98 protein-coding genes and 1 pseudogene (1 of these 99 running past the window's edge) are annotated in these 98,158 nt (G+C 52.4%); 8 read left to right on the forward strand and 91 right to left on the reverse strand.

Annotated elements, in window-relative coordinates; genetic code table 11:
* The 48 genes from pyrH to sucC all read right to left on the reverse strand — a co-directional run.
* Window positions 1–614, reverse strand: partial view of a UMP kinase gene (gene pyrH / locus HFP08_RS19190; protein ID WP_168122223.1) — the 5' portion only. 115 nt of this gene lie to the left of the window's left edge; 614 of the gene's 729 nt are visible here — the first part of the coding sequence; the start codon lies at window positions 612–614; its stop codon lies off the left edge, out of view.
* 100 nt (window positions 615–714) lie between these two features.
* Window positions 715–1,365 carry a translation elongation factor Ts gene (tsf, locus tag HFP08_RS19195; RefSeq protein ID WP_168122224.1) on the reverse strand — a complete coding sequence of 217 codons (651 nt, stop codon included), beginning with the start codon at window positions 1,363–1,365 and terminating at the stop codon, window positions 715–717.
* 114 nt (window positions 1,366–1,479) lie between these two features.
* Window positions 1,480–2,178: a 30S ribosomal protein S2 gene (gene rpsB / locus HFP08_RS19200; RefSeq protein ID WP_168122225.1), complete on the reverse strand. Its 699-nt coding sequence runs from the start codon at window positions 2,176–2,178 to the stop codon at window positions 1,480–1,482.
* Window positions 2,179–2,335: 157 nt separating this feature from the next.
* The gene (locus HFP08_RS19205; protein ID WP_168122226.1) at window positions 2,336–2,890 is read right to left on the reverse strand and encodes an MltG/YceG/YrrL family protein; all 555 of its coding nucleotides are present in this window, start codon (window positions 2,888–2,890) and stop codon (window positions 2,336–2,338) included.
* Entirely contained in the window at window positions 2,883–3,473 is a 591-nt protein-coding gene (locus HFP08_RS19210; RefSeq protein WP_168122174.1) for a DUF6115 domain-containing protein, read from the reverse strand. The genes HFP08_RS19205 and HFP08_RS19210 overlap by 8 nt, the downstream gene beginning before the upstream one ends.
* A gap of 47 nt (window positions 3,474–3,520) precedes the next feature.
* Window positions 3,521–3,844: a hypothetical protein gene (locus tag HFP08_RS19215; RefSeq protein WP_168122227.1), complete on the reverse strand. Its 324-nt coding sequence runs from the start codon at window positions 3,842–3,844 to the stop codon at window positions 3,521–3,523.
* A gap of 33 nt (window positions 3,845–3,877) precedes the next feature.
* A complete protein-coding gene (locus tag HFP08_RS19220; RefSeq protein WP_168122228.1) occupies window positions 3,878–5,290 on the reverse strand; it encodes a DUF342 domain-containing protein in 1,413 nt (470 codons plus the stop codon).
* Between the two features lie 17 nt (window positions 5,291–5,307).
* The gene (locus tag HFP08_RS19225) at window positions 5,308–6,093 is read right to left on the reverse strand and encodes a FliA/WhiG family RNA polymerase sigma factor (RefSeq protein ID WP_168122229.1); all 786 of its coding nucleotides are present in this window, start codon (window positions 6,091–6,093) and stop codon (window positions 5,308–5,310) included.
* Window positions 6,094–6,097: 4 nt separating this feature from the next.
* A complete protein-coding gene (locus HFP08_RS19230; protein ID WP_168122230.1) occupies window positions 6,098–6,535 on the reverse strand; it encodes a hypothetical protein in 438 nt (145 codons plus the stop codon).
* Between the two features lies 1 nt (window position 6,536).
* On the reverse strand, window positions 6,537–7,031 hold the full coding sequence (locus tag HFP08_RS19235) for a chemotaxis protein CheD (RefSeq protein ID WP_168122231.1): 495 nt from the start codon (window positions 7,029–7,031) through the stop codon (window positions 6,537–6,539).
* Entirely contained in the window at window positions 7,028–7,651 is a 624-nt protein-coding gene (locus HFP08_RS19240; protein ID WP_168122232.1) for a chemotaxis protein CheC, read from the reverse strand. The genes HFP08_RS19235 and HFP08_RS19240 overlap by 4 nt, the downstream gene beginning before the upstream one ends.
* A 3-nt stretch (window positions 7,652–7,654) precedes the next feature.
* A complete protein-coding gene (locus HFP08_RS19245; protein WP_168122233.1) occupies window positions 7,655–8,116 on the reverse strand; it encodes a chemotaxis protein CheW in 462 nt (153 codons plus the stop codon).
* A 13-nt stretch (window positions 8,117–8,129) separates the two neighbouring features.
* Window positions 8,130–10,205 (reverse strand): chemotaxis protein CheA, encoded by a 2,076-nt coding sequence (locus HFP08_RS19250; RefSeq protein WP_168122234.1) that lies wholly within the window; start codon window positions 10,203–10,205, stop codon window positions 8,130–8,132.
* A gap of 41 nt (window positions 10,206–10,246) precedes the next feature.
* Window positions 10,247–11,605, reverse strand: a complete 1,359-nt coding sequence (locus tag HFP08_RS19255) for a protein-glutamate methylesterase/protein-glutamine glutaminase (RefSeq protein ID WP_168122235.1) — start codon at window positions 11,603–11,605, stop codon at window positions 10,247–10,249.
* A 26-nt stretch (window positions 11,606–11,631) separates the two neighbouring features.
* Window positions 11,632–12,501 (reverse strand): MinD/ParA family protein, encoded by an 870-nt coding sequence (locus HFP08_RS19260; RefSeq protein ID WP_168122315.1) that lies wholly within the window; start codon window positions 12,499–12,501, stop codon window positions 11,632–11,634.
* Window positions 12,494–13,726: a flagellar biosynthesis GTPase FlhF gene (gene flhF, locus HFP08_RS19265; protein WP_168122236.1), complete on the reverse strand. Its 1,233-nt coding sequence runs from the start codon at window positions 13,724–13,726 to the stop codon at window positions 12,494–12,496. Before flhF ends, HFP08_RS19260 begins: the two co-directional genes overlap by 8 nt.
* Window positions 13,723–15,753, reverse strand: a complete 2,031-nt coding sequence (gene flhA / locus HFP08_RS19270; RefSeq protein WP_168122237.1) for a flagellar biosynthesis protein FlhA — start codon at window positions 15,751–15,753, stop codon at window positions 13,723–13,725. The genes flhF and flhA overlap by 4 nt, the downstream gene beginning before the upstream one ends.
* 32 nt (window positions 15,754–15,785) lie before the next feature.
* Window positions 15,786–16,874: a flagellar biosynthesis protein FlhB gene (gene flhB, locus HFP08_RS19275; RefSeq protein ID WP_168122238.1), complete on the reverse strand. Its 1,089-nt coding sequence runs from the start codon at window positions 16,872–16,874 to the stop codon at window positions 15,786–15,788.
* Window positions 16,875–16,887: 13 nt separating this feature from the next.
* Complete coding sequence (gene fliR, locus HFP08_RS19280) at window positions 16,888–17,682, reverse strand: flagellar biosynthetic protein FliR (RefSeq protein ID WP_168122239.1); 795 nt, start codon at window positions 17,680–17,682, stop codon at window positions 16,888–16,890.
* 11 nt (window positions 17,683–17,693) lie between these two features.
* A complete protein-coding gene (fliQ, locus tag HFP08_RS19285; protein ID WP_168122240.1) occupies window positions 17,694–17,963 on the reverse strand; it encodes a flagellar biosynthesis protein FliQ in 270 nt (89 codons plus the stop codon).
* Between the two features lie 18 nt (window positions 17,964–17,981).
* The gene (gene fliP / locus HFP08_RS19290; protein ID WP_168122241.1) at window positions 17,982–18,746 is read right to left on the reverse strand and encodes a flagellar type III secretion system pore protein FliP; all 765 of its coding nucleotides are present in this window, start codon (window positions 18,744–18,746) and stop codon (window positions 17,982–17,984) included.
* The gene (locus HFP08_RS19295) at window positions 18,736–19,413 is read right to left on the reverse strand and encodes a FliO/MopB family protein (protein ID WP_168122242.1); all 678 of its coding nucleotides are present in this window, start codon (window positions 19,411–19,413) and stop codon (window positions 18,736–18,738) included. Before HFP08_RS19295 ends, fliP begins: the two co-directional genes overlap by 11 nt.
* Before the next feature lie 13 nt (window positions 19,414–19,426).
* Window positions 19,427–19,789: a response regulator gene (locus tag HFP08_RS19300; RefSeq protein WP_087570964.1), complete on the reverse strand. Its 363-nt coding sequence runs from the start codon at window positions 19,787–19,789 to the stop codon at window positions 19,427–19,429.
* 20 nt (window positions 19,790–19,809) lie between these two features.
* Window positions 19,810–21,042 carry a flagellar motor switch phosphatase FliY gene (fliY, locus tag HFP08_RS19305; RefSeq protein ID WP_168122243.1) on the reverse strand — a complete coding sequence of 411 codons (1,233 nt, stop codon included), beginning with the start codon at window positions 21,040–21,042 and terminating at the stop codon, window positions 19,810–19,812.
* Window positions 21,032–22,033, reverse strand: a complete 1,002-nt coding sequence (fliM, locus tag HFP08_RS19310) for a flagellar motor switch protein FliM (RefSeq protein ID WP_168122244.1) — start codon at window positions 22,031–22,033, stop codon at window positions 21,032–21,034. The genes fliY and fliM overlap by 11 nt, the downstream gene beginning before the upstream one ends.
* A gap of 95 nt (window positions 22,034–22,128) precedes the next feature.
* Window positions 22,129–22,596, reverse strand: a complete 468-nt coding sequence (locus tag HFP08_RS19315; protein WP_168122245.1) for a flagellar basal body-associated FliL family protein — start codon at window positions 22,594–22,596, stop codon at window positions 22,129–22,131.
* The gene (locus HFP08_RS19320) at window positions 22,593–22,820 is read right to left on the reverse strand and encodes a flagellar FlbD family protein (protein ID WP_168122246.1); all 228 of its coding nucleotides are present in this window, start codon (window positions 22,818–22,820) and stop codon (window positions 22,593–22,595) included. Before HFP08_RS19320 ends, HFP08_RS19315 begins: the two co-directional genes overlap by 4 nt.
* Window positions 22,821–22,885: 65 nt before the next feature.
* Entirely contained in the window at window positions 22,886–23,698 is an 813-nt protein-coding gene (flgG, locus tag HFP08_RS19325) for a flagellar basal body rod protein FlgG (RefSeq protein WP_168122247.1), read from the reverse strand.
* Window positions 23,699–23,785: 87 nt separating this feature from the next.
* Window positions 23,786–24,172: a TIGR02530 family flagellar biosynthesis protein gene (locus HFP08_RS19330; protein ID WP_168122248.1), complete on the reverse strand. Its 387-nt coding sequence runs from the start codon at window positions 24,170–24,172 to the stop codon at window positions 23,786–23,788.
* Window positions 24,169–24,783, reverse strand: a complete 615-nt coding sequence (locus HFP08_RS19335) for a flagellar hook capping FlgD N-terminal domain-containing protein (protein ID WP_168122249.1) — start codon at window positions 24,781–24,783, stop codon at window positions 24,169–24,171. The genes HFP08_RS19330 and HFP08_RS19335 overlap by 4 nt, the downstream gene beginning before the upstream one ends.
* 44 nt (window positions 24,784–24,827) lie before the next feature.
* Window positions 24,828–26,234 carry a flagellar hook-length control protein FliK gene (locus HFP08_RS19340; RefSeq protein ID WP_168122250.1) on the reverse strand — a complete coding sequence of 469 codons (1,407 nt, stop codon included), beginning with the start codon at window positions 26,232–26,234 and terminating at the stop codon, window positions 24,828–24,830.
* A gap of 40 nt (window positions 26,235–26,274) precedes the next feature.
* Window positions 26,275–27,180: a magnesium transporter MgtE N-terminal domain-containing protein gene (locus HFP08_RS19345; protein ID WP_168122251.1), complete on the reverse strand. Its 906-nt coding sequence runs from the start codon at window positions 27,178–27,180 to the stop codon at window positions 26,275–26,277.
* 34 nt (window positions 27,181–27,214) lie between these two features.
* The gene (fliJ, locus tag HFP08_RS19350; protein WP_240941606.1) at window positions 27,215–27,655 is read right to left on the reverse strand and encodes a flagellar export protein FliJ; all 441 of its coding nucleotides are present in this window, start codon (window positions 27,653–27,655) and stop codon (window positions 27,215–27,217) included.
* A gap of 14 nt (window positions 27,656–27,669) precedes the next feature.
* Window positions 27,670–28,995 (reverse strand): flagellar protein export ATPase FliI, encoded by a 1,326-nt coding sequence (gene fliI, locus HFP08_RS19355; RefSeq protein WP_206109291.1) that lies wholly within the window; start codon window positions 28,993–28,995, stop codon window positions 27,670–27,672.
* Window positions 28,982–29,821, reverse strand: coding sequence for a FliH/SctL family protein (locus HFP08_RS19360; RefSeq protein ID WP_168122253.1), 840 nt, complete (start codon window positions 29,819–29,821; stop codon window positions 28,982–28,984). Before HFP08_RS19360 ends, fliI begins: the two co-directional genes overlap by 14 nt.
* Window positions 29,814–30,815, reverse strand: a complete 1,002-nt coding sequence (gene fliG, locus HFP08_RS19365) for a flagellar motor switch protein FliG (protein ID WP_481856588.1) — start codon at window positions 30,813–30,815, stop codon at window positions 29,814–29,816. Before fliG ends, HFP08_RS19360 begins: the two co-directional genes overlap by 8 nt.
* 24 nt (window positions 30,816–30,839) lie before the next feature.
* Window positions 30,840–32,414, reverse strand: coding sequence for a flagellar basal-body MS-ring/collar protein FliF (gene fliF / locus HFP08_RS19370; protein WP_168122255.1), 1,575 nt, complete (start codon window positions 32,412–32,414; stop codon window positions 30,840–30,842).
* A gap of 41 nt (window positions 32,415–32,455) precedes the next feature.
* Window positions 32,456–32,761, reverse strand: a complete 306-nt coding sequence (gene fliE, locus HFP08_RS19375) for a flagellar hook-basal body complex protein FliE (RefSeq protein WP_168122256.1) — start codon at window positions 32,759–32,761, stop codon at window positions 32,456–32,458.
* 32 nt (window positions 32,762–32,793) lie between these two features.
* Window positions 32,794–33,243, reverse strand: coding sequence for a flagellar basal body rod protein FlgC (flgC, locus tag HFP08_RS19380; RefSeq protein ID WP_168122257.1), 450 nt, complete (start codon window positions 33,241–33,243; stop codon window positions 32,794–32,796).
* A 3-nt stretch (window positions 33,244–33,246) separates the two neighbouring features.
* Window positions 33,247–33,663 (reverse strand): flagellar basal body rod protein FlgB, encoded by a 417-nt coding sequence (gene flgB / locus HFP08_RS19385; protein WP_168122258.1) that lies wholly within the window; start codon window positions 33,661–33,663, stop codon window positions 33,247–33,249.
* Between the two features lie 218 nt (window positions 33,664–33,881).
* Entirely contained in the window at window positions 33,882–34,652 is a 771-nt protein-coding gene (gene codY / locus HFP08_RS19390) for a GTP-sensing pleiotropic transcriptional regulator CodY (protein WP_168122259.1), read from the reverse strand.
* Between the two features lie 30 nt (window positions 34,653–34,682).
* A complete protein-coding gene (gene hslU, locus HFP08_RS19395; RefSeq protein ID WP_168122260.1) occupies window positions 34,683–36,083 on the reverse strand; it encodes an ATP-dependent protease ATPase subunit HslU in 1,401 nt (466 codons plus the stop codon).
* Between the two features lie 29 nt (window positions 36,084–36,112).
* Complete coding sequence (gene hslV, locus HFP08_RS19400) at window positions 36,113–36,658, reverse strand: ATP-dependent protease subunit HslV (protein ID WP_168122261.1); 546 nt, start codon at window positions 36,656–36,658, stop codon at window positions 36,113–36,115.
* A 16-nt stretch (window positions 36,659–36,674) separates the two neighbouring features.
* Entirely contained in the window at window positions 36,675–38,003 is a 1,329-nt protein-coding gene (gene trmFO / locus HFP08_RS19405) for an FADH(2)-oxidizing methylenetetrahydrofolate--tRNA-(uracil(54)-C(5))-methyltransferase TrmFO (RefSeq protein ID WP_168122262.1), read from the reverse strand.
* Between the two features lie 714 nt (window positions 38,004–38,717).
* Window positions 38,718–40,817: a type I DNA topoisomerase gene (gene topA, locus HFP08_RS19410; RefSeq protein WP_168122263.1), complete on the reverse strand. Its 2,100-nt coding sequence runs from the start codon at window positions 40,815–40,817 to the stop codon at window positions 38,718–38,720.
* 28 nt (window positions 40,818–40,845) lie between these two features.
* Window positions 40,846–41,979, reverse strand: a complete 1,134-nt coding sequence (dprA, locus tag HFP08_RS19415) for a DNA-processing protein DprA (protein ID WP_168122317.1) — start codon at window positions 41,977–41,979, stop codon at window positions 40,846–40,848.
* A 197-nt stretch (window positions 41,980–42,176) separates the two neighbouring features.
* Window positions 42,177–43,109 carry a succinate--CoA ligase subunit alpha gene (sucD, locus tag HFP08_RS19420; protein WP_168122264.1) on the reverse strand — a complete coding sequence of 311 codons (933 nt, stop codon included), beginning with the start codon at window positions 43,107–43,109 and terminating at the stop codon, window positions 42,177–42,179.
* Window positions 43,110–43,169: 60 nt separating this feature from the next.
* Window positions 43,170–44,330 (reverse strand): ADP-forming succinate--CoA ligase subunit beta, encoded by a 1,161-nt coding sequence (sucC, locus tag HFP08_RS19425; RefSeq protein WP_168122265.1) that lies wholly within the window; start codon window positions 44,328–44,330, stop codon window positions 43,170–43,172.
* A gap of 316 nt (window positions 44,331–44,646) precedes the next feature.
* On the opposite strand from sucC, the gene HFP08_RS19430 reads away from it, so the two are divergent.
* Window positions 44,647–46,212, forward strand: a complete 1,566-nt coding sequence (locus tag HFP08_RS19430; RefSeq protein ID WP_168122266.1) for a YifB family Mg chelatase-like AAA ATPase — start codon at window positions 44,647–44,649, stop codon at window positions 46,210–46,212.
* A 100-nt stretch (window positions 46,213–46,312) separates the two neighbouring features.
* Here HFP08_RS19430 and HFP08_RS19435 read toward each other — a convergent pair whose 3' ends face one another.
* The 7 genes from HFP08_RS19435 to rplS form a co-directional block, all read right to left on the reverse strand.
* Window positions 46,313–46,684 carry a YraN family protein gene (locus tag HFP08_RS19435; protein WP_168122267.1) on the reverse strand — a complete coding sequence of 124 codons (372 nt, stop codon included), beginning with the start codon at window positions 46,682–46,684 and terminating at the stop codon, window positions 46,313–46,315.
* The gene (locus HFP08_RS19440) at window positions 46,674–46,985 is read right to left on the reverse strand and encodes an EscU/YscU/HrcU family type III secretion system export apparatus switch protein (RefSeq protein WP_168122268.1); all 312 of its coding nucleotides are present in this window, start codon (window positions 46,983–46,985) and stop codon (window positions 46,674–46,676) included. Before HFP08_RS19440 ends, HFP08_RS19435 begins: the two co-directional genes overlap by 11 nt.
* Window positions 46,982–49,027, reverse strand: coding sequence for a hypothetical protein (locus HFP08_RS19445; RefSeq protein ID WP_168122269.1), 2,046 nt, complete (start codon window positions 49,025–49,027; stop codon window positions 46,982–46,984). Before HFP08_RS19445 ends, HFP08_RS19440 begins: the two co-directional genes overlap by 4 nt.
* 172 nt (window positions 49,028–49,199) lie before the next feature.
* Window positions 49,200–49,802, reverse strand: a complete 603-nt coding sequence (locus HFP08_RS19450) for a ribonuclease HII (RefSeq protein ID WP_168122270.1) — start codon at window positions 49,800–49,802, stop codon at window positions 49,200–49,202.
* Between the two features lie 36 nt (window positions 49,803–49,838).
* The gene (gene ylqF, locus HFP08_RS19455; protein WP_168122271.1) at window positions 49,839–50,726 is read right to left on the reverse strand and encodes a ribosome biogenesis GTPase YlqF; all 888 of its coding nucleotides are present in this window, start codon (window positions 50,724–50,726) and stop codon (window positions 49,839–49,841) included.
* Between the two features lie 19 nt (window positions 50,727–50,745).
* Window positions 50,746–51,447, reverse strand: coding sequence for a signal peptidase I (lepB, locus tag HFP08_RS19460; RefSeq protein WP_168122272.1), 702 nt, complete (start codon window positions 51,445–51,447; stop codon window positions 50,746–50,748).
* An 86-nt stretch (window positions 51,448–51,533) separates the two neighbouring features.
* The gene (gene rplS / locus HFP08_RS19465) at window positions 51,534–51,875 is read right to left on the reverse strand and encodes a 50S ribosomal protein L19 (protein WP_168122273.1); all 342 of its coding nucleotides are present in this window, start codon (window positions 51,873–51,875) and stop codon (window positions 51,534–51,536) included.
* A 208-nt stretch (window positions 51,876–52,083) separates the two neighbouring features.
* Between rplS and HFP08_RS19470 the strand changes: the two genes are divergently transcribed.
* The gene (locus HFP08_RS19470; RefSeq protein ID WP_168122274.1) at window positions 52,084–53,529 is read left to right on the forward strand and encodes a CAP-associated domain-containing protein; all 1,446 of its coding nucleotides are present in this window, start codon (window positions 52,084–52,086) and stop codon (window positions 53,527–53,529) included.
* 187 nt (window positions 53,530–53,716) lie between these two features.
* Here the strand turns inward: HFP08_RS19470 and trmD are convergent, their stop codons facing one another.
* The 18 genes from trmD to HFP08_RS19560 form a co-directional block, all read right to left on the reverse strand.
* Complete coding sequence (gene trmD, locus HFP08_RS19475) at window positions 53,717–54,463, reverse strand: tRNA (guanosine(37)-N1)-methyltransferase TrmD (protein WP_168122275.1); 747 nt, start codon at window positions 54,461–54,463, stop codon at window positions 53,717–53,719.
* A 2-nt stretch (window positions 54,464–54,465) separates the two neighbouring features.
* Window positions 54,466–54,990 carry a ribosome maturation factor RimM gene (rimM, locus tag HFP08_RS19480; protein ID WP_168122276.1) on the reverse strand — a complete coding sequence of 175 codons (525 nt, stop codon included), beginning with the start codon at window positions 54,988–54,990 and terminating at the stop codon, window positions 54,466–54,468.
* 87 nt (window positions 54,991–55,077) lie between these two features.
* Complete coding sequence (locus HFP08_RS19485) at window positions 55,078–55,308, reverse strand: KH domain-containing protein (RefSeq protein ID WP_168122277.1); 231 nt, start codon at window positions 55,306–55,308, stop codon at window positions 55,078–55,080.
* A gap of 25 nt (window positions 55,309–55,333) precedes the next feature.
* A complete protein-coding gene (gene rpsP / locus HFP08_RS19490; RefSeq protein ID WP_168122278.1) occupies window positions 55,334–55,606 on the reverse strand; it encodes a 30S ribosomal protein S16 in 273 nt (90 codons plus the stop codon).
* A 200-nt stretch (window positions 55,607–55,806) separates the two neighbouring features.
* On the reverse strand, window positions 55,807–57,195 hold the full coding sequence (gene ffh / locus HFP08_RS19495; RefSeq protein WP_168122279.1) for a signal recognition particle protein: 1,389 nt from the start codon (window positions 57,193–57,195) through the stop codon (window positions 55,807–55,809).
* The gene (gene ylxM / locus HFP08_RS19500) at window positions 57,174–57,581 is read right to left on the reverse strand and encodes a YlxM family DNA-binding protein (RefSeq protein ID WP_168122280.1); all 408 of its coding nucleotides are present in this window, start codon (window positions 57,579–57,581) and stop codon (window positions 57,174–57,176) included. The genes ffh and ylxM overlap by 22 nt, the downstream gene beginning before the upstream one ends.
* A 138-nt stretch (window positions 57,582–57,719) precedes the next feature.
* Complete coding sequence (ftsY, locus tag HFP08_RS19505) at window positions 57,720–58,727, reverse strand: signal recognition particle-docking protein FtsY (RefSeq protein ID WP_168122281.1); 1,008 nt, start codon at window positions 58,725–58,727, stop codon at window positions 57,720–57,722.
* Window positions 58,728–58,780: 53 nt separating this feature from the next.
* Window positions 58,781–62,359, reverse strand: coding sequence for a chromosome segregation protein SMC (gene smc, locus HFP08_RS19510; protein WP_168122282.1), 3,579 nt, complete (start codon window positions 62,357–62,359; stop codon window positions 58,781–58,783).
* A gap of 199 nt (window positions 62,360–62,558) precedes the next feature.
* Window positions 62,559–63,260 carry a ribonuclease III gene (rnc, locus tag HFP08_RS19515; protein WP_168122283.1) on the reverse strand — a complete coding sequence of 234 codons (702 nt, stop codon included), beginning with the start codon at window positions 63,258–63,260 and terminating at the stop codon, window positions 62,559–62,561.
* Window positions 63,250–64,491 carry a beta-ketoacyl-ACP synthase II gene (gene fabF, locus HFP08_RS19520; protein ID WP_168122284.1) on the reverse strand — a complete coding sequence of 414 codons (1,242 nt, stop codon included), beginning with the start codon at window positions 64,489–64,491 and terminating at the stop codon, window positions 63,250–63,252. Before fabF ends, rnc begins: the two co-directional genes overlap by 11 nt.
* 190 nt (window positions 64,492–64,681) lie before the next feature.
* Window positions 64,682–64,915 (reverse strand): acyl carrier protein, encoded by a 234-nt coding sequence (acpP, locus tag HFP08_RS19525; protein WP_087572610.1) that lies wholly within the window; start codon window positions 64,913–64,915, stop codon window positions 64,682–64,684.
* A gap of 112 nt (window positions 64,916–65,027) precedes the next feature.
* Window positions 65,028–65,777 (reverse strand): 3-oxoacyl-[acyl-carrier-protein] reductase, encoded by a 750-nt coding sequence (gene fabG / locus HFP08_RS19530; protein ID WP_168122285.1) that lies wholly within the window; start codon window positions 65,775–65,777, stop codon window positions 65,028–65,030.
* Between the two features lie 22 nt (window positions 65,778–65,799).
* Window positions 65,800–66,735: an ACP S-malonyltransferase gene (gene fabD / locus HFP08_RS19535; RefSeq protein ID WP_168122286.1), complete on the reverse strand. Its 936-nt coding sequence runs from the start codon at window positions 66,733–66,735 to the stop codon at window positions 65,800–65,802.
* Window positions 66,736–66,767: 32 nt separating this feature from the next.
* The gene (locus HFP08_RS19540) at window positions 66,768–67,754 is read right to left on the reverse strand and encodes a beta-ketoacyl-ACP synthase III (protein ID WP_168122318.1); all 987 of its coding nucleotides are present in this window, start codon (window positions 67,752–67,754) and stop codon (window positions 66,768–66,770) included.
* A gap of 13 nt (window positions 67,755–67,767) precedes the next feature.
* Window positions 67,768–68,757 (reverse strand): phosphate acyltransferase PlsX, encoded by a 990-nt coding sequence (gene plsX / locus HFP08_RS19545; protein WP_168122287.1) that lies wholly within the window; start codon window positions 68,755–68,757, stop codon window positions 67,768–67,770.
* Window positions 68,741–69,337, reverse strand: coding sequence for a transcription factor FapR (fapR, locus tag HFP08_RS19550; RefSeq protein WP_168122319.1), 597 nt, complete (start codon window positions 69,335–69,337; stop codon window positions 68,741–68,743). Before fapR ends, plsX begins: the two co-directional genes overlap by 17 nt.
* A gap of 219 nt (window positions 69,338–69,556) precedes the next feature.
* Window positions 69,557–69,730 (reverse strand): 50S ribosomal protein L32, encoded by a 174-nt coding sequence (rpmF, locus tag HFP08_RS19555; RefSeq protein ID WP_015845071.1) that lies wholly within the window; start codon window positions 69,728–69,730, stop codon window positions 69,557–69,559.
* A 32-nt stretch (window positions 69,731–69,762) separates the two neighbouring features.
* Window positions 69,763–70,287, reverse strand: coding sequence for a YceD family protein (locus HFP08_RS19560; protein WP_168122288.1), 525 nt, complete (start codon window positions 70,285–70,287; stop codon window positions 69,763–69,765).
* A gap of 129 nt (window positions 70,288–70,416) precedes the next feature.
* Here HFP08_RS19560 and HFP08_RS19565 point away from each other — a divergent pair, with 129 nt between their 5' ends.
* Window positions 70,417–71,661 (forward strand): nucleotidyltransferase, encoded by a 1,245-nt coding sequence (locus HFP08_RS19565; RefSeq protein WP_168122289.1) that lies wholly within the window; start codon window positions 70,417–70,419, stop codon window positions 71,659–71,661.
* On the opposite strand, the gene HFP08_RS19570 is transcribed toward HFP08_RS19565, so the two are convergent.
* The gene (locus HFP08_RS19570) at window positions 71,658–72,428 is read right to left on the reverse strand and encodes a S16 family serine protease (RefSeq protein ID WP_168122290.1); all 771 of its coding nucleotides are present in this window, start codon (window positions 72,426–72,428) and stop codon (window positions 71,658–71,660) included. The two genes, HFP08_RS19565 and HFP08_RS19570, sit on opposite strands and share 4 nt — an antisense overlap.
* A gap of 110 nt (window positions 72,429–72,538) precedes the next feature.
* On the opposite strand from HFP08_RS19570, the gene HFP08_RS19575 reads away from it, so the two are divergent.
* Window positions 72,539–73,807, forward strand: coding sequence for a nucleoside recognition domain-containing protein (locus HFP08_RS19575; protein WP_168122291.1), 1,269 nt, complete (start codon window positions 72,539–72,541; stop codon window positions 73,805–73,807).
* Here the strand turns inward: HFP08_RS19575 and coaD are convergent.
* From coaD to HFP08_RS19660, 17 genes are all read right to left on the reverse strand, one after another.
* Window positions 73,804–74,379: a pantetheine-phosphate adenylyltransferase gene (gene coaD, locus HFP08_RS19580; protein WP_168122292.1), complete on the reverse strand. Its 576-nt coding sequence runs from the start codon at window positions 74,377–74,379 to the stop codon at window positions 73,804–73,806. The genes HFP08_RS19575 and coaD overlap by 4 nt on opposite strands.
* Window positions 74,372–74,983, reverse strand: a complete 612-nt coding sequence (gene rsmD / locus HFP08_RS19585; protein WP_277345869.1) for a 16S rRNA (guanine(966)-N(2))-methyltransferase RsmD — start codon at window positions 74,981–74,983, stop codon at window positions 74,372–74,374. Before rsmD ends, coaD begins: the two co-directional genes overlap by 8 nt.
* A gap of 520 nt (window positions 74,984–75,503) precedes the next feature.
* Entirely contained in the window at window positions 75,504–76,271 is a 768-nt protein-coding gene (locus HFP08_RS19590) for a glucosamine-6-phosphate deaminase (protein ID WP_168122294.1), read from the reverse strand.
* A 49-nt stretch (window positions 76,272–76,320) separates the two neighbouring features.
* A complete protein-coding gene (locus HFP08_RS19595; RefSeq protein ID WP_168122295.1) occupies window positions 76,321–78,288 on the reverse strand; it encodes an acetylxylan esterase in 1,968 nt (655 codons plus the stop codon).
* Window positions 78,278–79,510, reverse strand: a complete 1,233-nt coding sequence (locus HFP08_RS19600) for a Gfo/Idh/MocA family protein (RefSeq protein ID WP_168122296.1) — start codon at window positions 79,508–79,510, stop codon at window positions 78,278–78,280. Before HFP08_RS19600 ends, HFP08_RS19595 begins: the two co-directional genes overlap by 11 nt.
* A gap of 30 nt (window positions 79,511–79,540) precedes the next feature.
* Complete coding sequence (locus tag HFP08_RS19605) at window positions 79,541–80,395, reverse strand: YitT family protein (RefSeq protein ID WP_240941594.1); 855 nt, start codon at window positions 80,393–80,395, stop codon at window positions 79,541–79,543.
* Window positions 80,396–80,399: 4 nt separating this feature from the next.
* Window positions 80,400–83,354 carry a glycoside hydrolase family 2 protein gene (locus HFP08_RS19610; protein WP_168122298.1) on the reverse strand — a complete coding sequence of 985 codons (2,955 nt, stop codon included), beginning with the start codon at window positions 83,352–83,354 and terminating at the stop codon, window positions 80,400–80,402.
* Window positions 83,355–83,374: 20 nt separating this feature from the next.
* A complete protein-coding gene (locus HFP08_RS19615; RefSeq protein WP_168122299.1) occupies window positions 83,375–84,229 on the reverse strand; it encodes a sugar phosphate isomerase/epimerase family protein in 855 nt (284 codons plus the stop codon).
* Window positions 84,230–84,258: 29 nt separating this feature from the next.
* Complete coding sequence (locus HFP08_RS19620; RefSeq protein WP_168122300.1) at window positions 84,259–85,404, reverse strand: GNAT family N-acetyltransferase; 1,146 nt, start codon at window positions 85,402–85,404, stop codon at window positions 84,259–84,261.
* A gap of 2 nt (window positions 85,405–85,406) precedes the next feature.
* On the reverse strand, window positions 85,407–86,228 hold the full coding sequence (locus HFP08_RS19625; RefSeq protein WP_168122301.1) for a Gfo/Idh/MocA family oxidoreductase: 822 nt from the start codon (window positions 86,226–86,228) through the stop codon (window positions 85,407–85,409).
* Window positions 86,229–87,239, reverse strand: coding sequence for a Gfo/Idh/MocA family protein (locus HFP08_RS19630; protein WP_168122302.1), 1,011 nt, complete (start codon window positions 87,237–87,239; stop codon window positions 86,229–86,231).
* A complete protein-coding gene (locus tag HFP08_RS19635; protein WP_168122303.1) occupies window positions 87,236–88,213 on the reverse strand; it encodes a Gfo/Idh/MocA family protein in 978 nt (325 codons plus the stop codon). Before HFP08_RS19635 ends, HFP08_RS19630 begins: the two co-directional genes overlap by 4 nt.
* Before the next feature lie 4 nt (window positions 88,214–88,217).
* A complete protein-coding gene (locus HFP08_RS19640) occupies window positions 88,218–89,060 on the reverse strand; it encodes a sugar phosphate isomerase/epimerase family protein (RefSeq protein ID WP_168122304.1) in 843 nt (280 codons plus the stop codon).
* A 79-nt stretch (window positions 89,061–89,139) separates the two neighbouring features.
* Window positions 89,140–90,714, reverse strand: a complete 1,575-nt coding sequence (locus HFP08_RS19645; protein WP_168122305.1) for an extracellular solute-binding protein — start codon at window positions 90,712–90,714, stop codon at window positions 89,140–89,142.
* Window positions 90,715–90,772: 58 nt separating this feature from the next.
* Window positions 90,773–91,654, reverse strand: coding sequence for a carbohydrate ABC transporter permease (locus HFP08_RS19650; protein ID WP_168122306.1), 882 nt, complete (start codon window positions 91,652–91,654; stop codon window positions 90,773–90,775).
* Window positions 91,655–91,663: 9 nt separating this feature from the next.
* Window positions 91,664–92,605, reverse strand: coding sequence for an ABC transporter permease (locus HFP08_RS19655; RefSeq protein ID WP_168122307.1), 942 nt, complete (start codon window positions 92,603–92,605; stop codon window positions 91,664–91,666).
* A 144-nt stretch (window positions 92,606–92,749) separates the two neighbouring features.
* A complete protein-coding gene (locus tag HFP08_RS19660; RefSeq protein ID WP_168122308.1) occupies window positions 92,750–94,978 on the reverse strand; it encodes an AraC family transcriptional regulator in 2,229 nt (742 codons plus the stop codon).
* Between the two features lie 243 nt (window positions 94,979–95,221).
* Here HFP08_RS19660 and HFP08_RS19665 point away from each other — a divergent pair, with 243 nt between their 5' ends.
* The 4 genes and pseudogenes from HFP08_RS19665 to HFP08_RS19680 all read left to right on the forward strand — a co-directional run.
* Window positions 95,222–96,877, forward strand: a complete 1,656-nt coding sequence (locus tag HFP08_RS19665) for a copper amine oxidase N-terminal domain-containing protein (protein ID WP_168122309.1) — start codon at window positions 95,222–95,224, stop codon at window positions 96,875–96,877.
* 230 nt (window positions 96,878–97,107) lie between these two features.
* Window positions 97,108–97,350 carry a spore coat associated protein CotJA gene (locus tag HFP08_RS19670; protein ID WP_168122310.1) on the forward strand — a complete coding sequence of 81 codons (243 nt, stop codon included), beginning with the start codon at window positions 97,108–97,110 and terminating at the stop codon, window positions 97,348–97,350.
* Window positions 97,343–97,606, forward strand: coding sequence for a spore coat protein CotJB (locus HFP08_RS19675; RefSeq protein ID WP_168122311.1), 264 nt, complete (start codon window positions 97,343–97,345; stop codon window positions 97,604–97,606). Before HFP08_RS19670 ends, HFP08_RS19675 begins: the two co-directional genes overlap by 8 nt.
* Before the next feature lie 100 nt (window positions 97,607–97,706).
* A pseudogene (locus tag HFP08_RS19680) lies at window positions 97,707–97,907 on the forward strand (manganese catalase family protein); the annotation flags it as partial.
* Window positions 97,908–98,158 lie beyond the last annotated feature (251 nt).

The raw sequence follows: 98,158 nt of genomic DNA on the forward strand, positions 1-98,158 counted from the left end.
AGCGATGAAGCCGTAGAATCCATCACGCCTAAATTCAAGTTAAGCATATCGAGGTAAGTCAATTCTTCGAACTTCTCTGCAGAATTATCTTTGAATGGATCTGCGGAATAGACGCCATCTACCTTGTTCTTAGCCATCAGGATGACCTCGGCTTCGATCTCGGCTGCGCGAAGCGCTGCAGTCGTATCTGTCGAGAAGAATGGATTGCCTGTTCCTGCCGCGAAGATGACGACTCTTCCCTTCTCTAAGTGGCGAATGGCGCGGCGTCTAATGTACGGCTCTGCAATTTGCTGCATCGCAATCGAGGTTTGAACCCGCGTCGGAACATCAATCTGCTCAAGCGCATCCTGCAAGGCAAGAGAATTCATGACCGTGGCGAGCATGCCCATATAATCCGCAGTCGCTCTGTCAATTCCCTTCGCCGTGCCTGCGATGCCCCTCCAGATATTGCCGCCGCCTACGACGATTGCAACCTCCACGCCAAGCTCCACAACATCCTTAACTTGATTCGCAATGGACGTAATAACGGATGATTCGATCCCGTATCCTTCTTGTCCTGACAATGATTCGCCGCTTACCTTCAATACGATACGTTTAAATACAGGATTCTCCAACGCTTATACCTCCATCATGCCCTCGTAAGAGGTCTCTCATAATATGTTCCATTATAGAAGCAAGGCGGGGCGGACGCCCCGCCCCGCCTGTGCGTTCGGATTAAAGTTTCGCTTGAGCCATAACTTCCTCAACGAAATTGTCAACTTTTTTCTCAAGACCTTCGCCAAGCTCGTAACGAACAAAGCGACGGATCGAAATATTTTCGCCGATCTTGCTAATTTTCTCGTTCAGCAGCTCTGAAACCGTTTTGTCCGGATCCTTGATGAAGGATTGCTCCATCAAGCAATATTCTTCATAATATTTCGAAATGCGGCCTTCAACCATTTTGTCGACAATTTTCTCCGGCTTGCCTTCGTTAAGCGCTTGAGTTCTAAGAATTTCGCGTTCCTTCTCAATTTCGTCCCCGGGCACTTCCTCGCGGCGAACGAATTTCGGGTTAGCAGCGGCGATTTGCATGGCGATATCTCTCGCAAACTCGCGGAATTGATCCGTTTTTGCAACAAAGTCTGTTTCGCAGTTTACTTCAACCAGCACGCCGATACGGCCGCCTGCATGAATGTAAGATTCAACAACGCCTTCAGTCGCGATGCGTCCCGCTTTGTTAGCCGCAGCCGCAAGGCCTTTTTCGCGAAGCAGTGAAATTGCTTTTTCAACGTCTCCGCCTGTTTCGTCCAATGCTTTCTTGCAATCGAGCATTCCGGCTCCTGTTCTTTCACGAAGCTCTTTTACCGCGCTAGCACTAACTGCCATGAAAAACCCTCCTATAAGGTCAAATCAGAATTTTGTTCAAAAAAAGGGCGGTGAGAGGCTTTCACCATCTGACCACCCTTTGTTGTTTGCGAATTCGTTTGTTCGATTGTCGGATTAAGCCGTTGTTTGCTCGCCTTGGTTGGCTTCAACAATTGCGTCAGCCATCTTCGCTGTAAGCAGCTTAACCGCACGGATCGCATCGTCGTTACCAGGGATAACGTAGTCGATTTCATCCGGATCGCAGTTTGTATCTACAATACCAACAATTGGGATACCCAGTTTACGAGCTTCTGCAACTGCAATGCGCTCTTTGCGAGGATCAATAATGAACAATGCACTTGGCAAACCGTTCATGTTCTTGATTCCGCCCAGGAATTTCTCAAGACGTTCCATTTCTTTGCGAAGAATGATAACTTCCTTCTTCGGAAGAACCTCGAAAGTGCCGTCCTCTTGCCACTTCTCAAGCGTCTTCAAGCGATCGATACGCTTCTGGATTGTCGAGAAGTTCGTCAGAGTTCCGCCGAGCCAACGCTGGTTAATGTAGAAGTTGCCGCAACGCTCAGCCTCTTCCTTAACTGAATCTTGAGCTTGCTTCTTCGTTCCTACGAACAGCATTGTTCCTCCTTCTGCAGCAATGGATTTAACGAAGTTATAAGCTTCGTCAACCTTCTTTACTGTTTTCTGAAGATCAATGATGTAAATGCCGTTTCTTTCTGTGAAAATATAACGATCCATCTTTGGATTCCAACGACGTGTCTGATGACCGAAGTGTACCCCAGCTTCAAGCAGCTGTTTCATGGAAATAACCGCCATATTTACGCACCTCCTGATTTGGTTTTTGTGTGCTCCTCCGTCCATCGCATCTTTCGCCAAAACTTTCGCCGAGCGAAAGCACCGTTGACGAAATTGATCGACGTGTGTTTTTAACACCGTCATTTAATATATCATAGATAGATGCCCTGTGCAAGATTCATTCTGATTTCGCGACTTCGGGATGCTCCTGCATGTACTGCCGCACTTCTTCTTCCTGCATAGGCGTGCTTGTTACGATGCTCATCACATCGTCAATGCTCATTCCTCGATGAAACAAGAAAAAACCGGCGCGAATCCGATTTCCATGCGCCTGCATTCTCGCCGTGAAAGCTTCCGCATCTGAGATAACCTTATTGTCCTCCAGCACCTGAGCGCCTTCCTCCAGCGTCAATCCAGCTTTAACTCTGATCATAAAGTCCTCTTCCGCCAAGCCCGCTCCTTCGCCTTCGGACCCCTGCTTCTTGTCGCTTATTGCTCCGGCAGGAGCAGGAGTCATTGTCGCAGCAGGTGCGGCGGGATCATCTCCTGCGTTCGGCTTGCTGGTCGCCCCGGCATCCGACGCCTGAGCAGCAGAATCCGATGCATTCAGTTCATTGCTTATTTTTTGCAAATTCGATTCACTGGACTCTCCGATCTCGAAAAGCTTGAACAACAGCGCCCCGATAATGATGCCTATGCCCAGCCCCAACAGGAAGGTTCTTCTGTCAAACACGTCGCTCTCCCTCCTGCTTGGCTAGTTGTATGATGAGCTGTACCTCGCCTTTGTTAAGTCCCATACTCTTCGCAATCGCCTCTATCGATTTTCCGTTATGATGCAGCTCGAACAGCTCTGCGTACCTGGCTTGAATCGACTGCTCCTTATTCGCATCCTGCTCCTTGCCGCTGTTCGGCGAGCGCGCATCGGCAGCGGCATGATTCGCCTCCGCCAGGGAAGCCTGTTCTGACGAAGCCTGCGACTTCAGGCTGACTACTTCATGCGTGTCGACATGATCATCCGGCTGTGACTGCTTCATGGAATGTTCAAGCAGTTGGCCAAGCTGCTCGCATCGAGCCTCCAGCGCAGCAATACGCCGGTCCTTCTCATCCGTCTCCTTCTTATTTGCCTCCTGAGAAGCAGTAATCAGGTTCATGACATCCGCATTATCCTTCTCCATGCTTTCCATAAACTGCTCGAGCGCCGTTTCCATACTCTGCACGGTACGCATCGATTCCGCCGGTTTTCTCTTCTTAGGCATGAGAAAGGCGCCCACGATGACAACCGCTCCGATGAGAATAATATTCTGTAATGGGTCCATGGTTTACCTACCGCCTCTCGAGCTAAACATGCCTGTTCCTAAGTCCATTATAATTTAATATCCAAATGATGCCCCTTGAAAGGATGAGCGGCCTGCTCCGGCTTGTCTTCATCCCCCTCGACCGATTCCTTAGTCCTCTTGCGCTGTTCATGAGCTCCGCTGTGCTTGCCGTCCTGATTGGCGCGGACATGCGCCTGCCCGGTTTGTTCCACCGCTGAATTGTGCATGCGCAGCTCTTCCGTATGCTTCGCAGCTTGACCCTCCAGCATCGTTTGATCCATTGCGGGCTTTTGGGCGGCTTGCTGCTGCATGTTGCTGAATTCCTGTGTTCTCGGAACTGACATTTGAAGATCAAGCGGTTTATAGGTCATGGGAATCACCTCTGACTCGAACAACTTATTTTATCATTTCGGAACATAGGGAGCGATGGCTATATCGCCGTCTTTTAATTGAAAGCTCGCCTTTTGAACGCTGTCTTTAACGAATTTTGTATATCTGCCGATGACTATTTTTGTGCCTCCGTAAATTGTACCGCTTACATCCACTCTCGAACGGTCCGTTCCTTCCAAAATCTTTTCGATTTCCAACACTCTGTTTTTCGCTTCATCCGCAATCTGGAGCGTTTGGCGCTTGGTCGCGTTCAGCTTGATGCGCATCGCCTGTCTTTCTGGAGATAATTGTCCGGCTGCCGCCAGCTGATCGAGTATGACGAGCGCTTTATCCGTTTTGTCAATGCTCTCTCTCGATTCCTTGATTCTCGCCCTCTGTTCAATCATTTCTTCGCGAAGACTCGGATTAACGCCAACTTCAATCGATGTTGCCGTCGACATCGCGTTCCCGATCGTTCTGCCGCTTACCAAATCTCCTGCTTGAATGGAACCACCGACGATAAGTCCCTTAGCTCCCGAGCAATAGATGCTTCTGCCAGCTTTGACCATTGAATGCATAATGCTTTGAGAAACAATGACATCCTCGGCGGCATACACATTTCCTTCTTGCACGAACGAACATTTAACATTGCGTCCCGCTTTCACAAAGCCTTTGCCGCTCGCCATAATGCCACCGGTAATATCGATCGACCCCTCAGATTCCAACTCCGCGCCTTCAACGCCTCCGACCACCCGGATATCTCCTGAAGCTTTCACCCGGAAGCCGTTCAGCACATTTCCTCGAATGACGACCGTACCCACAAAATCGATGTTGCCGACACTGTAATTGACGTCGCCATTCACTTCATAGACGGGGAATACATTAATCTTGCTTTTGTCGGTTATCGTTATCAATCCGTCCAGCGCGGCATACATCGCGGTCTGCTCATTATTAAGCACAACGTTTTTGCCAAGCTTGAATCTGGCGCGTTTGCCAAGCTTCGATGCCAGCTCTTCTCCGGTAACCGTCATTCCCGCCTCGCCTTCAAGCGGTTCCACGAGCTCAGCAATGAGCATTCCGCGCGTGACATTTTTGAGGTTCGATACTTCCTTGAGATTCACCTTGCCGTTTTGTTCTTTCGACGGCTTCTGATCGTTATCGCTCATATCGTAGACAAATCGCACCGTGCCGTCCTTCCCGGGCAAAGCGTTCTTCCCTTGAGCGACGAGGGTTTGCTCTTTGCAAAATGCAAGCGGCAACTTGCAAATCTCGTTCAAGACATCGAGCTTGATACCGAAGACCACGCCATGGCTTTTAAGAAAGGATTCCAGATCGCCCGGCCGGCATTCAAATTCATCCGACATTTTGGAGAATGTTAGAAAAGCGGACAGCTTGTCAGCGGAAGTCTGTACGCGAAGATAAGATTCCAGATCTGATGAGTCCATCATACGCCTCCTCCTAATCGCTATTGCTGCATTAATTGATCTTTATATTTAGCCAATGCTCCTCTAAGCCGCAAGATCGCCTTAGAATGGAGTTGGGAAATTCGCGATGGTGACAAATTCATAACTTCAGCTATCTCGCTGAGGGATAATTCTTCATAGTAGAATAGGGATACCACAATTCGTTCTTTCTCGGTTAGACGGTCAATGCCTTTCACCAGCGATTCTTTCAAATAATATTCATGCGCTTTATGATCAGGATTTTTTGCTTTATCGTCCACCAGCAATGACATGCGGGTCTCGGATTCTTCTTCACGAATCGGATCTTCAAGCGAGCATATCGTCGCCACGGATATATCCTGCAGCATTATGGCAAATTCCTTCTCGGAAATTTGCAAATATTGACTGACTTCCGCGTCGGTGACGGATCGCATCAGTTTCTGCTCAAGATGCTGATACGCCTCTTCGACTCGTTTCGCTTTCTCGCGGACCGATCTGGGAACCCAGTCTCCTTGCCTGAGACCATCGATAATACTGCCTCGTATTCGCCAGGAAGCATAGGTCTCGAACTGCAGTCCGCGCTGATAATCGAATTTCTCTATCGCATCAATGAGACCCATTACGCCGTTGCTCGCAAGATCATCCTTTATGATGTTTTTGGGAAGTCCAATCGCCATGCGGTTCGTAACAAATTCAACAAGCGGCAAGTAATTTTCGATTAGCTGCTTTTTCGCCTCATGATTCCCGCATTCTTTCCATGCCTGCCACAGATCGAAGTAGGTCAATTGAGGGGCTTTCAACTCAGTCATCGACTCACTCTCCTGTCAGGTGACGTAATGCCTTTGCTAGTTCTTCTGGTTGTTTGTTATTTGACGTCGACACGAGCTGGGGAGGAGAGAGCGGCTTGAAGCCTTCTGACTTCCCGTCCTTGCCCGGCTCTCCATTCGCATTCGCGCCTTGCAGTTGTTCCTTCAACATTGCATTCAGATCCTCTGACTCATCGGGCGTTGACAGATCAAGCTGACCGCCTTTATCCTCCTGCTCGTCTTCTATTTCGCCGATTAGCGCAGGCGGCTTCAATATGATGCCAAGCGCGCCTCTCGCCGCGTAGCCAAGCACGAAGAAGGTTGCGCATGCATACAGAGCCCGAATCATAATAACAGACCACGGATTATCGCTATAGGAGAACAGGACTGTAAGTCCGATTCCAAGCAAACCGAAAGCTGCGTTCCATCGCCAAGTTCCCAGCATATTAAAACTCCTTTATTCCATACTGCACGCTTTTGACAAACAGCTTGCCGGTTATGCTGTCGAGTTCGATTGTGCGCCCGTAATTGCTGCCGGTATCCTGCGCTAGCACCGGAATATGATAGTGCTTCATCAAAGCCGTGCATGACTCAACGTTCCGCGGTCCGATTCTTAGCGTGTCCGATTGTCCCGAGAGGGCGAACATTTGCGCGCCGCCCGCCATCTTCGCTTGCAATCGATCCAATCTTGCGCCAACGGCGAGCATACGATCCAGCAGTTCAGGAATTGCCGTATCCGCGTATTTGGCCGTATTGAAAGAGGATTCGCGCGCAATCTCAGAGGAAGGAAGCATAACATGAGCCATGCCGGCAATTTTGGATCTCGGATCGAACAAGGTAAGTCCGACGCAAGAGCCCAACCCGGTCGTTTTTAATAGAGCCCCGTCAACAGCTATATTAAGATCTGCCATGCCAACCTTGATCTGCAATTGTCCTGTCATTCTTGACCGACTCCTAATGCCCTGAAAATTTTGTTGAACGATTCCGGGTCAGGGATTAGGAAGAAATGGCCTTCGAGCGATTCGCAATCTTCCAGGAACGTCGTCTCGATCAGCAAGGCCGAATCTCCCATCTCGCCATATTGCATCAAGCCGTAACTAAGAATCGCTCCAGCCATGTCATGGGCAATGCCGGGCACGGACGGCTGCATGCTAAGCTGAGTGAAATCCGCTAGCGAAGACAAGTAAGAGCCTGCCAGAATATTGCCTATTTCGCAAATCGCGGACAGCTCCATTTCCGAATAGCTCTCTTCCTCATCCTCATGACGCATGGAGAGCAGCTGACGCAGAATTCGCTTGGCGGACTGTTCCTCAATAATGAAAAACATGTTGCCGGGCGCCTCTCCCTCCACGCGGAGGAATACCGCCAGCACGATCTGCTCCGAGCCGCCGACTCGCTCCGCCACCTCCTCGAAGGCAAGCAGACTGACCTTCGGCACCGCCATATCAACGGGCTTGCCCAGCAGCTTGGACAACGCGGTGGCCGCATTGCCCGCTCCAATATTGCCGACTTCCTTCAACACATCGAGTTCAAAGGCTTCAAATGAATTAAATCCCGCCACGGCTTATACCTCTAGCTGCTCAAGTCGAATAATCTCGTTTTTGTTAAGAACTTCAGACAAGTTGAGCATGATGAGCAAGCGTCCTTCCCCGAGTTTTGCTATGCCGCGCAAATACTTCGCTTTAATCCCTCCAACAACCTCCGGCGGCGAATCAATCGTGTCCGTATCGATATCGATAACGTCATTTGCCGAGTCGACCATAAATCCAACCTCAAGCTCATTGGCCGCGACAACAATGATTCGCGAATTTTCCGTAGGCTCCGTCTCGGAAAGATTAAAACGTCCCCTAAGATCGATGACCGGCACAACGACGCCGCGCAAATTAATGACGCCTTTGATGAAGTCGGCCGTTTTGGGAACACGGGTAATCGGGGAAAGTCTTTCAATGGTGCGAACCTTGTCCACTTCGATTCCGTACTCTTCCTTGCCAAGCGCGAACACGATAACCTTCAATTCTTCTCCCATTGCAAAAACCTCCTTATTTGATAAGTGCGTTTGGATCAATGATTAATGCGACATAGCCGTCGCCAAGTATCGTTGCTCCGGATATGGCGGGAATATGCGACAAGAAGCCGCCTAATGATTTCAGTACGATTTCGCTTTGGCCGATAAACTCGTCCACCATGACCGCAGCCCATTTATCGCCTTTGCGAATGACGATGATTTCCGTTTCTTCCTCTGCGCTTTCATCGAAATCGGGAGATTCGAGCACCTTGCTGAGCGAGATTAGCGGGATAATCGATTCCCGGAATTGAATCATGGAATTGCCATGAACATTCAAGATGCTTTCGCGCTTGATCACGCCTGTCTCCACAATGGAAGAAAGCGGCACCGCATACTTCTCGGAGCCTAGCTGAATCAGCATTGCAGCTATAATAGACAGTGTTAGCGGCAGCTGCACGGAAAATTTCGTTCCTTGTCCCTGCACCGAATGAATCGTGACATTGCCGCCAAGCGATGTAATCTTGGTTTTAACGACATCAAGCCCTACTCCGCGGCCGGAAATATCTGAAATTTTGTCTGCCGTGCTAAAGCCAGGCGCGAAAATCAACATGTTTATTTCATCGGAAGTCAAGCGATTCGCTTCTTCTTCGGTAATAACGCCGTTCTTGATTGCAGTCTTAAGCACTCTCTCTTGATTAATCCCGCGACCGTCTTCCTCGACCTCGATAAACACATTGTTGCCGCTGTGGAACGCTCTTAAGTGAATGGTCCCCGTCTCCGGTTTCCCGACAGCGAGCCGCTCCTCGGGCGTTTCTAAACCGTGGTCAACCGAATTCCGCAACAGATGCACAAGAGGATCTCCGATTTCATCGATAACCGTGCGGTCAAGCTCCGTATCCGCGCCGGTGATGACGAGCTCCATCTTCTTGTCCAATGATTTCGCCAGATCTCTTATCATTCTCGGGAATCGATTGAACACGGAGTCCACGGGCACCATGCGAAGCTTTAGCACGATATTCTGCAAATCGGAGGAAACGCGAGTCATATGCTCCACCGTTTCGGTCAGTTCGTTGCGCTTAATCTCGCTGGCAAGCTGCTCCAATCGAACACGGTCGATCAACAGCTCACTGAATAAATTCATCAACAGATCCAGTCGATCGATATCGACACGAATCGTGCGAGTCGCAACGGCGGCCGGCGCTGCGCCGGACTTGCTCTTGGCCGGCTCCGCTTTCTTCTCCTGGGCGGCCTTGACTTCCTTCGTTTCCGCTTTTGCCGGTTCGGCCACAGCAACTGCTTCTGAAGCCGCGGCGGCCGGCGCAGTTGTCATTGCAATCAGCGATTCCTCGTCCAGAGGCGTAACAATCGCTTCTTTGATTTCAGATATGCGGCTGATTTGTTCAGACAGCCCCTCCTGCGGAAGCGATGATATGACGAAAACCGTGAAGGAACGATCGAACTTCTCCTGCTCCAAGTCCTGCACGGAGGGCTCCGACTTTACGATTTCGCTCGTCCGCTCCAGTAAATCGAACACCATATAGGCTCTTGCTGCCTTGAGTACGCATGTATCATCAAGAGTAATCCTGATGTAGTAAGGCTGTTGGCCGCTGCCAATCGCCTGTTGCAGAATTGAAGACTGGAACTGGTCAAGCAGCACGACACCGGATGAAGCCGATTGGACTTGAGCCGGGACATTCCCCTCGGAAGCGTTGTCAGCATTCGATTGATAATCATTATGAAATATTTTTTGCAGAGAAGCGACAATTGCCGTTACATCCGCTTTCCCTGTCCCTCCGCCGATAATATCCTGCACCATGGCCTCGAGTGCGTCCAAGCCTTTGAATAAGGTATCGAAAATAAAGCTGTCCATCTTCAGCTTGTCATTGCGGACAAGGTCCAGCACGTTCTCCATCTCGTGAGTAAGCGAGGCCAAATCCTCGAATCCCATCGTTGCCGACATACCCTTGAGCGTATGCGCGGAACGGAAAATGGTTTGCACGATGCTGATATCCTCCGGGCTATTTTCGAGCTTTAGCAGATTTTCGTTCAAGGATTGCAGATGATCGTTCGATTCGTCGATAAACATGGACAAATACGCATTCATATCCATACACTTGCACCTCCTGTTAGAATAATCGATTTCAATTCCGCTTATTGCTGCAGCACGGCTTCTGTAAGCTCCTTCGCAATTGCATGAAGCGGCAATACAGTTTTCACATAGCCGCTCTCGAATGCCGCGCGGGGCATGCCGTACACGATACAGGTCTCTTCCGACTCGGCAATCAGCGATACCGCGCCGCCTTCCGAGAGAAGCTTCAATCCCTTGGCGCCGTCGCTGCCCATCCCGGTCATGACAACCGCATGACGGGAAAGCTCGGGAAACTCCGCAACGGATTCGAACATGACATCGACCGATGGCCGATGTCCATTGCGTTGAGGCGAATCGGTCAGCTTGACAAAATAACTGCCGGACTTCTTCGCGAGCTCAAGATGGAAGCCTCCAGGCGCGATATAGACAAAGCCCGCCCTTACTTCCATATTCTGCTCGGCTTCAACGACATGGAGAGCAGAGAAGCTGTCGAGTCGCTGCGCCAATGATCTCGTGAACTTGGGAGGCATATGCTGAACGACGAATACGGGTGCCGGAAAATCGGCTGGCAATGAGCAGATGACTTCATTAAGCGCTCTTGGACCTCCCGTAGATGTGCCGATGGCGACGAAATGTTTAAAGCTGCCGCCCACCCGTTTCTTGCCTTCCGGAGCCGAAGACCCGGCACTCGCTTTAGCAGCCGTCTTTTGCTCGGCCTTGCCTGCTGATTCAGACGGGTTAATCGGCTTTTGGACCCGTTCAGACCGCGTTGCGTCAACAAGCCTGGATGATTGCTTGGGAGGCTGTGATAATTTGAATTCGCCAGGTCGCAGCTGCGGGCTTTCGGCTTTTTTTTCTCGCTTTGGTATATGTAAAGAAGCGGGTTTAGGTTGAAGTCTCGTTTCGCTTCTGCCTGTCGCCGGCTTCTGATCCTTCTCAGCTTGCTGCCGCTCATCCGCTGCAGCGGTCTCCTGCTTGCTGGACTGCTGCTCCAGCAATTGAACGGATTTGCTTTTGCTAGCAAGCACCGCCGCCTTCAGCTTCTCCAGCAAGACGATTCCCACTTGGGAAATATCATCTCCGGAACCCGAAACGGAGGGCTTGCGGATAAAATCAAACGCTCCATATTGCAATGCCTTTATCGTATCTCTGGTGTTGTTCTCGCTAATCCCCGACAACATGATGACGGGAGCAGGCGAGGTTTGCATAATGAGTCGCAGCGCCTCGATGCCGTTCATCTCCGGCATCTCCAAATCCATCGTAATAACATCGGGCTTATGCTTTAGCGCCGCATTCACCGCTTCCATGCCGTTAACGGCGGTTCCCGCTATGATGAACTGCCCATCCTTCGTGATTAAATCACTAATGATCTGCCTCATGAACGCAGAGTCGTCAACGACCAATACGCGATAAGAAGTCATCGTTTCCCCTCCTCGAATCCAAAGGATCACCTTGATAGTCTAAAAAATTTAGTTAAAAATCCTTTGACGCCCCCGCTGTCGGAACGTGTTCCCGGAATCTCCAAGAAGTTTTTTGCGATCCTTGTTACGGCAGCAGTTGCATCTGTATGCGGAAAAGCGATCAGAAACGGAATTTGTCTTTTGACCGCTTTCGAGACATTGGAATCATCCGCAACAATGCCAAGCATGGGGAGCTCGAATTGCAGAAAACGGTTCGTGACCAAATTCATCTTCTGGGCCGTTTCTCTTCCTTCCCTGTGATCGATCGCACGATTCACGATCAATTTAAAATCAACACCCATGCCCATTCCGCTAACCATCTTAATAAGTGCGTAGGCATCGGTAATCGATGTGGGCTCCGGAGTCGTCACGACAATTGTTTCCTGAGCCGCCCCGATGAACTTGACGGTTTCCTTCGACAGGCCGGCCCCTGTATCGAAGAGGATGACATCATACTGTCCATGAAGCTTTTCGATCTCCCCGGCAAAACGATTGAGCTGATCTTCGGTCAGATCGATCAAATCGCTGAACCCTGAGCCTCCGGCAATATAATGCAGCCCCTCGGGTCCGAGCTGAATAATTTCCCATATCGTTTTCTCTTGTTTGAGCAAATGGTACAGACTGTATGTGGAGGATCTGCCCATCAACACATCGATATTCGCCATTCCGATATCGGCATCGAACACGAGAACTCTCTTTCCCAATCGCTGCAGCGCCAATGCAAAATTCAAACTGAAATTGGATTTGCCCACTCCGCCTTTGCCGCTTGTGACGGTAACAATTCTCGAAGCAGTCTGAAGCTCTGTCGGATCCTGCCGGCTGACCAAATGGCGCAATGCTTCCGCTTGATCATTCATCATGGGGGTCACCTAACAGCAAATCCAGGTATTTTGACAAATGAAAGGGAGCAATATCATCCGGAACGTTTTGTCCGCTTGCGATGTAGGTCGGATGCAGCTCATGACGCAAGATGAGATTCACGACAGAGCCGTATACCGCGGTTTCATCCAGCTTCGTGAACAACACTTTCCTTATGCCAAAATGACTGAACTTATCGGCAATCATCTCCATGTCCCTCGACTTAGCGGTCAAGCTTAAAACAAGAATCGTCTCGCTCTTATGCTGGACTTGAAGCAACGAATTGACCTCGGATACATGAAGCTCGCTGCGGAAATTCCGTCCTGCCGTATCCATAAGAATCAAATCCCGGCTTTCGAGCTCCTTGTAGGCTTTGGGCAAATCCATCGGCGAGAAGACGACCTCCAGCGGCACATTCAATATGTTGGCATAGGTTCTCAACTGATCGACTGCCGCTATCCGATAGGTGTCCGATGTAATAAATCCGACCTTCTTTCTGTACTTGATCGATTGCTCGGCAGCCAGCTTGGCGATGGTCGTGGTCTTGCCAACGCCGGTAGGACCAACGAAGTGGATTACTCTCGCTTCGCTCGAAATGCCTTCCTCCGTGTAAGGCTGCAGCCACTCTTGCAATATTTCCTTGGTCAGCTTCCAAACCTCGGCCTTGCCAAATGGCTGCTCTTCCGCCTTTTCCCGCTCGAGCAATGCTTCAAGCAGCTTGTCAACATGACTTTGATCAAGCTCTTGCTCTATTAAACGGTCCTTCAATTGTTGCAGGGAATCCGTTAACGCATTCGGCGCTTGCTGCTGTTTCGTCAGCTTCACCATAAACTCGCGAAGCTCGCGAAATTCGTTCTCCAGATATTGCTCTTGTTTGGACCGGGAAGCGGAGCCCCCGGCTCTTGCATCGTAAGCAGCAGCCAGAGGTTCAGGAGGAGCAGGAGGCTCAGCTACCGCCGTGCTAGCTCCCTTGGCCGTCTGAAGAATTTGCTCCACTACCGAGCTTACTTCAGGGGTCAGCTTGCGTTGCTGCTGCGGGCTTTCCTTCGAGGCTCCCGCTTCAATCGCTGCAATAACTTCCATTTTCCTCTGCTTGAACATGCCCATGAAGCCGCCTACGCGAATTTCCTTCGTGTCGAGAATGACCGCATCCTTGCCCAGTTCGGTTCTGATCATGGTCACAGCCTCCGGCAAGGCGTTCACAATATAACGTTTCACCCTCATAGATTCACCACCCCGACGCTCTGTACTTCAATATTAGGCTCCAGTTCGCTGTAGGATAGAATCGGAACCTCGTTCATCGTTCGCTCCAGAATCTGTCTCAGATACATTCGAATCGTCGGCGAAGCCAGCACCACCGGCTGTGTGCCCGATTGAATCTGTCTGTTCACCTGCTCGTTCATCCTCTGATAGATTTGTTGGGTCGAGACGGGATCAAGGGCGATATAGCTGCCTTGCTCGGTTTGCTGCACGGATTCCGAGATTTTTTTCTCAAGCTGAGGGCCTACCGTAATGACCCTGAGCGTATCGCCGCTTGGCGAATATTGCTGTGTAATTTGCCTCGAAAGCGACTGTCTCACATATTCCGTCAAAATATCCGGATCCTTGGAATACGGACCGTGATCCGCCAATGTCTCGAAAATGGTAACGAGGTCGCGAATTGATATTTTCTCTTTCAACAGCTTGGCCAGCACCTTCTGAACATCCCCGACCGTTAGAATTGAAGGAATAAGCTCGTCGACCAACGCCGGATGATTTTCCTTCACATTCTCGATTAATTGCTTCGTTTCTTGCCTTCCAATCAGTTCATGCGCATGACGTTTAATAATCTCTGTCAGATGCGTCGCTACGACGGACGGAGGATCAACGACGGTGTAACCCGACAGCTCGGCACGCTCCTTCATAGATTCGTCAATCCATATAGCGGGAAGACCGAATGCAGGCTCCGTCGTCTCGATGCCTGTTATGGAATCATCGTCAAAGCCTGGACTCATCGCCAGATAATGATTAAGCAGAAGATCGCTTCGGGCTACCGTATTGCCTTTGATCTTGATAACATATTCATTCGGCTTCAATTGAATATTATCCCGTATGCGAATAACCGGTACGACGAGTCCCAGCTCAAGCGCGCATTGGCGTCTGATCATAATGATACGGTCCAGAAGATCGCCCCCTTGCTGAGTATCCGCAAGAGGAATGAGGCCGTATCCGAATTCGAATTCGATCGGATCGATCTGAAGCAAGCTGATGACGCTCTCCGGATTTCTAACCTCTTCAATCTCCTGCTCCTCGACAAGCAGTTCTTCCTGCTCAAGCTTCTGCGCTTGCATCTTCTGCATGTACCAAGCGCCTACAGCCAGAATAATTGCATAAGGCCATGTCCGAATCGGACCAATCGGCGTCAAGCCCAGTACCGCGATTGTTCCCGCGGCAATATAGAGCATTTTGGGGTACTTGAGCAGTTGTCCCGTCACGTCGTCGGATAGATTTCCTTCCGAAGCGGAGCGCGTGACAATCAAGCCTGCCGCGGTCGATATCAGCAGAGCGGGAATTTGAGCAACAAGACCGTCGCCGATTGTCAGCAAGGAGAAGGTTTGCAGCGATTCCTGAAAGGGCAAGCCATGCATCGCCATCCCGACGACAAAACCGCCGACCAGGTTAATCATCAGAATGATGATCGTCGCGATCGCATCGCCCTTGACAAATTTGCTCGCGCCGTCCATCGCTCCATAAAAGTCGGACTCCCGCTCAATCTTCGAGCGTCTCTCTCTTGCTTGCTGTTCATTGATCAAACCGGAGTTGAGATCGGCGTCGATACTCATCTGCTTGCCGGGCATCGCATCGAGCGTGAATCTCGCAGCGACCTCGGCAACCCTCTCGGAGCCTTTCGTAATGACAATAAACTGCACGACGACAAGAATAAGGAAGACGATAAAGCCGATCGCGACCTCTCCGCCCCCGACCCAGCTGCCGAAGGTTGCGATTACCTTCCCCGCATCCGCATGCTGGAGGATGCTGCGCGTCGTCGAGATGCTGAGCGCCAGTCGAAACAGCGTCGAAATTAAAAGAATGGTCGGGAAGATCGAGAATTCCAGTGCTTCCTTTGTATTCATTGCAACCAAAAGAATCATTAGCGCAAGTGAAATGTTAAGGATCAGAAAAATATCAATAAGAAAGACCGGGATCGGAATAATCATCATGAGCACGATGCCAATAATTCCTATTATGATGAATAAATCCTTTCCTTTCATGACGCTGCCTCCTCCCGTTAGAATCAAACTAGCTAGACACGGCCTTTCAATTTATATACATACGCCAGCACTTCCGCAACTGCCTGGAACAGGTCGGCAGGGATAACATCCCCAATTTCGGCTCGCTCGTAGAGCGCTCTGGCCAGCGGCTTGTTTTCCATCGTTATAATGCCGTTTTCTTTGGCGACTTCTCTAATCTTAAGCGCGATATGATCCATGCCCTTAGCGATGATCTTCGGAGCTTCCATCTCCGAAGCGTCATATTTGAGCGCAATCGCGAAGTGGGTCGGATTCGTTATGACCACATCGGCCTTCGGCACTTCCTGCATCATTCGCTGCATAGCCATCCTGCGCTGCCGCTCGCGAATTTTGCCCTTGATTAATGGATCGCCTTCCGATTTTTTATATTCGTCTTTAATGTCCTGCTTCGACATTTTGATGCTTTTCTCATGCTCGTATTTCTGGTACAGAAAATCCAGGAAAGCAAGCACGGACAACACGGCGCCAATCTCTATGCCAAGCTTGATCGTCAGACCCGCAGCGAACGAGAAGATCGCTTCGAGCGGCTTGGAGTAGAGAACAAGCAGTTCATCCCATTCTCTCTGAATGGTCATGTAAACCAGCAAGCCGATAATGCAAACTTTCAGAATGCTTTTCGCGAATTCCACCAAACTCCTGGCCGAGAAGATGCGTTTGAAACCGTCCAGCGGATTCAGCTTCTTAAGCTGCATCTTGAGCGGTTCCCCGGTTAACAGAAAACCGAATTGAACAATATTGCCGAGAATGCCGATCAGCATGACGATTGCGAATATTGGCATGAGCATCAGCAGCATTTTCCAAGCAACATCCATGAATAGACTGATCACATTATCGGGCGTAATGGTCAATGTCAGCCAGTTTTCGAACAAGCTGTGAAACAAGCCGAGCACCGCTGATTTGTAATAACCGCCGAGCATGAAGAACGACATGGAGACAAACAATAAAATAAGCGCGCCGGGGAGATCGCTGGATTTGGCTACCTGGCCTTTCTTGCGCGATTCCTCGCGCTTCTTCGGCGTCGCTTTCTCCGTCTTCTCCTGATTGAACAGCTGCAAATCCAGTTTCAATTGATATTGACGCATGTTGTCCCACCTCCTACTGCCCCTCAGGCGGTCCTTGCACAACTCCGAACAATTGCTCGAGCGAGTCGAACATAATAGAGAAAAGCTTCTCGAAAATAACGGACATTCCCGGGAGAAGCAGAATCAGCAGGAACAAGCCTACAATAATCTTCAATGGAATGCCAATGACAAATACATTGAATTGAGGCGCAGTTTTCGTAAGAAAGCCCAGACCGAGGTCGGTCAAAAACATCGCCACTACAAGTGGTGAAGCAATTTGAACCGCCAGCAGAAACGTGTTGCTGAATATTCGTACCAGCATATCTGTAATGCCGCCCTCCAGCATTCTGGAGAACAGAGCATTATCAAGCGGCATCCATTGATAGCTGTCCATAAGACCAGTCAACAAGAAATGATGGCCGTTCATCATCAGGAACACGACAATCATAAGCATATACTTGAAATTGCCCAGCAGCGGCGCCGAAACGCCGGAAAGCGGGTCGACGACATTCGCCATGGCGAAACCGATCTGCATATCCATGAAAGCTCCCGCGGTTTGAACGATAGCGAAAAACAGGTATACGACAAAACCGATTAAAACGCCAATCAGAATTTCTCTGATAATCATTAGTAGATAGGAGGCGTCAATGACAATCGTCTGTTGAAAGCCGTAAGACAAAAAGATAATAAAGGTAAGAAAGAAGCCTAGACCAATCTTGAACGTGTTCGGCACGCCTCGGGAAGAAAAGACAGGCGCGACGACGAAAAAAGAGGTAATTCGACAAAAAATCAATAAAAAAATAGGCAAACCTTGTTCTATTGCGTCCATTCACTCACAGCCTAACCGATGTAATAATTGAGATTATTCAGCAGATTATAAGTGAAATCGAGAACGGTGTTCAAAATCCAGGGGCCAAAAATAATAATTGACAGAAACACGGCCACGATTTTCGGCACGAACGCAAGCGTCTGCTCTTGAATTTGCGTGGTTGCTTGAAATACACTGACGAGCAGACCGACGACAAGCGCTAGAACCAGCATTGGCGCGCTTGCCTTCAACACGGTGTAAACCGCTTCTCCCGCTAGTCCGATAACCATTTCAGAGCTCATATCCATTCCCTCCGCCTATCATCCAGAATTGAAGCTGACGAGCAGCGATTTCACGATTAAGTACCAGCCGTCCACCATGACGAAGAGCAAAATTTTAAAGGGCAGCGATATCATAATCGGCGGGAGCATCATCATTCCCATCGCCATTAATGTACTAGCCACAATCATATCGATAACGAGAAAAGGGATGAAGATGGCAAAACCCATCGTGAATGCCGTCTTAAGCTCGCTGATTGCGTAAGCCGGAACCAGCACGGTAATCGGAATATCCTCGAAGCTTTCCGGTTTCTCCGTCTTCGTATAATTCATGAAGAGCAGCAAATCCTTCTCTCTTGTATGCGAGAACATAAACCGCTTGAGCGGCACCGAGGCTTCCTTGAGCGCTTCCGTCTGACTAATCTCATGCTTCAGATAGGGCTGCAAGGCTACCTCGTTCACTTGACCGAAGGTAGGCGCCATAATGAAGAAGGTAAGGAACATGGCAAGCCCGATCAGCACTTGATTGGGAGGCATCATCTGCGTGCCCAGCGACGTTCTTACGAAACCAAGCACGATTATGATGCGAGTAAAGCTCGTCATTAGAACCAATATGGCAGGTGCGATGCTGAGCACCGTGAGCAGCAATAGTATCGATAATGCGCTCGTATTCGTATCGCTGTTCGGATCATCGCTTGCATCGCCGAACAGATCGGGCAATTGCAGTTCCAAAGCGTTTGCGTGCTGTTGGACAAGCAATGACAATAGGAGAACCGCTGCGAACGACAGCCATCTCTTATTCCTCATGATCGATCAACCGTTCATTCTTTTTTTGTTCTTGAAGCAAGCTCTCAAGCTGCTGCTTGCGACTTGATTGATTGCTCAGCTTCCTTTGGAGCAGTTGCTGAAAGCTTGACGCCTCGTCTGCATCCCGCGTATCAACCGCAGACTGTTCCTTGTTCCGTTTGAGGAGCTTTCTAAGAACCCCTGCAATATCCTGCGAATTCCATGTTTGCTGAGATTTGCGTTCAAAGGATGCATAGACGGCGGACACAAGCTCCGGATCGTCAATTTTGTCAATTAAAGTAATGCTCTCACCGACTCCGACGATATAGATGCGATCCGCAATCTCCACCACCTGCATCGAGCTGCTCTGGCCTAGAGATACGCCGCCAAGCGTACGCATGGCTCGGTTTGCTCCCCATTGCTTGCTTCGAATCGACAGCCATTTAATGACGAGAATCATCAAAGCGACAACAATGGCAAGCGCGACAATTACCCAAACAATATTGCCTAGCAGTTCACTTGTATCCGGTGTATCCCTTCCAGCCGTTTGAGATGAGACCGCTCCGAGATTTCCCGTTGTATCGTTGCTCGAATCTCCTCCCGCAGCCGCAGCAACGGGCAACGGGTATGCTTGAATGCCTGCAACAGCGAGCAGAAGAGAGCAGATGGCAATTCGGTAATTCTTCATTGCCGACGTCTGCTTATCCAAGCGTCTTCTTAATCGCTTCAATTACGCGATCCGCCTGGAACGGCTTTACGATGAAGTCCTTGGCGCCCGCTTGAATCGCATCGATAACCATAGCCTGCTGTCCCATGGCCGAGCACATAATGACCTTTGCGTTGCCGTCCATTTTTTTGATTTCTTTCAAAGCGGAAATGCCATCCATCTCCGGCATTGTGATATCCATTGTAATCAAATCCGGTTTAAGCTCCTTGTATTTCTCCACGGCTTGAGCGCCGTCTTGCGCTTCTCCAACGACCTCATATCCGTTCTTCGACAAGATATCTCGAATCATCATACGCATAAATGCAGCATCGTCTACAATTAGAATGCGGTTTGCCATCTTCATTTCCTCCTAGGATGTTATTGTAATTTTTGAATGCGGTCCCATTGGCTTACTATATCCGTCACGCGCACGCCGAAATTTTCATCAATGACAACAACTTCGCCTTTGGCGATTAATTTGTTGTTGACAAGGATGTCGACCGGCTCGCCCGCCAACTTGTCCAGCTCAATAATCGAGCCTTGAGACAGTTCGAGAATATCCTTAATTTGCTTCTGGGTCCTTCCTAATTCTACAGTGACCTTTAAGGGTATGTCGAGCAATAAATTCAAATTTGTCGCTTCATTTTGCGCAAATTGTTGATTATTGAAGTTCGCGAATTGAACGGGCTGAACATTTACATTCCGATTAACGTTCGGCGAAGTCGGCGCAGGACCCGGATGACCAAAAGAATCATAGGCAGCAGCAGGATTTCCATAGCTTTGCGGCATTTGTTCAGGAGGTCTCTGAGGCTCTGGCGCTGGCGTCGGGGCAACTGCCGAAGAAGCTGCCGTTTGCTGCTGGGCACTGCTCTGCTCCGCTGCCGCAGCCGCTGAACCCGTTCCAATGTCCTCCTCTCCTCCCATCAAGGTCGAAACCATTTGCTTCGCAAATGAGACAGGCAAAAGCTGCATGATCGTCGAATCAATCAAATCGCCAATGGTAAGATGAAAGGAGATTTTGATAAACACATCAACCGGCGGCAAATGCGACATTCCGTCGCCGTTGCTAACATCCAAAATATCAATGCCGGGGGGCGAAATGTTGACAAACCGATTGAAAATGGTAGACATCGAGGTCGCCGATGAGCCCATCATCTGATTCATCGCTTCCTGAACTGCGCTAATATGAATTTCATTCAGCTCCTGATTCCCATCTACCTCGCCTTCTCCGCCAAGCATCAAATCAGCGATAACCTGCGCATCTTTAGTCCGGATAACAAGAGAGTTAATCCCTTCGAAACCGTCAACATATTGAACGCTGACTGCCACATGCGGCCTTGGAAACACATCGCCGAGTTGATCCTTCCGAACAAGCGTTACCTGAGGCGTCGTAATGTCCACCTTCTTGCCGAGCAGCGTCGATAGCGCGGTTGCGGCGCTGCCGAAAGTAATGTTTCCGATTTCACCAAGTGCATCCTGCTCGATCGAAGACAAATAATCGGACAACTGAACCTCGTTCGCGGGAGGCGGCATTTCGTCAAGCGGCTCATTGGAGGATTGACGCAGCAACGCATCAATCTCTTCTTGCGACAAATAATCCTTACTCGTCATATTCTTCTTCCACTCCTTCGCTTACAATTTCGTCGACTTGAACGGCCAATTTATCCTTAATCGAGCCGGGACTGCCAATAAACTTCAATTTGTCCCCGACCTTTATCTTAAGTCCGTCATTCACAGACTTGTCCAGCGAAAGCACATCCCCTACGCTTAACGACAAAAATTCTTGAATCGTGATGGAGGAATGTCCGAGTTCAGCCACGATCGGAAGCTTTGCTTTATGAACGCGCTGCTCCAGAATTTCAACTTCCTCGGGAGCTCGTTCTTTCTTCTGAGACACGAACCAATGATGAACAGACAGTCTTGGCATGATCGGCTCCAGCACCACATGGGGAATGCACAGGTTAATCATTCCTGTTGTATCGCCGATTTTGGTGCTGAAGGAAATTAATGCAATCGTTTCGTTCGGAGATACAATCTGCATGAATTGCGGATTCGTCTCCAACGCTTCCAGTCTGGGCGAGATGTCGATGACGGTTTTCCAGGCCTCTTGCAGGCTGTCAAATGTTCTTGCGAAAATTTTCTCCATAACTATCGTTTCAATCTCGGTCAAAGCGTTAATTTTGGATGGCGCCGTTCCCTGACCGCCGAGCATTCGATCAAGCATGGCGTAAGCAACATTCGGATGAACTTCAAGCACCATTCGTCCTTCGAGCGGCTCCGCTTCGAATATATTCAGAATCGTCATCTTGGGGATGGAACGAATGAATTCATCGTACGGCAATTGCTCGACATCCACGACGTTAATTTGCACAAACGTCCGGAGCTGCGCTGAGAAATAGGTTGTCAGATATCGCGCGAAGTTCTCATGAATACGAGTCAGGCTTCGGATATGATCCTTCGAGAAACGAACCGCGCGCTTGAAATCATAGACACTTACCTTGCGTGTGACTTCTTCCTTCTTCAATTCCTCCGCATCCATTTCCCCAGAGGACAATGCTGCCAGCAAGGCGTCAATTTCATTCTGCGATAGAACATCAACCAATTCTCTCACCTCCTTCGAGGAATGTCCCTATAAAGGTTGTTCAATAAGCCCGCTTTTGCCAAGCAGCCTGAATTTTTGAATTCGAATTTAAGAATCTACAATCTGGTAATAATGAAATCCGTTATTTCCACCTTCAACAACTTTCCATCATTCGGAATGACGGGATTGATCAGATTAAGAAGCTTCGATTCAAGAGCGTCTTCGCCCTTGGAACCTTCGAGATCCTCCTGGGAAACATCGGCCAATGTCCGGCTAATAATCGGTTTAATCTCGATGTCCAGAAGCTTATCGAAGTTCTCCTTCGTTTTCTTGCTGTCCAGTTGAAAAGCAAAGCTCATAATCACGACATAGTCGGAGTCCTGAATGTTTCTGCGGAAATCTTTAAGGATGGACGTTTCTTCCACTCTTTCATCTGCGGAAAGCTCCTTAACCTCCACTTTGGCGTTTTCTGCCGTCTCATTCGCAGGATCATTGAAGAACGACCGAAACAGTATGATTGAAACTATGGCAATGAGTGTAATAGACAATAGAATCGTAATTAACCAAGGCAACATTTTCTTCATGTCGAAGGCCCCTCCATCTGGTCGAGTTTCTGTGCCGCTGCGACGAGGCCGATTGATTGAAGATACTGCTGATTAAGCAATATCAGCTCATTTGCTCTCTCTTTCACAACAAGTTTGTTGCCGGTTGTCAGAGTAATGACAGTATCAGCAGCTTCTTCAATCCATTCGATAAGCAAGGCATTAATGACAATCTTGGTGCCGTTAATTCGAGTGACGGTGATCATCAGCTTCCCCCCTGAGCTTAGTAGGGGAGGCTGGCAGCCTCCCGCTCATTCATTGCTTTCTATCTTTAACGCTTCAGATTGACGACTTCTTGAAGAATTTCATCCGAGGTCGTAATAATACGCGAATTGGCTTGGAAGCCGCGCTGAGCAACAATCATCTCCGTGAACTCGGCCGTGAGGTCGACATTGGACATTTCAAGCTGACCGGAAATAATAGCTCCAGTTCCAGTCTCGGGATCATTAGCCGTCAACAGCTCGAATTCGCCATCCGGATTCGCGTTGACGGTCATGCGATATAAATTCCCGCCCAGCTTTTCAAGTCCGCTTGGATTGACGACCTTGGCAATGCCGATTTGAGCAACTTCTGTTTGTCCATCCGCAGTGACGCCGATAATCGTGCCATCCTGCGCGATCGAGAACGCTGTTACCTCTTCATCCAGCACAATAGGCGAACCGTCTGAGCTGAGCACGAACATGCCGTCTGAGGTTACGAGTTGTCTGTCCGCATCCAATGTGAAGTTGCCTGCTCTTGTCAGCAGCTGCTCCGTGCCGTCTCCAGCCGATACAACGAAAAATCCGTCGCCGTCGATGCGAAGATCCGTTGGCTGGTTTGTCGTCATCGCGCTCCCTGCAGTATGAATCGTGTCAATTGCGCCGATAGATACGCCCAGACCGATTTGCTTCGCGTTCACGCCGCCGCTCTCCCCTTCTTCGGGAGCGGTTACGCCTGATACCGTTTGGCTCAGTATATCCTGGAACATAACTCGTCCGGCCTTGAAGCCCACTGTGTTGACGTTCGCAATGTTATTCCCGATTACATCCAGCTTGGTTTGAAAGCCCCTCATGCCGGAAACGCCTGAATACATGGATCTTAACATAGATTCGATTCCTCCATTTTCAACTCATTATAATGATTCAAGTTGCATCAATCGATCCGCAACTATAGGCCTCCTGCGCGGTCCAGCCTATGATAATATAATGGCGCTGTCGATCTTCGTGAACACATTGCTTTTCATTTGGTTGCCGTCCATTGCTGTTACAACGGTTCGGCTAGGAACATTCACAATCATCGCAATATCTCGATAAACGATAAGCGAGTCCTTTGCTCCTTTTGAAGCCGCTTGATCCACTGCATCTCTAATTTTGTCAAGCGATTCCGGTTGAAGCTGAATACCGCGCTCAGCCATTCTCGTCTCGGCATGGCGGCTGAAATTAAGCACTTCGGATTGAAGCATTTTCTGGAACGGAGAATCCTTCGCCGCTTTCTTCAGATCGGAATGGACGAATTTCTCAAGCTGCAAGGGAGCGCTTCTTATTGGATACATGTGGCTGATCTTCATGCCATCGCTCATGCTCCTTCACCTTCTTCCGAACTGCCGCCGGACTCCTCGCCAGATTCCGAGCCTTCAGTCGCATCGGTACCGTCTGTCGTATCAGTACCGTCCGTTGTATCGGTACCGTCCGTTGTATCGGTACCGTCTGCGGGATCAGTTCCGTCCGTTTCTCCCCCGGTTTCCGAATCGCTTGGCCCGTTGACAGAAATAGAAGTTACATAATCGAGCCCGACCTCCATGCTGCCGGATCTCGCATATAAGAGTCCATCCTTCGAAACAATCGAATCGACAATGCCTCCTAATGTCTGAATGTCGCCCGACTCATCGTATTCATTCCACTCAATATACTTGCCTATCAAGCTTGACGCCGAGCCTATATTCTGTCTCATTAACGCGAGCTCCGACGACATGTTCATCAACTGCTCAACAGAAGTAAATTGAGCCATCTGGGCGATAAAGTCTTTGTCCTGCATGGGTTGCATCGGATCCTGATTGCGAAGCTGCGTAACCAGAATGGATAAGAATTGATCCTTGCCAAGCGTATCGCTGGGTTGCCTTTCGGCCGCTGCTTGCACATTCGAGGCAGCGTAATTCGGCCATATTGTTTGGGTAGAAATAGCATCAGACATCTTTTCGTTCACCTCCAATTCCGATTCATGATGGGAATCAAATCCTAAGCAGTTTCGTTAATCGCTCTGCCATAGCCCAATCCTTGAATAGCCGCTTGTTCGTCAAGCTCTGCCTCGAAGGATTCAGTAGCGTTCTGAGCTCCGGCAGAGCCTTGCTGTCCTCTCGAGAATGACTGGCCGTTGTTCTGTTGATTGAACGACTGACCGCCAAGTTGCAGCGTCGGCTGTGTCTGGGTCACTTGCAGCTTGTCTACATGCAGTCCTTGCGCCTGAAGCGAGGCTCTAAGCTGAGCCATCTGATTATCCAGCATATCCTTGGCCGCAGCCGTATCCGTGTGGAATACCGCAGTCAATATGCCGTTCTGCATCGAAAGTCTAACATCCACTTGTCCCAAATGCTCGGGCATCAGCATAAGCTTGGCTTCGGAATTGCCGTTCAAAGTCTGAATTTGAAGCTTCTGAACGAGCAGTCCGTTCATCGTATCCGCAAAATCATCCGCGAGTACATAGGCGGTTGGCGCTGACTGATTGTTGATGAGCGGCGTCAAATCCCTTAAGTTGTTCGCATTGCTGGACTGCAGAAGACCGATTGGAAGAATGTCTGACACATCCGAAGCCATCATTGCAGGCGTTTGTTGACCCGCAAGCCCGTCCGCATCCGTCGTCTGAACCTCTTGAGCGCTCGCCCCTTGCAAAGCCGTATTCATCGCCAACTGCGTTAATCGCTGCAGCTGTTTAATTGCATCCTTCTCCTCGTTAGAAGATACGGCAGTCAACCATTCCGGCGCAGAAAATTTTGATTCTTGGGGCTGCTTCTCAGAATCCTTCGTCAATCCGGCAAGAGCAGTCGCGATCAATTTGACTTCCTGCCCTGCAAGCAATAGCAAAGCTTGTCCTGATGATGATTGAAGTCCGGTTTGCGCAAGTGCGGCTTGAAGCTGCAGAAGACCGTCTTGAAGATTGCTTTTCAACTGCGCCGCGCTTATCTGCGACTGCATTGCAGCAGCTCCTTGGGAGCCTTCCTCTCCTGACGCAATTGGCTTGGCAACAGTCGCAATCGGAACTCCCATCATAGCCAGCAAGGCGTTTAGTTGATCGTTCAAGTCAATCAAATCTTCCTTGTCCAGGTCATCCGAATCCCCGGCATTCTGGTCATCGTCGCCTGAGAGCTTGTCAATCAACTCATCAATCATCTTCATCAAACTTCCTAGATCAATTGCCATATCGTCATTTTCAGCGGAAGCTGCAGTATCGTCTCCCCCGATGAGCGCTGCCACATTCGCGAACAACTTCCCCTCCGGCTTTGAATCCGTCTTGCTGCTTCCAATTTGCTGAACGAGAACCTTTTGAAATCCTCCGGCCGCGTTTAAAGCATTCGATTTTGCAAGAGCTGACCCAGAGGATGAAGAGCTCGCTTGAGCCGCTGACAGTTTTGGCATTGTCATATCCATTTTTTCACCTCCCTTCCTAATTGGACTTGCAAATCTTTCGTTAACTGCCTTCCATTAATTTGGCCATTATCGATGCCGTTGCATTCTGGTCGATATTCGACATCTCCGACAGCAGCCCGGAACGTGTCGCGTTATTTACGGAATTCAAAATTCTCAGCACTTTCGTTGAAGAGATGCCTGTCATCTTCAAGAGCAGCTGCGCGGCGCTTTTCGCATCCATGGCGGCAAAGGTCGCGCTTAGCTGACTGTCGTCCAATGTGGAAGCCTGGGAAGCGGCCGCGTCAGCCTGGGCGGCTATGATTTCATCCTGCAAAGCGGCAATTTGCAAATCCTTGGCGCTTTCGTTGTCCTTCAGCTTCATTGTCGCTTCTGCGGCAATTTTCGGATCCATCTTCTCCATGATCTTTCCGCGATCATCCCCGCGCATGGTCGAGAACAGCAGCACCATTTCGTCCAGCGACATGCTTTGAATGATAGGAGCCGCTTTGCTTGGCGTCATATCCGTGAACATGCCTGCAAGATCATTGATCTTCGCCGCATATTGTTCATCCGTCAGCAACTTTTCCTCGTTTTCCTGCTTCAGCGTTTCATTCTCTTGCTGCAGCTGCTCCACTGTCTGGCCGTTCTGCTCCTTATCCGCCGTTGCTTGCGCCAGCTCATTCTGCGCAGCGGCAAGCTCGGTTTCAAGCTCGTCGATTTTTTCTTTCAGCTTAATCGAGCGAATTTGATCGTCATCCATCGTATTTCCCGCAACCTTCGGCTCAGGAAGCACATCTCGAAGGATCGGAACCTCCTGGCCGAAGCTCAACGCGCGATTTCGGAAATCCATATCGAACAAGGTCAGAAGCACGAATAACAACGCGATGACGAATAATATGGGCACCATCATGAACAGGAATCGCTCTACTCCGCTGTAGCCTTGCTTCTCCATACTTGTGTCCGCCAATTCCTATCACTCCCTCTAGCGGGCATTCATGCCATTACTGTGCTCCCATCTTGAATCTGACGGTAGCCATTTCATCCAGTTCGTTTTGTTCCTTGATGCTCATTTCTTGTCGGTAGGTGTGGAAGGCGTTATCCTTCGCTTTCAACCATACCTTCTCATCCTTCATCTTGTCAGAGAGCCGAGATCTGCTCTGCTCAACCGCATGCTGGGCATGCTCCACCTGAAGGAGCTTCTTCTCAATACAAGCCTGCACATGGTCCAAGTACTCCCTAATGATCACAATTTCGGAAAGCGGCACGCCTTCCGCAGATGCGCTTTGGAGCTTGGCTTCCCAATCCGCTTTGGCTTGCTGGAGCTCATTTAGCGACGCTTCCTGTGCGGACAACAGGCTAAGCGCATTGGATAACAGCCATTCCGCCTGTGTTTTCTGACTCTTCTTCAAATCCACGACCTTCTGGAACGAGTACTGGAACATGGCCACTTGCCGGATCAACTCCTGTAAAATTGTTGGATTAGCTTATCCTGAGCTTGCTTCAGCGTGACCTTCTCCGATGTTTTCTGCTTCACGAAAGCCAGTATCTCGTCCATCGATGAAATAGCCAAATCAATTTCTTTGTTCGATCCTTGCTGATACGCCCCAATATTGATCAGATCTTCCGAATCTTTATAAATAGATAGCAGCCTTTTCATTTCGTTAGCGGCATCCTGCTGCTCGTCCGTCACGATTTCTTTCATAACGCGGCTGACAGATGCAAGAACATCAATCGCGGGAAATTGACCCTTGTTGGCCAAATGCCTGCTGAGCACAATATGACCGTCCAATATGCCGCGCACCGCGTCGGCTATCGGCTCATTCATATCGTCACCGTCAACCAGAACGGTATAGAAGGCGGTTATAGAGCCGGCCGGACCTGTTCCCGCCCTCTCCAGAAGCTTAGGCAGAGCTGCGAAAACAGAAGGCGTGTAACCTCTTGTTGCCGGAGGTTCTCCGATTGCAAGCCCGACTTCGCGAAGCGCCATCGCATATCTGGTGACACTGTCCATCATCAGCATGACGTTCAGACCGCGATCACGGAAATATTCAGCGATAGTCGTTGCGATAAGGGCTCCTTTCATCCTAATTAAAGCAGGCTGATCGGATGTCGCGACGATGACCACAGACCGTGCAAGTCCCTCGGGACCGAGATCCTTCTCGATAAACTCGAGGACCTCCCGACCTCGTTCTCCGATAAGCGCGATGACATTCACGTCTGCGGAGGTGTTGCGGGCGACCATGCCGAGCAGTGTGCTCTTGCCGACGCCAGAGCCGGCGAATATACCGACGCGTTGTCCCTGGCCGACAGTCAGCAAGCCGTCGATGGCTTTCACGCCAACGCTTAACGTCTCTGTGACTCTCGGTCGGTCAAGCGGATTGCTTGGGCTGTTATGCGTAGAATAATGCTGCATTCTAGCCGGAAGCTTTGATCCGTCCAGCGGATTGCCTAGACCGTCGAGCACCTTGCCAAGCAGCTCAGAGCCGACCTGAACCGTTAATGGCTTGCCCGATCCAACAACATCGCAGCCCGGGCTAATCGCATGCAGATCGCCAAGCGGCATAAGCAATACCTTGTTGTCGCGAAAACCGACAACCTCCGCTTTCAACGGCTGAGCGCTCTTTGAAGGATAGATATAGCAGAGATCGCCGATGCTGGCATCTGGCCCTTCGGACTCGACTGTGAGACCGATGACTTGTGTCACCTTGCCGTTGATTCGAACCGGATCCAGCGGTCTGAGATGCTCAAGATACTTCTGCACGTCAAGCTTATTCAGGCTCATGGGAGTGAACTCTCTCCTCGCCGATATGATGTGAGAGCTGGAGCAGCTCTTGCTTGATCTCCGAAAGCTGGGTATCGATTCGCGCATCAATGCTGCCGAATGAGGAGCGTATTACGCAGCCCATATCCTTCACAGTGGAATCCGGCAATATTTGGAGCTCGGCTTGGGAATCGATTGCAGTGTTCAACTCTTCCCGCGAAGCTTGCAAGAATGATAGCTGAGTCGGCGCCACGCATAATGTGATCACGCCCTGCTCTCGTCGTCTCGATAAGCTTTGCCGGATGAGCTGAATCGCTGTTTCAGGCGATTGCGTTAATTGCTGACCAATAATTTTCTCGGCGATTGCACAGCTCAGCTCAACCAGGAACGGCTCTGCTTCCTGGATGATTTGCTCTCGCATCACATAGGCTTGCTTAAGTGTACTCGAGGCAAGATCCAGCTTGCTCTGCCATTCGGATTGAAGCTGCTGACGGGATTCCTCGCTGCCTTGCGTAAAGCCGGCTTGGTAGCCTTCATGCCTGGCTTGCTCCGCTGCAGCTGCGTCAGCTTCCCGCTGTTCCTGCCACCAGTCCTCAATTTGTTGCTTGGCATCCGCAAGGAGCTGCTCGCTTTTCGTTCTTGCATCTTGAAGCTGCTCGCCGGCAACGGTTTGAGCGTCTTGAATAATTTGATCGCGAAGCGAAATCGTCTCTTCATCCGGTTGCTCTGGTGCGGCAGCAGTGGTTTGTTCTTCCTGGCTTTCGACCGTTTTGTGCGCATTCGCCGACTGCAATTGCTTTAATTGCTCAATCGTAATGACGCTCGCAGATTTGATTAGTCTAGACAATGATATCGTCTCCTCCGCCGCGGGCGATAATAATCTCACCCGATTCTTCTAGCCTGCGAATGGTAGCGACAATTCTCGTTTGGGCTTCTTCGACATCGCGCAATCGAACGGGACCCATAAATTCCATTTCTTCTTTGAAGGTTTCCGCCATCCTTTTGGACATATTGCGGAAGATCGCTTCCCGCACTTCCTCACTGGCAACCTTGAGTGCAAGCTGCAGGTCCGCGTTTTCGATGTCGCGGATAATCCGTTGAATGGAACGATTGTCGATGTTGACAATATCTTCGAATACGAACATTCTTTTTTTGATTTCTTCGGCAAGCTCGGGATCTTGAATTTCCAGCGAATCCAGTATCGTTCGTTCTGTACCCCGATCGACGCCGTTCAAGATTTGAACAATTGAATCGATGCCGCCGGCATTCGTGTAATCCTGAGTGACCGTCGCCGACAGCTTCTGCTCGAGGACGCGTTCAACCTGGGCTATCACCTCAGGAGAAGTGCTGTCCATTAGCGCTACTCTCCTGGCAACATCCGCCTGCTTATCCTGAGGCAACGAAGACAGAATTTGCGAAGCCTGCTCGGACTGCAGATACGAGAGCACGAGAGCAATCGTCTGCGAATTCTCGTTTTGAATAAAATTGAGAATTTGAGCCGGTTCCGCTTTTCTGGCAAAGTCGAAAGGACGAACCTGCAAGGTTGCGGTCAAGCGATTAATGACTTCAAGCGCCTTGGACTCCCCCAGCGCCTTCTCAAGAATTTCCCTAGCGTAAGTAATGCCGCCTTGCGAAATATATTCTTGCGCGATGCAAATCTGATGAAATTCGCTAAGAATCGTTTCGCGATCCAGGCTGTCTACCTTGCGCACATTCGCGATTTCCAGTGTGAGCTGCTCGATCTCGTCATCATGCAGATGCTTGAAGATTTGAGCGGACACCTCGGGTCCTAATGTAATAAGCAATATTGCAGCTTTTTGACGTCCGGTTAAACCTTGCATGGCTTTGGACAAGTGCGAGCCCCCCTATTCATCTACAAGCCATGTGCGAAGCAGATTGACGAATTCATCCGGCTTCTTCTTGGCAAGTGTTTCAAGATTTTTGCGGGCTTGACTGTCATTGCTGACACTTTCCAAATCAAGTGTAGGATATTCGATCTTGGACGGCTGCTCCGGAACAAGTTCTTCCGTCTCTTGATTCTTTCTTCTTCTGGCAATGACGGCAATAAGTCCGCCGATTAGAGCTAACGCGGCAACTCCCAACCCAATCGCTAGCGGAGTGGAGATGCCTTTGGAAGTCGCTGTCGAAGAACTATTCGTAAAGTTGCTTGCAAGGATTGAAACCTTTTTGCTGATTTCAGCGTCATTAGTTACATCCTGTCCGGAATTCGCGAGCTGCGACCGAACGAGAGTCGTCAGGAAATTCATAATGCCATCACGGTTCGTCTCATCCGCCAATTGCGCGGAATCAATGCCTACAGAGATGGAGAGATCCTTCACCACGAATGGACCCGATTCGATATTATTCGTAACGCGGCTCACTTCGTAATTAATAATTTCCGAACTCGATTCGGAGGAGCCGCCGTTTGATGCTGTCGCGTCATAGCCTGGCACATCCGTTTCTCCGGTGCCTGCCACGCCGCCCGCTTGCCCGGTTGAACCGGTAGACGATTGATTTTCGGTCTGTTCGCTAATTTTGATGCCGTTATTATCGTTATTCTCTAGCGGCAGCACCAAATCTTCCTTGCTTATCTTCTTGTCGAAATTCATCGAGCTCGAGATGCTGACAACCAGATTATCCGCTCCGACCATCGGGCCCAGAAATTGTTGAATGTTTTTTTTCAACTCTGATTCGTACTTTTGTTGAATTTGAAATTGAAGCTCCGCCACATCCGCGTTTCCAGTCGTAAGACCTCCGGCTTCGGACGAAGTCAACTCGCCAAGCTGCGTCGAGGAGATTGTAATATCTTGAATCGCCAGATCGGAAACAGTCGAGCTTACCAAATTATAGTAACCATCTATTTCTTTCTGGGCAGGACGATAGCCCGGTTTGAAATTGATCACGATGGCGGCAGAAGCCTTCTGCTCGTTGTCCGGCGACAGAAACACACTTTCTTCCGGCCTGTTGATCAATACCTTGGAGCTTTCAACGCCTTTCAAGCCGTTCAGCAGCTTCTGAACCTCGCCATTCAAGGCATTCTGATAGATAACATTGAATTCATTCTGTGTTTCACCTAACTTAGAGCTATTCTTGCTGAATATATCAAACCCGATCGAGCCGTTCTGCACAAGACCTTGCGAACCCACAGCAATCTTTACCTTCGATGCGCTTGCGCTTGGCACGGATATGCTGGTTCCGCCATTTTCCAATTTATACGGAATACCATTTCCGTCCAAATAGGTTATAACAGCCTCCGCATCGGTTGCATCTAGATTCTGAAACGCGAGCTCATACTCCGTTTTTGAGAAAACGATCGTTAATAAGATAATCGCTAACAGCAATCCGCTAATCGATGCCCCCAACCATATTTTTTGTTTTTTGCCCATCTGGCCCCATCGCAACATGAGCCGCTGTCGATATTGGGCGATTCTCTCGTTCACATTGTCACCTCACCCAATTACTTTGCCTGTTAGGTCGCTCATCAGATCTGCATACGCATAATTTCTTGATAGGCATCTATTATTTTGTTTCTTACCTCCGTAGTAAGCTGCAGAGTCAGCTCCGCTTGCTGCGAGGCAATCATAACTTTCGTCACATCCACATTGCCGACCAAGTATTGATCGTTCAGCTTGCTGACGGCCTGCTCTTGCGTGTTCACGCTGTTGATCGCATTCTGCAAATATTGGCCGAAGCTTTGTGTCAGCTCAGCAGGAGTCGATTGCTCAAGCGGCTTCGCTTGAACGGCCTTTACTGGAGACACGGCCCCTAGCTGCATAACCTGAATCATCCCTGTTCCACCTTTCATTCCGATGTCGATTTCTATTTGCCAATCTCAAGCGCTTTGACGAACATGGCCTTCGTTGCGTTGATTGCTGTCACGTTCGCTTCATAAGAACGCGAGGCGGAGATCATATCGACCATTTCTTTGGACACATCAACATTAGGCATATGTACATATCCAGCCTCATCCGCATCCGGATGACTAGGATTATAGACCAGCTTGCTAGGTGTTTGGTCCTCCTGTATACTTGCTACTCTTACGCCCCCAGCCGCATCATTTCCTCCCATCTGCTTAGCGAGAACATTCGAGAACGATTGCTGCAGCGGCTCGAGAACGACCAACTTCCTCTTATAGGGCTCGAATTTGCCGTTAACATAGCTTCCTCTCGTTGTTTCCGCATTCGCTATATTCGAAGAAATCACATCCATTCGAAGTCGCTGCGCGGTTAACGCAGATGCACTTATATCGAATCCCGTCGATAACTTCATCTATTATGACCTCCCTGATATCGCCGTTTTCATCATTGTGATGTCATGATTGATTTGTCCGATGTACAAGTTATAGCTTAATTGATTTTTGGCAAGCAAAGACATTTCCCTGTCCATGTCGACATTATTCTTGTTGTTATTCATCGATGTCGATTCATCCGTTACAACCTTGGCGTTCGGAAGCAAGCTTGCATCTGAGCCGATTGTAATATGTCTGTTGTTCGTTTTGCGTCCAGCCAGTTGGCTTTTGCCCGAAGGACCCATCGATTGCTCCAGCAACTCCTCGAACAACACTTCCGATCGTTTGAAATTCGGGGTTTCCGCGTTTGCGATATTATTCGATAGAACCCTTTGCCTGAATTCCGCAGCCTGAACGGCAGCTTCCATTCGATTAAATGATGCGCCATTCAACAAACCCATACGTTTTCACCACTTTCCTATTTCTGTATCCTAACTAACGTATTCAACAGAATGTCGCCCAATCCTTCTTTCTTCGACAATAAATTATTAAAAAAATGAGTAAGTTGTGTCGATTTGTGACACCTTCATAATGATCTATAATCACCTAAATTATTACAATAAGAAAAAAGTCCTGTCTTTTGAAAAGACGGGACTTTTTTAGTCGTTAATGCCTAGGACTATGATTTTATTTTTTCCAACTCCTGCAAAAGCTGTGGATTAAGGATTCGGATATAGGTCCCCTTCATCCCAAGCGATCTTGTCTCAATAACGCCGGCACTCTCCAGCTTCCGCAACGCATTTACAATAACCGATCTCGTAATGCCAACGCGATCCGCAATCTTGGAAGCAACCAGTAGCCCTTCCTTGCCGTTCAATTCTTCGAAAATATGCTCGACGGCTTCAAGCTCGCTGAAGGACAAGGAGCCGATCGCAACAGAAACGACCGCACGGCTCCGTACTTCTTGTTCGATTTCATCAGCCCGCTCCCTCAGAATCTCCATTCCGACGATTGTTGAGCCGTATTCGGCAAGAATAAGATCCTCATCATCGAATCCACCCGCCTGCCTTGTCAGCAATAACGTGCCAAGACGGTCTCCTCCTCCGATAATCGGAACGACGGTCATAATTTCCTGCTCTCCCAATCTTGGGAAGGCTTCCATAATGCCCGAATCAGGCTTTACATTCGTCATCGATTCCTGCGTTTCCATAAATCGAAGATTGGTGTCTACAGAGAATCGAAGCTCGTCCGCCGACAATGATCGGATAAAGTCATGATCATAGATGTCGATAGCGGCGCAGCCAAGTATCTTCCCCCTCCGGCTGATTACGAACACATTGCTCTGTATCGTAGAGCAAAGCACCTCCGCCATTTCTCTGAAGCTCAGTGCTTTCCCGGCTGCGCGCTGCAGCAGCCGGTTCAGCGTTCTTGTCTTATTCAATAAACTCATTTCTTATTTGCCTCCCAAAGCTTTTCAACACTACAGTATATATTGACTCAAATCGCGATCTTTCGCAACACTTCCCAGCTTTTCCCTCACATATTCCGGAGTAATCGTCATCCTCTCCATATTCAACTCCGGAGCTTCGAACGACAAATCCTCAAGCAAGCGCTCAAGAATCGTATGCAATCTGCGCGCGCCGATATTCTCCATATTGCGATTAACGTCTGCGGCAATAGAGGCAAGCTCCCGAATCGCTTCCTCCGAGAAGTCAATCTCAATGCCCTCTGTCTGCAGCAATGCCGTATACTGCTTGGTCAGAGCATTCTTCGGCTCCGTCAGAATGCTGATGAAATCATCCAGGCTTAAGGAAGTCAGCTCAACTCTGATCGGGAAGCGCCCCTGCAGCTCCGGAATGAGATCTGAAGGCTTTGCGATATGGAAAGCGCCTGCGGCAACGAATAACACATAATCCGTTTTGACCGGACCGTATTTGGTCATCACCGTGGAACCTTCTACGATAGGAAGAATATCCCGCTGTACGCCCTCACGGGATACATCAGGTCCCGAGCCGCGCGACGGGCTCGCTATTTTGTCGATCTCATCGATGAAGATAATCCCGCTTTGCTCCGCTCTCACAATCGATTCGGTTATTACATCATCCATGTCGATCAGCTTATTCGCTTCTTCCTGAATTAACGCTTTTCTCGCTTCTTTTATAGGCAGTTTGCGCTTTTTCGGCTTCTTCGGCATAAGCTGCGAGAACATTTCCTGCATATTCATACCCATTCCTTCAGGACCTTGGCCGGACAGCATGTCAAGCATGCTTGGCGAGGTATCCTCGACTTCGATCTCGATAACCTCGTTCTCAAGCTTGCCTGCGGCAAGCTCCTCTCTCAGCTTCGAGCGCTTCTGCTCGAGAGTCTCGTCAATTACCTTGTCTGCCTCTTCTTCCTTCTCCTCCTGTCCGCCTCCGAACAGCATTTCGAAAGGATTTTTGGATGCTTTGGCTTTCGTAGCCGATGGAGCAAGGAGCATTACAATCCGTTCATTCGCAAGCTTCTCCGCCTTATCCTTGACCTCCTCGGTTCTCTCGGATTTCACCATGCGTATCGCGGTTTCGACCAAGTCGCGCACCATCGATTCGACGTCCCTGCCCACATAGCCGACTTCCGTGAACTTGGTTGCTTCCAGCTTTACGAAAGGCGCTCCTACCAATTTGGCAAGTCTGCGGGCGATTTCCGTCTTGCCGACGCCCGTCGGCCCGATCATCAGAATGTTCTTAGGCACGATTTCATCCCGCAAAGCTTCATCCAGCTTGCTTCTGCGGTAACGATTGCGCAGCGCCACGGCAACGGATCTCTTCGCATCCTTTTGTCCAACGATATATTTATCCAGTTCAGCCACAATTTGACGCGGTGTCCATGCATCATTCTTCATTGTGATCCACCTCCGGTTTCAAATAATAATCAAACAATTTCTTCCACGATAATATTATGATTCGTAAAGACACAGATTTCCGCGGCGATTTCAAGCGAGGAACGCGCCATATCCTTCGCTTCCATCTCTGGCGCATGACGCTTCAGCGCCCTGGCCGCCGACAAGGCGAAGGTGCCTCCCGAACCAATGGCAAGAATATCATCATCCGCTTCGATAATTTCTCCATTGCCGGAAATGAGCAGCAAACCGGACTTATCCATTACGAGCATCATCGCCTCCAGCTTGCGGAGTATGCGATCCGATCGCCAATCCTTGGCGAGCTCCACCGCAGCCCGCTGCAGATTGCCGTGATGCTCTTCCAGCTTTGCTTCGAATTTCTCGAACAACGTTATCGCATCGGCTACCGATCCCGCAAATCCGGCAACCACTTGACCGCGATACAATCTTCTGACCTTTTTCGCGTGATGCTTCATTACCATGCTATTGCCGAAGGTAACCTGGCCGTCGCCGGCAATAGCGCCCTTGCCATTGTGGCGAACAGCGCAGATCGTCGTTGCGTGAAATTGCATTTCCATGGAATTCCCTCCTACATTATGAATATATGTTGATCAGAACCTCTTTTTTGAATTGCTCGATGCCATTAAGCGCTCGATTTGCAATCGCTTCGTTTTTTTCTTTTTTGTTGCGTATTCTATTCTCAAGCGGCGGAAATAGACCAAAATTCGCGTTCATCGGTTGAAAATGCTTGAAATCGGCGGTAGTAATATATTTCGCCATGCTGCCCAGCGCCGTATGCTCGGGAAGCGTTACCGTCTCTTCCCCTTTTGCGAGACGCGCCGCGTTGATTCCGGCGATTAAGCCCGATGCCGCAGATTCGACATACCCTTCAACGCCGGTCATCTGACCGGCAAAGAACAAGGTATCCCTATTCTTCGTTTGATAGGTGGCCTCCAGCAATCTTGGCGAGTTGATGAAGGTGTTGCGATGCATCACGCCGTAGCGTACAAATTCCGCATTTTCAAGACCCGGAATCAACGAGAAAACCCGCTTCTGCTCTCCCCACTTCAAATGCGTCTGGAAGCCGACCATGTTGTACAAGGTGCCTGCAGCATTGTCCTGGCGAAGCTGAATGACCGCATGCGGCAGCTTGCCGGTATGCGGATTAACGAGACCAACGGGCTTCATTGGACCGAACAACGCCGTCTGCTTGCCGCGGCTCATCATGACTTCGATCGGCATGCAGCCTTCGAAATAGATTTCCTTCTCGAATTCCTTGAGCTCCGCCGTCTCCGCGTGAACAAGCGCGTCGTAGAATAACTCAAACTCTTCTTCGGTCATCGGACAGTTGAGATAGGCAGCCTCCCCTTTGTCGTACCGGGAAGCAAGATACACCTTGCTCATGTCGATAGATTCCTTCTCGATAATCGGCGCAGCCGCATCATAGAAGTAAAAGTATTCTTCGCCGAGAAGCTCCTGAATCTGCTTCGACAAAGATGGCGCCGTCAAGGGCCCTGTCGCAATCACGACAATGCCGTCCTTAGGAATTTCGGTTACTTCCTCATTGCGGACATCAATCAACGGATGCTCTTTCAGCCGGCTTGTAACCTCACCGGAGAAGCCGTCGCGATCTACTGCCAGCGCCCCTCCGGCAGGGACCGCGTGACGGTCTGCGCTGCTCAGAATAAGCGAATCAAGCCGCCGCATTTCCTCCTTCAAGACGCCAACGGCGTTAGCCAGACCGTTAGCTCTCAGACTATTGCTGCAAACCAGCTCCGCGAATTGATTCGTGTGATGCGCCGGCGTCTGTTTGACCGGCCTCATTTCATATAGAGTAACGGGCACGCCTTGTGAAGCAATTTGCCAAGCGGCTTCGCTTCCGGCAAGACCTGCTCCGATGACTGTCACTTTTTGCTCGGACAAAGTGGATCATTCCTTTGCTTAAATTTACTTCCTCAACCCTTTAATGAAGGGCTTCAACCCTCCCAACCAGGAGTTCAACCCTCCCAAACCCTCCCTTCAAAGGGAGGGCGGGCTCGAGAAGGCGCAGCGCCCTCTGGACTCCCGCATAGATAACGTATCCATTACACATGCGATTCAGAGTTAAAATCTATGTAGGAGCGCTTGCGTCCCTGCGGGACACGCTGGAAGGCGTGCGTTAGAACGAAACCAAACTTCTCAAAATCCGTGGAATTTCTAAAAATAAAACCCCTTACTCTTTATGGCGTTTTATTTTCAGTACTGGCGGTGGCCGTTTGGTCATGTACGATTCTAACGAATACTCACATCGTTATTTTAGCGAATTCAGCCATTCTTGGAATCTAATAAATAATGATAACGCTATTGCTTTAGTATTATGCATTTTTTAAATCAAAAACGATAAATAAGGTTACCAATCTTCTTTAGATCCAAAAATCATACCGCAGCCAGCTGCTAACGAAACCAGGATTCCTTAGAATTTGAAATCCGCTTCATATGAAGGAATCGCATGCCGATCAAAGGGTTTGGCAACAAGGTTGCTAGCTGATTACTTTGACAAGTTCGGTGGTCTTAGAACAACATCATCCTCCCTGGATAGGGAGGACGTTTGCGCTTAGTTCTTATTTTAGCTGGTTGACGAGCCCTGATGCAAATAGGTTATGCCTGCTCCTCGTTATCATCATCCAGAACCTCTTCCGAATAGTCGCAGGCAACGCACTGGAGCTTCGCTCCGCTGCGATTGCGCTTCTCCACCAGATTCGCGTCGCAATTCGGGCAATGCTTGTTCGTCGGTTTGTCCCAAGACACATAATCGCAGCCCGGATACTGATCACAGCCGTAGAAGATACGTCCCTTCTTGCTGCGCCGCTCGATAATTTTGCCCTCATGGCATTTCGGGCATTCAACGCCGATATCCTTCACGATCGGCTTAGTGTTGCGGCATTCCGGGAAGCCGGAGCATGCCAGAAACTTGCCGAAGCGTCCCATCTTATAAACGAGATGTCGGCCGCATTTCTCGCAAATTTCATCAGACACTTCATCCTGAATTTCAACTTCCTTCATTTCTTCCTCCGCCACCTCAAGGCGCTTCTCGAAGGATTCGTAGAAATCGGCAAGCACCTTCACCCAATTGCCGTCGCCGTCTTCGACATGGTCGAGATTGCCTTCCATATTGGCCGTGAACTCCGCATCCAATATTTCGGGGAAAAATTCCTCCATAAGCTGAATGACGAGCTCTCCGAGCTCGGTCGGCATAAATTTTTTTTCTTCTATCGCAACATAGCCGCGCCGCTGTATCGTTTCGAGCGTTGGCGCATACGTGCTCGGCCGGCCGATACCCAGCTCCTCCAGCGTCTTCACCAGCCTTGCTTCGGTATAGCGCGGAGGCGGCTGAGTGAAATGCTGCTTCGGCTCGATTTCATCCGACTGAATGACATCGCCCGGCGACAGCTGCGGCAGAAATTTATGCTCTTCGACCGTGCCGTCGTCATTGCCTTCCACATAGATCTTCATGAAGCCGGGGAACTTGACTTTGGAACCGGCTGCGCGGAACAGGGTGTCTCCCGCTTTCAAATCCACCGTCATGGTATCCAGTACAGCCGATGACATCTGGCTGGAGGTGAATCTCTCCCAAATCAGCTTGTATAATTTCAATTGATCTCTCGACAAGAACGGCTTCATGACCTCCGGCTCCCGTAGAATGGAGGTCGGCCGAATCGCTTCATGCGCATCTTGAGCATTGCTGTTTTTCTTCAAATAGACGCGCGGCTGCTCCGGCATATACTCCGAACCGTATTTTTCCGTTATGAAAGCTTTCGCTTCTTCTTGGGCTACGGGAGATATACGCGTCGAATCCGTTCTCATGTACGTAATGAGACCAACGGTCCCTTCTTTCCCAAGCTCAACGCCTTCATAAAGCTGCTGGGCGACCGACATCGTCTTAGACGCCCGGAAGCCGATCTTTCTTGCAGCCTCCTGCTGCAGCGAGCTCGTTATGAATGGCGGAGACGGATTCCGCTGACGCTCCTTCTCCTTCACTTCATTCACCGTGAAAGGCTCGCCCTTCATCGCTTGAAGCACTTCATTCACATCGGCTTCCTTGCCAAGCTCCTTTTTCTCGCCGTTCAACGAATAGTATTTGGCCTCGAACGCCGTATTCTTATGCTTGAGCTTCGCGGTAATCGACCAATATTCCTCGGGCACGAATTCGTCAATCTCATTGTCGCGATCGATGATCAGCTTAACGGCGACGGATTGAACCCTGCCCGCTGAGAGGCCTTTCTTCACCTTTTTCCACAGAAGCGGCGATATTTTGTAGCCGACGAGCCGATCCAGAATACGCCGAGCTTGCTGCGCGTTGACCAAATCCATATTGATCTTGCGCGGTGTCTTGAAAGCGTCCTTTACCGCCTGTTTCGTAATCTCATTAAAAACAACCCTGCATGTATCCGTGTCGTCCAGCTCCAAATAATGCGCAAGATGCCAGGCGATAGCTTCCCCTTCGCGATCGGGGTCGGCAGCAAGATAGACATGCTTCACTTTTTTTCTCGCATCCTTCAATTCCTTTAGAATGCTTCCTTTTCCTCGAATGGTTATATATTTGGGGTTGAAATTATTTTCGACCTCAACGCCGATCTGACTTTTAGGCAGATCGCGAATATGACCCATTGACGCTTTCACAATATACTTGCTTCCAAGATATTTACCTATCGTTTTGGCCTTGGCCGGTGATTCCACGATAACTAAAGAGTCTGCCATGCGAGGTGCCTCCTCTCTCTCTAACAAATTACAATGCGATATATATCGAACCAAGCTGTAGCTCGATCCTCCGTTTTATACATAAATTTAGCAGAAGTGCGTTCAAATGTCCAAACGGAATCATGAGCAGCTCATGCATTTCATCCAATGACATCGGCCGATCGCGGAGCAATTCGATGATTGCCGCCTCTTCGCCGCTTAGCTCGGCGACACCTTCGCCGCCGTACTGAACGAGGCCCGCAGCTTGCGCTGAAGCTTCTTCCCTGTAATTTCTTAACCAAGGAAGCTCGTCAAAGATTTGCGATACGGATGTCATCAACCGCGCTTTGCCTTCCTTGATCAGCTCATTCGGGCCTTCGCTCATCGGCGAAGAGATCGGACCCGGCAGCGCGAACAGCTCTCGATCCATCTCGAGCGCATGCTTCGCCGTAATCATCGAGCCGCTCTTCCGAGCGCCTTCAACAACAATAACAGCCTGGCATAATGCCGATATAATCCGGTTTCGCTGATGAAATTGGCCTGGATGCAGCGCCGTGCCAAGCGGTGTCTCCGACAACAACAATCCATTTCCGGCTATCTCCTTGTACAGCGACTCATGCTCCGGGGGATAGCAGCGATTGATCGGCGTGGGCAAAACAGCCACAGTGCTTCCCTTATGCTTCAGAGCCGCGACATGGGCAATATGGTCAATCCCCCTTGCGAGGCCGCTTACAACCGTTATGCCGGCGGCTGACAGCTCTTCAGCCATGCTGGCAGCCGAATGCCTGCCATAGGCTGTCGGCTTTCGCGTTCCTACAATAGATACAGAGGGACGATGAAGCAATTCAAGCCTGCCTTTTGCGTACAATACCCAGGGCGGCTGCGCCGTTTCTTTTAAAATCGCAGGATAAGCTTCGTCATAAGGCGTTAAGGTGACCGCTCCGGACTCCATAATCGCTGGAGAATCAGCCTCCGTCAGAAGCCATGGCTTATCGCGGTACATAGCCTCCGCTTTTTGAGCCTGATTTCTTTTGAGTCCAATACCGAGCAGAGTTTCCTGAGACCAGTCTTCCTTCTTCCACAGCTCATGGGCAACTGCCTTTTGAATCGCGTGCCAGCCGATGCCGGGAATTTCATACAGCGCAATGATCATTTGTCTGCAAGCTTGATTATTTTCAAACATATCCAAACCAGCCCTCTCTTCTTTCGGGGCGGCTTGCATTCTCATCTATTGTGAGGTAAGGAACCCAAGAATGCAAGCCGCCGCCTTAAATTAACGAACCGCAACATAGCCGGAACAATGCGCAAGCAGCAAAAAAGGCAACCCTCGAGCACCCCGTAAGGGATGCAAAAAGGTTGCCTACCTGTTTTATGTCCTATTTATTTGTTCGTCACGCATTTATCAAGCAAGCCCTTTTCCTCAAGCACGCTGACAAGCGTCGAACCCATGTCAGAAGGCGTAGGAGCAACTTTGATGCCGCAAGCCTCGAGCGTAGCGATCTTCTCGGCAGCCGTTCCTTTGCCCCCGGAGATGATGGCGCCTGCATGTCCCATGCGCTTCCCTGGAGGCGCCGTTGCGCCGCCGATAAAGCCTACAACCGGCTTCTTCATGTTTGCTTTGATCCACTCTGCCGCTTCTTCCTCGGCAGTTCCGCCGATTTCGCCAATCATAATAACCGCGTAAGTATCCGGATCATCGTTGAAGCGGCTAAGAATATCGATAAATTCAGAGCCCTTCACAGGGTCGCCGCCGATACCGACTGCGGAGGATTGTCCGATGCCGCGAGTTGTCAGCTGATGAACAGCTTCATATGTCAGTGTTCCGGAACGGGACACGACGCCTACATGACCAACCGTGTGAATATAGCCCGGCATAATGCCGATCTTGCATTCGCCCGGCGTAATAACGCCAGGACAGTTGGGTCCGATAAGAACGGTCTTGCTGCCGTCCATATAACGCTTCACCTTCACCATGTCCAGCACCGGAATGCCTTCTGTGATGCAGATAACGAGATCAAGCTCGGCGTCTACCGCTTCCATGATCGCGTCGGCGGCGAATGCCGGCGGAACATAGATAACCGAAGCGTTCGCGCCTGTAGCGTCAACCGCTTGCTTCACCGTGTTGAATACAGGAAGGGAAACAACCTTCCCGCTCTCTAAAGTAATGTCGACATTCGTGCCGCCCTTGCCGGGCGTTACGCCGCCAACCATTTGCGTACCGTAATCAAGCGCGCCTTTCGCATGAAACAGGCCTGTTGCGCCGGTAATGCCTTGAGTAATAACCTTCGTGTCTTTATTGACTAGAATACTCAACTTAACTCACATCCCCTAAAATGAATTCATTTGCGCTCAAATCTCGCGCTGCAAGCTTGTTTATTTCACGAGAGCGACAATTTTTTGCGCGCCGTCGGACATCGAGTCCGCAGCCACAATGTTCAATCCCGATTCGTTCAACATTTTTTTGCCGAGATCAACGTTCGTGCCTTCAAGACGCACAACGAGAGGACGGTCAAGGCCAAGCTCTTTGGCCGCTGCGATAACGCCGTCTGCGATAATATCGCATTTCATAATGCCGCCGAAAATATTAACGAAGATGCCTTTAACCTTCTCGTCGGACAGAATGATTTTGAAAGCTTCCGTAACTTTCTCTTTCGTAGCGCCGCCCCCAACGTCGAGGAAGTTGGCCGGGTCTCCGCCGTAATATTTAATAATATCCATCGTCGCCATAGCAAGGCCGGCTCCGTTAACCATGCAGCCGATGTTGCCGTCGAGCGCGATGTAGCTCAAATCGTATTTGGATGCTTCGATTTCTTTCGCGTCTTCTTCTTCAAGATCGCGAAGCTCGACGATATCCTTGTGGCGATAGAGTGCGTTGGAATCGAAATTCAGCTTTGCGTCAAGAGCCATAACATTGCCGTCGCCAGTAACGACGAGCGGATTGATCTCGGCAATCGAGCAATCCTTCTCAACGAAGGCCGTGTAGAGCGCGAGCATGAATTTAACCGCTTTGTTCACCAAAGCGCCGGGGATATTAATCGCATAAGCCAGCTTGCGCGCTTGGAACGCTTGCATGCCGACAGCCGGATCGATCACTTCTTTGAAAATTTTCTCAGGAGAATGCTCCGCAACCTCTTCAATCTCGGTGCCGCCTTCTTCTGATGCCATCATCGTTACGCGGCCTGTTCCGCGATCAAGCACAACGCCGACATAATATTCTTTCTTGATGTCGCAGCCTTGCTCGATCAGAAGGCGTTTCACTTCTTTGCCTTCAGGACCTGTTTGATGGGTGACAAGCACCTTGCCCAGAATTTCGCTAGCGTAAGCGCGCACTTCGTCCAGGTTTTTGGCTACTTTAACGCCGCCGGCTTTGCCGCGGCCGCCTGCATGAATTTGCGCTTTCACGACAACAACCGAAGTGCCGAGCTCTTTCGCCGCTTCGACAGCCTCGTCCACCGTGAACGCTACCTTCCCTTCAGGCACGACTACGCCATAATGCTTCAATACCGATTTACCTTGATACTCATGGATATTCATTGTTGAAATCCTCCATTTCACAAACTCAATTCATACATATGTACGAACAAACTTTTATCATTGTAGCACTTTTCCTTGTTCTTCGCCTTATTTTTCATCGAGAAAGAACAGGCTTTTTTGATATGAATATCATCTCAATATGAGATAAAATACATCCGAGAAGTAGTATCACCCATTGCTTGCAATTTAATCATCCTGGGAGGATTGACACTTCGCATGGATCGCGATATAGTGAGAACAATTCAATTAAGAGAAACGGGATCGTAAGGAAGCACCTTCATTCTTGGCTTATTCAAGCTGATGGAGGTGCTTTTTCTTGTTCAGTCTTATTCAGAGCGCCAGCGTATGCGGCGTGGAAGGAAACCATATTTCGGTTGAAGTCGATATTAGCAGCGGACTTCCGCGAATTAATATCGTAGGCTTGCCCGATCCGGCAGTGCGGGAATCCGTCGACAGGGTGCGATCCGCCCTCAAGAACAGCGGCTTCGCCTTTCCCATGGATCGTATTACGGTCAATCTGGCGCCAGCCGATCTTCGCAAGGAAGGAACAGCCTTCGATCTGGCGATTGCCGCCGGTATTTTGACCGCAAGCGGACAGATGAGCGGCGAGCTGTTCGTCGACACACTGCTGATCGGCGAACTCAGCCTGAACGGCGGCTTGCGGCCGGTCAACGGCGTGCTTGCGATGATTGAACAAGCGAAGCAGCGGGGAATCGGAAAAGTGCTGCTCCCGGAAGCCAACAGCGCGGAAGCTGCCTGGATCTCCGGCATAACCTTGTATGCGATCACGCATTTGAAGCAGTTGACGGAATGCGCGGCTGAGTCGTTGTCGCTTGAGCATTTGCAGGTGGATGGCAGAAGTCTGGCTCAGCTTCGCGCATGCACGGACAGCGAACGTCAGCCACCGCAAGAGAAGGAGGATTTCGCGGATATTATCGGCCAGCATCATGCCAAGCGCGCCATGCTCATTGCCGCTGCGGGCAAGCATAACATTCTGCTCAGCGGACCTCCGGGAACCGGGAAGACGATGATGATCCGCAGGCTGCCCGGCATTCTGCCGATGCTGACCGAGGAAGAGGCGCTCGAGGTCACGAAGATCTACAGCGTTGCGGGAAAACTGCCGCGTTCGGCGCAAGGCTTGCTGAAGCAACCGCCATTTCGCGCTCCGCATCACAATATCTCAAACGGCGGACTTATCGGCGGAGGAACGATTCCGAAGCCCGGGGAAATTACGCTCGCTCATCGCGGCGTCCTGTTTCTCGATGAACTGCCCGAATTTCCGCGATCGGTGCTGGAGCTTCTCAGACAACCTCTGGAGGATCGCATGATTACGATAGCCAGGGCGCGGGCGACGATTCATTTTCCTGCAAGCATTATGCTCGCGGCCTCCTTCAATCCTTGTCCTTGCGGCTATTACGGTCATGAGTTCGGAGAGAAGCGATGCGTCTGCAGCTCCTCGATAATCGCCAGATACCGCTCCAAGCTGTCCGGCCCGCTGATCGACCGGATCGATCTTCAGCTTGAAGTGCCCAGACCCTCTTCCTTCGACAGACAGCAGAGCGAGCCGACCGTCACCTCCAGCAAGCTCCGCGACAGCGTTGAAGCAGCCAGAGAACGACAACTGTTTCGCAACCGGAAATTCGGCGTCCATGTCAACAGCGAATTAAGCGGAGCGACACTGCGGAAAGCAACCGCCTTGAAATCCGACGCCCGCAAGCTCCTCGACGATGCGTTCGAGCTGCTGGGCATCAGCATGCGGGCCTTCGATCGCTTGTTAAAGCTGTCCAGAACGATTGCCGATGTGGAAGGCAGCGATTCCGTTGACGCGGAGCATATCGCAGAAGCGATCCAATATCGAAGGCTGGATATGCAGCTGAAGTAACGAATCCTCATCATGCCGAGCCCCCCTCCCCTCCATTCGTCAGTCCGTTCGCCCGATTACTCGAAGTACTCGAGGCTCAACGGCATTTAACAAGGCCGCCCTAGAAAGCGGCCTCATAGTGGACGAACGAATGAATGCGATCGCGCTCAGCCAAGCTTATCGCAATCGCATCGAATCTTATTGGACGGTTAAGCAGCTTTTCGAATTGCATGTAGCTTTGTGCGACACGCCTGACTTGCTGCTGCTTCCGATAATCGATCGACTCGGCCGCCGTGCCGAAGCGGCCCAATCCCGACAATCGCCTCGTTCTTACTTCAATGAACACGATCCGCCCTTCAAGCTCGGCGATAATATCGATCTCGCCGGAACGACAACGCCAATTCATCTCTCGAATCGTATAACCCGACGCCTGCAGTCTAAGGCATGCCTCATTTTCGCCGAGCTTCCCTATACGCCTGCGATCATGGCTCATGGGGCAAATCCCTCGCTTTGCGATCGGATTGATAGACGAAGCTAAGAATTTCAGCCACCAGCGTATACAGCTCGGGCGGAATCTCTTGATCCACATCAAGTTTCGACAGCACCTCCACAAGTGAAGCGTCTTCCTGAACAGGCACTCCGCTTTCCTTCGCTTTCTCCAATATGCGATCGGCAAGCTGCCCTGCTCCCTTGGCAACGAGAATCGGCGCGCTTTTCTCACCGGGCTCATATTTCAAAGCGACCGCTTTTCTAATCGTCGCTTTGGAGGAACGATTGTCCTTTTCCAAGCTCATATTCGATAATCGACTCCTTTGTAGCGCGTTGATGCGAATTGCGATGTGTCAGGCAGCGCTTGGCGTTTGACGCCTGCGGCTTGCATCGCGCCTTCGACGTCTTCCTTGGGCAGCGGAGTAGCGCGCAAGGAGAATAGTTGATAGCCTGCGGCATGCATTCTGGCGGAGATATCCTCTCTCGCGCTATCGATAATTGCAGTCATAGCCGGATGATCATTCCAAACATTCAGGCTGACAATTCGGTCGGTCACGTTCACATCCACCATCGTCTCTCCAAGCGTCTCCATCGAGAGCTGAAACAATAGTCTGCAATTTTCCGAGTCCAGCTCCCCCTTGCGCCCGCGTCTCGTCTGAATATGAACCGATGCCGTGCTGCCCCCTTCCCGATCCTTCAACGGAATCAACATCGTCACATGCGTGAAAATCGAGCTGTTGCGCTCCGGCGCGAGCAGCAGCTGTTGACCGGTGATATGATGGAGGAGCTGCGTTGCGGTTTCCTTGACGGCCCCAGGGGTGTCCGACCCTGACGCAAGAGTCATTAGCGCGCTCTTCAACCCTTCCTGCGTGTGCAGTTGCTCAGGCAGAGGAAGCGACAGCGGACCGCCCGGTCCCGGCACAGCGGCTCTGAGCTGCTGCAATCCTTCGGGAACGGCTCCGTGCGTTTGCGGCTGTCCGGCTTGCATCGACATTGCATGCTCGCCGGACGGGGAAGCGCCGGCGTTTGCTCCATGTTGATTCGCCGGGACTGCCGCGTTTCCGCTGCCGCTCTTTGAAATCCCTTCCTGAGGAGCCGTCCCGTTTGTTGGTACGGGATGGGCCTGCGCCGTCCGAACTTCCGAAGCGCCGCCGGCGCGGGATCGATTCTCCTGGCTTGCAAGCGCGTTCGCCTCCTTGGACGCGCCTGCTTCCGTTCCCTCTCTGGTTGCCTGCCCAGCCGAAGCAGCGCCGTTATTCCCCGCTTCGGCAGCTCGTACCGGGGCATCCGCGCTTGTCGCCGCCTTAGCCAATTGAAGCTCATGATCGACGCCAAGCCACTTCATCATCCCCTTAAGCCAGTTGCCCGAATCGCTCCCCGTTTCCTCGACTCCCGCGGCAGAACCCGCAAGCTGCGGATTGGCTTGATTCGTTTGATTGGCATTCGCAGGGCTGACCCCGGCCTGCCTGTTCGAATCCGGCTGAGCTGCCTGTTGCAGCCTTGCGCCCTCCGCCTCCGCAGCAGGCTGCCTTGTCAAGCTCTGCGTTTGATTGACCGCTCCTGTCGACGCTTGCGGCAATGCCTGGGCTGCTGACGACTTGTTCGCTGCCGCGGCGGCGCGGGCTTCCATCCCTTCTCCAGAAGCCTCTGTCGCCCCCGACATCAAGGCTGCGCCCTGCTGCAGCAATGCGCTCACCTTCGCCGCGGAGGCCAAGGCTGCTTGCGGGGGAGGCGTCTCAGCCCCTTTCTCCGAAGCTCCTGCGAGCATTTGCCCCAAAAGCTGCTGAAGCGATTCAAGAAGCTCATGCGCCGGTTTCCCGAACATCACCTGCTGCATCGAAGCTATCGTGGTGGCCGTCATCGGCATTCCTCTCTTGAAAGCCGCGGCTGCCGACATCATCCATTGCTCGAGATTCGCTCCCTTCGGCATGGCTGCTGCAGCCTGCTTGAAAGCAGCCGCTGTCGTTCGATCGAAGAGAAAGCCCTCTTTGCGCAAATCCCTGACAATATCGAGCGACCATTTCTGGTCCGGCAAGCCAAGCCCCCTGGCGATATCGCGGAACGTATCGTCCAATGCCCCCGAATCGCCAAGATCAACCGCCTTCAGCACGACCAGCCCCCCGCTTGATTCCGGCTGCACCTGCAGCATGGCCGATTGTCCGGCCTTTAGCGGAAGCTCCAGCTTCGCCGACACCTTTACGCCGTTTATCTGTACAATCGCTTCATTGTTTTCCGTCGTTTGCAGCACGACGCCCCTGACAATTTGCCCCGGCTTGAGCTCCATCGATTTCGTTTCGCCGCTCGTACTGTCGCCCAGCAGACCTCGCATCATTTGACTGATATTCACGTAAGTACTCCTCTCGTCCGCTCGCGCATTCTTACCTCTTATATCGGTAAGGCTGCTGATTCCTTGAAGACCGATGGGGGTTCTTGCTGCGCTATATACGAAAAAAAGCTTGTTTACGCGGATTAGACTCATCTTCATAGTCTAAACCGTATAAACAAACTCTTCCGCCAGCCTATCCGCATTCGCCGAGCAGCTTCTTCAGAAAGCTACGCCGATGCAGCTCGCTTGGACCATGCTCGAGCAATCGTTCCCGGTGAAGCTTGGTCGCATAACCTTTATGTACCGCAATCCCGTATTCGGGGTAGATTTCGTCCCATTCCGTCACGCATAAGCGATCTCTTGTCACCTTGGCCATGATGGACGCCGCGGCAATCGACTGGCTTCGTGCGTCTCCTTTAATAATGGACTGCTGAGGCAGAGACAAATCAACAGTCTCCGCATCGACGAGCACATAATCGGGAGCGATTGAAAGCGAATCAAGAGCGAGCTTCATCGCCAGTCTGGACGCCTGCCTGATATTGATGCGGTCGATCGTCGCGGCATCCACCCTGGCCACGCTCCACGAGACGCTCTCCCTAGCAATTTGCCCATATAGCTGCTCTCGCTTCTTCTCCGACAGCTTCTTGGAATCATTAACCCCTTCGATGATCAGTCCCGGCGGCAAGATGACCGCCCCTGCCACCACATCGCCGAACAGGCAGCCTCTTCCGACTTCGTCCGCTCCCGCAATCTTGCAAAAACCGTCATTCCACAGCGCTTGCTCAAACTCGAACATGTGAAATCTTCCTCCTAACAATCGAACACTGAATCCTCATTGCTCGCGCGAAGGCATATCGTCATACGGCGCCTCCAGCGTGATCCGTCCGAGCTTTCCCGCCCTCAGATCCCGCAAAATAATGCCCGACGCTTTCTCCAGATCGACTCTTCCTCCGCTAACGAGGCAGCCTCTCCGTCTGCCGATGTCCTCCATCACTCTGACAATCTCTTCGTTGTCCTCGAAATCCGAGGGCGGATTGTCCAATTGATATCGCTCGGCCAGTATCGGCCAGTATCGCTTCGCAAGCTCGAGAACGGCGAAATAGGCAATATCGTCCACATTCAGAATCTGCTCACGAATGGCTCCGGTCATCGCAAGACGGTAGCCTACCAGTTGATCCTCGAATTTCGGCCACAGAATGCCCGGCGTGTCGAGCAGCTCCAGGTCCTTGCCGGCTTTAATCCATTGCTGCCCCTTTGTAACGCCCGGCTTGTCGCCTGTCAAAGCGATATTCCGTCCTGCCAGACGGTTAATGAGCGTGGACTTTCCCACGTTTGGAATACCGACAATAAGTCCCCGCACCGCGCGCGGGTTCATTCCTTTGGCAATCTGCCTGTCGATCTTCTCACGTAGCAATTCTCTGGCTTTCACCGGAATATGTCCGACATTCGTGCCGGTATGCGAATCGACGGATACGCAAGCATGACCTTCATGGTCGAAATAAGACATCCACTGCTCCGTAGCTCTTGGATCCGCCAAGTCGGATTTGTTCAGCACAATCAACCTTGGCTTTCCTTGTAATATGCTGTCAACCATCGGATTCCGGCTGGATAATGGCACTCGTGCGTCCAGCAGCTCAATGGCAATATCGATCAGCTTTAATTTGTCCTGTATTTGCCGTTTGGCGCGAGTCATATGACCTGGAAACCATTGAATGGACATTCTTTGTTTACACCTCGTCCTAGTACTTGTGCTTAATGAATTCCAGCTTGTTCAGCGGCCAGAAGATCACATCGGCTCGCCCTACAATCTCCTTGTCGTCCACGAAGCCGATAATGCGGCTGTCCGTGCTGTCGCTGCGGTTATCCCCGAATGCGAGGATCATGCCCTCCGGCACAACGGATTCCTTCACCGTATCGTTCGGGAAGTTGTATCTGCCGCCCTGACCGTTGTACAACCCGCCGTTTGCCTGCGCGGCCTTCACGGCATCTTCAATGTACGGCTCTTCCACTTTCTCGTCGTTAATATAGAGATCATCACCCTCAAGTCGCACTTTGTCGCCGGGCACGCCAATAACGCGTTTAATGAATTTCCGCCCTTGCTCCGGCACATTAAACACGACGACCTCGCCGCGCTTCGGTTCCTCGAAGGTATATAGAATTTTGTTCACGATCAGTCTTTCGCCCGTTTGAAAGTTAGGATGCATGGATGGTCCGTCAACGATGTACGGCGAGAACAGAAATTGTCGGATAAAAAACACAAGCACTACCGCAATGACCAATGCTTTAATCCATTCCACGATTTCCTTGTAAGCGCCCTTGCTTGAAGCTCGCTCGCTTCTGGGCTTGTCTGACCAAGACTCAGGCTGTCCCGCTTCGTCCTGCTGGATCGGCGTTTCCTTGGTTTCTCCCTCTAGCTCTTCATTTGGTTTCTGCGAATCCATGCCTCAGCCTTCTTTCCTTTTGCTCTATTCGGATTTAAAAAAACGAAAAGGAGCTTGTTTTTGCAAGCCCCTCTTGACGTTTCTTTTTAGCGAATCTCTTTAATTCTAGCAGCTTTACCGCGCAATTCGCGAAGGTAATACAGCTTGGCGCGACGCACTTTACCACGACGGGCAACGTCGATTTTATCAATCTTAGGCGAATGAAGAGGGAAAGTTCTCTCTACTCCTACACCGTAAGAAATTTTGCGCACTGTGAATGTTTCGCTGATACCGCCGCCGCGACGTTTGATCACAACGCCTTCGAACACCTGGATACGCTCGCGCGAACCCTCGATAACCTTAACATGCACCTTCAGCGTATCGCCTGGGCGAAAGCTTGGAAGATCGCTGCGCAATTGCTCTTGTGTAATCTCTTGCAAGATATTCATTCGGTTCACTCCTTCCACCATAGACGTTCATGTAAGCTCCCCGACTCCTAGAGCGGATCCTCGCTTATAGCGGACCGTCCGACTTATGAACAACATTAGAAATTTTACCATAGTTGATCATCCAAATCAACCTATTAAATTTTTATTTATGGACAGCGTTTTCTTTTGTATACTACCTATGTAATTATCCATTCTGCGGAGGTGCCCTTTGTCAGTCATAACATGCCTACATACTATTGCTCGAAAAACGGCTTATCTTCTTCTCGTCGCGCTATTGCTGACTTCCCTGTCTCTCTCTTATGCCGATGCGCAGGCGGCGCCCGGCGCAAGCTTTACAGATACGGAAAACCACTGGGCCAAAACGTATATCGATTGGGCCGTTGCGGAAGGCCTTGTCAACGGCTACGAGGACGGCTCCTTCAAGCCGGACAAGTCGGTCAGCGAAATCGAATTCCTCGCCATGCTGCTGCGCGCCTATCATGTTGTCGGCGCAAGCGATGAGAAGCCGGGAGATTGGTCCGCCGCTTATTACGACTACGCCTCGCTTCTCAATTGGCCCGTTTCGAATAATCGCGCTGCGCAACAACCCTTCCTCCGGGGCGATACCGCCATCATTCTGCAAGCGGCCGTCAGAGGACAAGCGGCGACGGAGAATCAGTCCGTGCAGTGGCTGCTCGACGAAGGCATCTCGAAAGGCAGAGCCTCGGCGACGATTGCGGGCTTCGATTCCAATGAAAGTCTAACGAGAGCCGAGTCGCTCACCTTCTTGTTCAAGCTGAAGCAATATACCTCCTCCCTGTCGGACGCCGTCATTCCTCAAGAGCAGACTCGTTTCAAGCTGCAAGACATCGCTTTGCGCGATTCCTCCGACAGGCTGGTCAAGAAGCTGGGCGAGCCAGCCAGAATCGAGCCAAGCGGCAATAACTATAATTGGTATGTTTACAATAGCTCCTATTCGGCTTTCGCCATGTTCGGCGTCTCGAACGGGCAGGTTGTCGCCCTGTACGCCATGAACCCCGATAGCTGGACAATGCCGCTTGGCCTGTCTCTTGGAGAATCGCTCGCCGACATCAAGAAGAAGCTGAGCGCTGCCGCCATCTCAGCCCAAGAGCAGAAGGACATCTCTTACAGCTTCTCGATGAATGACGAACGATCGGCCTACTTCATCGATTCGCAATCGGGGAGTAAAGTCATTGGACTTCTTCATCAATTGCAAGCCTTCTCAGGGGCGAAGCCAGCCAGCGCCGACACGGACAAGCTCCGCAACGCGATGGAGCGGGAGCTGTTCGACCTCGTGAACGCGGAACGCGCAGAACGCGGCATCTCCTTGTTGAAATGGGATGACGTGGCGGCAACGGCAGCCAGAAAGCACAGCGAGGATATGATGAAAAATCATTATTTCAGTCATACGAATCAGAAGAGTCAATCTCCATTCGACCGGATGAAGGCCGAGGGCGTCTCCTACAGTCGGGCAGCCGAGAATATAGCGTCCGGCTATGCAAACAGTATACTGACGCACTACATCCTGCTCAATTCAACATCGGGTCATCGAGAGACGATCCTCGATTCCAAATTATCCAGGCTTGGAACCGGCGTTGCTTTCGGCGGTGAATACGGCATCTACTATACGCAGGATTACTTCACGCCGAATTAGCCCTTGTCCAATGATCTTTGATCATGCATACGAGGCTCTTCGCATGAGCGCCTTCCCATTGTCCTGCTATAGCTAAAAGCGCTTTTGGAAGCAGGGTCCCTGGCGCTTTGCGCGCAAACAGCCCTCCATTGAACGTTTCGTTCGATGGAGGGCTGTTTATTCGCAAGGGATGCCGCAAACGAAGCGTTCATGAACGCTTCCTGTCCGATTTCCTGAGGTTCGCAAGCCATTCCCGCTCCTTGTCCGTCAGCTCGGCCTGCTCTAGCAGGTCGGGACGCCGACTCAAGGTACGCAGCAGAGATTGCTCTCTGCGCCAGCTGTCGATGCGGGCGTGATGACCGGAAATCAGCACCTCGGGCACGGACCAGCCTCTGAATTCGGGAGGCCTCGTATAATGCGGATATTCCAGCAAACCCGTGCTGTACGAATCGGTCACAGCCGAGCTTTCGTTGCCCAGCACGCCCGGCAACAGTCTGACGACGCTGTCAATAACCGCCATCGCCGGAATCTCTCCTCCGGTCAGCACATAGTCGCCAATAGACAGTTCATCCGTCACCAAGTGCTCTCTTATGCGCTCGTCATAGCCTTCATAGTGGCCGCAAATAAAGATGAGATGCTCTTCCTTCGACAGCTCCTCGGCCTTCGACTGATTGAACGTCTGCCCCTGCGGGCACATGAGCACAACTCGCGGCTTAACGGACTCTCCTCCAAGGAGATCTTCCACCGCCGCGAACACAGGCTCAGGCTTCAGCACCATCCCGCCTCCGCCGCCATAAGGATAATCATCCACTGTGTTATGCTTGTTGTTCGCATAGTCGCGAAAATTGATAGCCTGAAGCTCTACAATGCCCTTCTCTTTCGCCTTCCCGAGTATGCTCGCCCCGAACACCCCGTCGAACATTTCCGGGAACAGCGTCAGTACATCGATTCTCATGGCTAGATCAGCCCTTCCATCAGCCGGACGGTGACAAGCTTCTCAGCAACGTTCACATGAAGCACAACCTCGTCAATAACGGGCAGCAGAATTTGCGCCCCTCGGCTCTTGGGGCGATTAACGACCCACACATCATTGGCTCCCGGACTAAGAATTTCGCTGATCTCCCCAAGCTGCTCGCCGTCTTCCGTTACAACCGCACAGCCGATAATCTGATGATAATAATATTGACCATCCTCCAGCTCCTCCTGATCCCCCTCGGAGATTTGCAGATTCCAGCCCTTGTATTGCTCCACTTGATTAATATTGTCAAAGCCCTGCAGTCTGAGAATATATACATTCTTCTGCTTGCGAGAGGCCGTTATTTTCACTTCCCGAGATTCGCCCGTCTTTTCGTCCGCCATCCGCAGCACGCTGCCGACCGCGAAGCGCTGTTCGGCGAAATCGCTTTGCGATAAAATTTTTAGCTCGCCGCGAATGCCGTGCGTATTGACAATCTTGCCGACGGTATACCATTTTTCGCTCATTTCACCATTCCTTCTTCTCATATTCCCTTTATTATACCATGCAAAAGAGGGCCAGGACATGCATCCCAACCCTCGACGTGCGTCCGTCTATGAATCAATATCAACGATAACGCGCTTATTCGATTTGACCGAAGCCGACGTTACGACGGTGCGAATCGCTTTCGCGATTCGACCTTGCTTTCCGATGATCTTGCCTACATCTTCGGGGTGAACGGACAGCTGGTAAATCGTGCTGCGCTCATCGTCCTTGACCTCGACTCGCACCTCTTCCGGATGATCCACTAAAGCCTTCGCTATGACAAGAATTAATTCTTTCATTACAAAGCCCTCCGCTCTTCAACAGTTATTTCTGTTGCTTAAGCTCATGGAACTTCTTCATCACACCCGCTTTGGAAAGCAAGTTGCGAACCGTATCAGAAGCTTGCGCTCCAGTTTGCAGCCATTTCAGAGCTTTCTCTTCGTCAATAGCGACTTCAGCTGGAACAGCAACCGGATTGTAAGTACCGATTTCTTCAATAAAACGTCCATCACGAGGGGAACGGGAATCCGAAACCACTACGCGGTAGAACGGCGCTTTGTGTGCACCCATGCGTTTCAAACGAATACGTACTGCCATTATTCATTCACCTCCTTCGATTAATAAAAACAATATGCGTGCATTGCTGCGAGAACAGATCAATCTTCCAATCGCTGTTGTCCCCCAATTTCTTCATTCATACTCAAAGCGGTTGAAATTGTGGGACAAAGGCGAACGCTATCGCTTTTCCAGATCAATCTGTTCTCTCCGCAGATACGTTTCAGCGTGTTAATTTTACACTAAAACGGAAATTTCATGTTTTTGCCCATTAGACCTTTGAGGCCTTTCTTGCCGCCCTTCATGCCTTTCGGACCCTTCGGCCCCATCATCGACGAGAATTGCTTCATCATCTTGCGCATATCGTCGAATTGCTTGATCAAGCGATTAACCTCGACTACAGTGGTTCCGCTTCCCGCAGCCACGCGCTTGCGCCTGCTGTGATTCAGCAGCTCCGGCTTTGACTTCTCTTCCTTGGTCATGGAGCGGACGATCGCCTCAATTCGGCTGATCTGCTTCTCGTCGACCTTGAGATCCTTCATATTGCCCTTCATCTTGCCCATGCCGGGAAGCATATCCATAATCTGATCAATCGGCCCCATCTTTCTGACCTGCTCCATCTGATCCAGAAAATCATCGAAGGTGAATTCCGCAGTGCGCATCTTGCGCTCCATCTCGGCAGCCTTCTCCGCGTCGATGCCGGCCTGCGCCTTCTCGATCAGAGACAGCATATCGCCCATACCGAGAATTCGCGAAGCCATGCGCTCCGGATGGAACGGCTCGAGCGAATCGATCTTCTCGCCCATCGCGGCGAACTTGATCGGCGTGCCTGTAACGGCTTTGACCGACAGCGCCGCGCCGCCCCTTGTATCGCCGTCCAGCTTGGTCAACACGACGCCCGACAGCTCGAGCTGCTCATGGAAGCTCTGCGCAACGTTAACCGCATCCTGACCGGTCATCGCATCGACGACCAGCAGAACTTCATCCGGCTTCACATACTCATGAATTTGCTTCAATTCGTTCATGAGCTCTTCGTCGATATGCAACCGGCCCGCCGTATCGAAGATCACATAATCGTTGCCGTTCTCCTTCGCCTGCTGAAGACCTTGCTTCGCAATCTCGACGGGAGACACCTGGTCGCCCAGCGCGAATACCGGCGCGGAGATTTGCTCGCCGAGCACTTGCAATTGCTTGATTGCAGCCGGGCGATAAATATCGCAGGCAACCAGCAAAGGCTTATGATTGCTCTTCTGAAGCAGTCTGGCGAGCTTGCCCGTGGTCGTCGTCTTGCCCGCGCCCTGCAGGCCGACCATCATAATGACGGTCGGCGGCTTGTTCGCCTTGGCAAGCTTCGACTGCGTGCCGCCCATGAGCTCCGTCAGCTCTTTGTTGACAATATCGACAACCACCATGCCTGGCGTGAAGCTCTTGGACACATCCAGCCCGATGGCTTGTTCCTTCACCTTCGCGATGAAATCCTTCACGACCTTGAAGTTAACGTCGGCTTCCAGAAGCGCCAGGCGAACCTCACGCATCGCTTCATTAACATCGGCCTCCGATACCTTGCCTTTGCCCTTCAGCTTTCCGAACACATTTTGCAGCCGACTGCTTAAGCTTTCAAATGCTGCCATGAATCCTCGCCTCCTTCATCTGCCGATTGCTCCGTTGCTTGAAGCTCGGCAATGACTCCCAGCAACGATTGCTTCTGTTCTTCTTCTATATTCAAATGCTCTACGCGTTTCTCTAATTGCCGGGCCAATCCCACGAGCCGCTCATGCTTGACCAGCAGCTCCAGCTTGCTCTCATAGCTCTCAAGCGTTGATTCAACCCGCTTCATGTTGTCATGCACCGCTTGCCGGGTAATGCCAAGCTCCGCGGCAATCTCGCCAAGCGAATAGTCGTCATGATAATAATACGAGAAAATCATGCGTTGCTTCTCCGTGAGCAAGCTCTCGTAGAAATCGAACAGCAGATTCGCTCTTGTTGTTCTGGTTAAGGCATCCGGTTCAATCGTCATCAGCGCCCGCGCCTCCTTCTCTCTGACGAGAAAAAGCTGTCAAGGCTCCATCCTTTACAGCCGTACAACGTTCCTTATCATACATGAAAGCGAAGCATGCTGTCAAGTATATGACCTTGTCAAGCATGCTTTTGCTCCTTATTGCGCGGTTTCGGATTCTTCTTCTTGCTGTGGGCCGACCAATCCGGCGAACAAGGCATGTACGAATTGATCCGAATCGAAGGTCTGCAGGTCGCCCATCTTCTCGCCCAAACCGACCAGCTTCACCGGAAGATTCATCTCATTGCGAATCGCGATAACAATGCCGCCCTTCGCCGTCCCGTCGAGCTTCGTGAGCACAAGCCCGGACACGCCGCTCTTCTCGCCGAACAGCTTCGCCTGACTGAGCGCGTTCTGTCCGGTCGTCGCATCCAGAACAAGCAGCACCTCATGCGGCGCATCGGGCATTTCCCGCTGAATGACGCGGAAGATCTTGTTCAGCTCCTCCATCAGATTGCTCTTGTTCTGAAGTCTTCCCGCCGTATCGCACAGCAGCACGTCCACCTTGCGCTGCTTCGCGGCCTGCACCGCGTCGAACATGACGGCGGCCGGATCGGAGCCGGAGGACTGCTTGATCACATCGACGCCGACCCGAGAGCCCCATACCTCAAGCTGCTCGATCGCTCCCGCACGGAAGGTGTCTCCCGCCGCCATCAGCACGCTCTTGCCTTCGGATTTGAATTTATGAGCCAGCTTGCCGATCGTCGTTGTCTTCCCGACGCCGTTAACGCCGACGAACAGAATGACCGTCGTCTGCCCCGGCGGCGCCATCCGAAGCTCAGACTCGTCATCGCCCTTCAGCAAGCCGATCAGCTTCTCTGTAAGGATCGGCTGAAGCTCGGAAGGCTGCTCGATTCTGCGTTTCTTCACTTCCGCGCGAAGCTCGTCCACCAGCGTCATAACCGTATTCACGCCGACATCCGCGCCGATCAGAATCTCTTCCAGCTCCTCGTAGAAATCCTCGTCGATCTTCTTCCTGCGGGAGATGAGATCCTCGACCTTCTCCACAAAGGCCGTGCGCGTCTTCGTGAGCCCCTCCTTGAATACATTCGTAACTGCCTCCGTCTTGGAGGCGATGCTTTCCTTCAATCTTTTAAAAAAACTCATTGATGTCATTCCTCCATCCATTTGCCGCCGTCCGCCAAATCTGCAAATACCGTTTAAGCGGATACGGCCTCTTCCTCTTCCAGCCTCACGGAGACGAGCTTGGACACGCCGCCCTCCTCCATGGTGACGCCGTACAGCACATCCGCTTCTTCCATCGTGCCCTTGCGATGCGTAACCACGATAAACTGCGTCAGCTCCGCGAATTCGCGAAGATATTGCGCAAAGCGCGACACATTCGCTTCATCGAGCGCCGCTTCAACCTCATCGAGCACGCAGAACGGAACCGGCTTGACCTGCAGAATGGCGAACAGCAGCGCAATTGCCGTCAGCGCCCGTTCCCCGCCAGACAGAAGCTGCAGATTTTGCAGCTTCTTGCCCGGAGGCTGCGCCACGATATCGATGCCCGTATCGAGCACGCGATCCGGCTCCACAAGCACGAGATCGGCTCTTCCTCCGCCGAACAGCTTGCTGAACACGACGACGAAATGGCTGCGTATCGCTTCGAAAGTCGTTCTGAAGCGCTTCGACATCTCATCGTCCATCTCCTTGATGACCTGATACAGAGTTGTCTTCGCATCAATCAGATCGTCCTTCTGCGCGGACAGGAATTCATAACGCTCCTTCACGCGTTCGTATTCTTCAATCGCTCCGAGGTTCACCTCGCCCAGAGCCGCGATTTGTCGTTTCAAATCGCGCACCGCATTCTGGGTTCCCGCGATATCCTCAGGCACCGGATATTGCTCCTTCGCGAGCTCATAGCTCAGCTCATATTCCTCGCTCAGCTTGCGAAGCAGGTTGTCGAGCTCCACATCCTGGCGATTGACCGCGATTTCCGTCTGCCGGAGCTGCTCCTCGACGGTTCTGAGCTGAGCGCGCTGATCCTTCGTCTCGCTCTCGCCCTGCTCCAGCTCCTCGATTCGCTTCGCTCTACTGGCCCTTTTCAGATCGGTCTGCTCAGCGGTTTGCGTCTTCTTGATTCGCAGCTCGTTAAGCTGGGCGATCTGGGCAACGCTCTCTTCGCCGTGCCGCGTAAGCTCATCCTCCTGCTGCGCGAGCAGCGACCGCAAATTGTTCAGCTCGCTCTTCGCCTGCTGGATATCGTTCCGAACGCGTCCCGCCTGCTCCTCGAAGCTCATCTTCTCTTGCTCCGTCTTCGCCACATCGATCTTAATATCCGTTAACTGACCTTGCAGCTCTTCCTTCGCGGATTCGCTCGCCTTGCGCTTCTCCTCGGCCATACGAATCGCTTCCTGCAACCTGGCCTCGTCCTGCTTCAGCTGCTCGAGCTGCTTCTCTGCCTCCTCTGCCGACTGCAGCGTCTGCTGCTGCTCCATCGCGTGGCCGCTCTTCTCCGAAGCGGACAGCTCGCGCTGCTCTCCCAGATGCTTTGCCTCGGATTTCAGCTGCTGCAGCTCCGCCCGGAAGCCCTGCTCCTCGATGCGGTATTGCTCGGCTTTGGCCCGATATTCCTCCATATTCTGATTGCGAATCGAGCTCTCCTTGCGGAGATCGCTCAGCTTGTCTCGCAGCTGCGCAACTGCAGCCGTCGCTTCCTTGATCTCCCGATCGAGAGCTTCGATCTGCCGTCCTCTTCCAAGCAGATTCGCGCCTCTCTTCTGCAAGCTGCCGCCCGTCATCGAGCCGCCCGCATTAACCACATCGCCTTCAAGCGTAACGACGCGATACCGATACGAGCACCTTGACGCAATTCGGTTCGCCTGCTCGAGGTTCTCCGCGAGCAGCACGTTGCCGAGCAGACTGTTCACAATAGACTGATACAACTCGTCGCATTCCACCAGCTCGGCGGCTATGCCGACAAAGCCTTCCAGCCCGGCGGCAGTCTGCTTGTCCTGATAAGGAACGGAGCGTCCCCGGATGACATCGAGCGGCAGGAAGGTAGCGCGGCCCATCTGGCGCTGCTTCAGGAACGAGATTGCCGCCCTTGCGGAGCGCTCGTCCTCCATGACGATATGCTGCATCGCTCCGCCAAGGGCGGTCTCGATCGCGGTCTCGATTCTCTGCGGAACGCGGATGAGCTCGGCCACGGCGCCGTGAACGCCCGTTATGCCGCTGCCGCTGCCGCGTCTTGAAGCTTTGAGCACCTCTTTGACGCCCTGCATGAATCCGTCGAGCGCGTCCTGCATCTCCTTCATCGTGTCCCGTCTGGAAATGTGGCTGTCGAGCTTCTGCTCCCACTTGCGTATGGTCTGGGTTACCTCTTCCAATTGCTGTGAAGCGGCTACGCCTTGTTGGGATTCCTTATACATCTTCTCCTTGATTCCTTCGAGCAAGACCAGCGTATCGGCAAGCGTTGCCTGAAGCTCGGCTTGCCGCTGCTCCAGTCTGCTCTGCTGCTCGGTCCACTTCGATTCATCCTCGCGAATGCGTTCCATGCGCCGCTGCAGCGTCTCCTGCTGCTGGGCGGAATATCGAATTTCATTGCGAAGCTGCGCCATCGCGCTGAGAATATCGAGCAGCTCGTTCTTCAGCTTCTCCTCCGCGTCAATAACCGCTCCGCCGGCCACGCCGACCAGCATCGCTTCCTCGGACGCCTGCTTCGCCCTAAGCTCCGCAAGCTGAAGCTCGAGCGCCGCGGCGCGGCTGCGGAATTCCGTCTCTTCCTTCGTCAGCGCGGAAATTCTCGCTTCCTGCGAGAGCAGCGACTCCTCCAGTTGACGCTTGTTCCCCTCCAAATTCCGCTTGCGCTCCTTCAGCACCTCGCCGAAGCCTTCGCATTTCTCGACATCCTCGCTAATCTGAAGCATCGACTCATGCAATTGATCCAGCTCCGCCTCAAGCTGTCTCAGCTGAAGCCGATCCTTCTCCAGCCCCGCGTCATGACTGCTGACGACCGAAGAAAGCTGCAGTTGCTCTCCTTGCAGCTTCTCAAGCTTCTTCGTCGCCTCCGACCAGGCTCCATGAATCGTCTCGATATTATGTACGTACATGGAAATTTCCTTGGTCTGCAGTTGTTCCTTTAGCGCTTTGAAGTGAATCGCTTTCTCGGACTGCTTCTTCAGCGGACCGACCTGATCCTCCAGCTCGGATACGAGATCGTGAATTCGGAGCAGATTCTGCTCCGTTTCGTCCAGCTTCTTCTGCGCTTCCCGTTTGCGGGATTTGTATTTCACAATTCCCGAGGCTTCCTCGAAGATGCCGCGGCGATCCTCGGAACGCGTGCTCAAGATCTCTTCAATGCGGCCTTGGCCGATAATTGAATAAGCTTCTTTGCCGATGCCCGTGTCCATGAACAGCTCGGTAATATCTTTGAGCCGACAAGGCTGCTTGTTAATCAGATATTCGCTGTCTCCGCTGCGATGCACTCTGCGGGTGACAGTCACTTCATTGTATTCCAGCGGCAATGCGCCGTCCGCATTATCGAGCGTCAATGAAACCTCGCCGTAATTGACCGCTTTGCGCGCGTCGCTTCCCGCGAATATAATATCCTGCATATTGCCTCCGCGAAGACTCTTGGCGCTTTGCTCGCCCAGCACCCAGCGAATGCCGTCGGAGATATTGCTCTTCCCCGAGCCGTTCGGCCCTACGACAGCCGTGATGCCCGTTACGAACTCCAATTCCGTCTTGTCCGCGAAGGATTTAAATCCTGCTAATTCGATCCGTTTCAGAAACATAATTTGGCTTTCACCTCACCCTTCATTCTACCATAAAGCAAGGAGCCGCGTGAATCCTTTCATTCGCAGCGGTTAAGGGCATAGTTGCGGCGAAGTGAGCGGAAGAGCCTTCCGATCGACCAGAAAAAAACATCCCGCAGACAAGACAGCTTGTCCAATGGGATGTTCATGGAAATGCGCGAAAGAAGCTCCGAATCATCTATTCCGACTTGGAAAGCCTGTTCCACGCCTCCGCGGCGGCTCGCTGCTCCGCCTCTTTCTTCGTCCTTCCCGTCCCGACGCCGTATTTCGTCTCGCCAAGATAGACTTCAACGGAAAATTCTCGCACATGCGCCGGGCCGCGTTCGTCCACAATTCGATAGTCTACCTGTCCAAGGCCGTGATGCTGCGACCTCTCCTGCAGCTTCGACTTCGCATCCTTCATCAAGAGACCGTAATTATTCGATTCAATGAAAGGAAACATATGCTTTTCCAGAAACGCCCTTGTATGCTCTACCCCGGAATCCAAGTATACCGCCCCGATAAAGGATTCGTACAAATCCGCAAGCAGCGCCTGCCGATGTCTGCCTCCGAGTTGCTCCTCGCCCCTGCCAAGCAGCACGTGCTTGCCTAGCTCCAGCCTTTCGGCGAAATAGGCAAGCGAGGGCTCGCAAACGACCGAAGCGCGCATGCGCGTCAGCTCGCCTTCCGGTCTTTTCGGGTAAGCGGTGAACAAGTGTTCGGATACAAGCAACTGCAGCACGGCATCCCCCAGAAATTCAAGACGCTCGTTATCCTGCACGGAGCCGCGCTTGTTCTCGTTCACATAAGAGGTATGCGTGAAGGCTTGCCGCAGAAGCTTCGGACGCGTGAAAGCGAGCTGCAGCTTCTGCTGCAGCTCGTCAAAGTGATCATGCTTCATATGCCTTCATCACGATCGTGGCATTATGCCCGCCAAATCCGAAGGAATTGGACAACGCAGTGGAGACCTTCGTCTCGCGCGGCGAATTCGGCACAAAATCCAGATCGAGCTCCGGATCCTGATTATCCAGGTTAATTGTAGGGGCAATGATGCCGTTCTTCAAGGTGAGCGCCAGAATAACACCTTCAACGCCTCCCGCTGCTCCCAGCAGATGTCCGGTCATCGACTTCGTCGAGCTGACCGCAAGCTTGTAGGCATGATCGCCGAAAGTCTTCTTGATGGCAAGCGTTTCGGAACGATCGCCGACGGGCGTCGACGTGCCGTGCGCGTTGATGTAATCGATTGCGGCCGGCGCAATGCCGGCGTCTCTGAGCGCCTTCGACATACAGCGCGCGGCGCCGTCCGGATCCGGCTCGGTCATATGATGCGCGTCGCCGCTCATGCCGTAGCCAATCACTTCGGCGTAGATTTTCGCCCCGCGCGCGATCGCATGATCGAGCGATTCGAGCACCAAGACGCCAGAGCCCTCGCCCATGACGAAGCCGTCTCGGTCGATATCGAACGGTCTGCTCGCCTTGCTCGGCTCGTCATTGCGAACCGACATCGCTCTCATCGAGCAGAAGCCCGCCATGCCTGTAGGGCGAATGGTCGCCTCGGCGCCGCCCGCGATCATCACGTCCGCATCGCCGCGCTGAATCATTTTGAAGGAGTCCCCGATGGAATGAGTGCCCGTCGCGCAAGCGGTAACCGCCGTGCTGTTCGGACCTTTCGCTCCTGTCATCATCGATACTTGGCCCGAAGCCATATTCGCGATCATCATCGGAATGAAGAATGGACTGACGCGCTTCGGCCCTTTCTCCAGCAATATGTTATGCTGGTCCTCCCAGGTTCCGAGACCGCCGATGCCCGAGCCGATCATCACGCCTACCCGCTCGGCCTCCGCGTTCTCTCCGATACGCAGTCCCGAATCTTCTACAGCAAGCTTGCTTGCGACGGCGGCGAATTGAACGAATCGATCCATTCTGCGCGCTTCCTTCTTATCCAAACCGTATTCCTCCGGATTAAAATTTTTAATCTCGGCAGCAATACGTGTTGGATATTCGGAGAAATCGAACGCTTCCACGACGGAAACGCCGGACTTGCCCTTAAGCAAGTTGTTCCAAAATTGTTCCAGTTCCGAGCCAAGCGAGGTCATGACCCCCATGCCTGTAATTACGACTCTTTGTTTCATTACTTTCACCTCTGCATACAGCGATATGGAAGATGACCCAAACTCATCCTCCTGTATATGAATAGCATAGCCTTATCCTTACATAAGGTTGTACAAGCATACTGCTATAAAAATATCGATAATCGGAATTCAGCAAATGAAGGCAGAGAAGTCCCGCGCATGCATACGTAAGGCGGGACTCGTCCAACTTTTAGGTATGAGATTGTATGTAAGTTACAACTTCTCCCACCGTAGTGATTTTCTCCGCATCTTCATCAGAGATTTCCATATCAAACTCGTCTTCCAGCTCCATGACCAATTCTACGACGTCAAGAGAGTCAGCTCCGAGGTCATCTTTAAAAGAAGCTTCCAACGTTACTTCCGCTTCGTCTACGCCAAGGCGGTCGATGACAATTCGTTTTACGCGATCTACTACTTCGGACATCCGATTCACCTCCTCCACCGTATTATACGAGAATTAAAAACAAAATGCCATCTTAACCTTATAGAGGTTGTTCAACACGCATATTATATGTCCCAAAATAACAGGAGAAGGCTTACATGTACATGCCGCCGTCGACATGCACGGTTTGGCCCGTCATATAGGCAGCGGCATCCGACGCAAGGAAGCGGACCGCATTCGCGATATCCGAAGCTTCGCCCAATCTGGCGAGCGGAATTTGCGCCCCCAGCGACTCCTTCATCTCGGAGGAAAGCTTGTCTGTCATATCTGTCTGAATAAAGCCAGGGGCCACGCAATTGACGGTAATGCCGCGCGACGCCAGCTCCTTCGCGCTCGCTTTGGTAAGGCCAATGACGCCCGCCTTCGCCGCCACGTAATTCGCTTGCCCCGGATTGCCGAGCACGCCCACAACGGACGAAATATTAATGATTCGGCCCGAACGCTGTTTCATCATCGGTCTTGTTGCCGCCTTCACGCCGTTGAACACGCCCTTCAGATTCGTCTCGATTACTTGATCGAATTCCTCTTCCTTCATGCGCATAATGAGATTGTCACGGGTAATGCCGGCATTATTGACGAGAATATCGATGGCGCCGAGCTTTTCAATCGTTTCCTTGACCATTCCGTCGAATTCATCCGCTTTGCCCACATTGGCCTTGATCATGATCGCCGATCTGCCAAGAGCCTCAATCGCCTGAACCGTTTCCGCGGCGGCGGCTTCGCTGCCGGAATAATTCACCGCAACGTCAGCTCCCGCTTCCGCAAGCGCTATGGCGATTGCGCGGCCAATGCCTCTCGACGCTCCCGTTACGAGCGCTTTCTTGCCCTCCAAGCTTCCAAACATCCTCGTGGCCCCCTCCTTCGAACTAATCCTCGCTTGTCTGCAGCGCTTCCAAGGCGGCTGCGCTGTTAAGCGAAATAACCTTCGCTGTTCTGTCGATTTTCTTGATAAGACCGGCCAATACCGTGCCGGAGCCGATTTCGACAAAGGTGGTGACGCCCTGCTCAAGCAAATAACGCACGCTGTCCTCCCATAGCACAGGCGAATAGACCTGCTCAACGAGAAGACTGCGTATTTCTTCCGCATCCGTTGTTGCGCAGGCTGTCACGTTCGCAACGAGCGGCACCGACGGTGCAGTGATGGCAAGCGACGCCAGCGTATCGCCAAGCCGGGCGGCTGCAGGCTTCATAAGCGAAGAGTGGAACGGTCCGCTGACCTCCAGCGGAATAACTCGCTTCGCTCCCGCTTCCTTGCCCCGGTTCACAACCTCCTGTACGCCGGCCGCTGAGCCTGAGACGACAATTTGGCCCGGACAGTTAATGTTCGCAAGCTCGACGTCGGCCCCTTCGCCCGTGATCGCCGCGCACAGCTTCGCGAGCTCGTCGCGTTCCGCCCCAAGCACCGCCGCCATGGCCCCTTGACCGCTCGGAACCGCTTGCTCCATATATTGTCCACGCGCTCTAACCGTTCTAACGGCGTCCTCGAAGGACAGGGCATCCGCCGCCACAAGCGCGCTATATTCGCCCAAGCTGTGTCCTGCGACGTAATCGGCCTTGAGCCCGGCTTCCTTCGCCAGATGAAGCAGCGCCGTGCTGACGGTCAGCAGCGCCGGCTGCGTGTTCGCCGTTTGCTTCAGCTCGCTGTCCGGCCCTTCGAAGATCATCGCGGCAAGATCAAAGCCAAGAGCTTCGTTCGCTTGCTCGAATATGCGTCTGGCGCTTTCCCGCGAATCGTACGCATCCTTGCCCATGCCGACCGTTTGGGCGCCTTGCCCCGGGAATACAAATGCTGTTTTGCTCAAATGAAATCCCTCTCTTCCTTATACTTCCCGCATTACCAAATCAGCACGGAAGCGCCCCAAGTCAATCCGCCGCCAAAGCCTACGAACACAAGGCAGTCGCCTTTCTTGACGCGATCCTGTTCGACCGCCTCAGCCAGCGCGACCGGAATCGACGCCGCCGACATATTGCCGTACCTGTGCAGATTGATCATCGCTTTGTCCTCCGACAGCCGCAAACGGTTCATAGCCGATTGTATGATGCGAATATTCGCTTGATGCGGCACCAGCAGATCGATCTCTTCCTTGGAAATTCCCGCCTTCGCGAGCGCTTCCTCAGCCGCGCTGCCCATAATGCGCACGGCGAATTTGAACACATCGTTGCCGGCCATATGAATGAAATGCTGCTTCTCGGACAACGATTCAGCGGAAGCTGGCATTCTCGATCCGCCGCCGCCGACCTTCAGCAACTCGCCGCCGCTTCCATCCGCGCCAAGCTCGAAGGACTTGAAGCCCCGTCCTTCCTCCACATGACCGAGCACGACAGCCCCTGCTCCGTCGCCGAACAGGATGCATGTATTGCGATCCGTATAATCCGTAATGCGGGACAGCGTCTCGGCTCCGACCACCAGTACATGCTTGTACAGGCCCGTGGAGATCATGCTCGTTGCCGTCGCCAGCCCGTAGATGAAGCCCGAGCAAGCGGCGGACAGGTCGAAGGCCGCAGCCTGCGGCGCGCCGAGCTTGTCTTGCAGCAAGCAAGCCGTAGATGGGAAGAACATATCCGGCGTAATCGTTGCGACGATAATGAGATCGATGTCCTTCGCCGTCAGCCCGGCCGCTTCAATCGCCTTCTTCGACGCTTCAAAGGCCAGGTCCGAGGTAGCTTCCGCCGCAGCCGCCATACGTCTTTCCTTAATGCCGGTACGAGTCACGATCCATTCATCGTTCGTTTCCACCATTTGTTCAAGCTCTTGATTCGTTAGTATGCGTTCGGGCACATATTTGCCCGTTCCAATAATTCCGACAGGTTGAACCTTCATGATCTTCACACACTCATTTCCTGTTAATTTCTGCAGAAATCGAGTCAGTCAATTTGCCTTGAATCGCAACTCTGGCTTGCCGAACGGCGTTTTTGACCGCGACGACATCCGAAGAGCCGTGGCATTTCACCACGAGTCCGTTCAGTCCAAGAAGCGGCGCTCCGCCATGCTCCTTGTAGTCCATCTTCTTCCTCAGCTGTCTCAGTCTTGGCAGCATGATGGCCGCAGCCAGCTTGGTCATCATCGATTGTCCGAAAGCATCCTTCAGCGAGCTGAAGATGGTGCCCGCCGCGCCTTCCATCGCCTTAAGCATAATGTTGCCCGCAAAGCCGTCGCAGATGAGCACGTCGCAGTTTCTTGTAAGCACGTCTCTTGCTTCCACGTTGCCGATAAAATGGATCGGCGCCTGCTCCAGGAGCTCATAAGCGATCTTCGTCGTCTCGTTGCCCTTCTTCGCCTCGGTTCCGACATTGAGCAGGCCGACTCTCGGCTCCTTCATGCCATGCACCTTCGAGCGGTAGATGCTGCCCATGATTGCATATTGCCGCAGATGCTCCGGCTTCGCATCCATGTTCGCGCCAAGATCAAGAGCAAGCACGCCAACATCGTCCATCGTCGGCATCATCGGAGCAAGCGCCGGGCGTTCGATGCCTTCCATCCGCCCCACAACGAGGAGTCCGGTCGCCATCAGCGCGCCCGTATTGCCGGCAGACAGCATCGCATCCGCTTCCTTGTCCTTCACAAGCTGACCCGCGACAACCATGGAAGCGCTCTTCTTTCTCCTGACCGCCCTCACAGGCTCGTCGTCCGCTCCGATAACGTCATCCGCATGGCATAATTGAACATTGGCAGGCTTTTTGTCTCCAAGAAACGGCTCGATGGCCGCTTGATTGCCGACCAGCAGCAATTCCGTATCCGGCCATTCCTCAGCCGCGGCCAGCGCGCCCTTAACAATTAATTCGGGCGCGTGATCGCCTCCCATCGCATCAATCGCGATCCGCAATGGCTTCTCCTCCTTCAGCTTCCGATTCTCCAGCGGATCTATATATCACGAAATTCCCTTGAAACACCATTTCATCGCCGACATAAGTGAACAGCTCCACCTTCGACTTGCTGCGTTCGCCCGAGATTGAGCGCACATACGCTTTGGCAATACATTTCTCCCCCAGCTTCACGGGGCGAATGAACCGGATGTCGGCAGTCACCGTGAGCGCGATCGCATCGTCAATAACGGCTACTGCAAGCGAGTTCGCTTGAGCGAATACATGATGGCCCCTTGCAATCGACGTTCTCGAGAATACATGCTCTTCCCGAATTTCGAATATCGAAATGCCGCTTTTGTCCAGCTCCAAATCAACAATTTCGCCGATGACCTCATGCAGAGGCAGGGAGCGCACCGAATCATAAGACCGCTCCGCCATCAGCTTCAGCCTCTCCCGCAATTCGGGAATGCCTAGCTCCAGCCGGTCAAGCCGAATTGTTTGAATGCTCACCTTCAATAGACGGGTAAGCTCCCGGTCGGTGATGAACGGATTCTCTTCTATGTATTGGGTAAGCCGCTGATGCCTCTGGCGTTTGGGCATTCGTTCCATGCTGGGCACCGCCTTTATCGGAATGTTCTACAAATTCCTTCAATCTTCTTATCACCTGGTACTAATTTTAGTATATGAAAAAACGTATCCAAACGCAATGAAATGCATGGAATCGGCTCATTGCATTCGAATAGCGCAGTTCTGTTCTCATGGTCTTGAACTTAAAATAGCACTCCACCGCAAGATGAAGTGCTATCGATGAAATCACCATTATTGAGAAATGATCTCTTTTGTTTTGTAATAACCACATACTTTACATACATGGTGACCCAGTTTAAGCTCTCCGCATTGCTCGCATTTCACCATGCCCGGCACCGCCAGCTTGAAATGAGTGCGACGCTTGTCGCGGCGTGTCTTGGATGTTCTACGTTGAGGTACTGCCATCTATCCCACCTCCTTCACAAAATCAATGAATGCTACTCCTTGAAAAAATCCTTCAACGCCGCAAATCGGACATCGACTCGCTCGTTGTTGCATCCGCAGGCTTTCTCATTGAGATTCTGCCCGCAGGTTTGACATAATCCCTTGCAATTCTGATCGCAGAGCGGCGCGAAAGGCATGAACAATTGAAGCGCTTCTTCCAGATAAGGCAACAAGTTCAACCGATCTCCCGCTACTTCGACAAAATCATTATCCGCTTCCGCTTCCTCCGCTTCACCGTCCGTCTCTTCCTTGGCGGCGGGCGCGAATTGCTCGAAGAAAGGAATGGACACGCGTTCCTTCACAGGCTCCAAACAACGGGAGCAGGCCAGTTCCAGATCAGCGGTCAGCATGCCTTCCGCCGTTATATATCCTTCATGTCCCGTAACCTCCAGCGATACATGCAGAGGCCCAGAATGATAAACGTCCCCTCGTCCTTTGAACAGATCGCTGACATCCAGCTTCTCGTTAAGGGTCGCCTTCAGCCCTTTGTTCATCATCTCTTGCATTCTAAACTGCATTTAATCACCCCAAACAAACAAAGATTATTATATCTATTCATGAAGCGGTTTGTCAACAATTTCATGCGGGCATCGTCAGAGATATGATATAGTAATGCCAGCAGAAAATTCAAGAGGGGAAGGAAGCCTATGCGCGCTGTCGGCGTCATCGTCGAATATAATCCATTCCATAACGGACATTACTATCATTTGCAGCAATCTCGCAAAATAACAGAAGCTGAAGCCGTCGTCGCCGTTATGAGCGGCCATTTCCTCCAGCGCGGCGAGCCCGCCATGGCGGACAAATGGACAAGAACGCGCATGGCGCTCGCCGGAGGCTGCGATCTTGTTATCGAGCTTCCGGTCGCTTATGCGACGCAGGCCGCCGAGTGGTTCGCCTACGGCGCCGTATCGCTGCTGGAGGCGACGGGCGCGGTTGATTCATTCTGCTTCGGAACCGAAAGCGGGGAGCTGGCTCCGCTGCAGATCGCCGCCAAGCTGCTGGCGAAGGAGCCTCCCGCCTTTCAAGCGCTGCTCAGAGAGCAGCTTGAGACGGGCGGCAGCTATCCGAGCGCGTACAGCTCGGCCGTCGCTTCTTTCCTTAAGGATTCCGGCGCGGAAGAAGCCTCCGGATTTCCGTTCGATAGGCCGAACCATACGCTCGGCTTGCATTATTTGCTCGCGCATGAACGCATCGGGAGCGTCATGCGGCCGTACACCATCGCCAGGGAAAAGTCGCAATACAATCAGCAGACGATTACCGATGGACGCATCGCTAGCGCGACAGCTCTTCGAAAGCTGCTGTTCGAGGAGCAGTCGCTGGAGGAGCTGTTCAGCTTCGTGCCGGATAGCACCGCGCGCATCCTGTCGCAGAGCTGGTCGGAGGGCTGGCGTCCGGCAAGCTGGCCCTCCTTCATGAAGCCGCTGCTGCATCGCTTGTTATCATGCAAGCCGTCCGAGCTTGCAGACCATTATGAGATAGCCGAGGGACTCGAGCATCGCATTCTGAACGCTCTCCCTCAGCTGGAGCAGCTTCAGTTCGAGCCGCTGCTTGCCATGCTGAAGACCAAGCGCTATACGCGCACGAAGCTTCAGCGCGCCTTAACATCCGTTCTTCTCGGCCACCTCAAGTCCGATTTCACGAGAGAGAAGCTTGCCGCCGGTGTTCAATACATCAGAGTGCTCGGCTTCACGGAGAGGGGGCAAGCGCTGCTGAAGCGCATGCGAAGCACCGCATCTCTTCCCATCTTGCTCAGCGCGGCAAGAGCGCCCGAGCCTTATCGTTATCTGGAGCTGGACACGCGGGCAAGCAATCTCTACATACTCGGCAGACCGGGCTCTTGCGAGGCTTCCCAGTTGTTCCGAGATTTCCGCGACGCACCGATCCGAATCTAATGCGTCTCCGCGAAGGAAGCGATCGCAGCAATCGCTTCCTTCAAGCTTCCAACGCCAACGATCTTCATCGAGGAGCCGATCGCCTTCGCTTCCTTCCGCGCTGCCTTCTCATTCTCCTTTGGCACAAGAAAGAGCTGCGCGCCTTCCTCGCTTGTGCTTACTACCTTCTGTTTAATGCCGCCGATTGCTCCAACCCTGCCCTCCGTCGTTATCGTACCGGTTGCCGCTATTCGCTCTCCGGCCGTCATATCCCCCTCCGTCAGCAAATCCACGGCGGCCAGCGCGAACACCAGCCCTGCGGACGGACCGCCAATCTCGCCGGCAGAGATCGAGATTGTTTGCTCCGTTTGCTCGGGAGTTACCTTCCCTTGCACGATTGAATAAGAGATTCCGACATAGCGGTAAGCCGCTTCCACAGCCTCGCTCTGCGACTCCTTCATTACTTCCGATACCCGCTCGGCATATTGCTGCTGCGACAAGCCTTGGAAGACATCCTTCCTGCGATACACATCCACCTTGGAATCAAAAGCGGCTTTGAGCGCCCCCCATACATTCGTATCCGTCAGCTTAACCGCAGTGAGCAGCCATTTCCCTTCGCTTTGTACGTCTTCTCCGTCTTGCATGGCAATCATTCCGTTCACCGGAGCCGCAATGCCCGGCTTATAGAGCACAAGCGGGGTCGGCGCATAGAGCAGCAGCCACATCAAGAATGCGGTAAGCGCGGCTGACAGCAACGATCTCCGTGCAACCAGCGTCCCCTCCTTCAATGCCCATCCCTCCGTTTCAGCCCAATTGATCTGGACTGGTCTAACTCCGCTCCCCTTTGCGTACTATGGAACGATAAGGATTGTCCATGAACGCCGAGGAGCTGAAGCGCATGACCAAATCCGTTCTGCTTGCTTTTTGTTCGATCCTCATGGTTATTGCTATCATCCTGCAGCCAGACATCGCCTTCAAAGCCTCGCTGCAGGGCTTGAACCTATGGTGGAATATCGTCTTTCCCGGCTTGCTTCCTTTCCTGGTGCTGTACGAAATCATGCTCGCCTTCGGACTCGTGCACGGGCTGGGCGCGTTGACGAGGCCTGTCATGGGTCGCTTGTTCAAGCTGCCCGGAGAGGGCGCTGCGGCGATAGCCGTCGGCTGGCTAGGAGGATATCCCGCCGGGGCCGAAGCGGTATCCTCGCTGCGCAAGCGGGAGCTAGTGTCCCGCGAACAGGGCCAAAGCCTGCTTGCTCTCTCGCATATGCCGAGTCCAATGTTCATGCTCGTTATCATCCCCGCCGGCTTTCTGCATAAGCCGATTGTCGGCCTTATCATCGCTTCCGCAGTGTGGTTATCGGCAGCATGGCTGATGCTCTTGAATCGTTTGTTTCTGGCCAAAACAAAAAAAAAACCTCCTCAGACAGAGCATATCCCGGCCTCTGCCTCGGAAACGCCCGGCGAACCCGATCACGCAAGCCGTCGCTCGAAGAATCGACTCGAGCTTCTGACCGGAGCCGGCAAAGCGATGCAAGCAGGCCGGGAAGCAGACGGCCGCAGCTTCGGCAAGGTGCTGGGCGATTCCGTCTCCGAGAGCGTGCAGAAGCTTATGCTCATCGGCGGCTTCATGATCTTCGCGTCTCTGCTCGCCAAGCTTGCCGAGCCATTGTTCGCGCATCTGCTGCATCGAAGCAGCTACGAGCTAATCTCCGCCTCGCTTGTGGAGAGCCACCTCGGCGCTTATGCGGCTTCGGTAATGAACGCTCCCGGCGTTAATCTTGTTCTCATCTGCTCGTCAATCGCAGCCGTCCTGGCATGGAGTGGTTTCAGCGGCGCGCTTCAGGTCGGTTACGCCATCTCGGGCACCGATCTGCGGCTGCTGCCTTTCATCGTCTTCCGTTTGAATCATGCCATGCATGCTTTCGCTGCTACGATTCTGCTTTGGAAGCCGATGAACGCTTTCATGGTTTGGCTGAGCGATCAAGCGGCGCCTTCCTTCGCGGGCGCGCCTCTTCAATCCGCGCGCCTGGCCGACTCCTTGCTTGGCGCCGCGGGCGGAGGCCTGTTGCCGACTTTATGGCTGTTTTCAATCAGTGCAGCGGCCATTCTAGCCGCGCCTGCCGCTCTACTTGCCTTAGGCGCTGCACTGCGGAGCGGCCGCCGTTAATTTCTGCCGTGCTTCTCCGCGTATTTCGCCTTCAACGCATGCTCCACCTCTGGCGGAACCAGCACGCTCACATCGCCGTCAAACATCGCGATCTCCTTCACGATACTCGAGCTTAAGTACGAAAATTTCGGGTTAGTCATCATAAACATCGTATCAATATCCTGATCAAGCAAATGATTCGTAGACGCCAGCGTCAGCTCGTATTCGAAGTCCGTCACTGAACGGATGCCGCGGATGATCACATCCGCCTGCTTCGAACGCATGTACCGCACCAGCAAATCGCGAAAGCTGTCGATTTCCACATTTTCGATATCCTGCGTCACTTCTCTCAGCAGTTCCTTGCGCTCGTCGACCGTGAACATCGGGTTCTTGCTCGTATTGTTAAGCACCGCAACGACCAATCGGTCGAACTGCTTCGCGGAACGTTGAATAATATCCAAATGCCCATAAGTGACCGGATCGAAGCTGCCCGGATACACCGCGATCCTCTCTTTCTTGAACACCAAAGCCGGCTGATGCGTTTCATTCACGCCTTCGTTCTCATTTTTGTCCTCTTCATTCCTGTCAAGCATCGGTCTCTCCCCTATTCGGACGTTCCTCTAATTCAAAATGATATATCGAAACGGCGATATCGCCATACTTGGCTGATCTCATTAAAGTAAAAGGCCCGTCAAGCTCGCCGTACTCATGCTTCGCGTCATGCTCGACGACAATCGCGGCTCCGTCCTCCAGCATATCTTGTCTGGACAATTCGGCCATAACCGCATCCATCGTCTTCAACCGATACGGAGGATCAAGGAACACGTACGAAAATCGGATGCCGCGCTTTGCCAGCGCCTTGAGCGCGCGTTCCGCATCATTGCGATAGATTTCTGAAGCCTCCTCCGCTCCCGCAGCCTGTACATTCGCTCGAATGACCGCTATGCTGGCCTGCTCTCTGTCTACGAAGACGACCTTTTCCGCCCCTCTGCTCCAGGCTTCAAGACCCAGACCGCCCGTTCCGGCGAACAAATCAAGCGCTGCGCCTCCGTCGAAATAAGGACCGATCATGCTGAAAATCGCTTCCTTTACTTTATCCGTCGTCGGCCTCGTCTGATTTCCCGGCACAGCCTTCAGCATGCGTCCCTTTGCTACGCCTGCAATCACTCTCACCGCTTTTTCCCCTTTCCAACTCAGTCCCGCCTATCGTACCATATAATGCTGCTTTGAAGGAAGATGAACGACTCGTTTGCTTTTCATTAAGCAGATCCCTCTTTTCTTCATCATCAAAAAAAGTTCAGGCGTATGTATAATCTCCACGAAAGCGGACATCCTAAATTCATCGGCGTCGAAAGATGCCGTAGACAACCGCGGAGAAGACTTACGTTTCCCCATAAGCTCTTCATCCGGTTTCTCCTCTCCCATGAAAAGGAGCCCTAGCGATAGGGCTCCGATTTTTGTTGATTTTATGCGGTTTGTGATTCACCTTCGTTTTCCTTCTAAGACAAAAGCCCTCTTCTCACGCGAAAGGGCCATAAATTCACCAGGCCATTTTCGAAACTTATGGAGAGCGTAGTACGCATAGTTTGTGTCGCTACCGCCCTCCCGAATCAGTTTTTCACCTCTTCAACCAGCGTCTTCATAGCTCCGATAATTTCAAGAAACCAGCTATTTTTCACTTCTCCCATAAGAACACATGCGTATGATCATTTCGTCTCTATGACTCTACATCAATGTCATCGCTGGCTGCCCCTGTCAGCTCCAACCTTGAAGCCGAAGCGGCATCGAGGCATAACGTCCAATCTCCATGCGTCTTCAAAATAGTCGCAGGAACGAGATTCGACACTGCTTCTGTCATCGTCAGATGGATCGCCTCCGCCTTCACGCTGTGCGGCACACAGGATATTATCGTTCGACTGCTCATCAGTTGCCGTACAGACATCGTGATCGCCTGCTTCGGCACATCGTCAAGCAACGGGAACCAGCCTTCTCTGACCTGCTGCTGCTTGCAAGCCTCATCAAGATCGACAACCATGTACGGAGCTTGGGTTTCGAAGTCGGCCGGAGGATCATTGAAGGCAATATGAGCGTTCTCGCCGATGCCAATCAAAGCCAGATCAATCGGCGCTCTGGCGATTTCCCTGTTCAGCTCCGCGACATGAGCCGCTATATCCCCTTCTCCATTCACCAAATACTGCTTCCCTGCCGAGACTTGATCCAGAAGCCTCTCCTTGAGATAGCGGCGGAAGCTCGCCGGATGCTCCAAGGGCAATCCCACATACTCGTCAAGATGGAACACCTCGACCTTCGACCAATCAATGGCCTGCTTCGCAAAAGCATCGAAGAACTCGAATTGCGATTGGCCCGTCGACAGCGCCAGTCGGCATTTTCCTTGCTCCTCTACATAACGACGAATCACCTCGCTTGCCAGCTTCGCCGCAAACTCTCCCAGCGCAACAGGATGCTCAAAAACATGTACGTTCATGCTCCCACTCTCCTTTCTTCTCGCGAACGAACATTGCTACACAACGTCTTCAGAGCTCGACGGGTACGCAGCCCCAATTCCGAAGCTCCGGCAAATCGAAATAGCGCAAATGCCCCGGCAAAATAATGCCCATTATATTCCGGGCATCATAATGCTCCGACATCACCCATTCGCTCGTGCTATGCAACGGCTTCTCCCATCGCATAGACTGAACGCGGTCGGTCAACGCCGACGCCAAATAAGCGTACATGCCTTCCCGACCATTGGCGTAGAGGCTTACGGCATCCGGATTCACAAACGGAAGCTGCTTAATCGCCTCGAAAGCTCTCCATACATCGTAGGTTCGCAGCGCCGCCAAGCTGTCTCCGAGCCAAAACAAATCCGTGGACAGCTTATGAATCGCCTCGTAAAAATCCAGCGGATCTCCCTCGCCAAAGGCATACGGCGCCAATTTCCCCGATCCGGATACATCCAGAACCATGACGCATCGTCCCGCTGCGCAGGTCTCGCGTATCCAATGCCAATGCTCCTGCAAGCGATTCGTTCCTTCCTCCCACACCGCAATCGTGATTGGCAGCCTTTCTTCGGCAAGCTTCGCAGCCCGTATCAGAAAGGCATGGTTGAACAGATTGCGCTGCGACCGCCACATGGCGCTGTACACTTCCATTTCGCAGACATTTCCTCTTGTCATATCCAATCTCGGATGAAGCTCGCAGGGAAGTCTTCCTCCGCATACCGCATGCCTCAACCATTCGATTGCCGCGGTTTTGCGATCCTCCTGCCTTTGCTCGTCCCCCGCCTGCAAAATTTCGGACGCCCTCTGCCTGATTTCCTTATGAAGAGTCATGGCCGTTTCATTCTCCGAGGCCTCCAACAGCGCTTGGCCGCCGGGACAGCAATGCAAGCTCTCCGGCTTATGCAGACGCACCGGCCAATCAATTAGCCCCTTCTTCCCGAGAAAATGATGAGCGAAAAAGCCGGCCGCCTTATGCGCCATCCGCTCCGAATATTTATGCGTAACCGCGTCCACGAACAGCTCCAACCCGTCTAATTCGCCCGACATCTCCCAGAAACGGCGAGTTCGTTCCACGGCGGAGCGCGTTCCCTCAATCGGGAAGAAATCGTAAGCGGCGGCCAATACAAGAACGGGTCTTGGGACCATGCTGATCAGAATATCCTCATGATCCAGTCCGTCCAGCGTGAATCCGGGCCATATTTGCTCGGCATCCTGCGGAATTCCCGCATATAAGAAGGATTCGCGGCTCATAATGAAGGTACAAGGAGCCGCAGCGGCAATTCTATTATCAGCCATCATCAGCATAGCGGTTTGCGTGCCGCCGCCCGAATTGCCGGTAACTCCGATCCGACTCGAGTCCACCTCGGAACGCTGCTCGAGATAGTCGATCGCGCGCATGGCATCGTGGAGGAAGTATCTGGCCAGACTGTCTCCAATCGGCAAGCACTGGCTCCCCGCATAATCATGCTCGCGCACTCCCGCCCCGATTAACGAACGCCCTGTAAGACGCGACGGATATTGCAATCTCTCTCCCTGTCCGGGAGGGTCCATGGCGAGCACCGCCAGACCGGATTGCGCCAGTATCTGGCATACTCTCTGATACTCCTCCGTTGTCTTTGCCGCATCATGATGACCGCACAGAAACAGAACGGCCGGACAAGGCTTCTTCGCCTTCAATGGAACATAGAGGTTACAGGTCACTTTCACATTCGGGCGGGATTCGAAGCTTATATTCTCGATGCGAAAGCTCTCATGGTCGATGCTGCTTGAAATGACCGGCTTCAAGTCCGAAATCGCCTCCGGCAATCCTCCTATGGCTTGCATAAATCTTTCTTTAATATAGAGCTGTCTTCGCTTTAATTCCTCGGGATTCTTCAACTCGTCGCGCATTCGGTCGCCGCGCCGGAATGCCTCTCGGGAACGACGGTAAACGAAGCTGCTCAATTGGCGGCGCACATCATAGAGATGCAGCCTGGCTTTCTCCAGCTCTTTAACGTTCAATCGACTGCCCTCCTCCCATAAGCTCGCCGATTGTCACCGGACGACGCTCCGCAATCGAGATATTCGCCGCCGCTCCGATCAGCATGGACAAAGCGCCGGCCCTCGTCCCTGCTTGCTGGCCAAGAGGATCGGGAATCGCTTCTCCGAACAGCATGCTCCTTAGACGCTCGTCGCCGCCGGAGTGACTTCCTCCACTTACAGGTATGCGATGCAATGCTATTTCTCCGTCACGGTGATAAATCGCAATTTCACTGTAAGGCTCGCCGGTCCGACCGCCGCTATAGAATTGCTCCGCTTCCAATCTCCCGTCAACGCCGTGGATGACCAGCTTCCAGCCCTCATACGGACTATAAGCCGTCAAGGAATAGGTCAGAATCGCCTTCGAATCATATTGGACGCCAAGCGACATCGTATCGTAGATCGACGTGTCGTCGCTGAAGACGCATTGATCTCTGTAATAACCGTCCTCCGCTTCCGCATCCCTGTAATAGGAGGCGTTGAACGCATCCTTCGCAATGTCGAAATAAAACTCGCAGCGATTCCGATAGGAACAGCCCTGGCAACGTTCTCCGCGCTCCTCCCGCTTGGGACCGTAGAAGCCAAGCTCGCCCATTGCCGACACCTCGACCGGCTCTGCATCCAGCCACCAATTCACCAGATCGAAGTGATGCGTCGACTTGTGAACGAGCAAGCCTCCGCTATTGTCCATATGACGATGCCAGCGCCGGAAATAGTCGGCACCGTGCACGCGGTCCAAATGCCATTCCAAATTAACGCCGAGCACCCGACCGACGACTCCTTCCTTCAACAGCTTCTTGATTCCCGCCATATACGGCATGAAGCGGGCGTTGAACGTCACCGTTACCTGCCTGCCCGTTCTCCGTTCCGCCTCCAGGATTGCCTGAAGCTTACCCGCGTTTATCGTCAACGGCTTCTCCGAAATCACGTCGCAGCCTGCTTCCAGCGCGCGTATAATATAGTAATCATGCATACTGTCGATCGTGGCCACGATGACAACATCCGGCTTTGTCGCTTTCAGCATTTCATCCATATCCGGGAATACGGGAATCCCGCCGCATTCCCGGGAGAGCAGCTCCGCCCGATGGCGATTAAGATCATATACGCCCGCCAATCTCGCGAAATCCGCCCACTCGGCGAACAAGGGTCCGGCGAACATATGCCTCCCTCTTGCGCCCGCCCCAACAATGACGTACGTTCTCATGTTCTGTTCCCCCCGTTCCTTTCCAATCATTCAATGCGCCCGAAACCCCTCGCCTAGCACCTCTTGAACATCATGCACGATGAGGAACGCCTTCGGATCAAGCGCTTTTACCATCCGCTTGAATTGATGCACCTCCGAGCGGGATACGACGCAATAAACAACATCCATTTCGTTGCCCGTGAAGCCGCCCTTCGCCTTGTACAGCGTGAAGCCTCTTTCCGTTTCCTCCGTAATCCGTTCGGACAACAGCCCGGGAACTCTCGTGAATACCGTAATCGCTTTGGCCGAATAGGCTTCCTGCGTCACGAAATCGATCACCCTGGCCGTAATAAACACCATGACCAGCGTATAGAGCAGCTTATCCAGGGACACATAGAAGACGGAAAAACCGATAACCGCAATATCCATCGCAAGAATGACGTGACCATGCTTCCATCCGAACAAATGCTGCGTCAGCCGCGCGATCAGCGCCGATCCGCCTGTCGAGCCGCCGTATCTGAGCACGATGCCAAGTCCTGCGCCGGAGGTGACGCCGGCATACAGAGCCGTCAGCAAATCATCGTTGCCCGCACTCTCGATCAGCCCCTCGACATGAACCGCCTCGGCCAGCCAGAGGAACAGGGAAAAGGCTGCCGCCCCGACCAGCGTAAAGGCCGCTCCGTTCCTGCCGGTAAGTCTCCATGCCGCGAGGAACAGCGGAATATTGAATAGGGCGACGGTCAGCCAAGGCGGTACGTCCAAGCTGTATTTCAACAGCAAAGAAATGCCCGTGACTCCGCCCTCCATGAACGCATTGGGGATGACGAAATATTGCAGGGAAAACGCAAACAGCGCCGATCCCAGACTGATAAGCAAGCAATGCCCGATGAATTCCCGCTTCTTCACGCTTCTACTCCCCGTCTTCGCCGACCAGAATATATTCCACCGCATAATAAGCGTCTAGCGGAATATCGGGGCGGAAGGACTTCAGCTCATGCGCGATTTTCCCCGGAGGAATTCGCAATCCGGCATAGATTTGACGGGCCGCAACCTCGCCGTCCGGCTTCTTCACGACAATATGCAATTCACCTTGGAAGCCGTCGCCGACATTCATGACGACCGGTCGTATCTCATCTCCGGGGCCGTAGACGATATCCACGTCGCGGCTTCCCGCCAGCAGCTTCTGATAGCCCATGGCGACGGCATGGAATGCCATCTTCCCGTGACCGTAATAATCCGTCAGCGGCTTCATGTACGTGCCATTGTTGCCTCCGCCCCGCAGCGTGCACCAGGCGAAGCCGTCATAGCCAAGCCACCGCTTTTTGCGAATCGACTCGTAGGCGCTGAAGGCTTGCCAGGCCTGGCTCAGCTCCCATTCCTCGAATTCCAGCTCCCTGCCGATCGAGCCGGCGTCATGCTCCCACTCATAGGATTTGATGCGATATTCCGGCTTGCCGCGAAGCAGCCTCCAATTCGGCTGGGCCGTCGATTCCTCGTTTTCGAAATCGAAATAAGCTCTTTCCGCGCTGGCGAGGAAATCCGATTTGTAGCTCTCATGCCGCCAGCCGTCGTCGCCCTCCCATGCCGGCGGAAACGGCCAGCTTCGCAGCACGCTCCATTCCGCTCCGTATCCGGTCGCGTTGTCCATGCCTCCCCTTGTCAGGCCTGGCGCGGTCCACGCCGCAATCGGATGGACTCTTCTTCCGTCATGATCGAGCGTCCCATCATCGTTTCTCGGCTTCAACCGCACCAGATTGGAGGTAGGGCTGATCAGTCTGCTTGGATCCTCATGATGAATGGCCGCATATACCTCCTCAAACCAGGGCATGCCCGTTTCGAAGCTTTCGAACGAAGGATGATTGCTCGGCTGCCACATCGCGATGCTCGGATGGTTGCGAACCTGCCGCACATACTTGGGCAAGCCCTCCAAATCCAGCAGCCAGGGACTCGCATCCCTCACCCAGGCGGAGGTCGCCCACTGGAACATAATGCCGAGCTGATCGCCGAGCTCCGCGTATCTCGGATCGTTAATGCAGCCAAGCATGCTGTTATGATGACTCATACGCCCCGTGTTGCCGCCCAGCTTCTTCAGCATGAGAAGGTCGCGGACGATCCACTCTCCGGGACCGCAGCGATCCCATGCGGCGATCTTATCGATCGGATAGCGATAGCCGAATAGCAACGCGCCGTTCATCATCTCCGCCTTGCCGTTTACCCGGAATACGCCGCCCTCCTGACTTACCGTGCGAATGCCCGTCGTCATAACGCAGTCATCCACCATCCCGCCCGCAGCGTCTCTCAGCACTGCCGTCACCTTGTACAGCCGCGGCGAGTCCGGATGCCACAGCTTGGGCATGGGCACGCGCAGCGTCTTGTTCGTCCGCAAGCTTCTGCCCATCTCGACCGTCACTCCGAACGAGACGGACGCGGCAAGACAATCGCTCTCCTCGGGGAACCACTCTCTAAGCTCCAGCTCCAGCGTTCCATTCCACGCCAGCGCGTTCAGCGCCTCGCCCGATCTTCTTACGCGAAGATCGTTCTTCACCATAACCTCCGCGTGCAGAACGGCCATATCCTCATGAATCGACCGCGTATAGACAAACAAATCTTCAATATGGAACGCATTCGTCAGATCGAGTCTCATGCGTCCCGCGAACCAGCCCGTATGCCGATCGGAGGAGGTATGCCTCATCGAAATGTCGAATTGATGAGGATAGACGCGTACCGCGAGCTGATTGTCCTCACCCTCCAGGAGCAATTCCGTCACGTCGATCCGCTGCGGATGACGGTTGCGCAGCACGGTGACGACTTTCCCGTTCAGCCATATTTCCCCGCCCGGATCCAGACATTCCACATACAGGAACGCGCGCTCGAACGTCCCGGGGCGAACCGTTCTGCGAAGATACAGATCCTCTCCCGCGAACCGCTCTCCTCCATGCGGAAAGGGCAGCTCGGCAGATGCCCATTCCGCGTCGTTGTACCCCGCCGACGTCCACTCCCTCAAATCCGGGCAAACCCGGAAATCCTCGTCCAGGAACGTTCGAATGACGAACGGCACATCTCCGCCGCGGAAGCCGTCCTTCAACTCTTCGGGATGAAAGCCTGTGCCAAGCATGCTGTCGAGCTCCATCCCCCGATGCCCGGCGATGGTCAGCCTGCTCACGCTTCCCGTTTCAAGCGGCAGCTTGGCGAAATCAACGACTTGTCTGTCATTGGCGATCAGATTGAAGCCTCCAGAGGCCACATCCACCTCCAGACGGAAATCGATCCATTCATCCGCCTTGACCGTGCTGAGGCACTTTCGCTCTTCTTGCGGCGTCTTCGCGAATACTCGCCCGACTTCGTCGCAGCCGACCTCCAGCCCGTTGTTCAACAGCAGGCTCGCCTCGCGTCCCTTGGTTCTTAGCCGCCACTGCAGGTGAAAGCGCCAGCTTTGCTCCTCGAAGGAACAGCTCGCGGACGCGCCGTCCTCCGTCCATTGCAGTCTTCCCTCCCGGATACGGGTTCCGGGGATGGCTCCCCATGCCCGAAGCGCGGCCGCCCTCTTCTCTCGTTTCCCTTCATTCTGTCCTGTCCATAGCCAGTTCTCCAGCTCTATCGATTGTCTGAATGAGGGTGACGGCTGCTTCTTGATGCCTGTCCATGCCCGCTCCACCTCATCATCCGACACCGCCTTGCGATCCCACGCAGGATTGGCGAAGAACGTTCGCGCATAATCGGCGTATTGCCGCAAATAGCGCAGGCGCTCTTCGGTATTGAAAACAGCCGTCGGCCCCTTGAAATCTGTCTCCCCGTCTGCCGACGCGTCGCTGCTGAAGTATCGCAGCTCGAAGGATCGCGCCGCTTCTCTCTTCCCCTTCATCATTGTGCGTGTCCCTCCCATCTCTATCCTTCTTGCAGGAAGGCTCTGGCATTCGCCAAGCCAATGCGCGAGCCTCTTATGCTATCTTCCATGCCTTCAAATTCCAGCGAAACATAACCGGTATAATCCTTCGCCTTCAAGCAGCGCAGCACTTCCCGAACATCAATATCGCCATGTCCGAAAATCGCTCCTCTCAAATATCGTCCGCCCGCCGATTGAAAAAAACCTTCGCCCGGATCGGCATTCGCGGGACGAACGTAGAAATCCTTCAGATGAATCATCGTCGCCAAATGAACATTCCGCTTGACCGCAATGACCGGGTCCTCGTCCCCGCACAGAAAGTTGCCGATATCCATCGTCAACCCGAAGCGTTCTCTTCCTACCTTGCCTATTAAATATTGGATGCGATCCGATCCTTGCAAATAAAACCCGTGGTTCTCCATGGAAGTCGCGATCCCGAATTCCGCCGCGTAATCCGCGATGCGTCTGCATGCTTCCGCCAATCCCTCGACTTCCCCGGCGAGCGTCCGCATATCGGCATCTCTGCGCCAGGCGACATCATGGCGCATATGAGCGCTGCCCAAGCGGCGCGCAATATCGACTTGCCGCTTCATTCGCGCGATTTCTTCTTCGAAGGCTTCCGAATCGAATGGGTCGAAATTCGCATTCACCGCGTAATTGGATATGCTCAGTCCCGCGGAGCTTGCTTTATCCCTGATTTTCTCCGGCATTCCGCTTTCATGAATATCGAATCCGGCGGGCACGATTTCAATATGCTCGCAGCCCTCGTCCGCGGCCCATTGCACAACATCCAGAATGGACATTCTTCCTTCCTTCATTTCCCTGACCAGACTATACGAGCTTAATCCCAGCTTCATCTTCTCGCACTCTCCCTCCAAGCTTTCTATCACACATAGAGCAGTCCGTGAGGGCTGGGCAGTGGGATCGGCAGCGCCGCTGCGGGCTGCCAGCCGGGAATTTCCCGGCGTCCTCCGGCTTCGCGGGACGGACAGAACAAGTAATCGATCCATTGCCGGGCGGTCCATTCCATCGTCTCCCCTTCCGCGAGCAGCCTGACTCCCCGCGCCTCTCCTTTCTCCGTGCGCATCTGCTCCTCGCCGGGCAATGAACAGCCCCGCCTGGTCCAATAAGGCTCAAGCTGCGCAAGCAGACGCTGCGGGTCCACGATATGAATCGTCCCCGGATACTCGCCATGCGTCATGCTCTCGCCTCCCAGCCGCTCGATCAAATCCGTCTCGTGTCCGGGCAGAGACACCAGCAGCTTCGGAAGGGAATGCCTCTCGATCGCGCTGGCAAGCAGCTCGGAGACAACCCCGGCGTCGCCGGCCCATTCGATAGCTTCGGGCTGTCTTGCGGACCCTCCGCCCTGCGGCAAGGTATAGATTAGAAATCCCTTAAGCATGCCTTCCCGCTCCGCAACGAGAACCCGATGAACATGCCTCATGCAGCTCGCCCGCGCTTCCGCTTCGATTAATTCGGCAAGATCCCTCAAGCTGTAGTCAAAGCCGACGAAGCGCCCGGCTGCCAGTCGGTTCATGCCGAACCAGTCGTGAGCGGATAGAGGCCGAATGAGCAGCGTACCCTTCGCGCCCCCCAAAGCTGCCTTTGCCCAATTGGAGTCAAGCTCCGCCTTGCGCATATGCCCATAAGACAGGCAGGCCGCCCGTTCATAAAGCGAGCGCGCTCCGGACACGAGCATCAGCGACGCCCCCGAGCGATCGATATGCTCAAGCACCGCATCCATGACGCGGCTGGCAAAGCCTTTTCCCCTTGCTGCTTCCTCCGTCCCTACTTGACCAAGCAGGAAGGCGTCCAGCCTCGCCTCTCCGACTCTAATGACGGCAGGCACAAGCCCCATAAAGCTGACCAGCCTTCCGTCCTCGAAGGCGCCGAACGATTGAGAGAGCGCCTTCGAGAACGAATAGGGGAAAGCCGTCTTCATCGAGCTCTGGCCCTCGCCGCGAAATAGGCGGTCGGACAACGATATCGCCTGCCCCCACTCGTTTCGCTTCAAACGTCGAACTTCCTCCATCCTCATTCTCCTCCATCCGCGCCGCAAAAGGCGTCTATGAATTCGCGCACAACTCCGTCGAACGGGGAATCTCCCCAATATTCCTTCCGGATGCTGCCCGTCTCCTCCTCGAATGCCGAGCTGTGCTGGGCGAACAAATCGAGATGAAGCATCTCGTCCTCCGCCGCCAAGTCGATTCTCCAATCCTCTTGCAACAAGCTTCTCGCGCCGCGCTTCTCTCTGAAATCCGCGCAGACCGCGGTTCCCGAATCCGATTTGAGCAGCAATATGCCCTCCCCTACCCGCTCGCCGCCGCGACCAAGCTCCCGATGAAGCAGGGTCAGCCTCTCGTCCAGCAAATAAGAGATCAGGTCGAGAATAACCTCCTCCGCGTCTCTGCTCGCACCGCGAAATGTCCCTAGTCCGGCCGAAAGCTTCAACAACGTCGGGCGTCCGCTGACGCCGGAATGCAATCGACGCCGCGCTTCCCGCAGAGACGGGGCGTAGCGAAGCGGATAAGCCGCATGCGGACGCAGACTCTCGATTGTCCGAATCCCCGCCGCGATGGGACTTTCGGCCAGCACCGGCATACGAAGCTTGCCAAGCGCCTCCGCTTGCTCGCCGCCTGGCCTGATCGCGGCAGCGACCACAACCGCGTCCATCTGGACAGCGAGAAAGGAGGACAGCGACCGACAGCTCCTGAATGCTTGCTTGACCCCCGCTTTAAGCGAATGCTCGCCCTCCCCATCCGCCCATAGGGCAGCCGGCTCGGCTAGGCGCATAATGCTGGCTGCATATTCTTCGGCATGCGGATGCGAAAAACCGATCATTCCGATTCTGACCAACTAGCTCTCTCCTTCCTCTTCCCGGACCGCATGCATCGTTATCAGACTCCCGATCTCCATCGAACGCATCCCCAATCGGGCCAGCTTCAACGCCTCCAGCGCATCCTGCGCAGTGATAACAGGGCGTTCCCCGAGCAGTATGCAGTCGCGAAAATGCCGGAGCTGCCGGTAATACGGATCCTTCTCGAGCAGCATGGAAGGAACGGAAACAGCTCCGCCGCCATTTTTTTCCACGGACAAGCCTCGAATTGACAAAGGAGGAGAGCTCGACGATTCCGCATAACTTCCCGCCGTTCCCAGCGCTTCGAAGGAGCTCTCGAAGCGAGGATAGTTCCATGAAGCCTCCAGACGCGCAATCATGCCCGACTTCATCCGGGCAGCGAGCACGGCGTGTCGGCAGAGCTCGCTCTCTCCCCCGCTGCCGACAGCGAACACGCTTTCAACCTCGCCGAAGGTCCATCGCAGAAAATCAAGATCGTGAATCATCAAATCGAGCAGAACGCCGCCGCTTTGCGCCGGATCCGCGTACCATTGACCGTCTCGCCCGGGATTCGTCCCATGCCTTGACGCCAGGAAGCAACGCATCGTTCCTAGCGCTCCACCCCGAATTTGCCGCCTGGCCTGGGCATACGCCGGAAAAAAACGCAGCACATGGGCAATGTAAAGCTGAACGCCTGCTTTCCTGCAGCCCTCGATCATATCAATCGCATCCTTCTCCTCCAACGCAATCGGCTTCTCGCAGATGACATGCTTCCCGTGCGCCGCCGCTTCGAGCGTGAACGTCTTGTGAAGAGGCGTCGGAATGCAGAGATCGACAACCGCTACCTCTTCATCCTGAAGCAAGGCTTGCCAATTCTCCATGGCTGCGGCTCCATATTCGGCGGCTGCGCGGCGAGTTTGATCCGCATTGCGCCCTAATAAAGCAACCAATTGAACATCGGGCATGGAGCTCCAGGCAGCCGCATGAATGCGACCCATCGCGCCCGTGCCGACTACGGCAACCTTCATCATGCCGGAAGCTTGCCTTTCAGCATCACTCTCTGCCCGATTCTGGCCGATTCATAGGCCGCCAGCGAAATCTCCAGCGTATGAAGCGCGTCCAGATAATCGGATTTCAGCCTTCCGGGATCTCCATGCAAGACGGCTTCGATGAACGCCCGATCCTGCTCGAGGAACACATTGCCGGTTTGACCTTCAATCGTAGTCGTTCGCCCGCGCTCCGTGAAGGTCAGCGTCTTGCCCGACAGAGCAAGACGGAAGTCCTTGCCCAGCACCTCGATGCCGCTTCGCCAATCCGGCTGAATGCAAGCCGTATCCACATGTCCGACGGCGCCGGAGACAAATTCCAGACCCGCGCAGACCGTTGATGGAATCGTGGCTCCCGGCCGATCCTCAAGCAGCCCGTAATTCATCAGTCCGTAGACCGATTTGACATCCCCCGCCAAATAACGCACCATATCGACCGTATGGGTGGCCATCTCCACCAGTTGTCCTCCCGATCGCTCCAGCTCGCGCCACCAGGGCGTCTCTACAAAGCCGCACAAATGATGCGCCCGCACCATGCCGATTTCTTTGCCTTCCAGATAGCTTCTTGCTTGCGCCGCGACGTCGTGATATCTCAGGCAATAGCCGGCTGCCGCAACAATGCCGGCGCGCCCGATTGCGTCCGCCTTCTCCGACACCCGCCCCATATCCAGTCCAAGCGGCTTCTCTACAAGAAGATGAATGCCTCTTGCCGCAGCCTTTTCTTCGATATCATTGTGCGCAAACGGCGGCACGCAGACGAACAAGGCGTCAATACGCTCCCGACCCAGCATCTCGTCGAGATTATCGTAGGCCCGCATCCCGTATGCGCCCGCCGCCTTCTCGGCATTGCTCTTCACAACATCGCATACCGCCGTCAGCTTGACATGCTCCAGTTCCTTCAAAGCATTGAAATGCGTCTTCGCTATGCCTCCGGCTCCGACAAACGCCACCTTCACCATGGTCTCATCTCCTCTTTTCTCCCGGACCTTCGTTGATGATCGCGTCCAATTGACGCGCCGTATCGTAGACGGCCTGCAGCGGGTCTTCCCCATATGCCGAAATTTCCGCCGTCAACGTGTCTTCATATCCGATTTCACCCAGCGCCCGCATCACTTCCTTCCAGCGGACATCTCCCGACAGCAGGGGCACGAAGCCGTGATAATGGCCGGCCGCCCTTCTGAAATCCTTCGCATGCACCTTCGCGATGCGACTGCCCAATATTCGTATCCATTGCTCCGGATGTCCGAACAGCATCACATTGCCGATATCGAAATAGACCTTCACATAGTCGGAGCCGAGCTCGTCGACATACCTCGCCATCTCCATCGGCGACAACAGAAATTTGTTCCATACATTCTCAATGCCGATGCGCACGCCTGCCTGCTCGGCAAGCGGAGCCAGCTTGGCAAGCTCCTCCTGGCTTCGTTCATAACATTGGTCGTACGCCACTTCCTCCGTGCAATAGGCAGGAACCGTCAATACGGTATCCAGACCAAGGACGGAAGCGATCTCCAATTGTTTTTTTACAACATCGCGGCCGCGTTCTCTGACGGCCTGATCGGGCGATGACAGGGAATTATCCCACATAAGGCCGGTAGACAAACTTTTCAGACCAATGCCGCTTTGCTCGGCCAGGGAAGCGATCTCCCGCATCTCCGCTTCCGTGGACGCCATCGTGAATCCGACCCGATCCTCTTTGTTCAGCGTTAGCTCGAGGGCGTCGTAGCCGGCCAGAGCGCAATGCCGGAACACCTCGTTCATCGCCATCGCTCTCGGAAAGCTCCAATGATTAATCGACAATAACATGCGGACATTCCCCTTCCGTATGGAGGAACCGGCAAGGCATTCGCCCCGCGGTTCCTCCCGTTTTCACCGACAGCGAAAATTAATTCGCTGCCGCAAGCTTGTGGATTTCCACAAAGCGGTCCAATCCCGCCTTCTTAAGCGCTTGAATATATTTCTGCCAATCGCCGTCCTTCTCCGGATCGAGCTGCCCCATCACGAATTGCACCGAATATTGCTCCTTCACATCGTCGATATTCGTCTGCAGCTTGGCCTTCTCCTGACCAAGCTCCTCCGTCCAATTGAAGAACGGCTTCTTCTCGTTCTCCCAATTCGCGAAGGCTTCGGAAACCTGAAGATCAATCAAGGTTTGCGGCGAGGATTCCACCATATCCAGATCTCTGTTCAAGAAATACTCCATCCCGTATTCCAGCAATTTGTCGCGCTTGTCGGGATCATTCTCGATACTGGCCAGAAACGCGGGTTTTCCGTCCTTCATTTCATACGTCTCGCCTTCGACGCCCCATTCATGCAATCGGGTTCCTTCCGGCGTGACGGACCAATTGACATACTCCAGCAGACGATCGAGGTTTTCCTGCTTGATTCTGTTCGTGAATACCGGACCGTAAGAATAGAAGGGATCCTCCCGCACTGCGAGACCGGGCTTGCCGTCCGCGCCGATAATCGTTCCCGACCAATTCCAGTTCACGCCCGCGATATCCTTGCTCTCCATATTGAAATCGGCGGCGCGAGAGCCGTAGCTCCATTCGATATAGGTCTTATCCGAATAATGCCGCTGAAGCCATTGATCGTACGTAATCGTGGCGAATTCCTTCTCGATCAGATTTTCCTTGTACAGCTTATGAAGAAATTTCATCGATTCCCGGTATTTGTCCGTCGCGGGTCCAAACACGATTTCATTATTCAGATCCGGATCGGCGAATATGCCGTAGCTCGTGCGATTCGCCTGATCAATGCCCCATACCAGGCCGCCGATGCCTCCGCGATTCGTCATCGGCACGGAATCCGGGAACTCCTTCTTGAGCGTTTTCAGTACTTCGTAAAGTTCGTCCAGCGTCTGGGGAAACGCAATGCCCAGCTTCTCGAACACATCCTCGCGGTAGATCCAGGCATTCGAATGTGTTCTGTAATTTTTGATGGGCAGATAGTAGAGATTGCCGTCCTCGTTGCCGGCTTTCTTCATCACAATGTCCCATTCCTCGTCCGTCCACAAATCCCGATAGTTCGGAATCTGATCAAGCATGTCGTTGACCGGAAGCAAGTAGCCCTGTCTGCCCAGGTTTTTGACAAATTCGGGATTGTTGACATGCAAGAGCGCTTCGGGATAATCGCCGCTTGCGAACATGACGCTAAGCTTCGTCTCCGTATCGGCGTTGACCCAGGTGTAGATCGGATCGAACTCGATATTGAATTTGTTCTCGATCTCCTTATGCACCAGACTTGGAATCGGAAAGGTCGATTTCCACACCTCGGTTCCCGCGTAGATTTTGACCGTATCCGTCTTGTCGCCGCCTGTCGCTTGCCCATTGCCTTCATTCGCTTCTTTTGTCGCCCCGGCGCCGTTTCCGTTATTGCCTGAATTGCCGCTGCAGCCCGCAAGCAGCCCTGCCGTTAACGCCATGATCATGAATAATGCCGTTATTCTTCTTTTCGCCATCTTGAAACCTCCCTTATCTAATGGACATGCTTCTATCGATAACACGACATTCCGTGCGTTATCCCTTCAACGATCCGATCATAACGCCTTTGACAAAATAGTTCTGAATGTAGGGGTAGACGAGCAGCATTGGAACAATCGAGATAATCAGCGTCGAATATTTGACGCCCTCCGACGATACCGGCCTCTGGTCGGTGCCCGACCTGGCCGCAAGATCCGCCGCCATCTGCTGGTCCAGCACAATTTCCCGCAAAATGAGCTGCAGCGGAAATTTGTCGGTATCTCTTAAGTAAATAAGCGCCTGAAAATAGGAGTTCCAGTGTCCAACCGCGTAAAACAACGCAATGGTCATGATCGGAGCCATCGACAACGGAATGACGATGCGGAACAGAATGGACAGCTCTCCGGCTCCGTCAAGCTTCGCAGACTCTTCAAGCTCCTGCGGGAAGCTGCGAAAGAAGCTCATCATAATGAGCAAATTCCAAACGCTGAGCGCCGTAGGCAGAATAAGGGCCAGATAGCTGTTGTACAAGCCGAGAGCATTCACGAGGATGAAGCCCGGTATTAATCCGCCGCCGAAAAACATCGTGGCGACGATGAGGAACAAATAATATTTCCGAAAGGGCAGCTTGCTTTTCGACAACGGATAAGCCGTCAGAATCGTCAAAGCGATGTTAATCAGCGTGCCTCCTCCCGTAATCAGAATCGAATTCAGGAAGGATCTCGGAATAAGCGAATCCTTGAAAATCGCCTTATAGCCTTCTAGCGAAAATTCCTTCGGAATCAACGTAATCCCGCTCTTCGAAATCGCGTGCGGCGTGCTGAAGGAATACGCCAGAATGTTGAGCAGCGGAATCAGGCATGCCAGCAGCACAAGCAGCATTGCGGCGTGAACAACAATATCAAGCATCCTGGACGATAACGAGTTGTCGTTGACCATAGCTCCTCCTTACCACAGACTTTCGTCCGTCATTTTTCTCGAAAGCGCATTCACGGTTACCAGCAGGACCAGATTAATCAAGGAGTTGAATAAGCCCACGGCGGTCGCGAAGCTGAATTGCATATCGACCAAGCCTCTGCGGTACACATAGGTGGAGATTACATCCGCCGTCTCGTACGTTGCCGGACTATACATCAGGATAATCTTCTCCGTGCCCAGGCTCATGAAGTTGCCCACCTCCAGAATGAGCAGAATCATAATCGTCGGCCTTATCGCCGGCAAGGAAATATGCCACATCTGGCGAATCCGGCTCGCTCCGTCCAGCACGGAAGATTCATACATGTCCGAATCCACCTTCGACAAGGCGGCAATATAGATCACCGCTCCCCATCCCAGTCCCTGCCAGATGCCCGATCCGACATAGAGCGTCCGAAACCAGGCGGCATCGCCGAAGTAATAATGGAAGTCGAGACCGAACCAGGCATGCAAAATTTGGTTGATCAGTCCGTTCTCCGGCGATAACAGCAGCTTCATCATGCCGACAACCGCTACGACCGAGATGAAATGCGGCAGATAGCTGACCGTCTGCACCAGCTTCTTGTATCTCAGCCGCCTGACTTCATTAAGCAGCAGAGCGAACAGGATCGGAAGCGGGAAGCCGAAGATCATGCCATACAGACTGAGCAATAGCGTATTTCGGAGCAGCTTCCAGAAGTTGGCCCCGTAGATGAAATCCTTGAAATGCTCGAATCCGATCCAGTCGGCCCGCATGATGCTTTCGAAAAAACTGTATCCCGCCATCATCTTGAAATCCTTGAACGCGATGAGGATGCCGTAAAGCGGAACGTAATGAAACAGAATAAAATAGACGAGCGCCGGAATCATCATGATCGAAAGCACTTTCGTTTTCTTCAGATGCCTCCACCGTTCTCTTGCTGTCGCGTGAGTCATGGATCGACCTCCTTGTTCTGGGCTGACTCCAATGTACCCGGCAGCGGCAGTCCGTGAATACGACCAATATCCGTTCGGACACACCTCTTTTGAAGTATGCAAAAATTGTTCCCTTGTTGGAATATAGCGTCCTCGCCTTCGCGGCTATCTCACGTTCGCGTCGCGGTAAGCGGTCGGCTGGACGCCCATCACCCGTTTGAACGCCCGTCTGAATGTTTTGTCGCTGTTATAACCGACCAGAGTCGCGATTTCCTGAATCGATTTCTGCGAGTCAATCATATATTCGCAAGCCTTGCTCATGCGTATTCGCTCGACAATCGTCGAGAAATTATCTCCCGCCCTTTCCTTGAACAGATGAGAAATATAGCTCTCCGATATGGCGTATCGTTCACTCAGCGAATTCAGAGATAAGCTCTGGTCCGAATAATGAGACTGCACATAATCCAGCATTTGATTGGCGAGATCGGAGGTCTGCGCTTGCTTCCGCCGCTCGTTTGCCCGGCACAGCTCCAGAAAGGAGCCCTTGATGCTTGAAAATCCCGCTCGTTCTTTCTCTTCCTGATCAAAACTCGCAGCCGGGTCCAATTTCATGAGCGTCGCTTTCATCTCATACAGAAGCAAATCCCGATAGTCGGAAGACAGCAGCCGCCTCTCGAAATTTTCCGTATAGATTAAGCCGAACAATCGTTCCAGACTTGAGCCGTCGCCTGATCTGCATGCGTTGATTAACTGAACCTCTAGCTCAACCGGATAGAAAATTTCCGAAGAGAAATCCAATTCGGAGGCTAACACAATTTTATTGACCGGTGTGTGGTCCAAAGCGGTTCGCGTTTCTTGAAAGGAGCTCCAGGAATCCATAAGCTGCACATGCGGACGTCCAAGCGCGATTTTGACGGTTAATTGGAATTTATTCACGGCCAATTGCACAAGCTGCTCCATGACAGTTCGCAGTTCATCCTCGGCCGCGCTCCCATGCTCGTGGAAAGAGGAATACAAATACGCAAGCGATCTTTCGGACACATCCATCGAGACATGTTCGCCGCTTAGCAAATCATCCAGCATATTTTTCAGAACGAATTTTCCGAAATTCAGCTTTTTCAGGAGCTTGTCCGATATTCCCCCCTCATACTCCTCCATTTCGATCACGATCCAGATATAGCGCTCACCCTCCAGCCGAATGCCGGCATGCTCGGCGAACGCCGTAATTTCTTGCTCACTCTTGAAGCTCCCCGCGATCAGCTTCTCCAGAAATACCCTGTAGAAGAGCGGCGTTTGCTCCTCCACGATGTCCTCCAGCTTCTTGTTCCTGGAATTCAACTCCAGGAATGTTTGCTTCATCTCCGCGAATACATTCTTGATGCCATCCTCTTCATAATGCTCGCGAATGGCTTGCATCAGCTCCCGAATCGGCCGGCTCTGCCTGTAGGCAAGCAGACATGCCGCCAGGGCGCCAAGCGCGAGAATAACGGATGTGATTATTGCCGTCATTTTTTTGATATAATACGCCTTCGCGAACAGCACTTCCTTCGGCGTGACCGCCACGAAGCTCCAGTTGGAATAACTGGATTTGACATAGGAGATCAGCACATCCCGCCCGTCGATCATTGCCTGAACCTGGCCCTTGAAGCCCTCTTCGTTCTGAACCCGTTCAACGTCAAAAGCTCCCGCCTCGCTCGTTGATGCCATCATCTGACCGCGATCGTCGAAGATATAGGCGTCTCCCTGGAAGTGATCCGACAAAGAATCGAGCAAGCTGCTGATATGCTCCGTTTCGAGGAAGATGGCGATAGCGCCGTACGGCTTCGCGTACATGCTGGTCGACAGCGGGCTGACATACGCGATCGTATCGACCGATTCCTTCATGACCTTCGTCGGCTGAGGCGGCATGAAGCGGCGTTCACCCGACATGAGCGCATCGATGAATTGCTCGTAAGAATAGTCGCCGTATTTGTGGAAAATCTCATATTCGGCGGCTCCGTGATAGATCGCCTCGCTCGTTATCGTCGTATCCGAATTGTGGAAATAGATATTGAAATCGAGCGCTACGCTGTTATTGAGGAGATAATACTGCAAATCGTTCATTAACAAATTCAATTCGTAATAATCATCGTCTGTTAAAGGAAGGGAGGCGTCCATAAAGTGAAGCACCTTCGGGTTGACAGAGAGGCGGTTGAGCAGACTGACGACCATATCGAGCTGACCGTCCAGCGAAGACTTGCTGTGCTCAAGCACCATCAGGCTCGTATTCTGCACCTCCTCCTCCAGAATGTTCACCGTCTTCTGATAGGCAAACGATCCGATGGCGATCGGAATGCACAGAATGATGAGATAGGAAAGGAAGAAGCGGGCGAATATTTTCGGTCTGCTTTTCAAGAATCGTTCCCCCTCTATTCGTTTTTCTTACCTTTAAGTGTACAAAATATGAACCTACTCTATATACACACAATATTTTGATTTCAGCCCTTTTGTTGCTATCGTCATGCCATATCCAAGCTTTTCAAGATTCGAACGTCTGGCAAGAGCTCCAAAGATTTACAAATCGACTCTCTCTCTAGTACAATATGTATAGTTTGATAGTTCCATAGACTCATACATATAAAGGGAGAGATTTGGTGAATGGTTAGACGTTGGAAAGCAAGCAAATTGTTCTTATTATTACTTTCGTTCACGCTCGTAATCGTAGCGGGCTGCCAGGCTGTGGGCGGCTTGAATTTGAACCAGGTGCTGATGAACTCGCTGAAGGTTACTTCCAGCGAGAGCAAGCAAACAATCGAATTTCAGTTGAATCTGGACGAAGATGCAATGGCGTTTTATGAGACTGATGAGATGAATCCTGTGATTGAATTGCTGTCCAAGATTAAATTGGAGCTTAGGGATGTGAAAATTCAGGACAGCTCGCATCTTTCTTTGAACGGAAATCTGCTGTTTGGCGACAATAAGGGTCTCGACTTTGCGCTTCGCCTATCAGACACAATGATGGAAATGGAGCTGGAAGGCGCCAAACAGCCGTTCATGATCGATCTGAGCGGCGATGCGCTCGCTTCAAGATACGGCATCGATGTGACGGAAGCTGGGAATGTGAGTGAGGAATCGATGGCGGAGCTTGGGATGAATATCATGGATATTGTGGGCGGTTACGCCATTGATAATCTTCCGAATCCGGACAGACTGACCGCAAGCCCTGTATTCGAGCCGGTAAATGGGGTTAATACCTCGATGATACATGTCCATGCCGAGATGAACGGTTTGGAGATGTGGGAATGGCTCGGGAAGTACGTGGACGCTTTGCTGACCGATCAGGACGGCTTGGAAGAAGCTTTAACGGGCATTATTGAAGTGCTGGGAGCTAATGAAGAACTCTGGGAAGCCATCGGTGAAGTCAATCCTTTCCAGACCGGCGAGCTTGACGCGCCGACTAACGAAGAAATGGTCGAAGAAGCTGCAACGGCGATTACAGATATGTTGACGGAATTAAGAACGGAACTGGATATGGCTGAGGACGATTCCGAATTCGCTGCAGAGAAAGATGCGCTGAAGGAAGCGGTAAATGTGACGTCTGACCTGTACGTGGATGGGAAACTGAATATCCGCAAGGAGCAATTTGAGCTGAACTTCTCCATGGCCCCCATTGAAGAGGCTGAGACAGCTCAAGCTGGCGATCAAGCTGAAGATTACTTTGAATTCATGGATTCTTACGAAAATCCGTCTTCTCCAATGAAAGGCTTCACGCTGAAGTTTTCCAAAGAACAATGGAATGTGAACGGCGAGGTTGAAGCTGAAGCGCCGATCGTTCCGGAAGATGCTATTGGCATCGAAGAGCTGGAGAATAGACAAGGTTATCAAATGTTGAAGCTGTTCGAGGAAGATTCTTTCATCTACGACCTTCTGAAAAACAAAATGCACATTACAAAACAGACCTATTCGGCATATAGCGACGACTACTACAATCCGCCGATCGTCACGCCAGAGGGTATCACTATCGTGCCGCTTCGCGATCTGACGGATGCGTTCGGAGCGACGATTGAGTATGACCCAGAGACAAGGTCGATCGAGGTATACGACGAAGCGACGGACACGACAATATTGATGCAGATCGGCAGCGATAAAGTAATCATTAACGGTGTAGAAGAGCTCTGGCCGACAGAAGTGACGCTTGTCGAATCAACCGCATATGTGCCTGCTCGCAAGCTGGCGGAAGCGCTTGGAGCGTCCATCGAATGGCAGACGTTGTACGAAGATTGGAAAATGTTGAACATCGAACGCGAATTGTAGAAACAAGTGCATGCAGAATAGAAGCAAAGCAAAGGAAACATCGGCAGACCTGATTAAATTCACTTCGAAAGCCGCTTATATCCCCAGTCGTTGTTCTCACTTATGTAGTGAGAGCAACGGCAGGGGAAGCTTCCTAAGCCCCTCTTCACCGCCCCCCCACATGCTAGGAATATTGTCCAACCCCTCCCACATACATTGGTTCGAGATCAACTTAGAGAGGAGGACATAGGATGAGCGAGAATCAAGCTGGCTACCGCTATTACGAGCCCTATGTCAGCCAGTTCGACCCCTGCCCGCCCATACGGGTGAAAAGCTATGATGTTCCCCCGCAGCTGTTCATGCCGTTCCAGCCGCCGAATTTGCCGCAGTTTTCACCGCATGAAGCACTGAAGTATGGAACGCTTTGGCCCGCGCTGTACAGTAATTACATCCCGACCGGAGAGCGGCTGAAGGCAGGTGAGCAGCATGGCTAAGCAGATGGACGACGCCTATTACAAGCTTCTGCATGATTTGCAGGCCGTCGATTTCGTGCTCGTTGAATTGAATTTGTTCCTCGACACCCATCCGAACGACGCAAACGCGCTGCAGCAGTTCAATCAGTACGCCGCGCTGCGAGCGCGGATCGCCCAGCAATACGAAGCGAGCTACGGACCGCTCATGAACTTCGGGCACAGCATGTCCGGCTCGCCTTGGCAATGGAACGACACGCCGTGGCCTTGGCAGGTATAGGGCGTCTATGCCTTGTGTCGATTGTCCCGACAACCATCCAATTCGCAAGCAGAGCTTCCCGAAATCCCCGCTGCTTGCATACATTTAGGAGGTAGCGCGCATGTGGGTGTACGAGAAGAAGCTGCAATATCCGGTTCGCGTCAGCAAATGCGATCCGATGATGGCCAAATTTTTGCTGGAGCAGTACGGAGGCGCAGACGGCGAGCTCGCGGCCGCGCTTCGGTATTTGAACCAGCGTTATTCCATTCCGGATAAGGTCATTGGATTACTTACAGATATTGGGACGGAGGAATTGGTACATCATAGTTATAAGTAATAAAAGGACACTCGGAATTGAGTGTCCTTTTATTTATAGATGATTGTACGACATATGCTTAATCGACACTGAGTTCAGCAAAAATAAGAATCTTTAAAGCATGAAGCCATTCAAGGTCAATTTAATACATTGCTATTAGTATTCTGGACAGTGAAAAGTTCTCGTCAAAAAATGGACACATGGTAAAACAACCCAATCAAGCGAATCTGTGATATCCTTACGGTTCCTACGCCGGA

This window comes from Paenibacillus sp. HB172176, from assembly GCF_011947265.1.
Taxonomy (GTDB): Bacteria; Bacillota; Bacilli; order Paenibacillales; family Paenibacillaceae; genus Pristimantibacillus.

Coding starts and splice junctions, on each gene's coding strand:
- tsf (WP_168122224.1), bottom strand. CDS start 1,365: ATGGCAGTTAGTGCTAGCGCGGTAAAAGAGCTTCGTGAAAGAACAGGA.
- rpsB (WP_168122225.1), bottom strand. CDS start 2,178: ATGGCGGTTATTTCCATGAAACAGCTGCTTGAAGCTGGGGTACACTTC.
- HFP08_RS19210 (WP_168122174.1), bottom strand. CDS start 3,473: ATGGACCCATTACAGAATATTATTCTCATCGGAGCGGTTGTCATCGTG.
- HFP08_RS19215 (WP_168122227.1), bottom strand. CDS start 3,844: ATGACCTATAAACCGCTTGATCTTCAAATGTCAGTTCCGAGAACACAG.
- HFP08_RS19220 (WP_168122228.1), bottom strand. CDS start 5,290: ATGATGGACTCATCAGATCTGGAATCTTATCTTCGCGTACAGACTTCC.
- HFP08_RS19225 (WP_168122229.1), bottom strand. CDS start 6,093: ATGACTGAGTTGAAAGCCCCTCAATTGACCTACTTCGATCTGTGGCAG.
- HFP08_RS19230 (WP_168122230.1), bottom strand. CDS start 6,535: ATGCTGGGAACTTGGCGATGGAACGCAGCTTTCGGTTTGCTTGGAATC.
- HFP08_RS19235 (WP_168122231.1), bottom strand. CDS start 7,031: ATGACAGGACAATTGCAGATCAAGGTTGGCATGGCAGATCTTAATATA.
- HFP08_RS19245 (WP_168122233.1), bottom strand. CDS start 8,116: ATGGGAGAAGAATTGAAGGTTATCGTGTTCGCGCTTGGCAAGGAAGAG.
- HFP08_RS19250 (WP_168122234.1), bottom strand. CDS start 10,205: ATGGATATGAATGCGTATTTGTCCATGTTTATCGACGAATCGAACGAT.
- HFP08_RS19255 (WP_168122235.1), bottom strand. CDS start 11,605: ATGACTTCTTATCGCGTATTGGTCGTTGACGACTCTGCGTTCATGAGG.
- HFP08_RS19260 (WP_168122315.1), bottom strand. CDS start 12,501: ATGAATGATCAAGCGGAAGCATTGCGCCATTTGGTCAGCCGGCAGGAT.
- flhF (WP_168122236.1), bottom strand. CDS start 13,726: ATGAGGGTGAAACGTTATATTGTGAACGCCTTGCCGGAGGCTGTGACC.
- flhA (WP_168122237.1), bottom strand. CDS start 15,753: ATGAAAGGAAAGGATTTATTCATCATAATAGGAATTATTGGCATCGTG.
- flhB (WP_168122238.1), bottom strand. CDS start 16,874: ATGCGTCAATATCAATTGAAACTGGATTTGCAGCTGTTCAATCAGGAG.
- fliR (WP_168122239.1), bottom strand. CDS start 17,682: ATGGACGCAATAGAACAAGGTTTGCCTATTTTTTTATTGATTTTTTGT.
- fliQ (WP_168122240.1), bottom strand. CDS start 17,963: ATGAGCTCTGAAATGGTTATCGGACTAGCGGGAGAAGCGGTTTACACC.
- fliP (WP_168122241.1), bottom strand. CDS start 18,746: ATGAGGAATAAGAGATGGCTGTCGTTCGCAGCGGTTCTCCTATTGTCA.
- HFP08_RS19295 (WP_168122242.1), bottom strand. CDS start 19,413: ATGAAGAATTACCGAATTGCCATCTGCTCTCTTCTGCTCGCTGTTGCA.
- HFP08_RS19300 (WP_087570964.1), bottom strand. CDS start 19,789: ATGGCAAACCGCATTCTAATTGTAGACGATGCTGCATTTATGCGTATG.
- fliY (WP_168122243.1), bottom strand. CDS start 21,042: ATGACGAGTAAGGATTATTTGTCGCAAGAAGAGATTGATGCGTTGCTG.
- HFP08_RS19315 (WP_168122245.1), bottom strand. CDS start 22,596: ATGAAGAAAATGTTGCCTTGGTTAATTACGATTCTATTGTCTATTACA.
- HFP08_RS19320 (WP_168122246.1), bottom strand. CDS start 22,820: ATGATCACCGTCACTCGAATTAACGGCACCAAGATTGTCATTAATGCC.
- flgG (WP_168122247.1), bottom strand. CDS start 23,698: ATGTTAAGATCCATGTATTCAGGCGTTTCCGGCATGAGGGGCTTTCAA.
- HFP08_RS19330 (WP_168122248.1), bottom strand. CDS start 24,172: ATGAGCGATGGCATGAAGATCAGCCACATGTATCCAATAAGAAGCGCT.
- HFP08_RS19335 (WP_168122249.1), bottom strand. CDS start 24,783: ATGTCTGATGCTATTTCTACCCAAACAATATGGCCGAATTACGCTGCC.
- HFP08_RS19340 (WP_168122250.1), bottom strand. CDS start 26,234: ATGGATATGACAATGCCAAAACTGTCAGCGGCTCAAGCGAGCTCTTCA.
- fliJ (WP_240941606.1), bottom strand. CDS start 27,655: ATGTTCCAGTACTCGTTCCAGAAGGTCGTGGATTTGAAGAAGAGTCAG.
- fliI (WP_206109291.1), bottom strand. CDS start 28,995: ATGAGCCTGAATAAGCTTGACGTGCAGAAGTATCTTGAGCATCTCAGA.
- fliG (WP_481856588.1), bottom strand. CDS start 30,815: ATGCAAGGTTTAACCGGACGTCAAAAAGCTGCAATATTGCTTATTACA.
- fliE (WP_168122256.1), bottom strand. CDS start 32,761: ATGATTCAGGTTATGCAGCTAGGGGCCGTGTCTCCAGTAAAGGCCGTT.
- flgC (WP_168122257.1), bottom strand. CDS start 33,243: ATGAAGTTATCGACGGGATTCGATATAAGTGCATCTGCGTTAACCGCG.
- flgB (WP_168122258.1), bottom strand. CDS start 33,663: ATGGGTTTGTTGAATGGCGCATCATTTAATCGAATGGAAGCTGCCGTT.
- codY (WP_168122259.1), bottom strand. CDS start 34,652: ATGAGTTTATTGAATAAGACAAGAACGCTGAACCGGCTGCTGCAGCGC.
- hslU (WP_168122260.1), bottom strand. CDS start 36,083: ATGAAGAATGATGCATGGACACCGCGTCAAATTGTGGCTGAACTGGAT.
- hslV (WP_168122261.1), bottom strand. CDS start 36,658: ATGGAAATGCAATTTCACGCAACGACGATCTGCGCTGTTCGCCACAAT.
- topA (WP_168122263.1), bottom strand. CDS start 40,817: ATGGCAGACTCTTTAGTTATCGTGGAATCACCGGCCAAGGCCAAAACG.
- dprA (WP_168122317.1), bottom strand. CDS start 41,979: ATGTTTGAAAATAATCAAGCTTGCAGACAAATGATCATTGCGCTGTAT.
- sucC (WP_168122265.1), bottom strand. CDS start 44,330: ATGAATATCCATGAGTATCAAGGTAAATCGGTATTGAAGCATTATGGC.
- HFP08_RS19435 (WP_168122267.1), bottom strand. CDS start 46,684: ATGAGCCATGATCGCAGGCGTATAGGGAAGCTCGGCGAAAATGAGGCA.
- HFP08_RS19440 (WP_168122268.1), bottom strand. CDS start 46,985: ATGAGCTTGGAAAAGGACAATCGTTCCTCCAAAGCGACGATTAGAAAA.
- HFP08_RS19450 (WP_168122270.1), bottom strand. CDS start 49,802: ATGTTCGAGTTTGAGCAAGCGCTGTGGAATGACGGTTTTTGCAAGATT.
- ylqF (WP_168122271.1), bottom strand. CDS start 50,726: ATGTCCATTCAATGGTTTCCAGGTCATATGACTCGCGCCAAACGGCAA.
- lepB (WP_168122272.1), bottom strand. CDS start 51,447: ATGGATTCGCAGAAACCAAATGAAGAGCTAGAGGGAGAAACCAAGGAA.
- rplS (WP_168122273.1), bottom strand. CDS start 51,875: ATGAATATCTTGCAAGAGATTACACAAGAGCAATTGCGCAGCGATCTT.
- trmD (WP_168122275.1), bottom strand. CDS start 54,463: ATGAGAATCGATGTACTGACGCTGTTCCCGGAAATGTTCGACGGGGTG.
- rimM (WP_168122276.1), bottom strand. CDS start 54,990: ATGAGCGAAAAATGGTATACCGTCGGCAAGATTGTCAATACGCACGGC.
- HFP08_RS19485 (WP_168122277.1), bottom strand. CDS start 55,308: ATGAAAGAATTAATTCTTGTCATAGCGAAGGCTTTAGTGGATCATCCG.
- rpsP (WP_168122278.1), bottom strand. CDS start 55,606: ATGGCAGTACGTATTCGTTTGAAACGCATGGGTGCACACAAAGCGCCG.
- ffh (WP_168122279.1), bottom strand. CDS start 57,195: ATGGCAGCATTTGAAAGCTTAAGCAGTCGGCTGCAAAATGTGTTCGGA.
- ylxM (WP_168122280.1), bottom strand. CDS start 57,581: ATGACGATTGAACCGGATGCCTTAACCAGAACAACAAGAGCGAATCTG.
- ftsY (WP_168122281.1), bottom strand. CDS start 58,727: ATGAGTTTTTTTAAAAGATTGAAGGAAAGCATCGCCTCCAAGACGGAG.
- smc (WP_168122282.1), bottom strand. CDS start 62,359: ATGTTTCTGAAACGGATCGAATTAGCAGGATTTAAATCCTTCGCGGAC.
- rnc (WP_168122283.1), bottom strand. CDS start 63,260: ATGAAGCATGATCACTTTGACGAGCTGCAGCAGAAGCTGCAGCTCGCT.
- fabF (WP_168122284.1), bottom strand. CDS start 64,491: ATGAAACAAAGAGTCGTAATTACAGGCATGGGGGTCATGACCTCGCTT.
- acpP (WP_087572610.1), bottom strand. CDS start 64,915: ATGTCCGAAGTAGTAGATCGCGTAAAACGAATTGTCATCGACCGCCTT.
- fabG (WP_168122285.1), bottom strand. CDS start 65,777: ATGTTTGGAAGCTTGGAGGGCAAGAAAGCGCTCGTAACGGGAGCGTCG.
- HFP08_RS19540 (WP_168122318.1), bottom strand. CDS start 67,754: ATGAAGGTTCAACCTGTCGGAATTATTGGAACGGGCAAATATGTGCCC.
- fapR (WP_168122319.1), bottom strand. CDS start 69,337: ATGCCCAAACGCCAGAGGCATCAGCGGCTTACCCAATACATAGAAGAG.
- rpmF (WP_015845071.1), bottom strand. CDS start 69,730: ATGGCAGTACCTCAACGTAGAACATCCAAGACACGCCGCGACAAGCGT.
- HFP08_RS19560 (WP_168122288.1), bottom strand. CDS start 70,287: ATGCAGTTTAGAATGCAAGAGATGATGAACAAAGGGCTGAAGGCGACC.
- HFP08_RS19565 (WP_168122289.1), top strand. CDS start 70,417: ATGCGCGCTGTCGGCGTCATCGTCGAATATAATCCATTCCATAACGGA.
- HFP08_RS19575 (WP_168122291.1), top strand. CDS start 72,539: ATGACCAAATCCGTTCTGCTTGCTTTTTGTTCGATCCTCATGGTTATT.
- coaD (WP_168122292.1), bottom strand. CDS start 74,379: ATGCTTGACAGGAATGAAGAGGACAAAAATGAGAACGAAGGCGTGAAT.
- HFP08_RS19590 (WP_168122294.1), bottom strand. CDS start 76,271: ATGAACGTACATGTTTTTGAGCATCCTGTTGCGCTGGGAGAGTTTGCG.
- HFP08_RS19600 (WP_168122296.1), bottom strand. CDS start 79,510: ATGAGAACGTACGTCATTGTTGGGGCGGGCGCAAGAGGGAGGCATATG.
- HFP08_RS19610 (WP_168122298.1), bottom strand. CDS start 83,354: ATGATGAAGGGGAAGAGAGAAGCGGCGCGATCCTTCGAGCTGCGATAC.
- HFP08_RS19615 (WP_168122299.1), bottom strand. CDS start 84,229: ATGAAGCTGGGATTAAGCTCGTATAGTCTGGTCAGGGAAATGAAGGAA.
- HFP08_RS19620 (WP_168122300.1), bottom strand. CDS start 85,404: ATGGAGGAAGTTCGACGTTTGAAGCGAAACGAGTGGGGGCAGGCGATA.
- HFP08_RS19630 (WP_168122302.1), bottom strand. CDS start 87,239: ATGATGAAGGTTGCCGTAGTCGGCACGGGCGCGATGGGTCGCATTCAT.
- HFP08_RS19635 (WP_168122303.1), bottom strand. CDS start 88,213: ATGGTGAAGGTGGCGTTTGTCGGAGCCGGAGGCATAGCGAAGACGCAT.
- HFP08_RS19640 (WP_168122304.1), bottom strand. CDS start 89,060: ATGTTATTGTCGATTAATCATTGGAGCTTTCCGAGAGCGATGGCGATG.
- HFP08_RS19645 (WP_168122305.1), bottom strand. CDS start 90,714: ATGGCGAAAAGAAGAATAACGGCATTATTCATGATCATGGCGTTAACG.
- HFP08_RS19650 (WP_168122306.1), bottom strand. CDS start 91,654: ATGGTCAACGACAACTCGTTATCGTCCAGGATGCTTGATATTGTTGTT.
- HFP08_RS19655 (WP_168122307.1), bottom strand. CDS start 92,605: ATGACTCACGCGACAGCAAGAGAACGGTGGAGGCATCTGAAGAAAACG.
- HFP08_RS19665 (WP_168122309.1), top strand. CDS start 95,222: ATGGTTAGACGTTGGAAAGCAAGCAAATTGTTCTTATTATTACTTTCG.
- HFP08_RS19670 (WP_168122310.1), top strand. CDS start 97,108: ATGAGCGAGAATCAAGCTGGCTACCGCTATTACGAGCCCTATGTCAGC.
- HFP08_RS19675 (WP_168122311.1), top strand. CDS start 97,343: ATGGCTAAGCAGATGGACGACGCCTATTACAAGCTTCTGCATGATTTG.